The organism is Clostridium sp. CTA-1, assembly GCF_054768215.1.
Window position 1 is genome coordinate 1 of sequence record NZ_BAAAAP010000002.1, and the last position, 115,343, is coordinate 115,343.

Sequence of the window (115,343 nt, forward strand, 5' to 3'; positions counted from 1 at the left end):
AGTATAGGTAAGTCATAATTAATATAAAAAAGTTAATACGTTGATTTTATATTTGGTATACAAATTTAAAATTAATTTTTATCTTTCTATGTGGATTATATAAATAACCATAATGATATTTAATTTATATTTAAAATTTTTATGGGTTTAAATTAATATAATGTTTAGTAGGTAAACAGAAGACAAATAAATTTAATAATAAGTTTTATAAATATTATTAGTGAGGGATGGAAATGGAGAAGGCTTTAAAGTTGAAAAATATAATTAAGAAAATAGTTATTAGAAATTTAGATATAATACTATTTTTGATTTTAGTAAGTTTAAAAGTAATGTTTTATGGGAAAGAAATATCTCCAGAATTTTTTAACTATAAGTATATATTATTACCAGTTATAGCATCTGTGGGGATATTATTAGGTATAGGATATTTTTTACCAAAACATAAAAGAACTAAATTTTTATATGTGTTAAATATAATAATTAGTTCAATAATTTTAGCAGATTTACTATATTACAGATATTATAAAGATATTATATCTATAGGGGCCATAAGGAATGCCTTTTTGTTAGGGGGAGTTGCCTCCAGTATTACAAGTTTGTTTAAAATTATGGATTGTGTATATTTTTTAGATATACTATTGATTATACCTTTCCTAAAAGTGTATAGAAATATGCCTTATAAAGAAAATAAAAAAATTATAAGAATAGGTATGGGATCTTTAATATTAGCAGGGGCTATTTTATTAAATGGTATAAATATATATAAATTATCAGTAGATCAACCGGGATTGCTTAATACTATGAGTAATAGGATATATATAACTAAGGTTTTAGGAAATGTAAATTTTCATGTTATAGATGCTTATCAATTTACAAAAAATAAGATAAATAATAGTAAGAAACTTCCAGAAGATAAAGAGAAGGAACTAGTAAACACTTTTGATGGAAAATCAGAAATACAGGGAAATAAATTAAAAGGTGTAGGAGAAGGTAAAAACTTAATAGTTATACAAGTAGAAGCACTTCAACAATTTGCTATAAATGCAAAGGTAGAAGGGCAGGAAGTAACACCTAATTTAAATAAATGGATAAATAAAAGTATGTATTTTGATAATTATTTTTATCAAGTAGCAGCAGGGAATACATCTGATGCGGAATTTTTGTCTAATAATTCATTGTATCCAGCAGCTTCAGGTGCAGCTTATTATATGTATAGTGGTAATCAATTTAAATCACTACCAAGCACGCTCCAAGATAAGGGATACTATACAGCAGCTATGCATGGTTATAAGGATGGATTTTGGAATAGAAATGTAATGTATAAAGCCCAAAAATTCCAGGATTTTCATGGAGAAAGTACTTATAATATAGATGAAGAAGTAGGATTAGGACTTAGTGATAAATCTTTCTTTAATCAATCTTTAGAAAAAATGAAGACTTTTAAACAACCCTTTTATAGTTTTTTAATAAGTTTAAGCAGTCATTTCCCTTATGATGATGTAAAAGGATACGGGGAATTTAATGTAGGAAAATATGAAGGTTCATTTTTAGGAAATTATTTAAAGGGTATACACTATACAGATGCCCAACTAGGAATGTTTTTAGAGAACCTTGAAAAAGAGGGATATTTAGATAATTCAATTGTAGTTATCTATGGAGATCATAATGCTATATCTAAAAATTATATACAAGAGTTGTATGACTTTGTAGGAGAAAAATCACCAAATGATTTAAAATGGTATGAACTTCAAAAGGTACCTATGATGATACATTTCCCACAGGATCAAAATAAAGGAGTAAATCATACTTATGGTGGTCAAATAGATTTATACCCTACATTGGCTAATTTATATAATTTGCCTAGGAAATATATGTTAGGTAACGATTTATTAAATGTAAAAGAACCTAAAGTCACTTTTAGAAATGGGTCCTTTACTGATGGAAAAGTTTTTTATGTATCCTGGACAGGAGAATATTATGATATAAAAACGGGAGAAAAGATTACTGAAACAGAAGAATTAAAGGCTAAAAAGCAGGAAAGTGCAAAGGATTTACAGAGTTCAGATGAACTATTAAATCATAATTTAATAAAGAAATTAGAAAGTGAATCAAAAGGGGAAGGGGAAAGTGAGCAAAGTAAATAGGCTCACTTCCAAATCTCAACTTAATAATAACAGGGTTATGTTAAGAAATTATTATACTAACATTATATTTTCTTAACATAACCCTATTTTTTATAATATGACTAAATTCATATTTATAAACAGAGTTCTTGGCTTTGGAGGGAGTTTTTACTCCCTCTAAAGCTTATTAACAGAATTCTTAGGAGTTTTACTCCTTAGAATTCGTTATCCCTTAGGAGAAATCGTTATCCAGGGACGTAACCGCTCTTTACTCCCACTTTGAAGAAAAGCAGAGAGTCCAAATCTTCGATTTGGTGCGAATCGCTTTCACAGCGTGCGATGGGAGTAAAGAGCGGTTAGTCATCGGATAAATAATGTTTAATTAGTTTAATCCTGTTTATCTTCTAATATTTCATTTAAATCTATATTGTATTTATTTATTTTTCTATATATAGTTGCTCTACTTATACCTAATAATTCAGAAGCCTGTACTATATTGCCTTTACAATGAATTAGAGCCTTTTCGATGGCTTTATGTTCTAAAATATCTAATGGAACTATAGGTTCTTCTTTTCCAATACAACAGTTATGATGCTCATTTTTCATTAATTTGTTATTTAAAAATTTGTCTGTAATAATATTATCTTCGCATATATAGTAGCTTCTTTCTACTATATTTCTAAGTTCACGTACATTTCCAGGCCAATGATAAGCCTTAAGTTTATCCATAAATTCAGGAGCTATTTTTTTAAAGTTGCCTGGGTTTTTAATATTTAGTTTATCTACAAAACAATTAGTTAAGGCTTCAACATCTTCTGTCCTATCTTTTAAAGGAATAAGATGAACATTTATAACATTTAACCTATAATAAAGATCTCCCCTAAAATTTTTATTAGAAACTTCTTCTGATAAATTTCTGTTAGTAGCTGCCAGTACTCGAATATCTATTTTCTTTTCGTGAGTACCACCTACTCGCATTATTTTTAAGTTGTCTAGAACTCTTAATAGTTTAGATTGAATATCTAATGGTAGTTCTCCGATTTCATCTAAAAATATAGTGCCACCATCAGCCAGTTCAAATTTACCAGGATAGCCACCTTTAGAAGCTCCTGTGAAAGCACCTTTTTCATATCCAAATAATTCACTTTCCACTAATTCTCTAGGAATAGCAGCGCAATTTACTGCAACAAAGGGACCATGGCATCTATTGCTATGGTTATGAATAGCTTGAGCAAATAGTTCTTTACCAGTACCACTATTACCATCAATTAAGATACTGCAATCAGATTCAGAAGCTTTTTTCGCTAATTCTATTATACTTTTCATTTTTTGATTTTTAGTTATTATATCATCAAAGGTATAGGAAGCTTTATAGCCAACTACATTGTTAACTAATTTATGGATATGTCTTGTATCTCTTATAGATACAATAGCTCCTATAATAGAATCCTGAAACTTTACAGGCATTATATTTGTAATACATCTTATAGAGTTATTATTTATAAAAAAAGAGGAGTCTATGCTAAATTTGTAAATCCCTTTTTCTAAACAATCTTCTATAAAGTTAAAATTTCTTATGATATCTTTTATGGAATATTTTTTTAATTTATCTTCTGTAGAATTTAATATGTTTAAACCCATAGTGTTTATTTTTAATATGTTATAATTTTTATCAATAAGAATAAGTCCCTCATAAGCTACATTAAAAGCTGTTTGAAGAACAGAAATAGATAAAAATTTTTCACCATTTTCATCAGAAAATAGATTCTCTAAACATATATCATTATCGTAATTTACCAAAAAAATCACCTCAGTATTAATCATTGGCTCTAAAAATGTGATTAATTAAGTATAACATAAAATCAAATATATATTAAGGGCACCTGAATACATATATTTATATAGATCATTGAATTGTAACTATGGTAACTATTAATTTCTGTATCATTTTTTAAGCTATAGTTGTTCCTAAAATACTTTTAGGAACAACTAACTAATTTCATAAAAATTCTTTCAACATTAAGAGACCATTACAAAATTAAATATATTTTGCAACGGCCTCTATAATACTATTAGTAAATTATTTATTAAAAAATCTTTTATATGCTCATTAATATTATTTTTTCTACAATATTGTTAGCAAATAATCTATTTATTCTATATTAATACTCCAGCAATACAAGCTGTTAAGAAGCTAGCTACTGTACCACCTATTAAGGCTTTTATTCCAAGCTGGGCAATTTCACTTCTTCTTTTTGGAGCAAGTTCTCCTATACCACCTAGTTGTACTGCTATGGAACTAAAATTAGCAAATCCACATAGGGCATAAGTTAGTATAGTTACTGTTCTTGGACTTAGTGTTCCTTGCTTTATAAGTGTGGATAAATTTGAATATGCTACGAACTCGTTTATAACAGTCTTTTGTCCAATAAGAGAGCCAGCTGTTAACATATCCTGAGAGGGGATACCCATTATGTAAGCAAAAGGAGCACAAATATAACCTAATATATTTTCAAAGTTTAAACCATTAATTCCAACTAAGTGTCCAATACCTTCTAAACCTGCATTTAACATAGCGATTATAGCAACAAAAGCTATTAACATAGCTCCAACATTAAGAGCCATATGAAGACCTTCAGAGGCACCTCTAGCCGCTGCATCAATTACGTTCTTATCTAATTTTTCTACTTCACAATTAACGTTACCCTTAGTTACAGGCTCTCCTGTTTCAGGCACTATTATTTTTGCTGCCACAAAGGCTGCTGGTGCAGACATTATAGAGGCTGATAATAAGTGAGCTGAACTTATTCCCATACCTATGTATCCAGCCATTACACTACCGGCTACTGTAGCCATTCCACCAACCATAACAGAATGAAGTTCAGATCTTGTCATTTTTTCTATGTAAGGTTTTACTATTAAAGGAGCTTCAGTTTGTCCAACAAATATATTTGCAGCAGCAGACAGAGATTCAGCACCGGAAGTTCCTAAAGTTTTAGCCATAAAATTAGCTATATGTTTTATTAAAAATTGCATAATACCTAAATAATATAGAACTGCCATTAAAGATGAGAAAAATATAATAGTTGGTAATACTTGAAAAGCAAATATATACCCAAAACTATCCACATTGTTAACTAATCCGCCGAATAAAAACTCTGAACCATTTTTAGTAAATCCTAAAATAGCTGTAATAAAATCAGAAAGTTTTTCAAAAGTTATTCTACCAATAGATGTCTTTAAAATTAAAAAAGCGAAAATAAATTGAATAATAATTCCTGCAAAGACTAGTTTAAACCTAACCTTCTTCTTGTTTTCTGATATTAAATAACATATACCTAAGAAAACAAAAATACCTATGAAACTTATAAATCTTTCCATAAAATCCTCCTTATTTTTTGTAAGTGAGTGCTATTAAATTATAAAAAAATAGCAAAAATAAAAAGCCTTCACAATATGGAAGGCTTAAATATAAACACAATTCAGAAAAATCTAACATACGTATACATTTACAACCCTCATATTATTATAATAATATGAAGAAAAATTTACTTTTCTGAAAAAATATTATAAAGATTTATGTTATAAAAGTCAATGGTTAATATAGTAATTAGTGTCATAATTCAGTGTTGTAGGGGGCTTATAAAGGAATTAATATATTAAAAAATATTAATTATTAATTTATATATTGGAAAGGATTTCATTTATAGCATGTATTATATTTTCAAAATAATGAAATTGCAAAATTTAAGGTATTTTCTGAATTTATAAAAGGTATTGTTAAATATCATTGACATATAATATTATAAATATTATAATTTTGTAATAAGTTCAATAATTATTGATAATTACTGTATAAATTTTTAGACAATCACTAATAATTGTAATAAACACTTTTATATAAGATCCATAAGGATTTTAAAGTATTTAAATTAAGTTTTAATTTATATAGTATAATAAAATATTAAACCAAAAACTATGAGGAGAAGAGTAGGTATAGATAATATTTTAAAGCGAGTGGATGAGGGTGCGAGTTCCATAAATATGCTATATTGAAGAACATCTCGGAGTTTCTAACCGAAATTTTTTAAAGAGTAGGCTTAGAGGTTGCCAAAGCCTTATATTTGGATTGTATGATTATTAAAGAGTCATACTTTAAAGTTGGCCTTTTGGCAATTTGGGTGGTACCGCGGAATATATACCTTTCGTCCCTTTTGGGATGAAGGGTTTTTTTATATTATGAAATAAAATCCACAGAGGAGGAAAAAACATGGATATAACTTTAGTAAAATCACTTTACAGAGAAACTGAAAAATACATGGATAAAGAAGTTAAAATTAATGGATGGGTAAGAACAGTAAGAGATTCTAAAAATTTTGCCTTTGTAGAAGTAAATGACGGAAGTTTCTTTAAAAATGTTCAAGTAATACTTGAATCTTCTTTAGAAAACTTTAAAGAACTATGTAAAATGCCAATAAGTACATCAGTAGAAGTAGAGGGAATAGTTCAACCTACACCAAATGCAAAGCAACCTTTTGAAATAAAGGCTACAAGAGTTTCCATAGAAGGTAAATCAAGCACAGATTATCCTCTACAAAAGAAAAGACATACTTTTGAATATTTAAGAACTATAGCTCATTTAAGACCAAGAAGTAATGCTTTCTCAGCAGTATTTAGAGTGCGTTCTTTAGCAGCTTATGCAGTGCATAAATTTTTTCAAGAAAGAGGATTTGTTTATACAAATACTCCAATAATAACAGGTAGTGACTGCGAAGGCGCAGGAGAAATGTTCCAATTAACTACTATGGATTTAAACAACATACCAAAAACTGAAGAAGGAAAAATAGATTTTTCAAAGGATTTCTTTGGATCACCTGCAAACCTTACAGTAAGTGGTCAGCTTTCAGCAGAAACTTTTGCTTTAGCTTTTAGAAACGTATATACTTTTGGACCAACTTTTAGAGCAGAAAACTCAAATACTGCAAGACACGCATCAGAATTTTGGATGATAGAACCTGAGATGGCCTTTGCAGAACTTACAGATTACTTAGATAATGCAGAGGATATGGTTAAGTTTGTAATAAACTATGTAATGGAAAATGCTCCAGAAGAAATGGCATTTTTCAATAGTTTCGTAGATAAAGGCTTATTTGATAGATTAGATAACGTTATAAACTCTGATTTCAAGAGAATAACTTATACAGAAGCAGTAGAATTACTTCAAAAATCAGGAGCAAAATTTGATTATCCAGTAGAATGGGGAATAGACCTTCAAACTGAACATGAAAGATATTTAACAGAACAAATATTTAAAAAACCAGTATTTGTAACAGATTATCCAAAGGATATAAAAGCTTTCTATATGAGATTAAATGATGATGGAAAAACTGTTGCAGCAGCGGACTTACTTGTACCAGGAGTAGGAGAAATAATAGGTGGAAGCCAAAGAGAAGAAAGACTAGATGTATTAGAAAAAAGAATGGAAGAATTAAACCTAAATAAAGAAGACTACTGGTGGTATTTAGAGCTAAGAAAATACGGAGAAACTAAACATTCAGGATACGGTTTAGGCTTTGAAAGAATATTAATGTACATTACAGGAATGACTAATATAAGAGACGTAATACCATTCCCAAGAACTCCAGGATCAGCTGAATTTTAAAAGAAATAAACTTATTAAAGATAATTTTATAAAAAAGTAGCCTCATTTTTGGTTGAGGCTACTTTTTTACATTTTGATAATTATATGTACCCATTGACTTTTTTTTATTTATAATCGTTATATTGTATGAGACGTCTCGGAGGTGATAATAGTGGAAGATTCTAAATTGATAGTAGAAATTAAAAACGGAAAGATTCATTTATTTGATGAATTAATAAAAAGATATTATGGGAAAGTATACTACTATTGTTACCGACATTTAAACAATAAGGAGGCTGCCCAGGATTTAACTCAAGAAGTATTCATGAAAGTAATAAAAACTATTGGAAGTTATAAACATTATGGAAAATTTGAAAATTACCTTTACGTAGTTGCAGGAAATACATGCAAAGATTTTTATAAGAAAGAATCCAAATATGTTTTAAAAGAAGCAGAAATAAAGCCAGATTCTTATAAAGAAGAGGAGATTTCTAAATTAGAAAATAAAGTGATGATTGAAGAGGCCTTAAACAAGCTTTCAAAAGATCAACGTGAAATAATAATTTTAAGGTTCTATCAAGATCTAAAAATAAAAGATATTGCTAAGATTATGAATTCAGGTATTTCTATAACTAAATATAGGTTGAAAAAGGCAATAAAATTAATTAGTGAGAGTATGAAAGGAGGACAAGCATGAATAAGAAAGAGAAAGAAATAAGAGACATGTTAAATAATTATTGTGTTCCTAGTTATGATGAGGATGCACCTATGAATGCAATTGAGTTTATTCATAAGAATTATTCAAGTATACCCAAATTTAGAACAAGTAATAAGCAATTTATTTTATCTCAAATTGGCTTTATTAGAAGGAGAACCTGGGTATTTCAAATTTTAATTTTAGCTTTGATTTGCTCAGCTTTTTATAATATAGGAAGTGAAAGTTCTCTAAACTTTGAAACTTTTTCTCTAATATCAATTTTATCGCCTCTTTTATTGATTATAAATATTGAGGAAATATCAAGAGTTTACTATAAAAGCATGTTAGAAATTGAATTTTCTACAAAGAATTCACTAAAAAAAGTTTTAGCTACAAGAATGTTTATTTTGGGTATAACAGATTGCATTGTATTAATTATAATGATGATATTTGCAGACAAATTAATGAATATAGGTACACTTAGAGTTATTATGTATACATTTGTGCCCTTTAATTTAGTGTGTATAGGCTGTATGCAACTAATGAAATATTTTAAAGGACGTGAACTTAATTATGCTTGTACCACTTATAGCGTTTTATTGATGCTAATATTTCTTTTAGAAAAGGTTAACGACTTAGGAATCTATACACAGAATTTCATATCAATCTGGATTTTAATTTATATAATCACTACAATTATCTTTGCTATTGAAATGAAGAAGTTCTGGAAGAGATTAGATTTGTTTGATGATGTTATTAAGGAGGTTACTATATGAATTTATCCATAGAAAGATTGACAAAGAGATACGGAAGTAAAATTGCAGTAAATGAACTTTCTTTAGATTTAAAAGAAGGAGTATATGGTCTTTTAGGGGCTAATGGCGCTGGAAAAACCACTTTGATGCGAATGATTTGTGGAGTGTTAACACCTACTTCAGGTGAAGTTGAATTAAATGGTAAAAATACTATATCTATGGGGGAAGATTATAGAGATTTAATAGGATATCTTCCTCAAAATTTTGGGTATTATCCAGATTTTACAGCAAAAGAGTTTATGCTATATATTGCATCTTTAAAGGGTTTAATACCAAGTTTTGCAAAGAATAAGACTAAAGAGTTATTAAGCATGGTAGGGCTAGATTCTGTTTCAAATAAAAAAATTAGAACTTTTTCAGGAGGAATGAAACAAAGATTGGGAATTGCTCAGGCAGTATTAAATGATCCTAAAATTTTAGTTTTGGATGAACCTACGGCAGGTCTTGATCCAAAAGAACGAGTGAGATTTCGTAACTTAATATCAGATCTTTCCAAAAACAAAATAATAATATTGTCCACCCACATTGTATCTGATGTAGAGTATATAGCTGATGAAATACTTATAATGAAAAATGGAAATATTATTTCTCAAAATTCTGTTGATGGATTAATAAAAGAAATTGAAAATAGTGTATGGAAATGTACAATATCAGAATCAGAAGAAGATTACTTTTGTAATAAATATTGTATAGTAAATCTACAACATAACAGAAATGGTTCTTTAGATTTAAGAATAATAAGCCGTAAAAAACCAATAGATAATGCAGTTAATGTACCTTCCTCTTTGGAAGATTTATATTTATATCATTTTCAAGATAACTTAAAAAATTAGGACGGTGAAATATATGTTTAGTTTAATAAAATTTGAGTTTAAAAAGTTGGCAAAAAAGAAATTAAATATTATAACCATTTTAGTCAGTGTAATACTTACTATTATACTTTTTTCAATGTCTATTACAAGATTTGAATACTTCAATTTAAAAGGACATTATACAGGGCTGAAAGCAATAGAGCTTAAAAAACAAGATGCTAAAAAACTTCCAATAGAGGTAAAAGAAGATCAAGTGGAAAAAGATATTAAAAATTATCAAAGTCTATTTTCAAATCCTACAAATACTATAAAAACCGAAACAGGACAACTTTCACTTAAAAACCATGTTTTCCTTAAATATGTACAGCCTAAATATGATTATCTATCAATGATAGCTGTAAATTATTGTAAGCCAGGTGATGAAAGTGAAGTTTATGATCTTTCCAATTTACTTAGACTTAAATTCCAAAATGGAGCAAAGTTTTATGAAACTAGAAATAATAAAATCTCAACATTTGTAAATATGAATCATAAAGGCGGAAATTATTCTGATAAAGAAAAAAAGTTTTGGATTAATAAAAGTTCTAAAGTACAAAAACCCTATAGGTATGGTTACTATGTAGGCTGGGAATCGCTACTTAGAATGTTCGGAACATTAGTTTTTACACTTTTGGCTATAATTATAACTCTTGCACCAATGTTTGCAGGGGAATATCAATGTGGTGCTGATTCTATTATTTTATCATCTAAATATGGAAAAACAAAAATAATTAAAGCTAAAATAATAGCAGCATTTGGATTTGCAACTATTATATTTGTATTAAATCTAATTTTTGCACTGGCTATACCTCTTTTGAGTTTTGGAACTGATGGGTGGAATTTTCCTATTCAAATTCAAAATACAATAGCACCTTATAAAGCTACATTTTTGGGGTCTACTGTTATGTCTATAGGTATTGCTTATGTAGTTATACTTGGCACAGCATCTTTTACACTTCTATTATCAACTAAATTTAAAACACCTTTTACTGTTTTGATAGTTCAGATAGTAATTTTATTTATTTCATTATTTATGAATAAAGGAGCTGATAATGGATTATTTAATCATATTTTATATTTGTTGCCTTCTAAAGCAATGCAGCCTGATTTTTTCACTTATTTGTCCTATCCATTTGGAGGCATAACTATAAGTTTACTTTTAATGCGTGTTATAGTCTATGGAGCTGTTGGAGTTATTTCTTTACCACTTGTAAGGAATACTTTTAGAAAACATCAAGTACAATAAATAGCTTTAGATATTTTATAGTCTAATAATTTATTGTAAAAGACTTATTAGAAAATAAGAAATTATATGCGACATGGGTAAAATAATAGATTTAGGGATAGTATATTATCATTTATAGAAATATAATATATAAATCTAGTTGATTATGAAACTGGTATTACTAAACTTTAAATTAATAAAAATTAGTAGCTTTCCAATTGAGACTGAGGAGCTACTATTTTTTTACATCTTAATCTATAAGTAATCTATAAATGTTAATGGTTCTAGGAAAAAATCCTAAATTAATAAAAAATAATTGATATATATATCATTTAATGATATATTATATTTAATGATATATCATTAAATGATATAACTAATTAAATTGTATATAAAAATAGAAAGGAGAATTCTATGGCTAGAAAGGATTCTATTGAAATTGGAGAGCTAACGGATTCAGCATTTTATATTTTAGCTAGTGTTATTGAAGAAAAACACGGATATTTAATCATGAAAGTTATTGAAAAATTTACTAATGGTGAAGTGAATATTGGACCCGCATCCCTTTATACCACATTAAAAAAACTTTTAATATCAGGATTAGTTGAATTAAATCCTAATATACATGAAAACAAGAAAGTTTATAGGATAACAGATAAAGGAAAAGAAATGCTTGTACAAGAAATAAATCGCAAAAAACAGATGATTACCTTTGCTGAAAAATTTTTGAAGTAGAAAGGAATGATGTCTATGAAAAATAAATATGTAATGATTGGTGGATTTGCATTTAGTGAAGAAAGTGATATGGAAAAACTAAGAAATTATGCAAAAAAGGGATGGATATTAGAAAGTATAGTAGGAGGATTCTTTTATAAGTTAAGAAAAGATGACCCTCAAGATATAATATATAGTTTAGATTATCAAAAAGATGTAAATGAAGAATATTTTCATATGTTTAAAGAGGCAGGATGGAATATTGTTATTTCTTTAGGCAATGAAATGCATATTTTTTCAGCACAATACGGGACTAAACCTATTTATAGTGATTTTGAATCAAATTTAGGTAAATATATATCAATGCAAAACACAGTAGGAAAATCAGCAATTTATTCTTTAATTGTAGGTATAATATTAATAGTTTTATCATTTTTTATAAATAACATTTTTTTAACCGGATTATTATTAATAGATTTTATTGTATTTATATTTAGCTTTATGCCCTATGTAGCTTATAGTTATAGAATCAAAAAAATGAAAAAATATAATAAAAATAAAAAAAATTTATAATACACAAAATAACTTAAACTGCCTATAGAGTAGTTTAGGTATTTATTTTCTAATATTTAATAATTTATTTTTTAGGTATTTTATTTCCTATTGCATTTATTTGCATAATATATGATAAACAATTAGGAATTATCAATATTACACCTTGGACTGTATTGATTGCGGTACTACTTGGTAGTATTGGTCTTTCTATGATTTTTCATAAACGTACTAAATGGGTTAATACGCAATATAATTGCGAAGATTATAAGTTTGAGAAAATTGACATAGAAGACGAAAGTCATGTTAGATTTAAAAGTTTATTTGGTGCTAGTATAAAATATATAAATTCAGATAATTTCCAGCAAGCAGATTTTGATTGTTCTTTTGGAGCTATGAAGGTTTATTTTGATAATGCAATTATGTCTAATGATAATGATGCTATAGTTAGAATTAATGCTTCTTTTTCAGGAATAGAACTATACGTGCCTAAGAATTGGAACATTGATGATAAAACTAATGTATTCTTAGGAGCTATTAGTGAAAAAAACAAAAATGATAAAACAACAACTAACACTTTAACAATAATTGGTGATATTACTTTTTCAGGAGTAGAAATAATTTATATCTAATTAAAAATCAAGAAGAGAAAAGAAGTTGATTTTGAAACAGATATATAAATAATTCAAAGTTGTAATGATATGAATATAAAGTCTAACAAATATTCCTTAAAAATAATATAAAATATAAGTGAAAAAGAAAAAGTAAATATAGAAAAGTATCTATTAGTAGAGGGAGCTTTTAGATAGTGGTTTACGACTATTCAAAATCAATTGAAAATATAAGTAATTTAATGAATCCGTGACTATATATAATCTAATTTAATATAATGATATTTGAATATATTGGTGCCCAATGGGTATAATATAATCAATATATAGAGATAATAAAAGCAGAGTGTTGGTAGCACCCTGCAGTATACAATTTTAGTTGTCTTAGACAACTGGTATAACTAATTTAACATGTAATAAAAGTAGCTTTACCAATTGCGCAGGTGGGCTACTTTTTTATTTTATCTATAAGTATGATAATTAAATTTATCAAAGCTATCATAAATGACAGAGCAGTAAAAACTATCATAAACATTTCATACATAAGTATCACCTCCCTTCTAAAAGGGATAGGGATACCAGTTGCCCACACACAACTATATTAAATTGTATGAAGATATTTTAACATAATGAAATATTAATGGCAACATATGGATATCCTAAGCATATTAATAATACCTGATATTAGATAACAAATAAAAATAGTGGATTTTATATTATAAATTATGGAAATATTTTTAAAAGTAAGTAATATCAACTGTTTATACATAGTATAAGGAACTATATATAAATTAGAAAACGAACTCTAGGCTCCGATGAATTCTAAAATGAAAAACAGAGTGCTGGTAACACCCTATAGTATATAATTAAGTTGTTTAGACAGCTTTTAAATCTAATGTTATAAAAAGTACCCATACCAATTGCGGTGGTGGGCTACTTTTTGTTATATCTATAGCTATAGCTGTAGATATATTTGTTGTAGTAAAAAATGCTTCATTTAGAACAATAACAGAAAAGTAACGTTTGGGGTTGTATGGTATATAATGTATTTTAGAGAGTATTCCAAGGAGGAGTTTATTTGAAACCCTATAAAACAAACAAAGTATTTTATTGTCCATATTATGAAAGTAGTTTTATGGTACCACTAGGTCTTTTTGATTTTTATTCAAGTGATTACCGTGGTGATAAACTGAGAAAGTCTCCATATGATAATAGTCAAGTATTATCCGTAATTAATAATGCAGATGGACGTTTGGAGGTGTTTGCTAGAAACACCAATTATGAATTATATCACATATGGCAGACAGCACCCAGTAATGGATGGAGTAGTTGGGACTCAATGGGTGGATGGGTTAATGGAATGGCAGTAGGAAGAAATGAAGATGGACGTTTAGAGGTATTTGCAATCGGAAAAGACAATGCATTATGGCACATATGGCAAACATCACCCAATAATGGTTGGAGTAACTGGGCTTCAATGGGTGGCTGGGTTGATCAAATAGCAGTAGGAAATAATGCAGATGGACGCTTAGAAGTATTTGCAAGAGGAAAAGATAATGCGTTATGGCATATATGGCAAACATCACCAAGTAATGATTGGAGCAGTTGGGATTCAATGGGTGGCTGGATTAACGGGATAGAAGTAGGAAGAAATGCAGATGGACGCTTAGAAGTATTTGTAATAGGAAATGACAATGCATTATGGCACATATGGCAAAAATCACCCAATAATGGCTGGAGTAATTGGGCTTCAATGGGTGGCTGGATTGATCAAATAGCAGTAGGAAAGAATGGAGATGGACGCTTAGAAGTATTTGCAAGAGGAAAAGATAATGCGTTGTGGCATATATGGCAAACATCACCAAGTAATGGTTGGAGCGCTTGGGCTTCAATGGGTGGCTGGATTAACGGGATAGAAGTAGGAAGAAATGCAGATGGACGTTTAGAAGTATTTGTAATAGGAAAAGACAATGCATTATGGCACATATGGCAAACAGCACCCAATAATGGTTGGAGCAACTGGGCTTCAATGGGTGGCTGGATTGATCAACTAGTAGTAGGAAAGAATGGAGATGGACGCTTAGAAGTATTTGCAAGAGGAAAAGATTATGCGTTATGGCATATATGGCAAATATCACCAAGTAATGGTTGGAGCAGTTGGGCTTCGCTAGGAGGAGTTATAATTTAATTTTGAAGTTGACGGAGGCTAGTTAGAGACCAGATTACGTTGAAAAATATGTGGTACAAGAATTAAAGAAACAGTACTTTTACAAAAGCTACAAGCACCATAATATTTGTATGCAATTTTAATGGATAAACAAATAAGAAAAAATAATTGTTGAAAGTTAATTATAGGGTAATATAATATTAAAAAAAGTTTACGTTTTACTCGCTAAGGTGAACCGTACTTTTATACGCTAAAATACAGTATCATATTCAGAATAATTTAAAGGCTACTTATATATAAGTGGCCTTTAAATTTTGTTCAAATTAAAGTGAATTATAATATTTATAGTAATTATAAGGTTTAGATTTTAGGGGCTAAAATGAAAATTGGAGTAGTAATGCATTTTAAAGTTAATTATAAGGCTAAGAAAATGATGAATCAAGAATGGAAATGTTTAAGAAAGACTCTTCAAATAATATGATACTATAACCGTTGAAACATTGAAAATTGAACAATGTTAACTTTGGTTGACATATTGCTAAGCTCAATTGGTAGCTATTATTAAAAATAAAATGTAAACTTTGTTGTAAGAAAAAGTATATTTATTTTGATGTGAATAATTAATTGGAGGGCAGAGTTTATGAAAGAAATAATGATGATGATTAATCCCTTTAAGGAGGACGTAGGTGATATTTCTAAGGAATTATATGTAATTAAAAAGTTACTTGGCTTTATTGTAGTATTTATATCATCTAAGATTATTGCAGAGGTTATAGTAATATTGGGACTAGCTGCAGCAGGTTATAATTTTTTGCAGGGAGAGATGCCCAGTAACGATGTTATGACGTTAATTAAGTATTATGGGTATTCGATTCATGTGGCAATAACAATACTATATTGCAAGTTTATAGAAAAGAGAAATTTAGAAAGTATGGGGATTGTAAAAAAGAAAATTGCAAAGTCGTATTTTTTAGGAACAGGAATAGCAGTAATACTACTCTGTATTATATTTGTTTTGTGCGTATTCAGTGGGGCTGTTGTATATTATGGGAAAAATGATGATATAAATATAATCCTTATTGTGGCATACTTAGGAGGTTTTATTATTCAAGGGGCTATGGAAGAAATTATGTGTAGAGGATTTTTGATGAATTCACTTCTATATAAAATTCCTACTAGCATAGCAATATTGATTAGTTCAGCTATGTTTGCATTCCCACATTTTTTTGCCCTTTTTCAGTCTAATACAATAGTTGTAATTGTAGGGATAGTTAATTTATTATTATTTTCAACAGTAGTATCTTTATTAATGATTAAGTATAATAATATATGGGTATCATGTGCTGTTCATAGTATTTGGAATTTTATGTTATCAATTATAATTGGAATTAATCTAAGTGGTTCAAACAGTGCATCATCAGTGTTTAAATTTAATTCTAATGAAAATATGAAACTGTTAAGTGGTGGTAAATATGGAATAGAGGCTGGATTAATTTGTACAATAGTATTAATTTTATTTGTTATAGTATTAGGTAGAAAGGGTGAGAGGTAGAGAGGTAAGGAAATGGCGTTTAGTAATAAATTATATTCTTTGAGAAAGCAAAAAGGATTATCACAAGATGAATTAGGTAGCAAGTTAAATGTTTCAAGACAAACGATTTCTAAGTGGGAACTTGGCGAAACTACACCAGAACTAGAAAAATTAATAGCATTAGGAGACTTTTTTGAAGTATCCCTAGATGAATTAGTAATGGACGTAAAAGCAAAAGAGAGTACAAAGACAGAGCCATTAGTAATGAATAGGCTTGAAACAATAATTGATAGCATTGATCGAGAAAATGTTAAGATGTATACAAAGAAGATATGCAAAATAGTACTAATAATTATGGTAATAATTCTTGCTATTGATTTGATTTCAATGATTGTGTACTTTATACTTAATGGTTTCCCGGTATAAACTTACTATACACAAAATAAATATGAAAAAAATAATGAATTAATAGCTAGTAAAATGTAATACATTTTACTAGCTATTATTATATAAAAATAAAAATGTCTAAATGGTCAAGAATAGTCTAAATGGAGAAGAAGGGCTTTTATACTTTTGTTACACTAATAGTGAACAATTAAGGGTTTAAAGCATAATACAAAGAATTTATTAAGGGGATAACGCAATGGGGAATTATTTTATTATGTTAGAAAAAAAGATTAATGAAGGGTCGAGTATAAGGTTAAATAGAAAAGGTCTAATTAGTTAGAATTTAATAATAGGGAGGAATAATTACTTGAAATATATATCACATTTAATGAAGGAAAAAGAACAGGATAAAGATGATGTATCTATAATTACTGAAGGGGAAGATTGTAAGGTTTTCCAGATACAAAATGAAACAGGAGAGGGAATTATGAAATCCTATTGTGTATTTCCAGGGGTATCTTTGATGTATAATGATTTTCACATGAAAAGTTGTGAGTCAAATTTTAAGATAGATGTAGATAGTCTTTGTATTGATCATTGTCGTGAAGGGCGTATTGAACATGAAATACGTAAGGGTGTATATAGCTATTTAGGTACTGGGGATCTGAAGATAGATCCACGAATTCATCATAGTGGACATGTAGAATTTCCTTTTAATCACTATCATGGAATTAGTATATTCTTTAATTTAGAAGAAGCTTCAAAGGCACTTCCTTTAGAAATTCGTGATTTCCCAGTGGATTTATATGAGATTCAGAAAAAATATTGTGATGATAGATCTCCATTTATAATTAAGAGCGACCCTTCTATAGAACACATTTTTTCAGAATTATATACTGTACCCCAGAAAATTAAAAAGGCTTATTTTAAAATAAAGATATTAGAGCTACTTCTTTATTTAGATGCACTGGAATTACCTTCAAATTGTGAAGAGCAACCTTATTTTTATAAAACACAAGTGGAAAAAGTTAAGGCTATTCATACTTTAATGACTGAAAATCTTTATAAGCATTATACTTTAGACCAGTTATCTAAAGAGTTTGATATTCCATTAACATCAATGAAAATTTGTTTTAAGAATGTATACGGTAATTCCATATTTGCTTACATGCGTTTTTATAGAATAAATATGGGGGCTGTATTATTACGTCAAAACAAAGAGTGCAGCATCACAGAAATTGCTGGAAAAGTAGGATATGATAGTCCAAGTAAATTTTCTACTGCCTTTAAGGATGTTATGGGAGTATCTCCACTTATTTATAGAAAAAATTCAATTTAAATTGATTAAAGTAAAGTGAAGGGAGTGGTAATTATATGGAAAAAGAAAGTTGGCTAAAAACACTTTTTACTTTTGCTTCACCTTATAAGACAAAGATGATTCTATCAGTAATTTGTGCAGTTATTAGCGTAGTAGGCGGATTTATACCTTATTTAGGAATATATCAAATTATATCTCTATTTATTAATGGAAGTATAACAACTAAGTCTCTTTTATTTTGGTGTGGGGTTTGCATTCTAAGTTATATTATCTATATTATTTTTTATGGAATTTCTACAGTATTATCTCACACTTGTGCTTATGCTATTTTAGAAGGCTTACGTTTAAAAATTGCTGACCGTTTGATGAGAGCACCCTTGGGAGAAGTTACTTCAAAAACTATTGGACACCTTAAAAATATTATTGTGGACAAGGTAGAGGGAATAGAAAGGCCTTTGGCTCATATGATTCCTGAAATGGGATCTAACATATTATTGCCTATTGCGGTATTTATATATTTATTTACTATAGATTGGAGAATGGGACTAGCATCTATGATTACTATCCCTTTTGGGATAATTCCAATGGTACTTTCAGTAAAAACATTTAACTTACAGTATGCAGCTTACATGAAAGCTAATGATTATGTTAACAGTGTAATTGTAGAGTATGTACAAGGAATTGAAGTGGTTAAAACCTTTAATCAAAGCACTAAATCCTATGAAAAATTTCAAGATTCAGTAAAATCCTTTAAAGATTTCACATTAGCTTGGTTTGAAAGCACATGGAAAACTATGAATTTTATATTTGCTATATTACCAACAACTTTATTGGGAACTCTTCCAATTGGCCTTATTTTATATAAGAATGGAAGTTTGACTCCATCAGAACTTACTATGTGTTTGATTTTATCTATTGGAATCATTGGACCAATACTAAAATCAACAAGCTTTATTAATGAATTAAAGGCTATGGAACATTGTGTAAATGGATCTAAGGAGTTATTAAATTTAAAGGAACTTAAAAGTGAGGAAAATTACGTAGATTTAAACCATTATAATGTTGAGTTTAAGGATGCTTCATTCTCATACGATGATAATGATTACCAAATGGTATTGGATAAGCTGAATTTTAAAATACCACAAAAAAGTTTTACAGCATTGGTAGGACCTTCAGGTGGAGGAAAGTCTACAGTAGCTAAATTAATAGCTAGATTTTGGGATGTAAGTAAAGGAAGTATAACAATTGGAGGAATAGATATTCGAAAAATACCACTTTCACAGTTAGCGTGCATGGTAAGTTTTGTTACCCAAGATAACTTTTTATTTAATTGTTCAATAAAAGAAAATATTCGGTTGGGTAATTTAAAGGCTAGTGATGAGGAAGTTTTAAAAGCTGCAAAGGCAGCTTGTTGTGATGAATTTATTATGAATCTTGAAAAGGGCTATGACACCTTAGTAGGAGAAGCGGGAAAGAGCTTATCTGGTGGAGAAAAGCAACGTATAGCTATAGCAAGAGCTATTTTAAAGGATGCCCCTATTGTAATACTAGATGAGGCAACTGCCTTTACTGATCCTGAAAATGAGGAGAAGATACAAAGGTCTATTATGGCTTTAGCAAAAGGAAAGACATTGCTAATTATTGCTCATAGACTATCTACGATTCAAAATGCAGACCAAATTTTAGTTCTAAAAAATGGGAAGATAGAAGGTTCAGGAAAACAACAGGAGTTACTTAAAACTTGTTCACTTTACAATGAAATGTGGAAATCTCATATTGATGCAAAAAATTGGTCTATATCAGGAGTTAGGAAGGAGGTAGAAGAAGATGTTTAAAACAATTAAACGTATCATTTTATGGTCTAAAGGATATGAAAAACGTTTATATTTAGGTATTGTTTTCTCTTTCCTTGCTACCTGTTTTACTGCAGGTCCTACTATTGTTGCTTCTTGGGCACTAAATCAAGTTTTACTCGATATGCGTGGAGAAAGGGAAATGACTATAAGTGTAATTTGGATTTCTTTTTTAGCTATCATAGTCCTTATATTACTAAGGTTTTTATGCTCTTATTGGAAAGCAAAACTTCAAGAGAGTATTGGAAATGAGGTAGCAGCAGAACAACGTATCCATATAGGAGATATTCTAAAGAGAGTTTCTTTAGGATATTTTAACAAAAATAGTATTGGGGACATTTTATCCACTATAACAACAGAACTTTCTTCTGTAGAGTTACAAGGTATGAAGATAATAGATGCAGTAGTAAATGGTTATGCTAATTTACTAGCAATAGTTCTTTGTTTGGCTTATTTTAGTTGGCAAGCAGCAATTGTATCAGTTATAGGGGCACTTTTATCTGCCTTAGCATTAAGAGGTATGAATAAAAAAAGTAATAGTACAGCCTCTATTAATCATAAGGTATCAGAAGATTTAGCAAGCGCTACCATAGAATATATACATGGATTACCTATAGTTAAATCCTTTGGACAGGAAGGAGTAGCTATGGAGAGTATAAGAAACACTTGTAAGAATAGTAAAGATATAAGTATTAAAATTCAAAGAGAATTTGTACCTTTTAATTGTTTACATTTATTTGCACTTAAAATGGCATCTGTTGGTATAGTTTTAGTAACTGGATGCCTTACTATGAGTACAAAAATGGAACTCCCAAACTTTCTTATGATGGCAATTTTTGCATTTATGATATTTGGTGGAGTAGAAAATATTAATGAATCAGCTCATATGTTAGGGATTATTGAATCAGCATTGAATAAATTAGGGAAAATTGAGAAGGTGGATTATATTGATTCTGATGGTAAAGATATAGAGCTTAAAAATTATAATATTAACTTTGAGCATGTATCTTTTGGTTATGATGAGCGTAGGATTTTGAATAATATTTCTTTTGAAATACCAGAGAATACAACCACAGCTATTGTTGGTCCATCTGGCAGTGGAAAATCTACTTTATGTAATTTAATTTCTCGTTTTTATGATGTGAATGAGGGTAGAATTAGAGTAGGAGGACATGATGTTAGAGAATTCACTTGTGACAGCTTACTAAAAAATATAAGTATGGTATTTCAAAATGTTTACCTATTTCATGATACTATTCGTAACAATATTTTATTTGGTAATCTCAGTGCTACAGAAGAGGAGATAGTTAAAGCAGCTAAAGAGGCATGTTGTCATGACTTCATAATAGCATTACCAGATGGTTATGACACCATAGCAGGGGAAAGAGGATCATCACTTTCTGGTGGAGAAAAACAACGTATTTCTATAGCACGTGCTATTTTAAAGAATGCACCTATTGTAATATTAGATGAGGCTACAGCTAGCATTGACCCAGAAAATGAACATTTAATTAAGCAGGCAATTTCAGCATTAACTCATGGAAAAACCATTATTATTATTGCTCATAGATTAGCAACTATTGAAAAGGCAGATCAAATTCTTGTAGTTGATGGTGGCAGAATTGTTCAAAAAGGTAGACATGAAGAATTAATAAATGAAGAAGGCGTGTACAAGAGATTTATAAATATTCGTGAGAAAGCTGAAGGGTGGAGAATAATTTAGAATAAATGAAATAGCATTATTAAATTAAAAATAGTATTAAAACAAAAAAATATCTTTAGATATATTTTAATTATACCTAAGGGTATTTTTTATTTTAAAGTATAAAATTTAATAAAAACTTTTAAAAACAACTGATCTAACAAGTCTGCCTATTACAGGAAATGTAACAGCTATAATACCTTTTTTACATTTAATATTTTAGGATTTAATTAAAAGTTAACGAAGTAATTTATATATAATCATAGAATAATATAAAAAATATATTTAAAATTCTCACTCGGAAACAAAATGGCAACAAATTCATTATATTTGGTAAAAATACCATGGTAATATTTAGGTATACCAAATGGGAGGAGTGAATTTTTATGAGAAAAAAAGCTATAATTTCTTTACTATTAATATTAATATTTATGCTAAGTGTTTCAGGGTGCGGTAAAAAAGAAAAGACAAGTGTATTAACCAACAATGTAAAACAACAAGAAGCTATGAAAGAAAATGAAATAAAAAAATTTATTAAAAATGGAACTAATTTTTTAAATGAAGGAAAATATGATGATGCTAAAAGTTCTTTTGAAAAAGCAGTTTCAATGGAGAGATCTAACAAGGTATCTTATATAGAAATAAAAAATAAATATATGGAAAAAAATAGATTAGATGATGCTTATCATTTTGTAAAACTAGCCGTAAGTAATAATGTTGATACTGAAAATATGAAAAAATTATTAAATGATATAAAATCAAAGTTTGAAGTTACTAAATTATATATTAATGTATATCAAAATAATGAATACAAATTACCAGATAAAATTAAAGCTAAAATAAATGATGAAGACAAGGAGGTTGAGGTTATTTGGAATAATAAAAATGTAGATACAAGTGAAATAGGAACTATAAAGTACCAAGGTAAAATAGAACAGTATGATAGAATCGCTGAATTAAATCTTAAAGTAATAGAACTTGAAAAAGAGACTAAGAAAGAGATGAAAAAAGAAAATAACACTCAAAAAGTGAAGAATATTCAAGAAGAAAATAAGAATGAAAAAGTAAAAGAAGTTAAAAATGGAAAACAGATAGGATTTATAAATGGAATATATGAAAGAAATGGTAAAAGATATTTAAAATTTGATGAGGTAGAATTCTTTAAAAACAAAGATGCTAATGATAGGATTGCAGAAAGAGAAGTCATAAAAGACGGAAAGAAGGAATATTTACTAGATGGAAGAGTAACAGATGATTATTATCTTAGAAATAATGATAATAGTTTAGAAAATTATGAAATATCTGAAAATGTAGAGGTAGATGTTTGTAAGTATCATATAGATAAAAATATTAATACTATAGATTTGCAAAGAATCAATTATGAAAAATTTAAAACTTTAGATAATGTTTATGGTCAGGGCAATGCTTTATTCTATATATATGTAGAAGATAATGTAATAGTAAAAATACAAGAACAATTTAGACCTTAAGGGTATAAAATATTAAATAAGTTAAAAATAGATTCCTTTAAATAGTGATGATGCTTAGAATATTACTGAAAGAAAAGATTCAGCAATATTCTAAGCATATATTTGTAAAGTATTATATAATTTAAATTTTCACCCGGAAACAAATTGGAAACAAGTTTATTAATTTTGGTAAAAATACCATGGTAATATTTAAATATACCAAATGCAAGGAGTGAAAATTTATGAGAAAAAAAGCTATAATTTCATTAATATTAATATTAATAGTTATGCTAAGTGCCTCAGGTTGTGGGAAGAAACAAAAAACAAGTATATTAGCAAATGATGTAAAACAACAAGAGGCCATGAAAGAAAATGAAATAAAAAAATTTATTAAAGATGGAACTAATTTTCTAAATGCAGGAAAATATGATGATGCTAAAAGTTCTTTTGAAAAAGCAATTTCAATGGACAAGTCTAACAAGGGAGCTTATATAGAAATAAAAAATAAATATATGAAAAAGAATAGAATAGATGATGCTTACTATTTTATAAAATTAGCTGTAAGCAATAATGTTGATACTGAAAATATGAAAAAATTATTAAATGATATAAAATCAAAATTTGAAGTTGTCAAAGTATATGTGAATGTATATCAAGATAATGAATACAAATTACCAGATAAAATTAAAGCGAAAATAAACAATGAAGACAAGGAAGTTGGAGTTGTTTGGAATAATAAGAGTGTAGATACAAGTAAAGTAGGAACTATAAAGTACGAAGGTAAAATAGAACAGTATGATAGAATTGCTGAATTATATCTTGAAATAATAGAAATTGAAAAAGAGACTAAAAAAGAAGATAACACTAAAAAAGTGAAGAAGATTCAAGAAGAAAATAAGAATGAAAAAGTAAAAGAAGTTAAAGAAGGAAAACAGATAGGATTTATAAATGAAATATATGAACAAAATGGTAAAAGATATTTGAAATTTGATGATGTACAATTTTTCTTAAAGAAAGACGCTAATGATAAAACTCCAGAAATAGAAGCTATAAAAGATGGTAAGATAAAGGCAGAAAATGTAGGAAAGGTACCATGTCAGTTTTATATTAGAAATAAAGATAAGAGTTTAGGAACTTATGAAATATCGCCAAATGTAGATATATATATTTCTGGATATCGTAATAATTTAAATGCTTTAGATTTACAAAAGGTTAATTATGAAAGCTTTAAAAATTTAGGATTTGATAATGGAAGTTTTTTAGCGTATATATATGTAGAAAATAATGTAATAGTAAGAATAGAAGAACAGTTTATACCATAAAGTTATAAAATGGTTAATATTGGGCGTTGTGGATTTGTGTTATTAAAAGATAATGTAATAAAATATTAATATAGAAAATTATTTTTATTAATTATTAACACATAATATAATTGATATAAAAAAGAACCTATGGACAAGACCATCTTTTATGTGTTTAGTCTATAAGTATAATTTTAATTTTGAGTAAGATTACTAGTTTCCTTTATATCCTTTAAGAAGAAGGATATAGCTAAAACTTTTCTTGGGAAACAAATTGGTAACAAATTTGTTAATTTTGGCAAAATAATAATGATAATATCTGGATAGAGAAGGCATAAGGAGTGATAATTTATGACAAAAAAAACTATAATTTCTTTAATATTAATATTAACAGTTATGCTAAGTGTTTCTGCCTGCGGCAATAAACAAAAAACCAGTGTGTTAACAAATAATGTAGAAAAAGAAGAGGCAATGCAGGAAAATGAAATAAAAAAATTTATTGCAAATGGGACTAACTTTTTAAATGTAGGAAAATATGATGATGCTAAAAGTTCTTTTGAAAAAGCAATTTTAATGGACAAGTCTAACAAGGAATCTTATATAGAAATAAAAAATAAATATATGGAAAAGAAAAGAACTGACGATGCTTATTATTTTATAAAATTAGCTGTAACCAATAATGTTGATACTGAAAATATGAAAAAATTATTAAATGATATAAAATCAAAATTTGAAGTTACCAAAGTATATGTAAATGTTTATCAAAATAATGAATACAAATTACCAGATAAAATTAAAGCAAAAATAAACAATGAAGACAAGGAAGTTGGAGTTGTTTGGAATAATAAGAATATAGATACAAGTAAAGTAGGAACTATAAAGTACGAAGGTAAAATAGAACAATATGATAGAATGGCTGAACTAAATCTTAAAATAATAAAAGCACAAGAACAAGAAAAGTCAAATCCTAAAAACAACAATAAAGTAGATTCTAAAAATAACAACAAAGTAGATTCTAAAAATAACAACAAAGTATTAGAACACTCTAAAAATAATAAAGTGGACTTTACTCAAGAGAAATCATTAGAATATGCTAAAAAGTACTATAAAAATAATGAGGATTTATCTTATTCAATTATTCCAGAAGTTAAAAATCAAAATGATAAAAAATATTATGAGATTGTAGTAAAGTCAAAATCATTTATAAAACAAGGTGGAACAGGAACTGTTGGTGTTATTAAGGTTTTTGAAGATGGTAAGATAATAGAAAAAAATTAAATTTAAATAAATCCAGAATATATTTATTATTTATAGATAAAAATTTTTTGAAATAGAATATATTTACTAAAAAAGTAATAGTGTATACTTATAGCATATTCATAAAAAATATTATATAGATAAGTTTCAAATTTTAATTTAGTGTTAAATTATAAATAAGTTGGAAAACACACAGATATTTCGGTGTATAAATGTTAATAGTAAGGGGAAATTACAATGGGATTTAAGGTTCTAATAGTTGAAGATGAAGTGTCTATAAATGATATTTTAGTATCTGCATTAAGGGCAGATGGATATACTGCCAAGGGTGTATTTTTAGCCAAGGATGCACAAGATGCTTTAGAGATTTTTCACCCAGATTTAATATTATTAGATATAAACTTACCAGATGAGAATGGTTTTGAATTATGTAGGTATATAAATAATAAATACTGTATTCCAATAATTATGTTAACTGCTCGTAATGATATTGTGGACAAGGTTTTAGGATTAGAGTTAGGCGCGGATGATTATATTACTAAACCATTTAATATAAAAGAGGTATTAACTAGGGTAAAGGTTGCAATAAGAAGAGTTAATAAGTATAAAGAAAAATCAGAGGAAGAGTTTATATATATAAATAAATTTGTTAAAGTGAATTTAGAGGGTAGAATTGTATTTAAAGATGATGAAGAAATTAAACTAAAACCTCAAGAATATGAATTGTTAGAGTTTTTTATTAAAAACAGAAATATAGTTTTTTCAAGAGAAATTATCTTAAATAAAGTTTGGGGATTTGATTATGAGGGTGAGGTTAGAACAGTGGATGTTCATGTTAGAAGATTAAGAAGTAAGCTTGATAAAGAAAATGCAACATCTATCATAGATACTGTTTTTGGAATAGGATATGTAATGAGGTAACTTTTATGAAAATAAGATATAAATTTATAACTGGTTTAATATTTATACTGATAGTTTCTATGGTAATAATGAATGTTGCAATAACAAATGTTTTAAATTCAAATATGGAGAATGGTATAAATAATTTTTTGAAACAAGTAATGAATAGCACCCACGAGTATGTAAAGTACACCCTTGTGACTAATAGTACTAAGGACAAAAAAGAAGCATTAGTTGAAGAGGGTAATTATATAATAAAACATATATCTTTAAATTATGAATGTAAATGTGATATAAGAGATATAAATTATAAATTGATAGAAGGAAATGTTCCAGAAGAATTCAGAAGTATAACAAAAAAAAGTAAAGAAATAGTCATGGATGGTAAAGCTGTAGTAGATTTGAAGTATAAAAATAATGGAGTAGATGCAATGCTAACCTATCCTATATATATTGATAATAAATATATGGGGATCGTAAGTATAGTAAAGAATTATGATACAGAATATAGGAACTATAAAAATACTATAAATATTATAAATATTATAGAACTTGGAACATTTATAGTTATATTTATATTCTTATTTTTAAGGACAAATAAAATTACTGAGCCAATTACCGAATTAACAGATGCAATAAAAAAACTAGGATATGGGGATTACGATATTTATATTGCTGAACATGGAAAAGATGAGGTAGCAATATTAGCAAGAGAATTTATAAATATGAGAGATAAAATAAAAGAACAGATAGAAACTATTGAATCAGAAAAGAACAAGGTTTATAAATTAGAAAAAGGAAGAAAGGAATTTTTTAATAGTGTAACTCATGAGTTAAAAACACCATTAACAGCTATATCAGGATATGCTGAATTATTACTTACAGGAATGGTTCAGGATGAAGAATTTGATAAAAGGGCTATTGAAAGAATCTATTCCGAAAGTGATAGACTTCATAATTTAGTATTAGAGCTTATAGATGTGTCCAAAGGTATGTGTGTTATCGAAGAAGAGCTTAAATATATTGATATAAAAGAGCTTATTATCCAATGTTGTAATGATATGAATATAAAGGCTAACAAATATTCCTTAAAAATAATACAAAATATAAATGAAGGAACAGTTAAGGCACAACAGGATAAAATTAGGCAAGTATTAATCAATATAATCGATAATGCAATAAAATATTCCCATGGAGGAAATGAGATATACGTTAATTCTTATATATTAGATAATAAATATGTTGTTGAAGTAATAAATAATAGTAATCCAATTCCAGATGAAATATTTAATAATATATTTGAACCTTTTATAAAATCTAATAATGATAATAAAGATAGTAGGGGACTCGGGTTATATTTATGCAATGAAATAATTAAAGAACATAATGGTGAAATAACTATAGAAAATGGATCTCTAATAAAAGTAAAAATTACTTTAATAATTTAAATATATGAAAAGCACATTAATCTTCGAGGGATAAGTGCTTTTTCTTTTTATGGTTAATTTCTATATGAATTCCAAAAAATTTAATCTTAATATTTAAATTAGAACTAAAAATATATGTAACAAAAGTTAACATGAAGATTTAAGGAGTTTTATAACAATGGGATGATTTAATAAAGATATAAGTTTTGTGGCCGTTTTTTATAAACTTAAGATTTCGTAAGAATTTTTTATAATTCTCGTAAACTCTATCTTCTACAATGAGATTACCATATTAGAAAGGAAGTAGAAGATATGAAAAAAGGATTTAAAAAGAGTTTATTATTTATTATAATAATAATAATTTGTGGATTTTGTTATATGTTAAAAGATACAGTACTAGAGTTAGAAAATTCAAGTGTTATAGGAATTAATTCTAGCTTAGCTGATAAAGATAAGTTAGTGAAAGAAAATGGTGTTAATATAAGCCCAGAACGATTATTAGTAAACAGAGAGAATGGCCTAAATAAAGATTACATACCAGAAGGGTTAAGTATACCCAACATATCATTTTCAGATAATTTAGAGGATGAAGAAAAACATGTAGCAGGAATTATTGTAAAACCATTAGAAGAATTGATAAATACAGCTAAAGAAGAAGGGATAATATTACTTGGTAACTCAGGCTATAGATCTTATAGATCACAAAAAAATACTTATAAGAATAGGGTGAAATCTCAAGGGAAAAAACTTGCAGATGCATATGTAGCTAAGCCAGGATTTAGTGAACATCAAACAGGACTATGTATTGATATTACTAATAAAGATAGATATTTTGTAGAAGGAACAAAAGAAGCAGATTGGCTTGCAAAAAATTGTTATAGATTTGGATTTATTATAAGATACCCAAAGGAAAAGAAAAGTATAACGAATATAGAACATGAACCTTGGCATATTAGATATGTTGGGAAAGAAGCTGCTAAATATATTTATGATAATAAAATTACCTTAGAGGAATACTTAGGTAAATAATTATATAATTGGAGGAAAACATGAACAATAATATTCTTGTGGTAGATGATGAAAAAGAAATAAGAGATTTATTAGAAATAAATCTTACAAATGAAGGATATAATGTATTTAAGGCAAGGTGTGGAAAAGAAGCTTTAGAAATATTAGAAAGAGAAGAAGTTAATTTAATGGTTTTAGATATAATGATGCCAGATATGGATGGCTTAGAAGTTTGCAAAAGAGCAAGAGAAAAGTATAGCATACCAATTCTTATGCTAAGTGCAAAAGTAGAGGATATGGATAGAATAGAAGGTATTATGACTGGTGCAGATGATTATGTATGTAAGCCTTTTAATCACTTAGAACTTACAGTTAGGATAAGAGCATTACTTAGAAGAGCATATTTTTTAAATACTAAAATGCAAACTACAGATAACATAATAAGAATTGAGTCAATGGTTATAGATAAGAAGCAACACAAGGTTACAATAGATGAGAATGAAATAGATTTAACAGCAAGAGAATTTGAAATTTTATATTTATTAGCTAACAATAGGGGAAGGGTTTTTAGTGCAGAAGAAATTTTTGAAAAGGTATGGAAAGAAAGATATTATCAATCTAATAATACTGTTATGGTACATATGAGTAGACTTAGAGATAAAATAGAAAAATATATGGAAGGTAGTAAGGTAATTCATACTGTGTGGGGAGTTGGTTACAAAATTGAAAAATAAGAGATTATATAAATATTTTTTATTATCATTGGTAGATATATTAATAGCTCTAATATTAACTTACATAACAGCAAATATAAGTAAGAAAATACTAAACTATTTATATGTGAAATTTGACAACGAATTTGCCTTTTATTTTTGGATGTTTTGGAAAAGGCTTAAGTATGAAATAGTTGGTAAATATCTTAATATAATAGTTGGAGCAGTTTTATTTTCAATGTTTTATTTCATCATAACTTATAGAAAAGCTAAAAATTTTGTAGCTATTATAGAAGAAACTGAAATAATGGCTAATGGTGATTTAGATAGAGTTATACAGGTTAATGCGGAAGGGGATATTAAAAATTTAGCAGAAAATATAAATAATATATCAAAACAACTTAAAGATATAACAGTAGCAGAAAGAAATGCACAGAAAACTAAAAATGATTTGATAACCAATGTTTCCCATGATTTAAGGACTCCATTAACTTCAATAATGGGATATTTAGAACTTATTGATAATGATCAATATAAAGATGAGGTGGCACTTAGATATTATGTTAATATAGCCTATGAAAAATCTAAGGGGTTAAATTTGCTTATAAAGGATTTGTTTGAACTTACTAAAATGCAAAACAACACTATTAATCTAGAGAAAGTTGATATTAATTTAGTGGAATTATTAGGGCAAGTAGTTGCTTATTTTGAATATCAATTTAAAAGTGCAAATATGGAATCAAGAATTAATTTTTCAAAAGATAAGCTAATAGTAAATGCAGATGCAGGAAAATTAGTAAGAGCATTTGAAAATTTATTATCTAATGCAATTAAATATGGGAAAGACGGTTATTATGTTGATGTAGTAACAAAACTTGAAGAAAATATGGCAGTAATTCAAATTATAAATTATGGTCAATCAATACCAACAGTAGACTTACCATATATATTTGACAGATTCTATAGAGTAGAAAAATCAAGAAATAACAAAATAGGAGGATCAGGATTAGGTTTAGCTATAACGAAAAATATTATAGAACTACACCAAGGGACTATATCAGCTTATAGTGATAATGACAGTACTATATTTGAAGTAAGATTACCAGTTAAATAAATATTTGATATGACTAGTGCTAATGGAGTTTTAATTTGATGAAAAGGTACAAAAATATTTTATAAACAAAAAAGAAGGAGAACCCTTATATAATAGGAGAGGTTCTCCTTTTTCAATTTTACTATAAGGATATAATTAGTTAAGAAGATGAAAATTAATTTATACTACTATTTCTGTTTTAACTTTTTCTAATTTAGTTTCATTTTTTTTATTAAAAGGTACTGCTATGAGACCTAAGGCTGCAATAATTGCTGTGATTAGGAAACATTTATTATAAACCTTATTGCTTTCATCATTTTTTATCACAGTTGCTTCATCTAAGATATTATGTATTTCTTTTGCTTCAACATTGAACTTTTTCTTAATAGATGGTTTCATTTTATCTGGAACAGATCCTAATACTGTTTTTTCTTTAGCCTCAATTAATCTATCAACCATATCTTTTGAAAAAGAAGTATTTTTGCTAGTGTTTGAAGTCTTTATTTTATCACATATTGTAGATTTAACTTGTTGTTCAAGCACTACATTTTTATTAACTGTATCTATGATTCTACTTTTGGTATTGTCTATAGCTTGAGTAGTGTAATGACTACTTAATGTTGAAACTAAAGCTATAGCTAAACACGCAGTTAATTGCCTAAAACTATTTAGTATACCTGAAGCAATACCATTTTTATCCTTTGATATCTCTTCAAAAGCGCTTTGATATAATGGGGAAGTTGCACCAATTCCAAGTCCTACTGTAATAAAAGAAATATAGATTATCTTTATATTGTTTGAACTATTCATAAATACAAACATAAGGTCTCCTAAAGATACAAAAATTATAGCTAATAGAGAAGTAACTCTAGCACCATATTTTTTAGATATAATACCAAAAATTGGGGACATAATAAAGGAGATACAGCTTACTATACCTAGTATAATTCCAGATTTTAATACTGTATAGCCTAATTGATTTTCTAGATAGAAATTCATTAAATAGGAGATAGGCATAAAGGCGAAGAATATTACTCCAATTATTATTATGGAAGAAGTAAAGCTTTTAATTTTGAATAATTTGAAGTCTATCATTGGATTTTTTACTTTAGCTTCATGTATTATAAAAATGATAGTTGAAATTAAAGATGTTACTAATAAGGTAATTATTATTGTACTTTCCCAACCATAGTAATTTCCTTTAACAAGTAGGAAAATTAGTGCCCCAATTCCATAGGCTAAAAGTATAGAACCTATAATATCTATTTTCTTTTGGATTGTTTTGTCATAGCATTCTTTAACATATTTTACTCCTAAGAAGATAGAAATAAGAATAAAAGGAGCATTTACATAAAATATTGCCTTAAAATTAAAGGCTTCATTTAAGATTCCACCTATAACGGGGCCAGAAGCTGCAGCTACAGAAATTATCATACCAATTATAATAGCAAGCTTTGACATGGCATCTTTCCCCAATAATTCTATGCCTAAAGGTATAGATAATGGAGTAAGAATTGCAGCTCCTATACCTTGAATGATTCTAAAGATTATAATCATATAAAGAGAAGTAGATAGTCCACAAAATATTGATGAAGAACCAAAGACTATAAGACCAATTAAAAATAGTTTCTTTCTTCCATAAATATCTGCAATTTTTGAGAAGTTTATTAAAAGAGCAGAGAAAGGAATTAAATAGGCTGTACTTACCCAAGATATTCCTGTTATATCAGTTTTAAAATAATGAGCCATAGATGGCAAAGATACATTAACTATAGTTGAGTCTAATACTGTTAAAAAGCAAGCTATTGCTAGAGATATAAATGCTAATATTTTTTCTTTTTTATTCATGATACCCTCCAAAATTATTATTATATAAAATATGAATTTGATTTTATGTTCATATAATACACCTGAAAAATTCCAATGTCAATATATGAAATTAATTTCATGTTTCGTTGACTTTTATTTTTTTATCTTTTATTATTAGAGTAGGTGATGAAAATGAAAAGAAAAACAAGAATACCAACTCAAAAAAGAGCTTTGGAAAAATATAATAGAATATTAGAAGCAGCTTATAAATTATTCAATGAAAAAGGTTATTACAATACTACTACAGCAGATATATCTAAAGAAGCGGATGTTGCTACTGGTTCTGTATATGCCTATTTTAAAGATAAGAAGGATATTTACATTAAGGTGATTGAAAGGCTTAATGAAAAATTTATATATCCAACCCATAACTTTTGGGTAGAGAATGTTGATAAACAACTTAATAATGTAGAAGAGGCAAAAGATCTTTTTAGGATATTTATAAAAATGATGATAAAAAAACATGACTTTTCTAAAACCTTTCACGATGAAATGGAGGCATTGACACTTTTAGATGAGGATATAGCTATGATAAGAAAGGAACAGGAGAGGCGTAGGGATGAAAATATAGGAGATATTTTCAGAATTTTATCTATACCTTTTAAAGGTGAAGAGGAAGAAAAGATATTTTTTCATTATTCATTTTTCATAATTGATGATATATGCCATAAGAGTATATACGACGATGAAATAAAAGATATGGATTTATATATTGAAAAATGCATCAATATGATATATTTCTTGTTTCAAGATTGTACTGACTATAAAAATAAATAAGTATAAAAGCAATTTGTACCAATTCTTCCTAGTTATCCTATTACAGAATTTTCATAGTGCAACTTGGATATTATATGATAATTATCTAGAATAGATTGAGGTATTAAATGGAAAAACTTCACTTAGATGTGATACAGTAATATGCAGGTAAATAAATAAATAATATATATTTGAAGTAAAATTACCAGTTAAATAAATATTTTATATAATGAAAAGAATAATTGCTTATAGCTGAAAAGATGATAGACATTGAAATGATTAAACAAGATAATTAAAAAACTTTTTATGATATTTTTTCTATCATAGAAAGCTTTTTAAATAACTGTAACTTTTGTTCAATAATTTCAGTTTTTCACAGCAACAAGAATCAGACCATAATTGTAATACAGTTAAGCTTTGATAACAGGAGTATAGGTGGAGTTGTTTAAGTAAATCCGCTTATACTTCATTTATAATAATTAAATATAATAATTAAATTTTTATTATTTTAGCTCCTATAATTATAGTACCTCTTAAAATGATACCATTTCATTTATGATCCCACTAACCTAAAATACTTTTCATAATTAAAAATGTATCCATAAAATATTCTATGTTAGTTTATTTCTTTTATGACAAAATTAGGATATGGAAAATGGAAGGATGTTTTATATGCTAAAAATTAAAGGTTTATATAAAGAGCAAAAAAATTATAATACTTCATAATAAAATAAGGCATTATAAAGCCCCATGTATGTGCATGGAGCTTGAACAAGCTTAGCAAATATAAAAATATTTACTCTTTTATTTGCTAACTTAATTAACTATTTCATTGTATTAAAAAGCTTTACTTTTAGCAATTTCACCATTAATATTATTAACATCATCATTTACTTCATTAATTTCATTAATTGGAACTTCATCTAACTTGTAGTCTTTTCTAGCAAAACTTTTAAAAACAACTGATCCAACAAGTCCACCTATGGTTCCACCTATTACAGCAAAGGTAACAGCTATAAGAACTTTTTTAGGGTCATTAAATCCAAAGGGTGCTAGTAATCCTGGTATAGGAGATGCTGTTCCTGGAGCATTATTTATTATATTAAAATATGCTGCTGAAAGTCCTGCTAATCCTCCACCTAGAATATTTGATCCATATATAGGGATAGGATTTTTAGTTACTATTGGTGCTTGAGTTAATGGTTCTAACATTACTGCTATTATATTACTTTTATTACCTAATTTAAGTCTTTTAAAGATAATACCATTTGTAAAAGAGCCTCCAACACAGGCTATACCTGCGATACCCATAGCTAAGCCTTGTAGTCCAAGCATAGCTGTAACTGCCATTGAACTTAATGGTGAGGTGCATACAACTTTCATTATTCCACCAAGTAAGAATCCCATAACTAATGGGGATTGCTGTGCAGCTAAGGATATCATTTGTCCAATATTAACTAATGTAGCATTAACTACAGGATCTATTCCCATTGCTATAAATCTTGCTAAGGGAGCTATTAAAAGAGCTCCTACTATAGTATTCAGTCCTTCTGGTAATTTTTTATCAAACATAGGTGCTATAAGTCCTATAATATAGCCAGCTACGAATCCTGGAAGTATTCCATATCCACCTAAGGCTACACCTGCTACCACTGCATAAAGTGGATTAGCTCCCATAGATATTGGCACTAAAATAGCTGCTGCCACACCTCCCATAGATCCTGACACTGATCCAACTTTACCTAGAAAAGCAAAGTTTAAAAAATCGCCACTTATATATTTATGAATAGCTTCTACTAAAAAAGTTGCTACTGCTGCATTTGCTAGTCCTGACATAGCTTTACTTCCCTTAGGGGCTTTAAAGCTGAATAATGAAAATAATCCTAATGTAAATAACAATAGGCCCATTCCTTTAACAATTTCCACAATATGAAACCTCCCTTGATTCCAACTTTTCTGATAGTTTTCAGAATTAATTGATTATTTAGACTATATAGCCTAGCTTTCAAAAAGTTTCGGAAAGTTTCAAAAAGTATTTTGTTATAATTATAACAATTTCAAATACACTTTATTTATTAATGTAATAGGTTATTCCCTGTAAAAATTTTTTAACATTGACAGATCCTTTTTCAGAATTTTTCCCCCTTATATAATCCATTTCCTTCTTTACTTCTTCAAAACTAAAAATAGAATTTGAAAATTCTACAAAGATGTCATTCATATAATCTTCTATTCCTAAATTAGCAATATTATTTAAAGCTACAAAGGCTGTTCTTCTTATTCTTTGTTCTATTGATTTGGGTTTATCGGATATTTCTTTAAATAATTCTTTAAGAGTATATGTATCTTTAGAATTATTTTCAATTATAAATTCTATACTTTTTATTATATCTTCGCATCCTGATTCACCTAATATGCCTAATTTATTCATTATACTTTTAATCTTAGATGTAAAGGTATCCTCATCCTCTTTTTTTAATATAGAGTCTATATTACCTAATTTTTTTTTCATAATACCACTATTAATCACTTTTTTTAAAACAGATTTAACTTCAACTGCATTTATGGGTTTGCTTATATAAAACTCAATTCCATTTTCATAGGCTTTAGCTATCATATCTTTAGAGGATACTTGGGATAGCATTATATATTGAATATGAGGGTATTTAGATTTATATTCTCTAACTAAAGTTAAACCATCCTTTCCAGGCATCAAAAGATCTACAATAACAATATTTGGTTTTTCTTTTTCTATTAAAAATCCTCCATCCTCCCCATTTAGGGGAGTATCTTTTATTACTTCTCCTAGGCATTCATGATTTATTATTTTATTAAGAATTTTATGAACATTTATGTCATCATCTATTATTAATACTCTCAAATTCTTTCCCCCTCTAAAACATCTTTGGGTATAAAAATCATAAATTTAGTACCTTTTCCTTTTATAGATGTTAGCTTCACAATTCCATTTAGCTTAGTTTCAACTATATCTTTTACTATACTTAATCCAAGTCCACGATTCACATCTCCTGTATTAAAATCAATTTTAGTAGAGAAGCCTGTATTAAATACATATTTTTTATCTTCTTTATCTATTCCTTGGCCATTATCTATAATTTCAAAACAATGTCCACTTATATTATCAATGCTGGTATAAGTATGATTTAAACATACTAGTCCATTATTTATGTTCTCTAAAGAATCAATGCTATTCATAATTATATTTCTAAATATAGATATTAAATAATAATGATATATTGTATTAAAATTTTCTCCCTTTCGAATTTTAAAGATTATCTTTGTATTTTTAATTTCTATATTTATCATATGTCTTAATATATCTAGTATTTCATAATAATTCATACTATCTTTAAGTTCCTTTGTATTTGTTAATTCATTAACACCTCTAACTATCAAATTAAACTCTTTTTTTATTTCATGAATGTCTTTTGTAATTTCCATAGTTTTAGTTTTTAAAACCTCATCTAAATCTTTTTGGCTTACATCCATATACAACTTATAGGATTTTCCCATGACTTTTTCTATGTTATCCATAGATTTTTCCATAAGATAAACTTCACTTTTTAAAGTAGAATTTGATGCTAATAGCTTTATATATCTTTCTGTATGCTCTTTCTTTAGGAGGGTAGTATTATATCTAATCATTAAATTTATCATAACCCATATTAATGTTGATCTTAAGAATGCAACAAACAGTAATCCTATTATTATATTAAGACTAAAGTTTTCTAAATAAATAGTATGTCTAATAGACATTTCAGTAAAATTAGCAAAAAAATCACAGATAATGAGTTTAAATAAAAGGGAATTTAAATTTTTATTTTTAATATTAATAATAATAAAGTAGATAGTTATATAAACTAAGTAAAATATGAACTCTGGGAAATGATTAATTATACCTAATTTAAGAGCAGAGTTTATTTCACTATTTTCTAAGAAATAAACAAAGATTCTTATTATATATACAAGAAAAGAAGAAGTGATGGCCACCATTATTTTATCATCCATTTCAATCATATATAGTAGGATTATTAGAACTATAATACCAAAGGATATATTGAAATGATTAACAAATAATTTTATATATATTTGAGATGAAAACATAACTAAAAAGCCTATAAATATAAGTTGATTTAAATTGCTTTTTGTTTTCATTATTTTCATCTCCTTATAAAGCTTCTTTAATAGTAGTATTCAATAATTTTTTTAAATAACCTTTGAAAAGTCTATTAGAATAGCTGATAGTGTCTATTAATAAAACTTATTTTATATATTAAAAGAATAAAAACTGTTTCAATTATACTGAAACAGTTTTTATCTCTTTATTTATATAAGTAGTCTCTTGTCATAGGAATTTCATTATTTAATCCTTTTGTTAATAAAAATTGATGTAAATCTATTACTCCATAATGGAAGGAAGCAGCGCAGGCATTTAGATATAATCTCCACATTCTAATAAACTTATCATCGAAGCCTAGTTTACTAACTTCATCTAAAGAATTTTCAAAGTTTTTAGCCCAACATTCTAAAGTTTTACAGTAATGTAGGCGTAAACTTTCCAAATCGATCAAATGTAAGTCATTTTCTGCCATGTTATAAACTAGTTCTCTTGTAGAGGGGATATATCCACCGGGAAATATGTATTTTTTAATCCATTGATTGCCTTCACATTCTTTCTGAGCTGTTATACAGTGAAGTAGGAATACTCCATTTTCTTCTAATAAATCACTTATAGTATTTATATAAAGAGGAATATTTTTTCGGCCTACATGTTCTATCATACCAACACTTGCAATTCTATGAAACTTTTCTCCTGTTTTTAATAGTTCTCTGTAATCCAATAATCTAACTTCTACTTTAGCTTCAAGGTGATTTTCTTTTATTCGTTCATTAACTTTATCAAATTGTTCATTGCTTAAAGTTATTCCCAGTGCTTTAACACCATATTCTTTTGCTGCGGTTATTATAAGGTCTCCCCAGCCACAACCTATATCTAACAATCTTTGTCCATCATGTAAATTTAATTTTTTTAAGATATAATCAACCTTATTTAGTTGAGCTTGGTATAGAGAATCATCCTTTGATCTAAAGTAGGAACAAGAATAGTTCATAGTTTTATCTAACCATAATTTATAAAAATCATTACCTAGATCATAATGGTGCTGTATATCATTTTTACTATTTTTTATAGAGTGGGGGGTAATTTTGTATAACTTTTCAAATAGACAAGCTTTATGTAGAAAACTATCTTTATTTCTATATACTGACTCGATAATTTCTTGAATATTACCTTCAAAGTCTATAGTTTTATCCATATATGCTTCACCAAAAGTTAAGAAGGGGTCTTTTAAAATATCACTTTTAGATAAATGTTCATTTATTATTATTTTAAACTTTGTATCTCCTTCACCAAATTTTTCAGTTGTTCCATCCCAGAATTTTACTTCAAAGGTATCTGAGAATATGCTTTTTAAAAATTTTTTTAAAAATAACTTTTCCATTGCTATACCTCCTTAAGTACTTTTTAGAGTATAACCTTAATATTTAAATATATGCTTATAATAATATTTATTATTTGATTAAATATTTTAAACTTTTATACCTATATATGGATTAATTGTATTATATATAAATTATAACATAATTTATATAAATTTAAATGAGAATATTTATTATTTATATCTTTATAGGGGAAAAAGTTTGGCTTAAAGTAGCTAAATATCATAGAAATAGAATGCTACAGCATTGGTGATAGTCATTATCAAATAATTTTTGGTTTGTATTTTATTTATATAAGTAGTCTCTTGTCATGGGAATTTCATTATTTAATCCTTTTGTTAATAAGAATTGATGTAAATCTATTACTCCATAATGGAAGGAAGCTGCACAGGAATTGAGGTATAATCTCCACATTCTAATAAATTTATCGTCAAAACCTAATTTTTTTACTTCATCTAAAGAAGCTTCAAAGTTTTTAGCCCAACATTCTAAGGTTTTACAGTAATGTAGGCGTAAGCTTTCCAAATCTATTAAATGTAAATCATTCTCTGCCATGCTATAAACTAATTCTCTTATAGAGGGGATATATCCACCAGGGAATATGTAGTTTTTAATCCATTGATTAGCTTCACTTTCTGTTTGGGCTGTGATGCAGTGAAGTAGGGATACTCCATTTTCTTCTAATAAATCACTTACAGCATTCATGTAAACAGGAATATTTTTTCTTCCCACATGTTCTAACATACCAACACTGACAACTCTATGAAATTTTTCACCTGTTTTTAATAGTTCTCTGTAGTCTAATAATCTAACTTCTACTTGATCTTCAAGATGATTTTCTTTTATTCGTTCATTTACCTTATTAAATTGTTCATTGCTTAAGGTTATGCCAAGTGCTTTAACATTATATTTTTTTGCTGCAGTTATTATAAGGTCTCCCCAGCCACAGCCTATATCTAATAATTTTTGTTCTGGATGTAAATTTAATTTTTTTAAGATATGATCAACTTTATTTAGCTGAGCTTGATATAAGGAATCTTCCTTTGATTTAAAGTAGGAACAAGAATAGTTCATAGTTTTATCTAACCATAATTTATAGAAATCATTACCTAGGTCATAGTGGTGCTTTATATCATTTTTACTGTTTTTTATAGAATGTGGGGTGATTTTGTACAATTTTTCAAATAGAGAAGCTTTATGCAGAAAGCTATCCTTATTTTTGTATACGGATTCTATAACTTCTTGAATATTACCTTCAAAGTCTATAATGTTATTCATATATGCTTCACCAAAAGTTAAGAAGGGATCTTTTAAAATATCACTTTTGGATAAATGTTCATTTATTATTATTTTAAACTTTATATCTCCTTCACCAAATTTTTCACCTGTTCCATCCCAGAATTGTACCTCAAAGGTATCTGAGAATATACTTTTTAAAAATTTTTTCAAAAATAATTTTTCCATTGTTATATCTCCTTAAATACTTTTTATATTGTAGTTTTAAGATTTAAATATATACTTATAGTAAATATTTAAAGTAAAATGGTCAATTAGGATTTTGGGTATGATGATTTAGAATTTTAAAGTAAATAGGAGAATAAAATAGGAAAACAAGTGGTCATACCACTGTAAAGATGAAAATAAGGCATAATAAAAATGCAAAATATTTAAAAATATCTTACATTTTTAAAGAGCTGTTATTACTTTTTAAAAACTATAAATTAACTTTAAATTTTTTTATATCATCTAATCCACGATAGATTTCTTTTCTTGGAAAATTATTTTTATCTAAATATTCATCACTTTTTTCTAGTAATGAATTATAAAATTTAATGGCAACTTCATATACTTCAGGGGAGCTATTCTTTTCTAATTCATAAAAAATTAAATCTTCTGCTTCATTATAGTTTCCCTCATGAAATAATTTATTAAAGATTATTTTAAATATTTCTGTTGAGCTCATTTGATTAATATTAATTTTTTCACTGCATTCTTCTTTTTTATTAAAAATTGTTTTTCCTAATGATTTTCCAAACTCTTCGATAAGTTTTTCGATATTCATAATACTCCACCTTGATTTTTTTATTAATACTTGTTAAGTATATATTTATTGTTCATTTAAATATTCTTTATTATTTAATACCTATATATGGTTTGATTATATTATATTTGATTATAACATAATTTATAAAAACTATAATAGATTAGACACATATGAAATTGTAAAATTCTTTTATAAGTTAAATAATAAAGTACTGTTCATGGAATTTATTATTAGTTAATATAAAATAATTATATATTATATAAGTAATATGAATAAATATATTAAATTCATTTTTATGATATAATATGGATATTCTAGTAAATTAATTTATGGGAGTGAGTAATATGAAAATTGAAATACTTGATAAGTTAGATCCCATTTGTGAAATATTTGGATTGATTTATATGAGTCATAATTATGAAGAAATTATTGATCTCTTAATAAACGAACTCAATAATAATGGAGTTAATGGAGAATTATTTTTAAAGAAAAATTTTAAGGTGATTGATAAATATATAAAAACTTTTGATAAATATAAGGTTATTAATGAAAATGAAGTATTATTTTTCGAAGAAGATGATGCCTCTATTTTTATGCTAATTGCTTTTGTTTTAATTAATAATAAAGAGTTAATAGATTCTTTAGATATTATAACAGATAATCAGTTTAAATCTATAATTTTAGATGTTTATAATGAGATATCTGAGGAAGAAAGGACTATAGATTCTATTAGTACATTAAATAATATAATAGAGTTTTTAAAAGAGCTAGATCTTAAAGAGAATACTAAATGGAAGTTAATGATTATTTTAAATGATCCTAAGAAGTATTATAAATCTCTAATTAAGATAATAGAGGATAACAAAAGTGCATATGATCAAGCTTGCAAAGCTGTTGAAAAACCATTATCTAAATTGATAGGCAATTATATTAAATATGTTAATTCAAATAAATGTGAAGTATTAAATAATATTATAAAAAATAATGATAGTAATATTATTATAATTCCTACTCTAGCCTTTAGTACTTCATTATTTGAGTTTAAGAATACATACTTTATGGGTTTATTATATGAAATTATAGATAAAGAATATATTTATTCCATGGGAAATAAAGGAGAGCTTGTTTTAAAATTAAAGGCCTTAAGCGATAAAAGTAAATTAGAAATAATATCACTTTTGAAAGTTGGCCCTAAATATAGCTTGGAAATAGCTGAAGCTTTAAAGCTTACTCCAGCTACAGTTTCATATCATATGGGATCATTATTAGAATGTAGTATGGTTGTTGTAGAAAAGAAGCAGGGTAAGATATATTATCATTTAAATAAAACTGGATTAAAAAATTTTATAGATGAACTTAATAATACATTATTATAAAAAAATCTCTCAGTAGAACTGGGAGATTTTTTATTAGAATAAATTAGAAATATATCTAAATCATTTGACAAATATCTAATTTAGTAATATCATAAAAACATGAATTATATAATCATCTAATTAATTAGATGATTATATAATTAAGTTGATTTAGATTAGGAGAGTTGTTATGAGAGAATGTATTAAAAGAAATAAACTACTATTACTATTAACTATTATATTCAGCATAATATCATCAGCAGCTATGGTAGGGTTATCATTATTTATTCAAACTACTATAGATTATGTTACTATTGGGAATATGGATGGCTTTAAAAGGATATTAATATATTCAGTAGGATATGGTATTCTCATAGGATTGCTATATTTCGTATATGATATTTTAAGTAAGATGTTTATTAGAAATTTATTAAAAATGCTAAGGAATAAAGTATTTTTCGGTATACTTAGAAGAAATTATAAGGATTTTAATTCAAAAAATACAGCTGATTATATCTCAGTATTAACAAATGATATGAAATTAATAGAAGAGAACTATGTTGTTCCATTACTTTTAATTCTTCAATATAGTGTTATGTTTGGTGTAACAGTTATTCTCTTATTATACTTAAGCCCATTGGTTACATTAGGGATCTTTATAAGTATGTTATTAATTTTTATAGTGCCAAGTATATTTGGAAAAACTTTAGAAAATAAGCAATTAGAGCTTTCAAACAGATTATCATTTTTTACTTCTAAACTTAAGGATATATTTTTAGGATATGATGTTATTAGATCATATAATTTAAGAGACAATATAACTAAAGAGTTTCAGGAGGAGAATAATAATTTATCCAATGCAAAATTTACAGCGGATAAGATATTTGTAATAAATGAATCACTATCTCAAATATTAGGGCTTGGAACACAATTTGTAGCTATATTTTTATCAGCATATTTAGTTATAAAAGGTGATCTAACTATGGGAATGCTTATTGCTATTGTTCAGCTTTCCGCTACTTTTGTACAACCTGTAATAATGATAATGAGTAATGTTCCGAAACTTAATAGTGTTAAACCTATAATTAAGAGAATTGATGATTTTTCTAATTATGAAGATACTGATTTTGTGGGTAAGGATAAACCTTATTTTAATAATAACTTAGAGATATCAAATTTATATTTTAATTATGGCGCTGGAAGACCCGCTGTTGATAATATAAGTCTAAAAATAGATAGAAATAAAAAATATGCAGTAGTAGGAGGAAGTGGATGTGGTAAATCTACCTTAATAAAGTTAATGCTTGGGTATTATTCTGATTTTAGTGGAGATATAAAATTTGATGGAAACAGCATTAAGAATTTAGATATAGAACAGTTAAACAAAATGATTTCCATTATACATCAAAATGTATATATGTTTGATAAAACTATAAAAGATAATATATGCCTATATAAGGAATTCTCGAAAGAACAGATAAATAATGTTTTAAATTTAAGTGGTGCAAATAAATTTATAGAGGAAACAACTAATGGGTTAAATTATTTAGTTGGAGAAAATGGTAATAATCTTTCAGGGGGACAAAGGCAAAGAATTGCAATCGCTAGAGCGCTAATTCAACAAACACCAATACTTGTATTAGATGAAGGTACTTCTGCTATAGACATGCAAACAGCTTATGATATAGAAAGTAAACTGTTAAGTATAGAAAATCTGACCCTAATTACTATTACTCATAAAATGAGTGAACAATTATTAAGTTTATATGATGAGATAATATATATGGAAAACGGGCAAATAGTTGAAAAAGGAAATTTTAAAGAACTTTTAGATAAGAAAGATAAGTTCTTTAAATTTTATACAGTATAAAGAAGTAATTGTTTTAAAGGTGGAAGATTTAAAAGAATAATGAAAAGGAGCATATAAATGAAGAAAAATGGTTTAATCTAAAATATTTTATATAACAAATTTGGAAAGTCATAAGACTTTCCAATTGTTTTGTTTTAAAGCACGTATTGTTTCTGTATTAACAGTGAAGATGTAAACAATAAAATATCTTTCTGGATGATTTTTTAGAAGGGTAGTATTATATATAAAATTAAAGTATTATTTAAACTCATTAATAAAGTTTTGTAATTTTTCAATATACTTACCAACATGGATACCATCTAATAGCATGTGGTTTACTTGTACAGAGTATGGTAACAAAACTTTATTATCTTGTTTAAAATACTTTCCAAAGGAGATTCTAGGTATAGAATCTTCTTTATTCATTACAATTTCATTTGAAATACTAGTAAAGGATATCCAAGGTATACAAGAAAAGTATATTAGTTTATCTTGATTCTCAGCTACTTTTGGAAAATATTCTTTTTGATTTATTGAAGCTTCCTTTGCAGAATTTGAAAATTCTATAATATTATCTTTAAGAGGTAAGGTAACAATTTTAAATAAATTTTTATTAGATTCTATATCTGTAAATGATGGTTGTAAAGAGTCATGCAGAATGATTTTTCCATCTCTCATTTTATAACGAAAATCTTCTATTTCATTCATCACATGTGTAGAAGCATAGATAATACTATAATAGAATGATATTTTATTGCTTTTTACAAATCTCAAAAAATTTGTTACATCAATATTCATGCATATATTAAATTGTGGATTATCAACATTTTTAAAAAATTTATAATGCTCTATTCTTTCAAAATTATTAAAATCAATATACTTCATAATTCCTCCTAAATATAAATTTATTATTTTAGTTTAATACTATTTGATAAAAAAWAGTTATTTTTATTTGACAAGTAATAAAAATAACGATATATTAAATAATAACATAAAAACGACAGCAGTGTATAGTTAAACATATAATTAAGAAATTTAAATAAGGAGAAGAGTAGATGTCACCAAAAGTAAGTGAAAATTATAAATATGAAAAAAGAAAAGAATTATTAAATTCTGCTAGAAATGTTTTTGTGAAAAATGGATATTTAAGAACGAGTATGCAAGATATTATGGATGAGGCTAAAATTTCTAGAGGGGCTTTATATTCATACTTTAAAAATAGAGATGATGTATTTTTAGAAGTTCTTAAATTAGATGATTGTGAAGATATAAAGTCATTAGATTTTAGCGATAATGAAAACATATGGAATCAACTAATGATATGGATCGAAGGTATGCTAGATAATATATGTAAAATAGATAGAACTCTAACTCTTGCTAAAACAGAATTTTTTATATCATTAAATTATAAAAATCATAAAGATAAATTTACCTATATAAAAGATAGACACAATAGGCTAGAAAAGAAAATTGAAAATATAATTGAAGCTGGAATAGAAAGGAAAGAATTTTATCCACAAATGTGTATTAATTCAATTGCCATATATTTCATATCATTTTTTGATGGATTAATGTTAAATAGATTTAATTTAGATATGGATAGAAATAAGTTAGAAAAACAAGTTAATATATTTAAATATTCTCTAGAAAAAATACTTGGGATAAAAAAAAACAGAAGTTCTATCATAAAAATTTACATTCTGTTAAGTAATTATAAAAAATTATTTATAACAATGGCAAAATTATAAATTTAATCCTTATAAAGGGGGAATTTAAAATGAATTTTAGAGAAGCTAATGCAAATGATGTAAATGAATTGGTTTTATTATTTAAAAATTTGCAGGATATGCATAGTGAAAATGTAACTAATGTATTTAATCAAAATATAGATGAATATATATTAATGGATTATGTAAGTAAGGTTATATCAAGTGAAAATTATAATTTTTATATTGCGGAAGATGAAAAAAAGATAATAGGTGCATTAGAGGTAATAACTATTATAGAAAAAGATAATCCAGTATTTAAGAGTAGAGAATATGCATTAATAGATAAGCTTATAGTAGATAATTATTATAGGGGATATGGCATTGGAAGTAGGTTAATTGAATACGCTGAAAAGGATTTGAAATCTAGAGGAATTAGAGAGATAGAGATTTATGTTTGGGAATTTAATAAAGGTGCTTTAAATTTATATGAGAAAAAAGGCTATAAAACCATATGTAGAAGAATGGCTAAATCTATATAGTTTTAATGAAATAGGACTTACTGCTATAAAGTAAGTCCTTGGTTTATCTATTAATAAAATTATGTATTAACCTAACTTATCACCTTTTTTAACAGGCTGTTGTGGTTGAATTAATACCACTCCTTGTGTAGAATAAATGCCTAATACTAGTACCTCTGACATAAAATCGGCAATTTGTCTTGGAGGAAAATTTACCACTCCTAAAACTTGTTTACCTACAAGCTCTTCTTCTTTATAACATTCAGTAATCTGGGCACTGGATTTTTTTATACCAATTTCGTTACCGAAATCTACCAATAGCTTATAAGCAGGCTTTTTTGCTTTTTCAAAAAATTCTACTTTGATAATTTCTCCAACTCGTATGTCTAATTTCATAAAATCCTCAAAATTAACCATAAAAACACCTTCCTTTATTCTATTATAGCTTTTTGGATAGATAAGTCTTTTCTAAAATCTAGATAGTTTTTAGCTTATTTTTTGATTTTTTTCTAAATTCAGTAGGTGATGTTTTTTCTAAATGCTTAAATACTCTAGTAAATGATGAATTATGGTCATAACCCACTATTTGGGAAATTTGTAGAATTGTTAAGTCTGTATTCAAGAGAAATTCTTTTGCTTTTTTCACTCTAAGATTTTGTATATACTCAACAGGGGAGATCTTCATTTTATTTTTGAACCATTCACTATAATAACTAATATTGTAATGCTCAATAGCTGCTAATTTTTTTAAATCTATATCTTCTGTAAAATGTTCATTAATATATTTTATAGAATCAGGTATGCTTTCATCCGTAATAAAATGATAACAGTATAGGAATAAGTCATTGATGGAACTAGAACTTTTTTTATTGGCAGCTTCATTTAACAATAAATATCTTATAGCTTCCCATTTATCATCAAACAAAAATTCCTTTCCACCTACCATTTTTTCCATATCATATTTATTAAGTATATTAGTAGGTATATCTAAAACCAAAAATTCATTACTCTTATTAGCTCCAAAGGTATGTTTACAATCTGGAGGAAGAAAAAACAAGTGCTCATCTTCTAATGGTAGTTTTTTATAATTAGTTTCTATATAAAGCACTCCATGAATGGGTAAAATTAATTGAGCATATGAATGAGAATGTGTATTAAATTTATAATCATATATTCTACGTTCACATTTTATACTATTCAAAAGTATTCACCTTTTTCTTTTTACATAATGTAATTGTAAATTGATGTAATAAAATTATTATAACATAAGTTTATTATTTTCTACTCATATAGCCTGTCATATACTCGTAACAGAACTGGATTCCAACTGGTTTAGATTTGTTAGTTGTAAGTTACAAGTGGATACTTATAAAATATTTTAAATCAGCTTATTCCTTTTATCTGATGACTACACGCTCTAATACTCCTATCTTCTTAAAGTTAAGAGTAAAGAGCGGCTACGTACCTGGATAATGATTTCTAACTTTTAGGAGGAGTAAAACTCCCTTTAAATCTAAGAACTCTATTTATGATAAAATAAGGATATTAAGAATGGAAGAATGTTCAATATGCTGAAAATTAAGGACTTATATAAAAAACATAAAAATAATGTAATAAAGGATATTAATATAGATAAAGGCAGTTCTATAAGTATAGAGTGTAACAATGACATAAGCGATTTACTAATAGATTTAATTTTGGGAAGAGATATACCAGCTAAGGCCGAAATATATATAGAAGATATAAAAAATTTAGATTATGTTAGGAGTAATATTGCTAGTATTGGTATTGTGCAAAGGGAAGATGCTTTTTATGATAGAATGACCATAGGTGAATATATGAAGTTTTTTGCAGAGCTTTTATGTACAAAGTTGGATTATAAAGAAGTAATGTTAAAACTTGCATTGTTAGACCTTGGGAATAAAAAGATAAAGAATTTAAGTTACTCCCAAAAAAGAAGATTAAGCTTTGGGCGTGAAATATTAAAGCAGCCCAAATTTCTAATATTTCAGGAGCCAATTCTTAATATGGATAGAGATGGTGCTAAAGTGATAATGGAAAATATAGAGGAGCTAAAGGCTAAGGACACTGCTATTTTGATTACATCTGTGGTATTTAAGGATACACTTATGCTTAGTGAAAAGGCCTATAGATTAAATGATGAAGGGTTAATAGAGTTAGATAATGGCTTAGAGGAAGCTAAGAATGAGAGAGAAGAGGTTTTGGATAAAAAGCCAGTATACAAAATAGAAAAAAATTCCTGCCAAATTAGATGAAAGAATTTTATTATTCGATCCTATAGAGATTGATTACATAGAAAGCCAACAAGGAGTTAGTAATTTAAATATTAGAGGGGACAAGTTTTCTTGTAGTGTTTCTCTTACTGATTTAGAGGAAAGATTAAGATATTTTGGATTTTTTAGATGTCATAGATCCTATTTAGTAAATTTGCAGAGAGTGAAGGAAGTAATTACTTGGACAAGAAATAGTTATACTTTAAGTTTAGATGATTAAGAAATGGAATGTATAAATTTGTTAATTTTTAAGAGAAAACATAATAATAAAGATATGTCTTATTAGATTTTCTTTTGTAGAAGTTTTATTATAGAGCTTGAGGCTAACAAGTATAAAGATTTAATTTTATTTATGTTGTATTTAAAAGTTTCTTTTAGAACTTGAAATTAACAAATATAAATATGCAATCCTAGGGATAACTTCATTGTTACTAGGATTGCATATAAGTTAATATTTATTTTTTATCTATATCTAAAATTGTTTGGAGCAGCACATTAGCTCCTTTTAAACAATTATCAAGAGAGGTTTTTTCTATTTCACAATGGCTGTGCCCCCCAATGCTTGGAACAAAAATCATAGTTGTAGGTAACATGTACGCTGTGAATTGGGCATCATGACCGGGACCGCTATACATTCTCATATTAGAGTAACCGTAAAGATTAGCATTTTTCTCTACGAAATTAATCAATTCATTATTGAATCTAACAGTTTTACGAGACCATAATTTTTTATAGCTGACTTTACAATTTGCTAATTCTTTCGGTATATTCTCGATGATTTCAACAACTTTTTTTATTACTTTTGCTTCTTGATGTCTTGCATCTAGTGTGAACTTAACATTATACGGTATAATTGTATGTATATTAGGAAAACAGTTTATTCTACCTGTGGTATACACTAATTTATCATCAAGTTTATCAAGTTCTCTATGCAAATATTGAATAGCCTCAGAAGCTGCTAGAAGAGCATCTTTTCTCATTTTTTGTGGAACTGTTCCAGCATGACCAGCTTGACCAATAAATTCAAATTCATAGTTTACCATTCCTACAACGCCTTCTACTACACCTATATCTACTTTTGAAGATTCTAGAACTGGACCTTGTTCAATATGAAGTTCGATAAGAGTCATATAATCTTTAGGATTTATTCTGTTTTTTTCTTCACCTTTATATGCGCTTGCATCTAGTGCCTCACCAAAGGATATACCATTTATATCTTTTGAATGTAACATTTTTGTTTTATCAAATTTACCTGTAATAACACCAGAGCACATCATAGCAGGGTCAAAACGAGCGCCTTCTTCGTTAGTCCAAATCATAACCGTAATTGGATGACGATGTGGAATTTTTTCTGTAACTATAGTTTCAGCTACTTCCATCGCTGTAAGTACTCCTAAAATGCCATCATAATTTCCACCTTGAACTACTGAATCACAATGTGATCCCATTGAAATATAGGGAAGGTTTTCTTCAGATCCTTTAAAAGTAGCATACATATTTCCCATATCATCTGTTGTTATAGTTGCCCCTAGTTTATTCATTCTTTTTGAAAATTCTGCTCTTGCTTCAAGGGCGGGTTTAGATAAAGATAATCTTGTTATTCCACCATTTCCTGTAGTACCGAAGTTGCTGAAAGTAATAATTTTATCTTCTAATCTTTTTGTATCACAAGTTAACATATAATACACCCCATCTTTTATTTTTAGTGAGAGAATGTATTCTAAGCACCAAACTCTCACTATACATTTATTCTTATATATAGTGTACAACGTACTAAAACACTTGTCATGTTTATAATTATCTAATAATTACCAATTGTAATGTTTTCATCTTCTTAAAATTAGGGTAAAGAATAGCTATGTCTCTCGTATAATGTACTTAATAAATTTTTCATTTCTTGAATTTTATATAATTAGAGTTGCAGAGGGACTCTCTAGTCCAAAGGCTTTATTAAAAATTTATTATTTCTTATTAATATAGTTTACCTTATATCAATTACAGTGAACCGTATTATAAATAGTTTGAATTTTTTTATTGTAAATTATAATTGGATTTATTATTGGCCTATTATTTTCTTTAATATTATTGTTATTTATTTCTAAGCTAGTTAAAAGGATAATATAAGAGGAAGTAGAATTGTAGTTAATATAAAAATAATTTAATGTGGAGGAGAAATTATGAATATTAGGTTTAATACAATTACTGTAAAAGACTTAGATGAATCATTAAAGTTTTATAAAGAAATTTTAGGATTTATAGAGATAAAAAGATTCAATCCTATGGAAGGGGTGACTATAGCTTTTTTGAAAGATGAAGATTCAGGACTAATTGAATTGATTGAGTATCAAAACACTTCCAAGGATGACGATATTAGAGAATCAATTGTATCAATCGGTATAGGAGTTGTAGATTTAGAAATAACTTTAGATGAACTAAAGGATAAAGGAGTAGAGCTCATACGTGGTCCAATAGAAGTTCCAAGTGGGGAAAAGTTTGCATTCATAAAAGATCCTAATGGTGTTGAGATAGAATTAATCCAAGGATTTGATATACTTATGTCATAGGAAAATCTAAGTTTTTAAAGCTATAATCTATTTATAAGTCAAGTAGAGAGACATTCTTTTGGGAATGACTGTTAGTTTACTTATAAAAAACTCAGTTAAAGAAAAACTGTGCATGGTGTCATAAATAAATGGATTTTACTAATATTAGATGAATAATAAAGATTAAAAAGATTGGTATAACTATATATAATAAAATTGACAATTAGACTGGATTTAATGTATATTATATTTAAGATAGATTTCAAAAGAAGAGAGGGAATTTTGTGAGTGTCTAGTATCTAAAATAGTTAAGTTAATATTAATTCTAAAAAATAGGGGTTTTATACCTTTTATTTGTTATGGAATTAATTTGTACTATTAAAGATACAAGTCCACGAATTTACTTTAAAGGGGTAATATATTACCTTTATTAATTGTTGAATTTTAAGCTGTGGGAGTATCCATAGCTTTTTTTATTATATAAAAATAGAAATCTATCAAGATTTCGTAGACTTGTATTGTAATAAAAAATACAAGGAGAGATCATTGAGATGAATAAAGAAACATTAGAAAAATTACATTATTATGAATTAAAAGAAATGATAAAAGAATATTGCGTCAGCGGCTTAGGAAAAAGATTGATAGACAAATTAGAACCTAGTAGTAATATAAATATTGTAAATCAAAGACTAGATGAAACATCTGAGGGAAGAAGATTATTAGATGCCTCTTATAATATACCATTAGAGGGCATTTTCAATGTATTACCTCTTATCGAAAAAATTGAAAAAGGAGCATCTTTAGAACCCACTGATTTGACTATGATGTCAAATTTTTTAAGAGGATGCAGGAAGGTTAAGTTATTCATAAAAGACAAAGAGGGATATGCGCCTACATTGAGTGCTTATGGAGAGAATATTTGTGATTTGAGTTATATTGAAGAGGAAATAAATAGATCAATTAGAGGTAGTGTAGTTGACTCAAATGCTAGTAAGGAACTTAAAAAAATAAGAAGAAATATTGATATATGTGAAGGTAAGATAAAGGAAAAATTAGATAAGTTCCTTAAAAATAGTGCAAATAAAGAGTATATTCAAGAATTCTTTATTAGTCAGCGTGATGGAAAACATACCATTGCAATTAAGACAGCACATAAAAATAAAGTAGAGGGAACTATCGTTGAAACATCTTCAAAGGGAACAACAGTGTTTATGGAGCCAAATGTTATCTCAAAGTATACAAGTGAATTAACAGTATTAAAAGCAGAAGAAAGTGTGGAAGAATACAAAATCCTAGCTACTTTAACAGAGATGATTTTTGAAAGAATAAAAGATCTGAAGATGAATGTTGATGTTATATCTGAATATGATATGATTTGGGCAAAAGCTAAATATAGTAAAGTAATAAATGGAATTAAACCTAAATTAAATGATTATGGATATATAAAAATAATTAAAGGGAAATATCCTCTTATTAAAGATAGTATACCTTTAGACTTTGAAATTGGAAAAGATTATAGAGGATTAATAATAACAGGGCCAAATGCAGGAGGTAAAACAATAGTATTAAAGACAATTGGGCTTCTAACATTAGCAATCCAATCTGGATTTCACATAGAAGCTAAAGAAGGAACAGAATTTTCAGTATTTAAAAAGTTATTTGTTGATATTGGTGATAATCAAAGTGTTGAAAATGCATTAAGTACATTTTCATCTCATGTAAAAAATCTAGCTGAAATAATTAGAGAAAGTACAAAATCAACACTATTATTGTTTGATGAAATCGGTAGCGGAACAGAACCAAATGAGGGGTCTGCTTTGGCTATTGCAATATTAGAAGAATTGTATCACAAGGGCTCTATAACTATATCAACTACTCATTATGGAGAAATAAAAAACTTTTCAAAAGAACATCCTGATTTTGAGAATGCAGCTATGGAGTTTGAGAAAGAAACTTTAGAACCATTATATAAACTTAGCATAGGAAAAGTAGGAGATAGTAATGCTTTATATATTTCTAAAAAGATGGGCTTATATGATTCAATTATTGATAGAGCAAGAAAATATATGGATACAAAAAGTTATAATTATAATTTAATACAAGACAGCAAGATTATAAAAAATAAAGAGTTACAAGCAAAGGAAGATTTTTATGACTACTCTGTAGGCGATAAGGTTATTCTTTTAGAAAATAATGAATTAGCTATTGTATATAAAGAAAGAGATAGATTAAATAATGTGACTATACTATACAATAAGGAGTTTATTGAAGTTAACTATAAAAGAATAAAATTAGAATTAAAGGCAAGTGATCTTTATCCAGAAGGGTATGATCTAAATCAGTTATTTATAAGTTATAAGGAAAGAAAGTTAGAAAAAGATATTAAAAGAGGATCTAAAAAAGTATTGAAAAGAATAAAAAAAGAAACTTTAAAATGTTCTAAATAATACTCATTGCATTTGTAATTAACTAACTTAAAATATAAATTACAATGTAGTGTGTTAAAGAATTTTTTAAAAATATTAAATACAAAACTTTAAAGAGAACTGTGTTACGGTTCTCTTTAAAATTTATTATTTACTCTTTATTTTTTCAGCCCAATTAATTATTTCATTTGTTAATTCTATACCTTTATTCATATACCTATGATTAGCACCGTTAATTATTTTATATGAAAAATTTGTACATCCTGTTGCCTTTGATTTTAAAAGCCGTAAATGCTCTTTAGCAGAACAAATGATAATATTGTCTTGGAACCCATGGTAGCAAGTATAGGAACGTTAATATTTGATAATTATTTAAAAACTTGTGGATTTTCTATTATAGGTAATGTTTCTGATAGATTTTCATTTTTAAAAAAGTTGCAGAAGGCACCAGAACTTAAATGAAGAAATCCCCAAACTAAGGATGATAGAAGCTTTTCTGGATGACCATTAGCAATATTGTTTTGCGCTTCATTTAGCATATTTTTATAGTTTGGGTATACTTTTTCCATACCAGCAAAATCCGGTGGGGATACTAATATAACACCCTTCAATTCTTTTACCTTATGCTTTGAAAGGTAGTAAATTACTTTATGACATCCCATACTATGTCCCATTAAAATAATATTTTTATAACCTAATTTTTTTGCAGTATCTATCCATAATTGTATATCGTAAACACAATCCTCAAATACATCAAATGTAGTTCCAAATCTTTTGGTTTGTATATCACCATTTTTATCCACAATGTTAGTACTTATGTCATTAATAGTACCATAACTTCGATTATGACCAAATAGAAAACCATAACTATTTTCTATACAGGCTTTTCCAAGGTCTTCTGCAATATAGTTTTCCAGTATGTGATCAAGTATTCCATGGATATTAATAATACAAGTTGTTTTATGATCTGGATGCCAATGAAATCCAGGTAAATGTAATCTGTCCTTTGTGTATTCATGTAAGAAATCCATTTTAATTAATTCTCGTTTAAAATATAGTGTAGAATATTATTTAGTTATTCACACTATACTTTTTTATAGTATGAGTTTTATAATTTTAAAAAATATAATATTTAAAATTATAAAACTCATATATAGAGTATCAAGTTATATGGAAATATTAAATATACCAATTAATTCTGTATTGTTTATTATTTTCTATATATTATTTTTCTAACTGCATGAATGTAAAGATAATATGTATCCGAAAGTTCTTCAATAGAAGCACTAAAAATATACAAAATAATATCTTTATCTAAATAAAATCCACCAATTATTTCTTTTTTGAAGGAATTTATACTTATTTGTCAAAATATATAATATATCAAACTTATAATTAGGAGGACATATATGGGGATTAAGAAAACTAAAAAACAAAAAATAATATTATTTACAATATTATTTTTTGCATTAATAGTAGCTATTACAATACCAATTATGAATAATGAACTTAAATTTTCTAAATTAGTCACTGAAGCTAATGTATGTTTTGACAGTAAAAATTATAAAAAGGCTGCTGAATTATATGATGATGCGTTAAGTCTTTCACCAATGTTTAAAGATATAAAAAGTGTTAGAAAAAATTTATCTAAAGCAAAAATATTAAATGAATCAAGCAATAATTTTAATGAAGGTATGGATAGTTTTAAGAATAAAAATTATGAATCTGCAATGTATCTATTTAGTAAAATACCAAAAGAAGATACACAAAATTATAAAGAAGCAATAAAGAAAATTGAAGAGAGTAAGCCACTTTTGACCAAACATATGATAGAAAAAGCTAATAAAGAAGCATCAAATAATGAATTTGGCAATGCACTTTCTTTTATAGATCAAGGTTTAAAAAATGATCCTAATAATAAAGAATTAATTAGTTTAAAAAATAAATGTGAAAAACAAAATGATGCTATGCAAGCAGCCCAAGATAAAGCTAATGCGGAAGCTGAAGCTGAAAAAGCTAAAGCTGAAGCTGAAAAATATAAGCCTAAAAGAATAACACAGTCAGACAACTACAATGTTTGGTCTGTATATCTTAAAGAAGGAGTAAATACATTTAAAATAAGTGTACCAAATGAGGATGCAGAAAATGTTATAGCTAAACTGGAAGGGTCGTTACTTATAAATGAAATTGGACAAGGAACTTATGCGAATAGTATTAAAATTCCTAACGATGGATGGTATAGATTGGAAATAACAGCCATTAACGGATATAGCTGGAAGTTTGAATAGTTTATAAAAAAGACTAGATAGTTAGCAGTCCTCCAATAAGGATGTTTACGAAAATCATAATCATAATTGTTTAGTCTATAGCCAAACGATGACTGATGAATTGAAATAATCTTTATTGGAGGATTTGCTCTATGGTAAAGTTTGAATTTGAATACACAGAGATTGATGGATTGCTGTACCCTAATATTGAAATTGCATCCCATGCCGAAAGAAGATACCATGGAACGTATTCATATCTCTATACAAGCTCAGATGGTTTCAGATGAGTTTGTAGTAGCTAAACTTATCTGTATTTAGGAAAAAGCGAATTCCAGACAATGGATTTGTGTCTGGCGTTCGCTTTTGCTATTTGCTGTGCGAGGGCGAATATTTATAAAAAGAGATCATTCATAATACTTGCCCGTCAAATCAGCAATGCTGATTCGTATTACGGCAGTACCTCGGACCATATTTTCGGGAAGTGGTGCGTCCATCAAATGGGGAGTATATTTTTCCACAATTTTCTGTAGCACCATTTTTTTCTCTCCCATGTCCTCCACCAAAGCGGCGCTTCCTGTTGCAATTGCACTCTCATATTTTGTATTCGTATCACAGGGCTTATCGTTTGCATCAAGCAGGAGCTCCTGCATATCATACATGGTAAATCCTACTTTACTGTTACGAATGATATTGTCAATCTTTTGTCCCTTCGGCAGCCCATGCACATAAATGCACTCATTTATATGGACAAAGTGAACTGGCGTATTATATGGGGTACCGTCTGCATTGAGGGTTGCCAAGCTGCCCGTTTGTACTCTTGACAATAAATAATTCAACCGTTCTTCTGATAAAGGGTGAGTTTTCATTCTGTATTGCATATCAATATCCTCCTGTAGTTAGCTATTTTGTTTTAATACGAAAAAAGAAGTACCACCAGTGAAAGAGCATGACTGCAATGAGAAAACATCTCGCAGGTAAAATACGGATCGTCGCAAATGCAATCATCATAAAGGTGGACGCGAATATTAAAATTGAAAGCTTTGCTTTAAGCGTCATCGCTCTTTCCTTTATATAGTTGTCTATATACTTCTGATAGATATGGGTATTACAAAACCAGTGATGGAACCGGGAAGACCCTTTCGCAAAGCAATAAGTAGTGATTAGTAGAAATGGCGTTGTAGGAAGAACCGGTAGCACTACACCTAGCAGTCCAATTCCCAAAAATACCAGCCCCACGGTGAGGTAAATAAATTTCACTAATTTGGATCTGCGCTCATATTTAATTATTTCTTCTTGGGATTTTTTCGAAACCATCCTTTTTTCACCCTTTCCTTCTGTTGACGTAGTTCTCCGATGCTCCAAAACAGGGGAAATCCCAAAACAGCCAACATAACAGATATCACTATATGGCCTACTGTTAGGGATACAACATTACAATCAATCCCAAGCAATAAAAATGCGGGGCACACCTTTTTGCCAAAATAATACTCTACTTTAATCACCACTGGATGCAATATACCAATAATGAAAAACGATCCGATTCCTATTGCAATTCCATACCAGTTCATCGATTCAACTCCGCTTCCACTCTATCTCTGATTATGAAATCGTACATCTTTTCTACGCTTTTAATCAGAAAGCATTTTGTTATAGTATTAAGAAATTTTTTTGTAGATAATAAACAATTATACAGTAATACCGTCCCCTTGATAAGAGACGGTATTGGTATTTTTATAGGATACAGTTTTGCATTTAGTAAGTTTTATATTTAACTAACTGATAATGTTACCCATATTATTTTGCAACTGTATCCTAAATAGAAGTTCATTCCGGCTCTTAGCATAGTGACGGTTTTGTAATATAATTAAAAATATATGTGGTACAATTTAGAATTTATCTGTATGTAATGTGGTGTAAATATTAAAGGAGGCAATGGTATGAGACGAAAAGAAAGAGAAATAAGAGATATCAACGAGATTTTCCAAGTTATTGAAAATTGTAGTGCTGTTCATGTTGGTATGGTGGATGAAGGCAAGCCATATGTTGTAGCGCTTAACTTCGGGTATGACCGCGAAGGCCATGACTTAATCTTGTATCTTCATAGTGCCATGGAAGGCAGAAAAATGGATATTTTAAGAAAAAATCCAGCAGTATATTTTCAAATGGATTGTGTAAATGAACTGATCAAAACAACACCGGAAAACCCTTGTGCGTACAGTTGGAGGTTTGACAGCGTAATGGGCAGTGGAAATGTAGAATTTATTGAAGATGAAACAGGTAAGTCACATGCGCTCACTCGCATTCTCCAGCATCTTGACAAAATCGATGCGCAATATAATTTCCCTTCTCAAGCACTCTCTAAGACCTGTGTTTTTCGGGTTTGCTCAAATGATTTTACAGGAAAACGCCGTAGATAAAGGAATAGCCGTTTAATTTTCTAGGGGTCTACCCATCCTTTCACAAATAATAATGCTTGTGGTATCCTAGTACAAAGGAGGATTTTAAATGATTAAAGGTGTAGCTTTTGACGCATATGGTACTGTGTTCGATGTATTTTCTGTCGCGCAAAAATGCAAAGGAGCGTACTCCGGGAAATGATAAGGCATTAGCTAATTTTGGAGAGAAAAGCAGTTAGAATATTCATGGCAGAAAACATTCACGGAGATTGTTTTCTGCCTTCCTAAATGTCATACCCAGTTTTTGAAGTTCTACTAATTCAAGAGAGCAGATAGCATCAGCATAGACAATTTCCAACCTATCCTCTAGTCTTTTCCAGATTGTCGCTTGCGCCCTAGTGGAGATTTGTTGTCCGATGATATGATGAACGACAGAAGAAAAAAGATCGCTATCGACTGCCCGGTATATATGCTCAATTCGGTCAATTGCCACCCCCAGCAATTCATCGCGGCTTTTTAAAAATTCAGTTTCTTCGCGGCCATATTCAAAATACAAAACATCACCTCCATCCATTACAATTTTAGCATAGGCATTTGGTAACTTTCTTCTCAATTTTGGATATTCAATTCGAGGTACAGCAAGCTTCTGTTTTAAAAGTTTCAGTTATAAAACCCCGGTGTATGCGGTTCTATTCACTCTTCAAACCATGCCTTGTTTAAAAGCTCTACCGCAGGTACAATATCTTTTTCTTTTATCTTTCCATATCCCAGCACGACAGCATTGCCCGAATAACGGCCTTTTTCCAGCCAGAATGGAGATAACGGACGTACCTGAACACCATAGCGCATAGCTTTTTGTACAAGAGTGTCCTCTTGCTGTCCATCCACAAACTCAAGTAATATGTGCAATCCGGCATGATGACCGTAAACCCGAACTCGGTCGCCTATGATCTGCTGGATAGCGGCAATCAGGGTATCATGCTTTCTTTTCTGACTCAGGCAAACTCTGCGGATATGTTTTTCCCAATGCCCGTCTTGAATGAAATGCAGGAGTACCTTTTGCTCAATCAGCGGAATCGTGCATTGATATCCTCTGTATTTCTCCTGATAAGCAGCTAATAGCCAAGTTGGCAACACCAAGTAGGATATTCGCAGCCCCGGTGATAAAGCCTTAGAAAAAGTCCCAACATAGATCACGCGCCCAGCTTGATCAATAGATTGCAGTGACGGAATGGGTCTTCCCTTGTACCGAAACTCGCTGTCGTAGTCATCCTCAATAATCATCATGTCTCGCTGGCGTGCAAGATTTAATACCTCCATCCGGTTATGAATAGGCATAACCGCACCTGTCGGGAACTGGTGTGAGGGAGAGAGATAAACCATTGGAATCGATTGTGACGAAAGTTTTTGTAAATCAATGCCGTCTTCACGAACCGGAACAGGCAATATTTTAAAGCCGTTGCTTTGAAATACTGCTCTTGCACCGTCATAACATGGTTCTTCCATCGCTACGGTTTTCTTGCCTGAAAAAATTCTTATAATGGTCTCCAATGCAGACTGCGTACCGCTGCAAAGGATAATCTGTTCTGTTTCGCATTGTACTCCCCGGCTGTGATAAAGATATTGCTTTATCTGCTGGCGCAACTGAGGATCACCTTTCCCATCTCCGTAACTGTGCATTGAATGTGCCAGCGGTTCATCCAGAACGTTCACCACATACGTCCGCCAGAGTTTCTTTGGAAAATTGGTTTCATCAAGCTCGCCATATTGAAAGCTGTATTTGATTTTATCCGGGAACGCTGCGAGATGTTCCGTCAACAGCTTGCTTTGCCGTTGCTCCTTGGGTGATTCCTGAATCAAATCAAACTCCAACTTGTTTACGATATACCCGGAACCCGGTATACTTGTGATATATCCCTCCAGCCTAAGTTGATCATAGGCATTTTCTACCGAGTTTCTGCCGACCTGCAATTCGCTGGCCAGCACTCGTGTGGAGATGACGCGTGATTCCACAGGTAAATTTCCGCTTATAATGTCCCGTTTCATTTGTTCATAAATTTGCTGATATATCGGTATATTGCTCCCACGGTCAATGTATAGCATCTTTCACCCTCCTCACAATTTTTTCTATTATTATAACACAATTTAAAACAACTCTATCCTATAAAATGTTCTAAATCTTCTCCATGTTATAAGACACTTAATACAGTATAATAAAAATAGCAAAGATACCAATAGAGTTAGACGTTGTTAGCTATCAGGCTTTAATTATTATAGGAGGTAAATTATGGTTACAGAAAAATTCTTAGAAGTATTGAAATACGAGCTGGTAAAAATAGATGGCTTTATTCGCTCTGAGCGATTTTCAAGTTTAGTAAATGAGAGAAAAATACTTAGCCTATCCGTTTGGGAAGATGAGGATGCAGTAAGCAAATGGCGTAATATTGTTGAACACCGCATGGCTCAACAACAAGGGCGTGATTCTATTTTTGAAAGCTACACCATAACGGTAGTGTCATCCCTTCGTAGCTATACCGATAAAGAGCGAGCTGAAGCTCCGAACGACTCCAATACTTTTTTCTAACAAGCCCGATAGAGTAAGGTGCTCTGTTTGATGTATCTATGATAGCAATCCCCACCGGTACAACTTGTGGGATTACTGTCCTTTCGCTTATTTGGCGTTATGTTTTTACGAATGAGGAGGGCCTCTAAAATGAGAAGACGCGATAGGCAATATATTTATACAACATAGTTTCAATAATTATGATCAAAATACAATGTTTACGAATTAAAAGCGGTATTATTAGGTTATAAAAAAGTAAAAAGCCAGAATTATATAAATAACTTTCAAAATGGTGAATAGCTTTTAGTTTAATAAATTTATTTTAGATTATGGTTTGAAATTAAGTTAATAGGATATGTTATAATAATGTGTATTGTAATTTGTTAAATAGTTTAAATAATATAAATAAAACTAAAATTTGTAATTGCAAAAGATAAAGGAGAAAAAATGTTATTTGAAAATTTAGAGATAATTAAGCCTATTCAAAAAGCTTTAAAAGAAGAAGGATATAAAAAAACTACCCCAATACAAGAAAAATCTATTCCTTATATATTAGATGGAAAAGATTTGGTTGGTTGTGCACAAACTGGTACTGGAAAAACAGCAGCCTTTGCAGTTCCTGTATTACAAAATCTTTCTAAGGATAAGAAGGTTAATAAAAATCCTAGAACTATTAGAGCATTGGTATTAGCCCCTACTAGAGAACTTGCTATTCAAATAGGAGAAAGCTTTGAATGCTATGGTAAATATATAAATCTTAAAAGTGCAGTTATTTTTGGTGGAGTATCACAAAATCCTCAAACAAAGGCACTTAGAGAAGGTGTGGATATACTAATTGCAACTCCAGGAAGAATGCTTGATTTATTTAATCAAAAGTATATTGATTTACGTAACATAGAATGTTTTGTTTTAGATGAGGCAGATCGTATGCTAGATATGGGTATGATTCATGATGTTAAAAAAATAATATCAAAATTACCTAAGGTTAGGCAAAACTTATTATTTTCTGCAACCATGCCATCTGAAATTACAAAGCTAGTAGATTCTATTGTAAAAGATCCAATAAGAGTAGAAGTGACACCAGTTTCATCTACGGTAGATACTATTACACAAGAAGTATATCATGTTCGTAAAAAGCAAAAGAGATCTCTACTTAAACATTTGCTTAAAGATGAATCTATAGAGTCTGCTTTGGTATTTTCAACAACAAAACGTGGAGCAAATATGATTGCAAGAGATCTTGTTGAAGCAGGAATAGAAGCTGAAGCTATCCATGGCAATAAATCACAAAATGCAAGACAACGTGCTTTAAATAATTTTAAGGAAGGTAAGATTAGAGTTCTAGTTGCAACAGATATAGCAGCAAGAGGTATAGATGTTAATGAACTATCTCATGTATTTAATTATAATCTGCCAGATGTTCCTGAAACTTATGTTCATAGAATTGGACGTACTGGAAGAGCTGGAGCTAAAGGTGTTGCAATTTCTTTTTGTGATATTGAAGAAATAAAATCTCTTAAAGCTATTGAAAAACTTATCCACAAGGAGATACCAGTAGTAGAAGATCATCCTTATAAAATAAGACATATTAATGAGGATGAAGTTAAGAAGGAAAACACTAAAAATAATTATAATAAAAGACCTTCCTCTAAAAGACAGGGTGGAAATTGGAGATATAGTAACAATAGAAGAAAGAATAATTCAACAAAACAGATTAAGAAATAAATTAATATAAATATAAAAAAAGATGATTTCTGTATTAACAGGAGTCATTTTTTTATTTTGGGTGGAAATAAAAAGTTAACAATGCAATTTAAACATGATTCAGTAAAAATTCAATTATGTTAAAAGCAGTGGTGTTTATTACATATAAAATCCTATGTAGAATTTTATAGAAAAATTCAGAATATTTAGTGAAGAATAAATACATAATATGATATAATATATTCATATTAATTTTATAAGTAAAAAAATATAGGGTATAAATTGTGTATTATAAGGTTGCATTAATTAATTATGAAAAAATAGTTTTGTAAATAAATAAAATTACTCCATTATTTATTTTAGGTATTAAAATATAAGATTTATATTTTATTGGATTTTATTGATTATAGTATGATAAATCAATAGTTTATAGTAGTTTATAAATATGCTACATATAGGTCAAAGATGGATATTTTTTTCGCTAGATTTGTTCATTGATTCTGCTCTCATTTCTGGTAGGTAATATTTTCGTACTAAAACCACTATATTTCAAAAAGCTCAGAGTAATCAATGTTCATATAATTTCACAGAACTTACTATAAATATAGGAGGTAAAATTATGAATAAGGAAGAATTAAAGACTATTAAGCAGGCTATAATAAATGAAAATGAAGGTTATGAATTTTATAAAATGGTGTCAAAAGATACAAATTCAGAAGAGGCTAAAAAAGCATTCCTAGAATTGGCAGAAGAAGAATTAAAACATGTGAAATGGTTAAAAGATTTATTCACTAAACTAAAAGATAATAAGGTGGATAGCATAGACTTAAAAGAGATTCAAGTAGCTTCACCAAAGATATTTGCTTGGGAAAATTTAGATAGGGAAGGTGCTTCAAAAGCAGTGTCAGTATTTGGTATAGGGATTCAAATGGAAAGAGATTCTGTAGACTTTTATAAAAAGGCTGCTAAAGATACAGAAGTTCAAGAGGCTAAAGTAATATATGAAGAATTAGCTAAGTGGGAACAAAGTCACTTAGAACAATTTTATAAAGAATATGAAACATTAATGGAAGAATGGTGGAGTGAGCAAGGATTCGAGCCATTTTAAAGAATAAAATTACCTGCATCTTAATTTTTAGATGCAGGTTTTTAAATTATAATAGAATGTAAATAAATTGTATATAAAAGTACAAAAATCTCATCTTAGATATAGTTGACTAATCAACTATATTGTGATATATTGAAAAACAGTTGATAAGTCAACTATAGGGGGATTATACATGAAAAAAAGAAATCTTTTAAACAAATATATAGCAATGATAGATAGATCGTCACAAGGCTATTTAGATGAAGCCTTAAAGAAGTATGAGTTAAGTTCAGGAACATATCCTTTTATTTTGGCACTATATGACAATGAAGGCATAAATCAAAACGCTTTAAGTGAGTGTGTAAAGGTAGATAAGGCTCTTTCTGCTAGAGCTATAAAAAAGCTTATAGAACTTGGATATGTAGAAAAAATTATAAATAATAAAGATGCAAGAGCATATAAATTATATCTTACAGAAAAGGCTAAGGCTGTTGTTCCAAAAATTAGGGAAGCCTCAGATGGTTGGTTACATATAATAACTAATGGATTAACAGAGGAAGAGAAAGAAACTGCAGAATGTTTACTAAAAAATATGTATATGAATATTAAGGAGTCTAAAGCTAAAAACTAATATAACTAAAGAGGAGGAAAACTACATATGGTTAATAGAACTAAAGAAGAAACTAATACATATAAAAATAATTGGATAATACTTGCTATAGTAGTTATGTCACCGTTTATGGCATGTCTTGATAGTAGCATAGTAAATGTAGCTTTACCAGTTATGGCAAAAGAACTTTCTACATCTATGGCAGGTATCCAACAGGTTGTTACAAGTTATCTTATAGTAATTTCCGCAGCTATACTTATATTCGGAAGATTAGGAGATATAAAAGGAAAAACAAGTGTATTTAAATATGGATTTATAATATTTGTTTTGGGATCTTTTTTATGTGGAATATCAACTACACTTAATTTTTTAATATTTTCAAGAATTGTTCAAGCAATAGGAGCAGCAATGACTATGTCTACAAGTCAAGGAATTATAACACATACATTTCCACCTAATGAAAGAGGTAGAGCACTTGGAATTTCTGGTACATCTGTTGCACTTGGAACTTTACTTGGACCACCTTTAGGAGGATTAATAATATCAGTAGTAAGTTGGGAATATATATTCTTGATAAATGTTCCTATAGGATTAGTAGCATTTATAGCAGCAATGAAATATTTACCTAAGGATAAGGTGAAAAGTGATCAATCTCTAGATATTAAAGGCGCAATACTTTTTATTATATCTATAGTTGCTTTATTTTGGGCAATGCTTAAAGGTCAGCAAACAGGATATAATCATATTAATATAATTGTATCATTTATAATATCATTAATATGTTTTATTGTATTTATTATATTAGAATTAAAAATTGAAAACCCTATGTTGGATTTATCAATATTTAAAAATAGAGTGTTTTCTGTTAATATATTTAGTGCTTTTGTAATGTTCATAGGAATAAGTTGTATAAATATAATACAACCATTTTATCTTCAAGATGTACTAAAATTATCACCAGGGAAAACAGGACTTATAATGATGGCATATCCTATTGTTTTAAGTATTGTAGCCCCAATAAGTGGATATTTATCAGATAAAATGGGGAGTAAAAAACTTACATTAGCAGGGATCGTAGTAGCATCTATTGGATTATTTTGTATGGTATTTTTAAATGAACAATCAACATTTTTGATGATTACATTATTGTTATCTGTAGTAGCATTAGGAAATGGATTATTTCAATCTCCTAATAATTCATTAGTTATGTCATCAGTTGAAAAAACTAAATTAGGAATAGCAGGTGGTGTAAATGCTCTTATTAGAAACTTAGGATTTATTTTTGGAGTTTCAATTTCAACCACCATATTGTATAACAGAATGAGTTATAAAATAGGTTATAGAGTGCTAAGCTATGTGGAAGGAAGAGGAGATGTATTCATCTATGGAATGAGATGGGTATATTTTATCGCAGCAGTGTCATGTATTATTGGATTTTTAGTATCCTTAATTAGTAAAATAAAATTAAAATCAGATATATAAAAATATAATAATAGAAATGATTTTTATATGCTCTCTTTATAGTAGATAGTTGAAATAATAAAGCTGTTACTATGAAGGGAGTTTATTTTTATTAATTACATATGTTAAAAGTTTATGTCACATTCATTTCAATACGGAATATCGAGTATTCTGTATTGGTGGATAAAAGAAGTTATGATAGTACATAAAAACTTTATGATTTTAATCATAAGAAGGTCAGAATTTAAAATATTATATTAACATAGTTTCTTGGGAAATATTATATAATTTTAAAAAGGATATATGGAATATGAAACAGGATTTAGTATTTTGGTATCATTAACACCAAAATAGATATTTCCCTAAGAAAAAGTAGGGTTTAAAAAGAATTTTTGTGATGTCTATTTGGGACTAAAGTTTGTCGGAACAGAGCGGACAAGGTAATTAAATACTAGTATAATAATATTAGGTTATATGAGACTAACTTTAGTATAGAGTTTTCTAATAAGATTTATGAATAGAATTTTATAGGGGGGATTTTGATGAAAATAACTGTTTTGGTAGAAAATAATACTAGTAATCCTAATTGTGAACCTAAGCACGGGTTGAGTTTACATATACAAACCACCCATCACTGTATTCTTTTTGATTTTGGACCGGATGGGTCTACTTTATTAAAAAATGCTGATGTTTTGGGCGTTGATCTAACCAATGTAGATACTGCTTTTCTTTCACATGGACATATAGATCATGGTGGTGGATTGAATACATTTTTGGAGGGTAATGCTAATTCTATGATTTATGCTCGTCCAGACGCTTTTTCATCACATATAATAAAAGTGTTTGGAAAAGACTATGCTGTAGGAGTAGATCCAGATTTAACCAATTATCCTCAGATAGTGCTAACTAAATCATCCCAGATTATTGATGAAGAGCTACAGGTATTTAGTAGTCCTTGTGGGAATGTGCTTAAGCCTATGTTTAATAACACTCTTTATGCTGAAAAAAATGGCGTGATGGTGGAGGATGATTTCTCTCACGAACAGAGTTTACTTATTACTGAAGGAGAAACAACTGTATTAGTAGGTGGTTGTGCTCATGGAGGGATTGTAAACTTATTAAACAAAGCAGAGGAGCTATTAGGTCGTCCTGTAGACTTTGTGGTGTCTGGATTTCATCTATATGATCCACCTACTAAAAAGACTGAGCCAGAAAGTCGAATTGATGAACTAGCTCGAGAACTAGCTAAACATTCAACAGGTTATTTCACTTGTCATTGCACAGGTGAGACAGCTTTCAATCGACTTCATTCTTTGTTAGGAGAGCAAATACATACACTTTCAACAGGTGAAGTAATAGAATTATAAATATTTTTTCTAAGACCATCCATTTTTATGGGTGGTTTAAGTTTTTTTAGATACCTAAAAGTTTAATGTATGGTAAAATGTTGAGAAGAAAGTTAGAAATCATGTAAAACTAGCCAATACTTATGTAAAATAGATGCAATAGAATAAATGGGGAAGGAGGAATTGATGTTGAAAGGGATTGATAGGGCACAAGATCATAAGCTTTTAAATAAAATAGCATCCATTCAAAAGCGTGATAAGGATGGGTATGAAACTATATATAAAATGGATTGCCCAAATGGAGTAGGGTCCATGACGGTTTATAAAGTATTTACTGGTATTGAGTTAATTATTAATGAATTTGAATCCACAACCTGTTTGTGTAATGTACCAACCCATGACAATATTATAGAAATCAATCACTGTGAAGAAGGTCGTCAGGAATGTGAGCTTTTAAATGGTTCTTATTTGTATTTGGGTGAAGGTGATCTTTCTATCAATACTATGAATAATTGTGCTCATACCATGGGATTTCCGCTGAAATATTATAAAGGAATTTCTGTTCTATTATATTTAGATGAAGTTGCAAGAGATGTGCCAGAAATTTTACAAGATATATGTATTGATATTTATGGACTTAAAGAAAAGTTTTGCATCAATAATGAATGCTTTGTCATGCGGGCAAATGATAAAATTAAAAATATTTTTTCTGAACTCTACTATGTACCGGAATCTGTTCAAAAAGCATATTTTAAGTTAAAAGTTTTAGAATTACTTATGTTCTTGAATATAACAGATGTTTCAAAAAAGAGGCAAGGAGAATATTATTCCCAACAACAGGTTGAAACCATTAAGCAAATTAAAAAGCTAATTACGGAAGATTTCAAACATAGATATACAATCCAAGAGCTTGCAAAAGAATACTGTATTAGTCAAACTACGTTGAAAACATATTTTAAAGGTATTTATGGAACTTCAATGGCTGCATATATGAAAAAATACCGAATGAAACAGGCTGCGGTTATGTTAAGGGAAACATCAAATAGTGTGGCTGATATCGCAATAAGTGTTGCATATCAAAGTCAAAGTAAATTTGCTGCCTCCTTTAAAGAAATTATTGGGATAAGTCCTTTTGAATATAGAAAAAAGTGTTTAGTAGAGACAAAAACTTCTCATCAAGAGTATATTTTTTTAGAATAATATAACTTGTATTTTTTAGATTGTCTTATTTTATTAATTTAAAAATATTTTTATAAATTTGTGCTATAATTTTTATGATGTATTTACCTTCTTTCGTTATTTTATTTTCCAATTAATTTAATATAAAAATATTACAGAGTATAAAACTATGTGATATCAAATCTTAATAAATTTGTTTGCTAAATTCAAATCAAAGATATTTATTTAAAAAAGACAATAAATAGAGGTTAGTAAACTTCAAATTTTTAAAATCACCAAAATTATAAAAAATATATAAATATTTATAGAATTAGAGGTTAAGAGAATGAAGTTTTGGAAAAAAATATTTATTTATTCAATGGTTTTATTTATTATTATATTTAATGGAGCAGGAATATTTATTATTGAGAACATATATAAAAGAGGTTTAGATAGGACTATAAAAATAGCTATAGATGAGCATAGAGGAATAGAAGGAAGTATTTATTTAAATAGAGATGTAATTGAAAAAGATGGTTTTTTTAAAGATTTGCAATTAAGGCCTTTTTTGCAGATAGCCATTGCTAAATATTTTTATAGTGATAGAATAAACGAATCTGCTTTAGAATTCTATGATGAAAATAACAATCTGATATTTTCAAATTCTAATATAAAAATTAATAATGAACGTATGGAAATAAATAATGCAAAATTAGAAGAAAGACTTTTTTTAATTAGGGAAATTAATGATAAAAAATATCTATTTATAACTTCTAAAATAAAAATACAGAATAATACAGTGAAATTTGTTTTAATAAAGGATATAACATATATTAATAATGAAAGGATAGAAAATTATAAAGTTTTTATATGTTTAGACTTAATCGTTTTTATAATACTTGGCTTGGGAATGTATCTTATTTCTAAAAGGGTAACAAAACCTATATTACAGTTTAGTCAAATATCAATGGAGATAGCACAAGGAAATTATACCAAACGAATTAGAATTAAGAATAAAAAAGATGAAATTGGTGAATTAGCAAATAATTTTAATATAATGGTTCAGACAACAGAGGAAACCATAGATGAATTGAAAAATTCAAATGAAGCAAAACAACGATTTATAAATAGTTTAACCCATGAATTTAAAACACCTCTTACTTCAATTATTGGATACTCTGATTTGCTTATAAAGGGGAATGTTAATGAGAAAATTAAATTAAAAGCATTAAATTACATAAATTCGGAAGGTAAAAGATTAGAACAGCTATGTTCTACTTTAGTAAAATTAATATTGCTTAAACAGGAAAACTTAAATTTTGAAAGAGTATCCTTAAATGAATGTATTGCAAAGGCATGTGAGAGCCTAAATTTAAAGAAAGACAGTAAAAATATAATTATAAAATGTGAAGTGAATGATGTATATGTTAAAGGGGACAAGCAATTAATAAAGACACTATTAATTAATATTTTAGATAATGCAATAAAGGCATCAAAAGATGGAGGGATTATCGAGATAAAATTTAATTCTGAGGAAGAAAAAATTCAATTAGTGGTGAAGGATTATGGTGTTGGTATGTGTAAATATGAACTAGATAAAATTAAAGAACCTTTTTATATGGTTGATAAAGCTAGAGATAGGCAAAAGAATGGACTTGGACTCGGATTGGCAATATGTGATGATATATGTACTATAAATCATATTAAGTTTAATATTAATAGTGAACTAAATAAAGGTACTGAAGTAATAATGGAATTTAATAAGGAGAATTAATAATTATGAAAAAATTTCTGATGCTAGTTTTTGCTATATTATTAGCAGTACCAACTTTAACTGGGTGTTCTATGAGAATTAATAATTATGAAAATAAATTGTACTCTGAAAAAGATATAAATAAAAATATAAAAGTTGGGAGTATACAAGATAATATACTAACTAGAGAAAAAGCTATGGCAAAAGCCTTAGATATTTTTGATAAAGGATTTAATATAAAATTAAATAGAGAAAATTTAAATGAGAGTGTGAGAATAATTAGAAAACCTGAAAAAGATATACTTTACTGGAATATAACATGGACATCTATTAATACAAAGAAAATGTATAATTGTGTAATAGATACTTCTAATGGAAAAATAAAAAGCATATCACTATACAATCCAAAGGAAGAGGGGAAAAAAGAGAATGCTATATTAAAAGAAGAAGATATTGTTAGTGTAGTGAATCCTTTGTTTAAAGCGTTAAAAATTAATCCTAATAATTATCATATTAATGATGGTGGGATAGCTTATGGTTATATGGTACAAAATCAAGTATTCAATTTCAAAAATAAAAGGGATGATAAGGAAGATATTACGATAATAGTGAATTGTAATAATAAAGCAATTACTAGTTTTTTTATAAATACATATGAGAATTAGCATTATGACAGTTAAAAATAGAACAATTGGAGGAAGGTAAATGAAAAAAGTTTTAGTGGTTGAAGATCAGATTGCCATTAGGGAGTTAATAGCTATCAATCTTGAAATGGCTGGGTATGAGGTGACTGAAGCTAGTGATGGGGAAATGGCAGTTAATTATATTGAAAATACATATTTTGATATTATTCTTTTAGATATTATGTTACCTAAACTTGATGGCTTTAGCATAATTTCAAAAATTAAGGGCAAAGGAATACCAGTTATTTTTGTTACTGCTAAGGATGATGTATTAGATAGAGTAAAGGGGTTAAAGCTTGGAGCTGATGACTACATAACAAAGCCTTTTGAAAGCATAGAATTATTAGCCAGAATAGAAGCAGTTTTAAGGCGATGCGGCAAAATGGAGGGAATTATAAAATTGAAGCACTTGGATATTTTCCCAGAACAAAGGTTAATAAAAAGTAAGGGGGAAATAATTGATATAACCTTAAAGGAATATGAGCTATTAATGTTGTTTATAAAGAATAAGAATATAGCTTTGTCTAGAGAGCAGATTTTAGAGAGAGTTTGGGGATATGATTATTTTGGAGAAACAAGAACTGTTGATATTCATGTATTGAGAATAAGAGAAAAATTAAATTTAAAAGATTGTATAAAAACAGTATATAAGGTTGGTTATAGGCTTGAAGATTAAATTTTAAAAGGTTGCTGCTTAGTGGTTTAAGTGTACTAAGCATGCAATCTTTTTTATGAATTTTACAACTATGAAACAAGTAATAAAAATTTTTGAAACTTATTTTTGTTAAAATTATCTATAAGACTGGAGGATATAAGTATGAAAAAAAACATATCTAGAGTTATTGTTTTTATAATGATTATTATTATAATTTTGTGTGTAAAAGAGGTTTTGGCAGATGGAGATAGAGATGTTGGATATGCTAATGTAGTGGTTAAATCTTGGAAAAAAGATATTGTCCAATAAAAAGAAGATATTATTTTATAAACAGAAATTTATTGCCAAAGATAAAGGGAGAACAAAATGAAAATTTGGAAAAGAATAATATTTTTTGTAATATTTCAACTTGTATTTATAATGGTGACTTTCCCCCTATATACTTTCTATGGACCCTTTAAAAAAGTTAGAAATGTAGTAGTTACATCTGCCATGGGTACAGGAAATCATAGGTATATAGCAAAAATATTTTTTAGTGATAAAAAGATAAATGAAATAATGAAAGAAGATACAGAGAGTTTGAATGATAATTTAAATATTAATAATTTAAATAGTAAAAGTGTAGAAATTAGAAATGTGAACAATGATATCAAAAGAATGGAAATTAATAATTCTAAATTTGAAGGCGAGGCATTAATTATACATGATCCTAAAAGAGTGAAAGTAGGATATTCTTCTAAACTTGGACAAGTAGGTGAGACTACTTCTGATATGGCCAAAAGATATAAGGCTGTGGCGGCAATAAATGGTGGAGGATATTCAGATGTATCTCCCAATGGAAAAACTGGAGGAACTGGAGGAATTCCAATAGGGATTATAATATCTAAAGGCAAGGTAGTTTATCCCCTAAATAAAGAGGAATATAAAAAGAGAGAAAATTGTGTTTTTGCAATAGACGGTGAAGGGTATGTACATGTAGAGCCGGCTTCCGTAGAGGGATTATTAAATAAAAATATAAAAGAAGCTATATCATTTACTCCAACATTAGTTGTTGATGGTGAGCCACATATTTCAGATAATTCATTAGCTGGAATTCATCCAAGAACTGCAATAGGGCAAAAAGCGGATGGAAGTATTATATTTCTTGTAATAGATGGTAGAAAGGGATTTAAACTTGGTGCATCTATTAAGGATATGCAAAATATTATGTTACAGCTAGGTGCTATAAATGCAATGTGTCTTGATGGTGGAGGATCTACAACTATGTATTATAATAATGAAGTTATTAATAGACCTTCTTGTGTTACTGGGGAAAGGGCTATACCTACAATTGTATATGTAGAATCCTAAGGGAGAATTGAAATGAGAAAGAAAAAAACAAAGTCAAAAAGGAAGTTAAAAATTATATGTAAGTGGATAATAGTATCTTTTGTCATACAAACAGGTGTGTTATTTTATTTAAGTAATTATTATTTTACAGATAAAACTAAGGTTACATTTAAAACCATTAATCAAATTGAATTGTGTAATAAAAATGATATCACGCTTCCTAAAGGGGCAAAAAAAATTAATTTATCCTCTAGTGGGAGATATGCTACATATTATTTAGAAAATACATTACATGTAATTAATTTAGTAAATGAAAAAGATAATGTGGTAGATTTAGAGAAAAATTTAAAAGATACCTTTGTAAAATGGTATGAAGCGGAAGACAAGTTAATTATTTTGGAAAAGAAAGAAATTGATGATAAAGCTGCAATAAAAATATACACTTATGAAGCTAAAGATGATTTAAAGCAAGCTGTACTAGATTTTAATAATAAGAGTAGACTGTATAAATTGCCTACAAGTACTTCAAAAGTAGATGATATACAATTAAATACCTTAAATACAATAGTATATATTAAATCTTCCGATTACAATTCAAAGAACATAAATAGGCTTGATATTTCAGCTGGAATACACAAATTGCCAATAGATACGGATAATATAGAAGATTATTATATTATAAAACAACAAGATCAAGTGGTATTTGACAATATTTTAAACAAAAAGGTTTTTCTTTTTAATTCACAAGAGACTAAAGAAGTTGTAATAGATGGTGTGGATAAATCAAAGCTTTTATATGTAGATAATAATGGTATTGTATATATTGGACAGTTAGATAATGATAAAGTAAAGGCTATTTATTATAAAAATTATTATGAAAAAGATAATAATAATTGGGAAAAGATTCAGTTAGAAAAACCTTTAGAAGTAAAAGATATCCATATATTTAGTGAAGAACATATATATTATGTTGACAATATAAATGGTATGGCTATAAATTTAAAGAATAAAAAGAAAACTAAATTTACAGGTGAATTTGTGGACATGAATTGTAATAGCATTATGTCTTTAAAGGATCAAAAAGTTGTTTTATCAAATTTAAAATAAATTAAGAATAAAAAGTCATAATTAGATTTATGGCTTTTTATTTTTTAGTAGAAATTTAAGTGATAAATAATCTTATTAAAGGTTTTTATTCACACTTGGTGATATGTTTTGAATATGCTAAATAATTAATTTAACAACTATGAAACAAGTAATAAAGGGTTTTGAAACTGTGCTTTGTTAGAATTATTTAAAAGAAGATTAGAGAAAATAAATTGGAGGACATAATATGATTGAAAAAACACTTGTAAAAATATTTAATAACTTTATTTTTTTTATAGTTATTATTGCAATTTTATGTGTTATAGAGGTTTGGGCAAATAAAAAGAATAATAATGTAGGACATGCTAATACTATTGCAAAGCCAGAAAATAAGCATACTCGTCAACAAAATAAAGGTAGAATTAGGGATAATAAAAAAGAAATTTTATTAGTAAATAGACAAAATAGGTTATATGAAACTTATTTACCTAAAGATCTTATTGTACCCAATATAAGATTTATATCAAATGGAGATCCGGGAGTAAGAAAAATGAGAAAAGTAGCTGGTGAAGCTTTAGAGAAACTTTTTAATGCTGCTGAAACTGAGAATATAGTATTATTAGGAGTATCAGGATATAGAAATTATAATTATCAGGTAAATGTTTATAATAATTCAGTGTATAGAAATGGAAAACAACATGCAGATAAATATGTTGCACAACCAGGAACAAGTGAACATCAAACCGGCTTAGCTATAGATATAGTTTCAAACGAGTATACAAACTTAGATGAAATTTTCGTTAATACTAGGGCATATAAATGGCTTAAAGAAAATTGTTATAAGTATGGATTTATAATTAGATATCCAAAGGGAAAAGAAGATATTACTGGTTATAAATTTGAGCCTTGGCATATAAGATATGTAGGAATAGATGTGGCTACAGAAATTATGAATAGGAATATTACTTTGGAGGAATATTGTGGAAAATAAAATATCCATTAAAAGTTATTATTCTTTTTGCATAACAAAACATATTTTTAGATTAGTTTATAAAATATTTTTGTTATGCACTCTAAAATGTATATAAATTATGAGATGCCATGACCTTGTGATCAGTATAAGTTAAAATAATATATGTTATAAATAAGAGTATCCTTAAGAGGGAGTTTCAAAATTAAATTTATTTTGAGACTTCCTCTTAATCTTATTTTTAAATTTTGATGCAGCAAATATGAAGTTATAATTTTTTCTTCATACTCTTGATAATTATTTTTGTCTCCTTATCTACTCGTAAAGATTCAGTAATTTTTTGTAGTGATTTGTTGTAAGTAAAATCATCTAAGGTATTGTTTTTCAAATATTCCATAGTTTGTTTTGGAAATTTTATATAACATATAGAAATAGTCCAAGCAACTGCCATTTTTGCATAATAGCCAGGGTGCTTTATAGCATCTAGGGATTTAATTACTTCATCTATGTATTTATCATTAATGTAAAAATCTAGTAGCATTACAACACCAAAGCGAACCTCAAATTCTTTATTAGAGGATAAAAATGGTTGTATAAAATTCCAAACACGTTCCATATTATTTTTAGTAAATTTCAAACCAGCACAAAAGCTATCACAGACAGACCAATTATCAATTTTGGGTACAAAATCAGCAACGTATTGAAGAATTTCTTCAATGTCTGCTTTTGCATAACCTAGCACGAGCCCTTGAAGCATAATTTCCTCAAAATATTTACTGTCATAGTCTGCCATAAATTTACGCCAATCCTCTTTTGCAATTGCTTTCGCTAATTTGCGAAGGTGAGGTAGTCTAACTCCTAAAATATTATCTGTATTAGGTAAAAGTGATGATGAAAATTTTTGATATTCTTCATCTGCTAATTCAAAAATCTGCTCTCTAATTGTTTTATTCAAAGTTTTGCTCCTTTTTTTCAATTTAAATTTGCCTTGATTTATTATTTTAGATCCCATAAAAGTCCTAGTAGGCATTTTTTTATCCTATAAGATTATTCTACATATAAAGGTATTTTTATTCAAATTTATGCCAGCATCTATATAATATGAAACATAAGTTAATAATCTTGATAATTTCATTAGGGGTGTTTATGAGTTATATAACATGTAAACTTACAAGCTTTGTTGAACATTATATAGTGAAAGAGAGGGATAATTGTGAGTATAGATGAGAATAAATACAAATTTAATATAGATAAAAATGAAATATAGAATAGGTAGACAAAAGTTTAAGCTATGTATGTCCAGAACCTACAGAACTGATGAAAGAATCAGCAGATCTTTTATTTAGAGTATCTGTATTTTTGAGTCAGCCAAGTGGATTAAGTACAGTACAACAGGAGTTTGTGAATGTCATAATAAGGGAAATAGGGGAGAACAAACTGGAATTTGGTCTTTTTGAATTGTTAGGTACTTTTATCATAGGTATATGAATTTTAAAAATAATATTTACATAAAATAACCCAGGTGATATTTATGGATTTTATAATGAAAAAATGCATAGTAATACTGTTAATTTTTTTTGTAATAATTGGTGTAATAATTTTTTTTATCAAGGGATTTATTAAAAATTATATTATAAGATTAAATATAGATACTATTGAAGCCCCTGGAAAAGCGGGGAAAGTGATTGTTTTTGCTCCACATAATGATGATGAAGTATTAGGAGCAGGAGGGTTTATTAAGAGAACACTAGAAAATGGAGGGAAAGTAAAAGTTGTTTTGATGACAAATGGAGATGGGTTTAAAGCTGCAGTTCAATTTGATTGCCTTAATTTTAAGCCTAAGCCTAAGGATTATATAAAATTTGCATATCAGAGACAAAAAGAATCTATAAGTGCCCTTGAAAAGTTAGGGCTATTAGAGAATGATATAGTATTTTTAGGATATCCAGATGGTGGGATGAGGGCTCTTTGGGAAAAATATTGGAATAAAACTAAGTCATATACAAGTAAGAGTACTCAAAGTAATAAAACGCCTTACAACAATAGTTTTACAAGGGTAAGTAGTTATTGTGGAGAAAGTGTAGTTAGTGATATAAGTAAAATCATTGAGGAATATAGACCAATAGAATTGGTATATCCACATCCTAATGATAGGCATCCAGATCATTGGGCAACTAATGCTTTTATAAAATATACGCTAGCAATTTTAAATTATAAATCTAAAAAAGAGCTATTATATCTTGTTCACAGAGGGGATTGGCCCACACAAATGAAAAGAGAACCTAATATGTATTTAGTTCCTCCTTTAAAGCTTATTGGCACGGGAACTAAATGGTATGCTTTTGATTTAAATAGTGATGATATATCTGAAAAAACTAAAGCAATTCACACATACAGAACTCAAATTAAAATATTAAAGCCACTATTAACGGCCTTTGAAAGAAAAAACGAATTATTTGGAAGATATGATAACTTGAAAATTCCTTTTTCAAATAATAATAGTGAAGAATTTATAACCCGCAATTCTAATAAAATAATAATAGATCCATTGAAGGATAAATTGAATTTGAAAATAAGTAAAGGTGCCGACATATATGCAGTATATATTGAGAGAAATGAAGATAATAGTTTAAACATTGCAGGAGAAATGAATGATGAAATCGAGGAAAATACTAAATATGGTTTCAATATAATATTTTTTAATGATAAATGTGTTTCAAGGCTAAATTTAGAAGTGAAAAATGGGAAAATGCATGCAAAAGAAATTGGAAAACAGTCCATAATGAATATAGAAGGAGTCAAGCTCAATATTAGAGGGGAAAAAATAATCCTTAATATTCCTGAAAATACAATAGGATATTTTAGCAATGTCTTTATTAATATAAGTACCCATATAGGACATAGGATGATGGATAAAACAGCATGGAGGATGTTAGATATGTAGAGCAGGTTCTTTATTATTTAGTTTATGTTAATCTTTGACCAGTTAAGGGTATTCAATATGGTAATGTCATGTAAATAGAAGGGATAAAAATTTATAAACACATTATTTTTTATTTGATAGCATAAGAAGAAGGTATCAAAATTTAAAAGATTTAGAAAATCTTAAAAACACTCCTTATTATAAAGATTTGTATTCTGGATTGTTCAAATTTTTACAATAAGGAGTGCTTTTTATTTAGTTTATATAAAATTTTTTACAGTTTTTATTTAGTATAGTTATCAAAGTAACCTTGTATAAATATTATAGGAGTACCTTTGTCTCCACTTCCAGAAGTTAAGTCAGAAAGTGAACCTATAAGGTCTGTAAGTCTTCTTGGTGTAGTTCCTTGGGATGCCATAGAGCCTACAAGATCATCTTCTTTATTTTTTATATATTCAGATATAGCTTTTTTAAGTTCATCACCTTTTAAATGAGCAAAGTCATTATCTGCAAGGTATTTTAATTTAACTTCATTTGGAGTTCCATCAAGTCCTTTTGTATAAGCAGGTGCAACTACTGGGTCAGCAAGCTCCCATATCTTACCTACAGGATCTTTGAATGCTCCGTCTCCGTAAATCATAACTTCAACATTTTTACCTGTTTTTTCTTTAAGCTTAGCTTGTATATTATCAACAACGGGTTTGCAGTTACGAGGGAATAACTTAACAGTATCTTCAGTAGATTTATTTGATCCTAAAAGACCATAGTTTTCATTAAATCCACCGCCATCAACAGATGAAGATAATATATTATCAAGGCTGTATATTTTTTCGCCGCCATTGTTTTTAAGTATTTTTTTAGTTCTAAATCTTGTATGTATATCACAAGTAAGAACGTTCTTTGTATAATTTAATATAGTTTTTGGATTATTTGAGAATATAACCTCACATTCAACACCATATTCTTCAATTAAAGATTTATAGTATTCAACGTAATCAACTCCAGTAAATGTATGTTTAACTTCGCCAAAACAATCACGGAATTGTTTTTCAGTTAAAACATCACTCCAAGGGTTTATTCCTTTTTCATCTAACATGTCTATATCAACAAGATGATTACCAACTTCATCAGATGGATAGCTAAGCATAAGCACAATTTTTTTAGCGCCCTTTGCAATACCACGTAGGCATATAGCAAAACGGTTACGGCTTAGTATTGGGAATATTACTCCTATAGTATCATCACCAAATTTTGATTTTACATCCTTTGCAATTTGATCTATTGTAGCATAGTTACCTTGAGCACGAGCAACAACAGATTCTGTTACAGTAACAACATCTTTATCATTTATTTTAAATCCTTCAACTTCAGAAGCCTTTAATACGCTATCAACAACGATATCTTCTATACAATCTCCTTCGTTAATAATAGGGCAACGAAGACCTCTAACAACAGTTCCAACTACTCTTTCCAAATTTATCTCTCCTTAATTTCAAAAAAATTTTGAATTAAAATTACTTCCTATACTTGTAATATACAACATTTTTATGGTATAAGTAAAATAAATAGTATATATAGTGGGTATAAGGAGGGCTTATATGATAAGTAAATTAGATTTATATAGAGTATTTGGTTGTGTGGGAAAGTGTAAAAGCTTTTCAAAGGCAGCTAAGGAGTTATATATGACACAACCGGCTGTAAGCCAATCCATAATGCAATTAGAAAAAGAACTTAGTATAAGACTTTTTACAAGAACTCCTAAAGGGGTTATTTTAACTAATGAGGGTGAGATTTTATTTGAATATGTAACTTCTGCTATAAGTTTAATAGAAGCAGGAGAAAAGAAGATGTTAGATTCTAAAAATCTTATGATAGGGGATCTAAAAATAGGGGTAGGGGATACTACTTCTAAGTATTTTTTACTATCTTATTTAGAAGAATTTCATATAAAGTATCCAAATGTAAAATTAAAAATATTAAACGGAACTACTGTAGAGTTGTGTAACTTGGTTAAAACAGGGGATATTGATTTGGCTATCTGTAACTTACCAATAGAGGACTCTGCTCTAGAATTTAAAAAGTGTATGGAAATACAAGATATATTTGTTTGTGGGGAAAGGTTTAATAAAACTATATCTGAGCCTTTAAGTTTTGTAGAAATCTCAAAGATGCCCCTTATATTATTAGATGGCAAATCTAACTCAAGACAATATGTAGAAAATTATTTATTGTCAAAGGGGGTTAATATTAGTCCAGAAATAGAGCTTGGTGCTCATGATTTATTATTACAATTTGCAAAAATAAATCTAGGAATAGCCTGCGTTGTAAAAGAATTTTCACTAGAATATTTAGAACAAGAAATTTTGTTTGAGGTAAAGACTAAGGAGCCTATACCTAAGCGTAATATAGGATTTTGTTATTTAAAAAGTGTATCACTGTCCCCAGCAGCACGAACGTTTTTAGAATCATTATAAATTTTTTGTTTTTATAATTTTATGAATTCTATTAAGTTAGTATATTGATATAAAAATATGTTTATGCTAAAATAATTTGTAAAAATTCATAGAAAATTATATAAAATATGGAAATAGGTTTAATAATATTTTATTAATTAAAAGGGAAGTTGGGTGTAAGTCCCACGCGGTACCGCCGCTGTAAAAGAGGAGTTTTCTTCAATTAAGTCACTGTTGTAAAATGGGAAGGCAGAAGAAAATTATGATACTTGAGCCAGAAGACCTGCCTATTTTTTTTACTGCAACTCTACGAGTATAGGGGGTGTTTGTTATGCACTATTTGTGTATTTATAACTCTTTAACTGATAGTAGTTAAAGAGTTTTTGTTTACGTTGTCATATAAATTTATAATTAATATTAATGAGAAATCTTAGAAAAGAGGAAGTAAATTATGAATGGAAAAGAAATAAGAAAATTATATAAAAAATTAATATTAGGAGCAATTACTGTATCTATGGTAATGTCTTTGAGTGCATGTTCTGGAAACAATGCAACAAAAGATAAACAGAACAAACATAAGGTAGAAACCTCATCACAAAATGTAGACAAGCAATCTTATTATCCAGTTACAATAACTAACTATAATTATGCTGGAGAAAAAATTAAAGTGACTTTTGATAAAGCACCAGAAAAAGTATTAACTACAAATCAAACTACTACAGAATTAATGTTAGATTTAGGCTTAGAAAAGTACTTAATAGGAACTTGTTATCTTGATAACCCAATATTAGATAGATTAGCTGACAAATATAAAAAAGTTCCTGTAGTATCAGAAAAATATCCAACAAAAGAACAAGTGCTAGCGTTAAAGCCAGATTTAATTTTAGGATGGAAAAGTGTATTTGCAGATAAAACATTAGGAGATGTAAAAGAGTGGCAACAAAGAAAAATCAATACTTTTGCACAGCGTAACACAGTAAAAACTGTAGGAAACTTTACAATAGAAAATGGTTTTAAAGATATTAACGATTTAGGCACTATATTTAATATAAAAGATAAAACAGATAAATATGTTAAAGATTTAAGAGATAGATTACAAAAAATAGAAGAAAAGACATCTAAGGTTAAAGATAAGAAAAAGGTATTGATTCTTGAAGCTGAAGGCAAAGGTAAATATAGAGTATATGGTAAAAATGATTTAGTAGGAGATATGGTATTAAAAGCAGGTGCAGAAAATTTAGCAGAAAAATCAGGCTCAATGAGTGTTGAGAATATAGTAGCTTCTAATCCAGATGCTATTGTATTTGTTCACTTTGGAGATGATAAGAAAATACAAGAAGCTGATTTAGTTAAAGAATTCACTGAAAATAAAGCTTTAGCAAATGTAAAAGCTGTTAAGAATAAAAAAATAATTATCACTGGTTTAGCAGAAACATGGGCAGGCGGTGTTCGTACAGTTGATGCTGTAGAGCGTTATTCTAAAGAATTATATCCAGAGTTATTCAAATAAAATATGGAAAATATATTAAAAACAAATATTAAAGATAATAAGTTTCTAAAGCCAGTGAAATTAACTAATTTAATGATTTTAATTGGGTTATCTATAATTTTAGTAGTGTCTGCAGTTTGGGCAGTAGCTATTGGTTCAGTAAAGATACCTACAGCAGAGGTATATAAGGTTATTATATATAAGCTTTTTAAACCTGAAGGTTTAAAATCCGTTCTCGATGGACCTTTTATTGATATTATATGGGAAATAAGATTACCAAGAGTATTACTTGGAGTAGTAGTAGGTATGGGATTATCTTTAGGAGGAGTTGTAATGCAGGCAACAGTTCAAAATCCTTTAGCAGATCCTTATATATTAGGGATTTCTTCAGGGGCTACTTTAGGAGCTACATTTTTCATATTGATAGGAGCTAATATTCCAATAGGTATATTTCAAAGTTTAGGTTTAGCTTTTTGGGGATTTGCTGGAGCATTATTAGCAGCAATTTTAGTTTTTAAGCTGTCTAGCATGGGTGGAAAAATTACATCAATAAAATTAGTACTATCAGGTATGGTGGTTAATCTTATATGTTCAGCTTTTTCTAGCTTAATGATATACCTTACTAATAATAACAGTGCAGTACGTTCCATTGGGGAATGGACTATGGGAAGTTTAACAAATGGTAAATGGGATAACTTATGGATTCCTACTATAATAGTGTTATTAATGGTTGTTTTCTTCTTATGTCAGTGCCGTGTTATGAATACTATGCTTTTAGGAGATGAAGCTGCCATAACTTTAGGAATAGATTTGAATAACTATAGAAAATTATACATGGTTATGGTATCTGTATTAACTGGAGTATTAGTAGCAAGTTGTGGAATTGTAGGTTTTATAGGTTTAGTAATTCCACATATAACTAGAAGTTTAGTTGGATCTAATCATAAAAACAATTTACCTGTAGCTATACTTAGTGGAGGTATTTTTCTTGTATGGGCAGATGTAGTTGCTCGTATTATTTTAAAAAATATGGAGATGCCTATAGGTATTATAACTTCAGTTGTAGGAGCACCTTTCTTTATATATATAATAATAAAACGTGCTTATAGCTTTGGAGAGGGGTAACTAAAAATGAAGTTAAATATTGAAAATGTAAATGTAGTACTTGGTAAAAAAAATATAGTAAAAGATGCATGTGTTAATGTTCATAAAGGTGAGTTTATAGCAGTTATAGGTCCTAATGGAAGTGGAAAATCTACTTTGTTAAAAACAATTTATCATGTTTGTAGTCCTAAGTCAGGGGTTATATATTTAGATGGAAAAAATCTTCTTACCATGCCTGCAAAAAATATGGCTTGTGAGCTAAGTGTAGTAAGTCAATTTAATAATGTGGCCTTTGACATTAAGGTGGAGGATATGGTACTTATGGGTAGAACTCCACATAAAAAGATGTTAGAACAGGATAATGAAAATGACTATAGGATTGTTAGAAAAATGCTAGAGAAAGTAGACATGCTTAATTATGCTAAAAGAAGCTTTTCTACATTGTCCGGTGGTGAAAAGCAAAGAGTGCTACTAGCTCGTGCATTAGCTCAACAAGTGGAATTGATTATATTAGATGAGCCTACAAATCATTTAGATATAAAATATCAAATTCAAATATTAAATTTAGTTAAATCTTTAGGAATTACAGTGGTAGCAGCATTACATGATTTAAATTTAGCAGCAGCTTATTGTGATAGGCTATATGTTATGCATAAAGGAAGTATTGTATCTAGTGGAAAACCTAAAGAAGTTTTAACAACTAAGCTTATTAAAGAAGTTTATGAAGTTGATTGTACAGTTCACGCACAAGAAGAGCCTATTTATATTAGGTTTAAAACTATTTAGAAGGGAAGGTAGCTTTATTTATGGCTATAGCAATAATGGCATGTAGAAAATTAGTTGGAAAATGTTCAGGGACAGGATGTTTTAAAGCATATAATGATTCAACAGCAGCTTTTAAAATATATGAAAATAATAAGCCTGTACTTAGTAGTTTCTTTTACTGCATTGGTTGCGAAAAAACTAAAACTAAAGGTGAAGATTGGGAGCATAAGATAAGTCAATTGAAGAAAAATAATGTAGATACCATACACTTATCAGTTTGTATAAAGGTAGAATGTAATAAATATGAAGAACATGAGAGAATTCTAAAAAATAGAGGCTTTAAGATAGTAAATGGAAGTCACGAATAAGCTTTTATAAAAAGTGAAGATGAAAATAATAAAGGCTATGTAGATATAATGCTTAAAAGAAAAATTCAGTTTAAAGATATAACTAAATTTCAGGGTATTATAGAACTATAGATAAAGAAGGAAATGGACAAAAATGAAAGTATGCCCTTTGGTTTGAAGAGGAATATAAAAAAGCTATACAAAACCCTAAGTACAAAACTCTCTTTAATGTTGAAACAAAGGGAAGTATTTTATCAGAAGACTTAAGAGTTAAGAGCAAAGGAAGAAAAAAAGATTAAATGTGGACATAAGCATTTTGAGGCGTTAGGTAATGAAATTATATTTAAAGAAACAGATAGTTTTGAGAAGTTCATTGAGAATGTATAAATGAAGCTAGTGAATTTATGTCAGCGATTAGATAAGAAATCGTTGACAACGAAAGTTGTAATGCAGTATAATACAAGTGTAAGATATGGATTGTAATAGTGATTAGCTTGCTACACAAAACCTATTTACAGATATTTTGTTATGTCTGGAAATAGGTTTTTTTGCTTTTGGGGGAGGTTTTTTATGGTAATAAACAAGATTTTAAATAATAATGCTGTAATAACATTTGATGATAAAGGAAAAGAAATAATTATAATGGGCAAAGGAATAGCCTATGGTAAGAGAAAAGGTGATTTTATCGAAGAAAATAAAATTACCAAGAAATTTATTTTAAGTTCTATGGAATATTCTAATCATCTTGTTGATATTTTAAGTAGTATTCCTACAGAATATATTGAACTTTGCCATGATATTGTACAATATGCAAAACAGAAATTATCTATAGAACTTGATGATTCATTGTATATTTCTTTGATGGATCATATAACTACTAGTATTGAACGATATAATAAAGGAGTTATACTAAAGAATAAATTATTATGGGAAATAAAACATTTTTATAAAAACGAATATGAGATTGGATTATATGGAATTGATATTATTAAAAAAAATTATGGTTTGACTATGGATGAAGATGAAGCTGGTTTTATAGCACTTCATATTGTTAGTGCTGAAGTCAGCAATAATATTAAGGATGTATATGAGATAACTGGATTTATACAAAATATCACAAATATTATTAAATATTATTTTAACAGAGACTTTAATACAGATTCACATAATTATTATCGGTTTATTACTCATTTAAAATTTTTTGGATATAGAGTTTTTTCAAAAAAATCTAATAAAAATGATAGTATTAATAATAATCTGTTGGATATTATAAAAGAAGAATATAAGGAAGCTTATTTATGCAGCTTGAAGATAAAACAATTCATTGAAAAAAAGTATTATTTTTATTTAAATGATGATGAGATTCTATATCTTACAATACATATTGCAAAGCTTATAAGTGATGAATAAATACAATTTATAGGAGTTTTATAATTAGTGATAATACTTATGTATTGCACATACTCTCTATATTTTTTTACATAAGAGTTAGATAATTTTTTAATAAATCTTTATAAAAGGGGGGATTACAAAAAAATAAAATATTTATTGTTGGGTAGTAACATTAGGTTGGCTAAACCTTCATTTTATAAAATAAGAAATGGAGGATTTTAAAATGAATTATGAAAAAATGGCTAGCGAAATTTTAAAAGCTATAGGAGGACAGGAAAATATTAATTCTCTAGTGCATTGTGCAACGAGATTAAGATTTAATATTAAGTCTGAAGAAAAGGCTAATGACGAAGAAGTTAAGTCAATAAAAGGGGTATTGTCTCTAGTAAAAAAGGGAGGACAATATCAATTGGTAATTGGTAGCGATGTAGATAAAGTCTATAAAGAAATAATGAAAATTGCTAAATTAGATTCATCAAATGACAATAATAAGACGAAAAAGGATGGAATTGTAGACAGAGTTTTATCAGTTATTACCGGGTCCATTGCGCCAATGATACCATTACTTGCTGGAGCAGGTATGGGAAAGGTATTACTTTTAATTTTAAGTTTACTTGGAATTTTAGACAAATCATCTCAAACATTTATTATATTAAAATTTATTTTTGATACGGGTTTCTACTTTATGCCGGTATTTGTGGCATTTTCAGCAGCAAAAATATTTAAATGTAATCAGTATTTAGCATCATTTGTCTGTTTATCAATGCTTCATCCAGAGTGGGTTTCTTTAGTAGCAGCAGGAAAACCTGTATACTTTTTAGGAATACCATTATCATTAGCAAAATATTCTTCTCAGCTTGTAACTGCTATTTTAATTGTATGGGTAATGTCTTATATTGAGAAATATGTTTATAAGTATGTTCCAGATATGATTAAAGTGTTTATGGCACCATTGCTAGTTATATTGATTACTGCTCCATTAGGATTTGTTATAATTGGACCAGTAGGTAATTACATAGCACAATTAGTTGCAGATACTGTATTATATGTACAGCAGCATTTTGGTATTGTTGCTATTCCAATTTTAGCAGCTGTATATCCATGGTTAGTGTCAATAGGTATGCATAAAGCATTGAGTCCAATTTGTGTTATGCTTATTGAACAAAATGGTTTTGATCCTGTTACCCGTGTTATTGCACTATGTTCTAATATTTCTCAGGCAGCGGCATCTTTAGCAGTATCACTAAAGACTAAGAATAAGGAATTAAAACAGATTGCTTTTTCATCAAGTATTACAGCATTTTTAGGAGGTATTACTGAACCGGCAATGTACGGTGTTACTCTTAAATTGAAAAAACCAATGTATGCTTGTATGATTGGTGGAGCAACAGCAGGTTTATTTGCAGGAATAGTTAATTTAAAGGCTTTCGTTTATGTAACACCAGGATTATTAAGTTTACCAATGTGGGTATCTGAAGGTACAAATAATTTAATACATGCTATAATTACACTAATTATAGCTGCAGTAGTAACATTTATAGCTACATTAATTATTGGATTTGATGACCCAGTTGAACAAAATAAAGAAGAACAGGAAAAAGTTATGGAAGAAAATATATATAAAAATATTTTAACACCAGTAAAGGGAGATACTGTTCCACTAAAAGATATTGATGATGAAACTTTCTCAAGTGGAATAATGGGGGCTGGAATAGGAATTTTTCCTAGCGAAGGTAAAGTGTATGCTCCTGGAGATGGCATTGTTAGTGCTTGTTTTAAAACAGGACATGCTATTGGAATGACTATAAATGATATAGAAGTGTTAATTCATGTAGGAATAGATACTGTATCTTTAGATGGAAAGTATTTTAACTTAGCTATTAAACAAGGACAAAATGTTAAAAAAGGTGATTTACTATTGGAATTTGATATTGATAAAATAAAAGATGCAGGATATGATTTAACAACAATTGTAATTATAACTAATAGTAATGATTATATGGATGTATTGCCAACTAATAAGAACAAAGTTGACAAAGAAGATGTTTTATTGACAGTAATTTAGGAGGAATATATATGATATACGCTGATTTGCACGTACACACAAATCATAGTGATGGTATTTGTGAAATTGCTAATGTTCTTGATATGGCTAAAAAGAAAGGAATAAAAGCAATAGCTATTACTGATCATGATACTGTTGATCAATTTGATGAAATTAATGAATTAGGCAGAAAAATGGATCTTGAAGTAGTAAAGGGTGTAGAAATGAGTTGTTATGATTATGATGTGTTTAAAAAGGTTCATATTGTTGGATTATGGCTTAATAAAAATGCTACACATGTAAAAGAATTATGTGATAAGACTTTAAAATGTAGAGATAATTATCATAGAGATCTAATAAAAGAATTGTCTGAAAAGGGATATGATATAACATATGAAGATGCTAAAAAATATTCCAAATACAGTATTGTTTTTAAAATGAATATTTTTCAAGCTCTTAAAGAAAAATATAAAGATGAGATGACAAAAGAAAGATATAATGAGCTTTTTGCTTCAAAAACATCAAAGGAAACTGATTTAAAGATGGGATATACTCCTGTAATGCAAGGGATTGAAGCAATAAAAAAAGATGGTGGTATACCAATTATTGCTCATCCTTGCCAATATGATAATTATGATGAGATTGAAAAATATGTTAAGTATGGATTACAGGGAATTGAAATAAATCATTCAAAGATGAAGAAAATAGATTACAAAAAAACCTTGAATTTTGCAGCTAAACATAACTTAGCCAAAAGTGGAGGAAGTGATTTTCATGACCCAGATTTAATTGAATTTGGGTGTTATGGTTTAACCAAAGGGCAGTATGAAGAATTAAAACATTTTAGATAAATTCCGGTAGGGCTTCTACAGAGGATGAAAATACTTACTAATAGTAAAGAAAAGCAAAATAGAACAAAACCATTTAATGATACTAATATATCAAGAAATCGTAAGCGTGAAAAACTTATCGTATAGAATTTAAAAATGTTTTTTGGTAAAATAAATCCAGTAACAAGCAGTAAATGCTAGGTTACTGGATTTTATTACGTTTACGAATAGAAATGATATTAAAAAAGCTGTGGTAATTAAAAATTATTACAGCTTTAAATTATTTTATATACATTAAGATATTTATAGTTAAACCCTTAAATTTGGGATAAATTTAAAATATATATCTTATAATTCCATAGATTATAACAATATAGGGTATATGTTATATCTGCCATAAAGGTAATTTGAATAATAGTTATAATAACAAAGGGGAATCCTTTATATGGACATAGATAAGAGTTCTATTATAAAATATAACTGATTAAATATTCATTTTAATTAAAATCTAAATGAAATGATTAAAGAAATAAATATGCTTAAAATATAATTTATTTGTAGAGCGCAATATTATATTAATGATATACTAACAGAAACTATAGTTACAAATATAAATTAGTTTTTTATATTAAATAAAGGGGATGCTTTTTATGAAAGAGTGTACTTGTGGAAGATGTCATCACAATATTTGTGCAAAGAAAGTTCCTATATTTTCTTCTTTATCAGAAGAAGAGTTAATAAAAATTGTAAATATGACAGGGCATGAGGCTTTTAAAAAGGGAGAAGCTATTTGCAATGAAGGAGATAAATCAGAAACTTTAATTATTATAAATGAAGGGAAAGTAAAACTTTGTAAGCTTACTAAGGAAGGAAAAGAACAAATAATTCATATACTTTCCAGTGGAGATTTTTTTGGAGAATTAAATCTTTTTAATGATAATAAAAGTTATAATTTTTCTGCTTATGCTATATCTGATGTAAAAATATGTACCCTTACAAAAAATAAGATGAACGAGATATTATTAAAAAATCCAGATATATCTTTAAAGATATTAAAAGAAGTTACTAGAAGACTTGCGGAAACGGAAACTCTAGCTCAAAATTTAGCTACCAATGATGCAGATATTAGAATAGCTAATATGATATTAGATTTTGGTGAAAAATATGGAGTAAATAAAGAACAATATATAGAAATAAAACTGCCTATAAATAGGGAAGAGATGGCAAACTATGTAGGGGTTACAAGAGAAACTATAAGTAGAAAATTATCTAAATTTGAAGATTTAGATATTATAAAACTTGTTGGTAATAAGGTAATTATAATTAAAGATGAAGATGCATTAAAAGAATTTATAGAATAGATTATTTTAGAGAAAAGTGCTTTGCACTTTTTTATTTTTTTGAAAATTTGATTTGAATCATATTTTTAAGTTCCAATAGTTTATATAATGAAGCCATAACAAACAAGAAAATAAAGCAAACAATATAAATACTAATAAAAAATTGGGGGTAATGAATATGATGAAAAATGTAAATATTAAAGAAAAAATTTATTTAGTAGGAAAAATTGATGATAGAGATGTACCATTTCATAGATTAACTTTAACAAAGGGAACAACTTATAATAGTTATCTTTTACTTACAGAAAAACCTACAATTATTGATACTGTAGATATAAGTTTTGGAAGAGAGTATATTCAAAGTTTAAAAAACTTAATAAACTTAGAAAAAATTCAGTATATAGTAATAAACCATATAGAACCAGATCATTCAGGAGCATTAGGGAGTTTGGCTTACAATGCTAAAAATGCAACTATTGTTTGCACTCAAAAAGCAGTTGACCAATTAAAAGCTATGTATAAACTTCATAATAGAACCTTTTTAGTAGTTAAAGATGGGGATACTCTTGATATAGGTGGAAAAACTCTTGAGTTTATGGAAACACCTTATCTTCATACAGAAGAAACTATGATAACTTTTGCTAAAGAAGATAAAATATTATTCCCATGCGATATATTTAGTACTCATATAGCAAATTATGAATATTTCAATGATAAGGCTAAAGAGGATATATTAGAAGATTTTAAAACATATTACAGCTTAATAATGCATCCTCACAGAAGATATGTACAAAATATGATAAAGAAAATAAGAAGCTTAGATATAGAAATTATAGCACCATCTCACGGGTTTATATTAAGAGAGAATGCTAAAAAGTTTATAGATATTTATGACGAAATGAGCAAAAATACAAATGTAGATAAAAAAGTCTTAATTTTATATTCTACAATGACAAACAATACTAAAAAGATTTCGGAATTAATCAAAGGACATTTTGAAAAAGACAATATAAATGTAGAATTAATTAATGTTAATAAGACATCAGATGAGGACATTCTGAAAAATGTTAAAACATCAGATGCAGTACTTGTTGGAACATCTACAAAATATGGAGATATGATTGGAAGATTAGAAGATGTCTTAAAAAGTTTAAAGGACATGAACTTAGAAAATAAGATAGCAGCAGCCTTTGGATCTTATGGATGGAGTGGAGAAGGTATTGAAGTTGTACAAGATTATTTAAAGGAAACAAACATGAAGGTTTTAAGCACTTCATACATTATAAAATCTACAGGAATGACAGATGTGAAATTTCCAATAAGAATTAAATTTTCACCAGAAGAAAATGATAAAGAAGAAATAAAGAAAGCAACTATATTTATAGCAGATTTATTATTAAATTCAATATAAGGATTATGATAAGTAATTATTAGAAATAAATTAGTTACTTTAATTTAGGAGGAATTGTTATGAAAAACACTATTAATGTAAATCAAAAGATTGGGGAAGTCGTTTCTATATTCCCAGGATCAAGTAGAATATTCAATGATGTAAAAATAGATTATTGCTGTGGTGGGCATGGTACTTTAGGAGAAGCTTTAAAGGAAAAAAGAATAAATTCAGATGAATTCATACAAAAACTTAATGAAGAATATGAAAAGTTTGTAGAATCCAATGAAGAGTATATAGATTGGAGAAAAGAAAGACCAGTAAATCTTATGAAAAATATAGTAGATACTCATCATGATTATACAAAAAGAGAGCTTAAAGAAATAGATGGATTATTATCAAAAATATTAAAAGTTCATTTTGGACATCATGGAGAAGAATTATTAAAAGTTCATAGATTATTTGGACTTTTAAAAATAGAATTAGAGGAGCATTTGATAAAAGAAGAAGAAAATTTATTTCCATTAATAGAAGAGTATGAATTAACTAAAGATGAAAATGTAAAAAAAGAAATAGACAAATTTATAAAAGAAACAGAAGATGAACATGATAAAGCCGGAGATATATTAAAAGAATTAGAAAAAATAACAAGAGATTTCAAAGCACCAGAAGGTGCATGTACAAGCTATAAATTAACTTATGATAAGATTCATAGCTTAGAAAAAGATTTGTTTATCCATATATACAAAGAAAATAGCGTATTATTTGAGATGCTTTAAAGCTGGTATAAAGGAGATGATTTAAATGGAGAATAAAAAAATCCAGGAACTAAAAGAAATTTTAAAAAATTTAAATAAAGTTGGAATTAATGATGAAATAAGAAAAGAAGCTTTAGACCTAGTAAAAGATATTGATGCTATAGATTTATCCATAGCAGAACAACAACTTATAGAAGAAGGAATGGAGCCACAGGATTTAAGACATTTGTGTGATGTACACATGGAAGTTTTAAAGGACGAATTAAGTAAAGTAAAGGCCAATATAAGCAAGGGGCATGTGGTGTATACTTTAATAGATGAACATGATAAGATTCTAAGATTTTTAGAAGATTTAGAAAAAGTGAATTCAGATATTCAAAAGAGTAAAAGTTATGATGAAGCTAAAGAAAAAATTCATAGTATTAATAAATTAGCAGAAAATATATTAGATGCAGAAAATCATCATCAAAGAGAAGAAAAAGTTTTATTTGTAGAGATGGAAAAAAGAGAAATAACAGGACCTACAAGAATAATGAGAATGGAACATGATGACCTAAGAATCAGAAAAAGAGAATTAAAGAGACTTTCTGAAAATGCAGATAAAATGGAATTTGATGAATTCAAAAGTAAAGTAGATAAAGTTTCAAAATATATAATTTTTAATTTAAGAGATCATATTTTTAAAGAAAACTATATTTTGTATCCATCATCCTTAGAAGCTATAAAGGGGAAGGATATATGGGATGATATGAAAAAAAGATGTGATGAAATAGGATATTGTAGCTTTACATTTGAAAATTAAAAATAGCTTGATATTTATAAATTTAACAGATATTATATAATTGCATTGGGATAAACTAATGCGATTATTTTTTTATATATAAAAATTATTATATAAGGTATCGGCTGAAAGTATAAATCAAATTTGCCTATGGCTAAATAGGTTTGTATTAATAGCGTGGCTACTTTTAAGGCATTTTGAGCGAGTAAGATTAGAAAGTAGAAAAGATTAAAATGATAATTTATATAAAATTGAGGTGAGTGAAATATGGAAGAAATGCAGTATTGTGATTGGGCTCTAAAAAATGAGGCAGAAAAGAAATATCATGATGAGGAATGGGGTATACCGGTGCATGATGATAGAGTATTATTTGAATTTCTTGTATTAGAATATATGCAGGCTGGGCTCAGTTGGGACACGATTCTAAGTAAACGTGAAAATATGAGTAAAGCCTTTGATCAATTTAATCCATTGATTATAGCTAATTATTCTGAAAGTAAGATTGAAGAATTGATGCAAAACAAAGGCATAATCCGGAATAAGTTAAAATTAAAAGCACTTCCTGTAAATGCAAAAATATTTTTAGAGATACAAAGAGAGTTTGGAAGCTTTTCAAACTATCTTTGGAGGTATGTAGATGATAAACCTATTATTAATCAATGGAAAAAGAGTGAAGATGTGCCCTCTAATACAAAACTATCTGATATTATTAGCAAAGACCTGAAAAGACGGGGATTTAAATTTGTAGGTACAACAGTTATTTATGCATTTTTACAGGCAGCTGGCGTGGTTAATGATCATTTAATCTATTGTCATAAACATAAAAACTCTGCTATATCTGCGAGCCTGTAGAGAATATTTACTTTGATTATAAGGGGAATATATAGTAGATTGTATATAATTGTTACATTTAATTTCACAAACTATTATATAAAAAATACATCTCCAAAAGTTAGATTTTTAGGTCTAACTTTTGGGATGCATCTCATATTGGCTGTCTTATTTTTTATAATTTGTATTTAAGCTTTTAAATTAGTTTTATTATTTACATTAGGTTTCTTATGTACTTTAACCCTTCTTTTTGCTTTAGCTTTATTGTTTATATTTTTTTGGTTTGCATATCCTACGAATCCCAATATAATACTTGGAATAACAAAGAATATATAAGGAATAAACATAACTCCTGCAACAGTATATAATATAGATGCAGTTAAAGCGAATCCTGAACTGCTTAATCCGAATGCTAACCATCCAAACATAACACCAATAGCTAAAACTACTATATGTGGTGTTACTAGTGCAGTAGCTATTCCACTACCTATTTGTTCTGCTGTATCACCTTTACCTAGTACTCCATAAAAATATGATATTACATAAATTAAGTATATACTAGCTAAAATGAGACCTGTAAAAAATGCTTTACTTCTTTTTTTAAACAATGATTCCACTTCCTTACTTAAATAATAATACCTTAATATATTACAATATATTGCCTAAATTTTCAACTTGTTGTTACATATAATAGGTTTGATTGTCATATTTTCCAATATCATTTTTAAGTTATTCTTTTGTTTGCAAGTATTGTTTATTTTAGAAAAGTAGATGTACATAGTGGATCATAAAAATTTTAAAGATAAGTCCAGATACAGAATATATTAGTCTATATTATTATATATACTATAGTAAAGATAATCATCAAAAGAATATTTAACATTTAGTATAAGATAAATTAACCTGTTGTGCTAAAAGATAAATTTTCATTGCAAAATTTATTGATATCTAAGTTTATTTACTTATTCGCACAAATAATTTATATAAACTCTCTTGATTTATTTTTTTTAAAAAAATTTAATTTTATTTTTCTTATACTAGAATTTTTCCCATTTCTCATACTTTTATGAGGTTTTTATAAAAATTTTGTATTTTAGTAGAATATTTTTAGAAAATCCTATATAATATCCATAAGAATTTTATTTATAAATATGAAATTTTTATATAAATATATATCTGAATTTTCATATTTATGAATATTTTTTTTTATTTCTATCATAAGTGATCATATAAACATAATATTGATTACATTATAAGGGGGATTTTTTATGACACTAAAGCTTGATATGATTCAAACCACTACCTTAGCTATATTTTTCTATTATATAGGTGTATTTATAAAATCTAAAGTTTCAATTCTTGAAAAATTTTGTATACCTGCTCCAGTTGTAGGTGGACTTATTTTTGCTATTTTAAATTTAATCTTTACAGAAAGTGGTTTTATATCTATATCTTTAGACACAACTCTTCAAAAGCCTTTTATGTTAGCTTTCTTTACAACTATTGGCCTTGGGGCAAGTTTTAAGATGATAAAACAGGGTGGTCTTCATGTGATAATGTTTTTTATAGCGGCTCTTCTTTTAGTAATATCACAAGACGTTCTTGGAGTAGTTATGGCTAAATTTATAGGTGAAGATCCACTTCTTGGATTAATTGTTGGATCCGTAACCATGACTGGTGGTCATGGAACAGGAGCCACTTTTGGAGCCTTATTCGAATCAGAATACGGCCTTGTAGGCGCTTCCACTACAGCTATGGCTGCCGCTACCTTTGGGCTTGTATGTGGTAGCTTAATAGGTGGTCCGATAGCTAAAAACCTAATAAGTAAAAATAACCTAAAAAATAACTCAGATGAGTTTTTTGAAGCAAATTCTGATGATTGTGAAGAAGTGAGTTATAAAACTCTATTTAATACATTTTCTCTTATATTTATATCAATGGGACTCGGTTCTATTTTAGAGATGTTTTTTACAAACCTTGGTATAGTCCTTCCTTCATACATAGACGCTATGATAGTGGCAGCTATAATACTTAATATAGGGGAACAAACAAATAAATGGAAAATAAATTCAAAATGTGTTGATATAATTGGAAATATGAGTCTTAATGTGTTTTTATCCATGGCACTTATAAGTCTTAAGTTATGGGAATTAAAAAGCACAGCAGGTCCATTATTAATTCTATTAATAGGTCAAGCTGTATTAATGTTTATATTTGCATACTTTATTACTTTTAGACTAATGGGAAAGGATTATGATGCTGCTGTTATGAGTTCTGGGCATTGTGGATTTGGAATGGGAGCTACTCCTAACGGTATAGCAAACATGGAAGCCATAACTTCTAAATATGGTGCATCACCAAAAGCATTTTTTATTCTTCCAGTTGTTGGGGCATTTTTAATAGACTTTTCTAATTCTTTAGTTATAACATTATTCGTAAATTTATTTAAATAATCCAATAAAAAATATAGCTAAGTAATATATAAATTAACCTGTTGTGCTAAAAGATAAGTTTTTATTAACGGGATTAATATACCATATCACATAGGCACTGGAGTTTCTTTTTGGTAGATAGTATCAATTATAAAATAAGTGACAGTAATAAAATCTTTTAAGTTGTTTATTGTTATAGTAGAATTTTTATTAAGTTCTAGCATATTGCTTTCCCACTATCATTGATTGTTGGTTTTTTGATGATAGATTAGCAAGAATGCTAGAGTTTTTCTATTTGTAAATCTTTCTAGTAATTAACTTCTAAAGATAGGTGCTAGGTATAGAAAGTATTAGGACATATTAACAGTATAACGAGTGCCGAATTTATTAAATAATCATGAAAAATGTGAGTAGTAAATTGCATGATAAACAGTGAAGTTAATAAATTTAGAGATGTTTATAGAAATAAAGAAGAGTATCTTCCGTGGTTGAAGATACTCTTTTAGCGCTATAAAATACATTGACAAAAATAGGCGTCAATGATACAATTATCTATTATAAAACATACTATTTTAATCATAACATATTTTAGCGTGAAAGTCAATACTTTTAGGAGGAATTTTTAAAATGAAAAATTCTATTTATTTATTTGAAAGCAATTTACTAGATAAGAAAGTCTTTAATGACATAATTCAGTGCAATGAAATTACAAGAGAATATGGATTGAAACTTTCAGAAAAAGACGTAAAAGAAATTATTGATACAAGAAATATAGCACTTCAAAAAAGCGGAAGAATAGAATTTAATGGTCAAATTATAAATAAAATTGTTATGGCCTTTTGTGATTCACCATATATATCCCAATATAATTACAGTGAAACAATAAATGAACTTGTAGAAATTTTTTATAACTATAAAAATGAAACTTTAGATTATATAAGTGATGATGAATTAATAGAAATTATGAAAGAAAATTTTGATAACTATTGTCAAGGATCATTGGAAATCTTAGAAGGAAAAGCATTATATAGAATTGCTAACAATATAAAAAGTGGTTTTAAGGATTATACAAATCTTGATAATGAAAAGGATTGATGAGTTATGGGGAATAATATTCAAAAATATGACTGTTCTGTAGAGAATAAATTTAGTGAGGAAAGTTTTTTTAAAGATGTTTTAGTAACTTGTTATGAGAAAAAGTTACTAGATGATGATACTTTAGCTAGAATATATTATGAAAGAATGGAGCTTTTAAGAGTAAAATTAAAATATTACACAAAAGATGAGAGTAGTTCAGTTATGACAGAGGTGGCTGAAAGTATTTTACAATGTATTGATTATACCATAGGAATTTATTTAAAAAATTTTGAGAATATAGAGTTAATAATAGAAGAATTGAAGCATACTAGTTTATCTGATATGTTTAAAATGGGACAGGATTTAATTAAGAATAAAAAATTAGAATGTAAGAAACTATTTAATGATATTAAAGCAAATAAACTTAAGGTTGATAACTATTCCTATAACGATACTGTAGATGATGGTCTTTCTCCATTTTTTAAAGAATATGATGATTTTTTTGCACCTCATGAAACTCCAGGATGTTCAATAGATTATCAGCTTTACATTGATACTATGAACTTTATAGGCATTGAGTATGTGTATAATTATTTATATGACTTAAGTTTAGAAAATGAGTTTTGTAATAAATTTGATATTGGTGAAATTAATAAATTGTTAAAGGGTTATGATAAAGATTGTGGATTGTTGCTTATAAATATATTTGAACTGGTACTTATTAATTCACTAGGATTAACCATATGTAATAAAGATTTAAACAGCCTTAATATTAATAATTTAGATAGAGAGATTATAAAAAATAAATTAGAAAAATTATCTATAGAAGAATTAAAAGAAGAATTAATAAAGGATGCAGAAATATGCTTAGAAATTTTAGAGATTAAAAATACAGAATTGATGACTTATATAAAGAAGGGTATTTTAAATATAGCTCTATTTATAAATGAAAGGATAAAACTAAATAAATTAGAAAAAGTATTTATATCCTTTAATGAAGAGGAGCCCAATGAAATAATAGAATATACTGATGGTAAAAAAATGGCCAATTCTAAATTTAAAAAGTTAACGGAAGAAATTCGAGAATGTTCTTTAGTGGAAGATAAAATTTTATTAATTAAAAATAATATTAAGAGCCTAGAAGATTTAGTAGATATGCTAAATGCTGATTGTTTATTTGGAGATGAATATATTACGTTTTTTAAAAGCTTATCCAAAATGGAGATAGTTCTTTTATCTAAATATATATCAGATTTAAGTTTTGAAGATGAAAAGGATCTATATGTTGAGTTTAATAAATATATTTTGAGCTTAAGGAAAGAAGAACAGAGAGCAATAAGTGAGTTAAAAAAAAGAATAAATTTATAATATGGTAGAAATTTAATGAGGATAAAGCATATGGAGAAAGCAAAGTGGTAAAATAGGAACTTGAAGAGAATAATTTAATAAGAATGGAAATAGAATAAATAAATCCCTAAAAATTGCATGGTTAAAATTACTTGCTAAATTTATATGTTGTCCAAAATTTAAACTGAAAATAAAGGGGCTGTCGCATTAAGGAATTTACACACAATATATTACTTTGCAAATTTAAAGCTAACACAATATATTGTAGGATTTATTTTTAGTGCAACAGCCCCTGTATTTTTTGCATTAGATAAATAAACTGTAATTCTACTTACAAGTATTCCATTTGTAGCTCCAATGACAGTTTCTGCAAACATAGTATATAGTACAGTTATCTATTTTCCAGCTATCTATGTTGGGATCAGGACAGTTACATACAGGACGAGCACTAACAGGATTGAAAAGTCCCATACCTAAAAGTAAACATAAGGACATAACACCGATAGAAGCTTTTTTTATTATTTTTTTCAATTAAAGCACCTCCATATAAAATAAAAATATTATTTAGTGGGCAATATTTATCCCCATCCTTTACTAATTATATTCAAGAACTTTATATAAATTACTTATATTTTGATTTAATAGACTATAGTTTTGTTGTGAAGGACTTAAAAATTTATAGATACAACTTTTGCCTTTTACAGTTATAATATTTTCTATAGTTTTACTATATTGTAAATCTACTAATCAATCAATTGTACTGGATAAATGATGAAATTGTGATTTGAATATTCCATATTTTATAGCATTTAAGTGATTTTATACCCCGTGTTATTAGTTAAAATATTATTAAATAGTGTTTTATTTAAATGATACTAAATATGGGGTATACTATAAAATGTAAAGAAATTATTGGAAATGTTTTAGGGAAAAATAAAGCATAGTTTTAGTTGGTGTATTAATTTAGCTAAAGTTAAGATAAAATAATAGAAAGATTTATAAATAAGACTGATAACAGCTAAGGTAATAAGAACTTAGGAAGGAGAAAAAAATGAAAGAAACATATGAAAATATTTATTTAGAAGAGCTTCCATTGCCAAATAATCCTTTAAAATATCTAAATTTTTATATTATTAAGGGAAAAGATAAATCTATGATTATTGATACAGGATTTAATCGTGAAGATACGAAAGAACGTATGATGGAAATTTTTAAAGAATTAGATTTAAAACCAGAGAACACTATTCTTTTTCTAACTCATTTGCATTCAGATCATACAGGATTAGCTACATATTTTCAAGATATGGGCTTAACTGTATATATAAGTAAGACAGATGGGGATTTGTTAAATGGTAGTGTGGAAAAATCCGGTCCTATGTGGGAAGGTACTATTCAAAGAGCAATGTGGCAAGGATTAGAAGAAGAACAATTAGATATTGAAGATAATCCAGGATTTAAGTTTAGACCCATATCGCATATAAATTTTGTTCCTGCAATTCCCGGGGAATATATTCAAATAGGAGACTATAATTTTGAAATTATAGATTTAAGAGGCCATACCCCAGGAATGGTTGGGCTTTATGAGAAAAAACATAAAATATTATTTTGCGGAGATCATATTTTAGGAAAGATTACTCCCAATATTACATTTTGGGGATTTGAATATGGTGATATGCTAGGAACTTATTTTAAAAGCTTAGATTTTGTTTATAATATGGATATTGATTATTTGTTTTCTTCCCATAGATTTTTGATAGAGGACCATCGCAAGCGGATTAATGAACTTTATCTTCATCATGAAAAAAGATTGAATGAGATTAGAGAAGTGTTAAGAAAATTTGGAGCTTGTACGGTAAAGCAAGTAACAAAAGAACTTCATTGGGATATTAAAAGTAAAAGCTGGGATGAATTTCCCAAGAGCCAAAAATGGTTTGCAGCAGGAGAAGCTCATGCTCATTTAGAGCATCTTAGAGCTTTAGGGGAAGTAACAATGGAAGAAAAAAATAGGATTCTATATTATAAAATGTGCTTGACATAATCAAATTCACATGATACACTTTTATAAAAGTTTTAGGAGGAAATAATTATGGGAAAACTATTAGCATTAAAAATTAATGTAGTCTTTAATAGCCAATTTAGATAGGGTTTGTATCTTTTAAATTTAACATAGATACAAACCCCGCAATTCATGCATGCATGTTAATGCAATTGAATGGTTTGTATCTATGTTGGCTAAGATAAGTTTTTCTATAATATATATAGAAAGCCACATAGATAATCTATGTGGCTTTTTCGATTCTCAGATATTATTTATTTGTATTTTCTAAAAGCCACATGGGTAACATGTGGTTTTTTTTGTACCTAAAAATAGAGAGGAGAATTTTATGGAAGTAGTATCAAGTATATTAATGCAAAGTTTAATTTTATCAATTATGGTGATGGGGGTATACATAAGTTATAAAATACTAGATTTCCCCGATATGTCTGCAGATGGAAGCTTTACATTAGGAGCAGCTATAGTTGCTGTATTATTAACAAAAGGAGTGTCTCCAATTACTGCTAGCATAGTTGCTTTAATAGGTGGATTAGTGGCAGGATTACTTACAGGAATACTTAATGTAAAAATTAAAATATCAAATTTGCTTTCTGGAATTTTAGTAATGGGAATATTGTACTCATTTAATTTAAGAATTATGGGAAAGGCTAACATTCCAATATTTAGTGAAAAAAATATATTTTATGATTTTAATCCCCTAATGATTATGTTGTTTATTGTAATATTAATTAAAATTTTAATTGATTTATTTTTAAAAACAGGATTGGGCTATTTACTAAAAGGAGTTGGAGATAATTCTCAAATGATTAAGTCTTTGGGTATAGAAGTTGGGAAAATTAAAATACTAGGACTTATGCTATCTAATGGACTTATAGCTTTTTCAGGAGGAATTATGGCTCAATATCAAGGTTTTAGTGATGCTTCTATGGGGATAGGGACTTTGATATTGGGAATAGCTTCAATAATTATTGGAACATCTATAATTAAAAGAAAATCATTTATTAAGGAAACTAGCATGGTAATTATGGGGACGATTATTTACCAAGGAACAATATATTTAGCTATGACTTTAGGCCTTACTACAGTGGATTTGAAGATGATAACATCACTAATTATTATAGTATTTTTGGCTCTTAGAGAAATTGATAACAAATATGAAGAAAAAAGTTGGAGGTGGATTAAAAATGTTAGAAATTCAAAATTTATCAAAAAGTTTTCATAACTCTTATATGGGTGAAAATAGATTATTTCATAACTTAAATTTGACTATTAATGAAGGAGATTTCGTAAGCATAATTGGAAGTAATGGTACAGGTAAGTCTACTTTGCTAAATATATTATCAGGAGTTGTTAAAGAAACTTCCGGAAATATTATTTTAAAAGGGGTGGATATAACTAAATTACCAGAACATAAAAGAACTAAAATTATAAGTAGGGTATTTCAAAATCCAGAGTTAGGTACATGTCCTTCTATGACAGTAAGAGAGAATTTATCTTTAGCCTTAAATAAAGGGAAACTTACTAATATTAAATATTGTCTTAGATATAAAGACGATTATTTGCAGTCATTATTAAATGATATATCCCTGGATTTAAAAAAAATGTTAGATATAGAAGTTAAATATCTTTCTGGAGGTCAAAGACAAGTTTTATCATTGATAATGGCTAGTGTGAATAATCCCAAAGTATTACTTTTAGATGAACATACTGCAGCATTAGACCCAAAAACATCTGGTGAAGTTATGGCGATTACTGAAAAAATTGTAACCCAAAAAAATATAACTTCATTAATGGTAACTCATAATTTAAGAGATGCTATAAACTATGGAAATAGACTCATTATGTTACATAAGGGAAAAATCATATTAGATTTAAATGAGAAAGAAAAGAGAAATTTAAGGGTGGAAGATATATTAAAGAAATTTGAATATGCAGTTTAAAAAATATAAATATTAAAGGAGATGTATATTATGAAAAAGCTGGTAACAGGAGTATTATTAACGATTAGTATTTTAACTTTAGCAGCCTGTGGAAAGACAACAAAAAAGGATAAGGCTTTGAATATAGGAATAAATCAAATAGTAGAATATGTAGCATTAGATGATAATAGAAAGGGATTTATAAAAGCTCTTGAGGAATCTGGATATAAGGATGGAGATAATATAAAAATAGATTATAAAAATGCTCAAGGAGATATAGGAGTATCCCAAACTATAGCTAAAAAATTTGCTTCAGATAAAAAGGATTTGATTTTTGCCGTAGGAACACCTGCTGCTCAGAGTGTATTTAATGCTACAAAGCAAACTCCTATAATAATTAGCGCCGTTACTGATCCAATAAAAGCAGGACTTGTTAATTCTTTAGAAAAACCAGGTAAGAATGTGTCAGGAACTATAGATTATCTACCTGTAGAAAATCAGTTAAAATTATTAAAGAATCTTGTACCAAAAGCAAAGAAAATAGGATTTATATATAATACAAGTGAAATTAATTCAGGAGTACAATTAGATGAATTAAAAAAAGCTGCAAAGGGATATGAAATTATAGAAACAGGGGTAACAAGTACTAATGAAATAAATAATGCTATAGCTAATTTAGTGAATAAAATAGATGTCTTATATGTACCAACAGACCAATTAGTAGTATCATCTATGCCTATAATAGCAAAACATACTTTAGATGCTAAAATACCTATAATTGCAGCAGAAAAGGGAAGTGTAGAAGCTGGAGCATTGGCAACAGTGGGAATTGATTACTATCAATTAGGTTATGAAACAGGGAAAATGGCAGTATCAGTATTAAAAGGAGAAGATATTTCTAAAATGCCAATAAAAATGACAAGTAAAACAGAAATATATATAAACAAAAATAGTTTAGAGAAATTAGGTATTGATAAAGGGAATTTAGGTAATTTAGGCAATGTTAAGTATATAGAAAAATAAAGAACAAGCATCCCTGAGGTATGTAAATAAATTGTGAATACAATTTATCTTGCTAAAATATATAAAAGAAAGTGAAAAGGTACCTTAGGGTGCTAAAAAAGCACTATATTATTGTTTACTAAGATGATTTCTGGATTGAACAGGAGTCATCTTATTTAAGTTCCATTGATATCTATAATTATACAAATTTTAACTTGACAATAATGGTTTACAGTTGTAGACTGTTATTGTAGATCTACAATTGTAAACTTAAAATGGAGGAATAAGATATGAAAGATATGCCAAAAATCTCAGCGGCTGAGTGGGAAGTAATGAAACTTCTTTGGAAAGAGAGCCCTTTAACATCTGAAAAAATAATTAATTCACTAACAGAAAAAATGGATTGGTCAACACAAACTGTAAAAACATTTATAACTAGACTTTTGAAAAAGGAAGCAATAGGTTTTGAAAAAGTAGGTAGAGCTTATAATTATTATCCATTAATATCCGAAGATGAATGTATAAAAGCTGAAAATCAATCTTTTCTTCAAAAGGTATACGATGGAGCTGTAGGTATGCTCTTTACAAGATTTTTAGAGGAAGAGACTTTGTCTGAAGAGGAAATTGAAGAGCTAGAGCAGATTCTTAAAGATAAGAAAGAAGGAAAGGAAGATTAGGCTTTTCTAGTTGAAAATGGGAGGATATTAAATATGGATATCTTAGTTGAAATTTTTTTATGGGTTCTACAGATTTCATTAATAGCAAGCATTGCAGCCTTAATAGTAATTTTAATTTTAAAATTATTTAATAACCATATTGGAGTAAGGTTTCAGCATGCTTTGCTGTTTATAATTATATTGAGACTTATAATACCAGTGAATATTCCAAGCAATATAAATTTAATTCATATTTTATCTGATAAATATGAAAATAAACTATTAAATATTGAAAGCAAAAGTAATACTAAAGCTGCTTATGATGTTTTTACAGAAAGAGAAGGTTATTTAAATGATAAAACAAGAGATGATAAGATAATTTCAAATTCATCGTTAGAAAGTATAAGTTATAAGCAAGAAAATACAACAAAAGAAAAAGTAATCACTAATACTTTAAATATAGCTTCTTGTATATGGCTAGTTGGTGTATTTAGTATAGCGCTATTTTTTTCAATAATTTTGTGGAAATTCAAGATGAGAATTTCAAATTTAGAACAAATCAGAGACCCAGAAATTGTATCATTATTAGAAGAATGCAAAAAGAAATTAAGCATAAATAGAAGCATTCCTATTTATGCTTGTGATGACTTTAAAGCTCCCTGCATATTTGGAGTTCTAAAGCCAAAGATTTATATTCCCAAATATAAGTATAGTACAAATGACTATAAATATCTATCACATATATTTTTGCATGAACTGATACATTATAAGAGAAAAGATTTGATCTATAATTTTCTTGGAACCATTACTATTTTGATATATTGGTTCAATCCAATAATATGGTTTATAGTAAAGAAAATGAAACTTCAAAGAGAGTATGCTTGTGATGCTTATGTACTTGAAATTTTAGACAAAGAAGAATTTATAGAATATGGGATGACACTTATTAATTTTTCAAAATTGATTTCAAGTAGCAAAAAAGTACCACAATTAGCGATTTTTTTTGAAACAAGGAATCAAATTAAAAGGAGAATAAAAATGATAAAAAACTTTAAAAAAGGATCTTATAGAATGTCAGCAGCAGCAGTTATATGTTGTGTATTAGCTGGAGGTATTGTATTTACAAGTAATGTAACTGCTAAAAATAATAGTATTGTTACAAGAGTTAACAATAAGGAATCAATAAATAAGAAGCAAGGCAACAGGTTTCTTATTGATGCGCCAGTGAAATATTATCGCGACTTGAAAAAGGTAGAAAAGGGTGCAGGATTTAAATTTAAGGTGCCAGATTTTATTTCAGAAAACTATAGAGTAGGTGATATTGGTGTCATAAAAGTTTCTAACAAAGTTAATATGTTAGAGATATTGTTTAATGAGAATAGAGAATTTAAGGTATTTAGATTCTTAGTATCTAAAGAAAACATGGAGGATGTTTTAAAACAGAATGCACAACAAATGTACAAAGATGCAAAAGTTGAAATTAGCAAAGAGGCAAAAAATTTGTCAGGAATAAATGGATTTAATATAACTGTAAAAAGTAGTGGAGCACAGGAGCAAACAGCTAAATTTTTTGTATGGCAAAATGAAGGTGTATGGTATGGAATAGAAACAGAAATGAAGTATAATAAATATTTCAGCGATGGCGAAGGTCAAGTTCATATGAATGGCATTGGTACAGCTAAGGTAGATAATGTGGGGAAAATTGCATCTTCAATAAAACCTGTTAAAGATATAAAGAATGTAAATTATTCTGTAGATGATAATCGTTATAAATTATTTGTTTATGATAATGAAGATCTAAAAAAAGCTGAAGAACTTTTAGAATTTGCGCCTAAATTACCATTAAATGTTGGCAAAGATATAGCTATAGAAGATTCAACAGTAGAAAGCTTAGGAAATCTTAATTACCAGTTTAATGTATTTTATAGGTTTAAAGGAGTAAATCCAATATACTTTACTCAAAGTAAAAATTCAGATATATATAAGAATTTAAAGAAAAAGGGATATGTTGAAGTTAAAGATGCATCTGGTAAAATACAACACAAAAAAGCCCAAACATTAAAAATTGCTAATAAAGAAGTTTATAAATATGAAACTTCTTCTGAAGATGCAATAAATGAAAAAGAAAAAGTAGAAAATTATATTTGGAAAGAAAGTAATTTTTATTGCAAAGTTTCAATATCTTCATTTGATGATAGTCAAACTGGAAATCCAGAAAACCCAGATGGAATAGCTAAGGAATTCGTTAATTCAAAATCAGTAAATTAGATTTAATTATATGTTAAAAAAAGGACATCGATATAGTAAGATTATATATCGATGTCTTTTCTAACTTATTTGAAATACAGTAAAGAAATTATTTTTATTATTTAAAGGAATTTTTTAACATATGGAGAATATTAAATATAATAGTTTTCTATAAGTTACTCATAGACCTCCTTATTTCAACAAAAGAACCCTGATAAACAGGGTTCTTTTTGCATGGAATTTTCTATATTGGTGCTATGTTTTGGTCATTTTTATTATATCCAGGTATATATTTTTTAATCAAAGTTTTTATATTTATCTAAAATATGATAGAGCAACTGCTATCTTACAAGAAAAATAATGAGGTTAGTTCGTGGTTTGTCTATTAATATTTAAAATATGTTATAATAAGTGCTATAAATATGAGTATATGTATAACTAAGTTTAAATATATAAAATGAAATTAAGGTGACCTATTTATGGAGAAAAATTTGTTAGATAAGAATTATATTAAAAAATTTATAAATATTATAGATAATGATTTTATTCCTAATTTAAAGATGAAAAGTATTAATCCTTCAGATCCAATAAAAGTAGAGTTTGTTCCAGAGCCTTGGATTTTATTAGGTTGTGGTAATTATGCAGGCGTCTTTACACATCCAGACTTTGATGATTTAGCTATAAAGATTTATGCACCTGGAAGAGATGGCTTAAAAGAAGAAATAGAAGTTTATAAAACTATTGGGGATCATCCTGCTTATTCTAAGCTTTTATATAGCAAAAATAATTATCTAATATTAAAAAGATTAAAGGGTATTACTTTTTATAATTCTTTATTAAAAGGAATAAAAATTCCTAAGTATATTATAAAAGATATAGATAATGCTCTTGAATATGCTAGAAAAAAAGGGCTAAATCCTCATGATGTTCATGCAAAAAATGTTATGATAGTTAATAATAGGGGAGTAGTGGTGGATATATCAGATTTTAAACATAAGGAATATTGTTCTCTGTGGCATGATTTTAAAAAAGCTTATTATAAACTCTATATTCCTTTTATATATAAACTGGCTATACCTATTCCTAATTTTGTATTAGATACTATAAGAAGAATGTATAAAAGGTATAAAGGATTTAGCAAATATTATGCTAAATAAAAATTATTTTATATAACTTTACCAATAAATCCACGACAATTTTGTTGCGGATTTTTAGTTTGAGAAAAATTTAATTTTAACCAATCTAGAGTTTGCATAAATAGGATTTTAAACAATTATTGGTAACAATACTTAGGCAGTTATAGAATGTCTTGAAGAGGGTTTTAGCTATGCTGTTTTAAAAATAGGATGTTTGTGTTTTACAACTTTATTTTAATAGTTTAATATAATTAATCAATATTGAGTAGATAATAAAAAAGAAGATTGATATAATATACTTTTTAGAATATTTATCTTAGTGGTATAACACACGAGATATATAAAGGAGTTATTACATGAAATATTATTTAGCACCAATGGAAGGAATTACGGGATATATATATAGGAATTCTTATGAAAAGTTTTTTAATAATGTTGATAAGTATTTTACACCTTTTATTGTTCCAAATAAAAGTACAAGCCTTAAAACTAAAGAATTAAGGGATATTTTGCCGGAAAATAATAAAGGTATGAATATAGTACCTCAAATACTTACTAACGATTCAGAAGCTTTTATTATTACTGCTAGAAAGTTACAGCAATTAGGTTATAATGAGATTAATTTAAACTTAGGATGTCCTGCTGGAACCGTCGTTTCAAAAAATAGAGGCTCAGGATTTTTAGCTAAAAGAGAAGAACTTGATATATTTTTAGATGAAATATTTAAAATAGATGATATGAAAATTTCTATAAAAACCAGAATAGGAAAAGATAGTCCAGAAGAATTTTATGAGTTAATAAAAATTTATAATAAATATCTTATAGAAGAATTAATTATTCATCCTAGAACGCAAAAAGATCTTTATGGAAATAAACCTGATTTAGATGTATTTAAAGATGCCTTATCTTTAAGTAGCAATACTATATGTTATAATGGTGATATCTTTAGTGTTAGTGATTATAACAGATTCATAAAAACTTTTCCTAAAGTAAAAACAATAATGCTAGGAAGAGGAATACTCGCAAATCCAGGACTAATAAATGAGATAAAAAATAATACTACTATAGGCAAAGAAGTATTAAAAGAATTTCATGATGAAATTTTAAATAAATATATAGAATTATATAATGAAGATAGAAATGCACTATTTAAAATGAAAGAACTTTGGGGATATATGATTTATATATTTTCAGATAATAAAAAATATGCTAAGAAAATAAAGAAGGCACAAAAGTTAAATTCTTATAATGCAGCTGTCTTAAGTTTATTTAGAGAGCAGGAAATTATAAAAGAGGTAGGATTATTTGGGAACTAATATTAAAATTTAAGCAAGCTCAACTTAAGGTTTTGCTACCAGAGTTATGTCCTAGTGTAGCATAATATTTCATTAGTATTTTACTATATATTGTATAATATTAACATAACATATCTTGGGGAGGATTATTGGTACATGAAAAACATATTGACAGAAGAAAATATGAATAAATTAAAAGAAGAATTAGAATATAGAATGACTAAAAAAAGAGCTGAAATAGCAAAGGAAAAATTAGAAGCAGCTGCTCATGGTGATAGGTCAGAGAATGCAGAATATAAAGAAGCCTGTGCAAACTATAGAGAAAATGATAACAGAATTCAGTATTTATTAACTATGATTTCAACTGCAAGTGTAATAGATGAGAAAAATCAGGATAAGTCAGCACTCGGAGTTAATAGTAAATGCAAAATTAGATTTGTAGAAGATGAATTTGAAACAAATGTATCACTAGTAACTACCATGGATGCAGAGCCAGAAAAGATGCTTATAAGTGTAGAATCAGATTTAGGAAAAGCATTAATGGGAAAAAAAGTTGGAGATGTGGCTGAAGTGGATGCTCCAGGTGAAAAATATACAGTAGAAGTATTAGAAATTATATAATATTTGTTAACTTATCAGTTTTATATTCTTTTTGATTTAGATAGTAGATAACAATAATAAATAATGTCAAACAGAGGGACTGTTCTTAGATTTAAATAAAATTAAGAACAGTCCCTCTATTTTAGAATAATATATAAAGTAGAAGTATTTTTTAGAGGAGACAGTTATGTTTTATTGTCCTTATTATTTTTTTAGAGAAAATGTGGGTAACAACAAAGTGTATATAATAGATAGAAAAAAAGGTGATGTAAATGGAGATAAAGTAGAAGACACTATACTTTTGATAGGAAATAAACCTTCAGGTACAGACAGTCCTTTTGTAAGTAACATAAGGCTTGTAATAAAGGATGGAAAAACAGGTAAAGGCATTACGGTACCTCTTAAAGAGAATTCAGGTTATAATCCAACTATATTTTTAGGAGATTTTACAGGAGATAAAATTAAGGATATATTAGTAAGCATAGACTCTGGAGGCAGTGGAGGATTTGGATTCTATTATATTTACTCTTTTGCAAATAATCAATTAAAACTAATTTTTGATTTTGAGAAATTTGGAGAGGAGTATACTTATGAGGTTAATTACAAAGATGATTATAAGGTTGAAGTTATAAGTGAAAATTTGAAAATAAAATATATAATTGATATTACCTATAAAGGTAAGGAATATTTAAATGAAATATATGATTTAAATGGAAAACTTAAAGAACCTATTTCAGGATTTGTTATTCCCTTAAGTAATCTGTATCCTATTGATTTTGAAAGAGATGGAACTTATGAACTATATGTATTTCAGAGAATAGCAGGTAGGTATAATGCAGATGGGCTAGGATATGTTCAAACTGCCCTTAAGTGGGAAAAAGATAAATTCACTACATTCTTCCAGAATGTTGGCATTCAAGGGAAATATATAGGGGGATAATACAGTGACGTAAACAAATTGCAAGATTTAAGATATTCTGATGAGGAATTTCATGGAGCTATGTACAATATATAACGTTTTTAAATAAAGTTAATTATATATTAAACATTGACTTTAATAAAATTAAGGGCATAATAAATAATGTTAAACAAATTATTTATTATACCCTTAATTTTGTTGATGGAAGGTGAGATTACATGGCTATAGAAAAGTTACCCAATTGGTTATCTAGCTTAGATTATGAAGATATTGAGTTCATAAAGAAGTTTATATTAACCTCTGGATCTTTAAAGGAGATAGCTAAACTATATGAGGTGTCTTATCCAACAGTAAGACTTCGATTAGATAAACTTATTCAGAAAATAGAAATTAATGATAAAAACTTAAATGAACCTTTTATATCATTTATTAAAGAATTGTCCTTGGATGAGAAAATAGATCTAGATACAGCGAAACTTATTATTAATGAGTATAAGAAGGAAAAAGGGGAGGAAAAGTAGATGCAAATATTAATTTCAATTTTAATTGCTATTTTTGGTTTGGCACTTCAACAATTCTTAAGTACAAGAAAGCATTTTGTTTTTGGACTTATATTACCTCTATTTGTTGTTATTGGGGCTGGTTTATTCATTATGTTTAAAGCTGAAACTGGAACTTTAGGAAAGTGGATTTTTAAATTTTCAGTATTATTACTTGTTAACTTATCAGTTTATTTTGAGGGGAGAGATAAAGTTAAAAAGAAGAGTAAAAAAGAATTAGAAAAAATGACTATACAGGATTTATAATATATGTATTGAAAAAAATATTGTAAGTCATAACTAACTTAGGTTATAATAAGCTCAATCATTAAGATTTTTATAAATGATTGAGCTATTTTTTTAGAAAATACATTATAGGTAAACTAATATAAAACTTAGTTAAAAGGGGGGAGCATTAAATGGAAGTGGAATTAATGGATATTGTAGAACATTTTGCGTACACTGCTTTTAAAGTAGAAGGAGTATATAATTATAGCATTGAACCAGGACGTTCTGGCAATATGAAAACTTCTCCATTCCCAGGGTTTATCTTTCCTTTATCAGGACAGGCCAATTTCATTTTTGATGGTACTCCTTATACAGCAGGTGTTGGAAATGTGATTCATGGTGGAGCTAATCTGAGATTGAGTAAGAGTGTGGTTGGTAAAAAAAAGTGGAGTTATATTTTGGTTCTTTACAGTATCGATAACCTTGAATCAGAAAGATTTTCACTAGAGGATGCACACTTTGAACTTGTTGTAGGGCAAAGTCCTAGACTTGTTGATTTATTACAACGCTTATGGAGAGTGTCAAATCAACCTGGAGCAATTGCTAAATTTCAAACGGAAACCATATTTCACTCTATATTAGATGAAGTTTTTATATGTGCACGTAATCAATCAAGTAGTAATGATCGCATATTGTTTAAGCAAGTTTCCGATTATATTCACGAATACTACATGGATACACTTACTATTAGATCTCTTGCTGAATTACATGGAGTGAATGAGAATAGATTGTTTTACGTTTTTTCAAAATATGCAGGGATGGGAGCAGGAGATTATCTTATGATTCATAGACTAAATCATGCCAAAGAACTGTTAGTAACAGGAGATGCTCCTATAGTGGCAGTAGCCAAAAGTGTAGGTTATCATGATCCATATCACTTTAGTAAGAGGTTTAAAAAACAATTTGGTGTTTCTCCAAGTAAATTTCGTGAGAAGTTTAGATATAAAGTATAATGATTTTAGTATGTTTTATTTTAGGAATAAGTGAAATATTTTTATTCTAATTTAGTATGTTTGTTTGATATTATAATACATGTCAAATCAATTAATCCAAAGACTGATGACTACTCGCTCTAATACTTCCAGCTTTTTAAAAGTGGGAGTAAAGAGCGGCTACATCTTTGGATAATCATTTTCTAATCATAATAATTTCCCTATCATACTTTTTAAAAATCACATTTTTCATTAAAACTTTTAAATTATACTATTTAAATATTGAATCATGTATCCAAAAATTCAGGAATAATACATCATAAATTCAGTAATTATCCATTTTCATATTATTTTTTATTTGCTATATTATTCACAGTTAAGTTAGTTATAACTAACTTAACTGATGTTGTTGTACCTAAATATTATTTAATTTATTGGTTATGTTAAGTAATTATAAAAAATAGTCTTAAAAATAATACAATTATTTAATAAAAATTAAGGTTTATATAGCTTAACAGAACTAAATTATTACATAGGGGGAATGAAAATGAAAAAGTTTATGGGACTATTTGTATCACTTATATTAATCGTAGGTATACTATCTGGTTGTAGTGGAGCTAACGATAAGGATGCTCAAAGCAAATCAGATAATAGCTCAAAAGAGCAAACAAAAGATGCTGGAAATTCTCAGTGGCCAAGAACTATAAAAGATGCAACAGGAAAAGAGATTAAATTTGATAAAAAACCTGAGAGAGTAGTAGTTCTTCATTCATTGTTTTTAGATTATTTCTTTGCTTTAGAAACACCACCAACTGCTTCTGCTGGAGCAACATTTAGTAAAGGAAACAAGGTTTTAGATGGATTTGAAACCCTTAAGCCATATGTGGGTACCGCTAATATTATAGAATTAGGTGATGCTAGAGCATTGAATTTGGAGACAGTTATTAATTCAAAACCAGATGTAATTGTGACATTTAAAGGTCATGTAGATAAGACCTATGATAAGTTGGTTAAAATAGCTCCTGTGGTTCAAATCGATATGAAGGATTCTCTACAAGATAAAACTATGCAATGTGCAAAAATTATTGGAAAAGAGGAGTTAGCCACTAAAATTATAAATGAAACCGAGAAAGATATAGAAAATACTAGGAAACTCTTAGAAGATCATAAAGATAAAACTTTTGCTTTACTTAGAGTTGATGGCAAAGGAAATTTTGTTGCTGTTGGTTCAAGTAATACACTTTATTACGATAAAGCTCATGGCTTTAACCTGTCAAAACCTAATGGTTATCCAGAGAAGAGTAAGGTTATTTCCTTAGAGGGTTTATCCAAGATGAATCCAGATTATATTATATTCAGGCATTTTTCTGACAGTGTTAATTCTGCTGTTGAAAAACAAAAAACTTCTCCTGTATGGCAATCCCTTAATGCAGTAAAAAAGGATCAAATTCTATTTTTCGATAATTCTTTAAATAGTGAAAGTCCACTGGCGTTACAGATTGCAGCTAAGAATTTAACAAAAACCATATCAAAATAATAGTATGTATTTTTAAATTATATTCAGTAATAGGAGTTAAACTGTAGATTTAGTGGGTATTAATTTGTGGTAATTTTGATTATTGAATTGGATATTTAAAAGAAATTCAGGAATAATGCATTATGTATTCAGTAATCATCTATTTTCATATGATTTTTAATTTGCTATAGTAGTCATAGCTAAATTAGTTATGACTAACTTAGCTAATATAAATCGCGATTATATATTATTGAAAATATTAAAATTTGTTAAGTAATTATAAAAAATAGCTTTAAAAATAATACAATTATTTAATAAAAATTAAGGTTTATATAGCTTAACAGAACTAAATTATTACATAGGGGGAATGAAAATGAAAAAGTTTATGGGACTGTTTGTCTCATTTATATTAATTATAGGTGTACTATCTGGTTGTAGTGGAAGTAATAATAAAGATGCTGAAAGCAAATCAGATAATGCATCATCAGAACAAACAAAAAGTAATGAAAATTCTCAGTGGCCAAGAACTATAAAAGATGCAACAGGAAAAGAGATTAAATTTGATAAAAAACCTGAGAGGGTAGCAGTTCTTCATGCAGCGTTCTTGGAGTACTTTTTTGCTTTAGAAACACCACCAGTTGCTTCTGGTGGTGCAACAGTTGGTAATGCAATGAAAGCTTTGGATGAATTTGAAACCCTTAAGACATATAAGGGTACCGCAAATGTTATGGATTTAGGTAGTGCTAGAGATTTAAATTTAGAGGCAGTTTTAAAATCAAAACCAGATGTGATTGTAACATTTAAAGGTCATGCAGATAAGGTTTATGATAAATTGGCTAAGATAGCTCCTGTAGTTCAGATAGACTTTAAGGATTCTTGGCAAAATAAAACTATGCAATGTGCAAAAATCGTTGGAAAAGAGGATTTAGCAAATAAAATTATAAATGAAACTGAGAAGGAAATTAAAAATACTAAAAAGCTTTTAGAAAATAATAAGGACAAAACAGTTGCTTTACTTAGAGTTGATGGAAAAGGAAATTTTGTTGCCCTTGGTTCAAAGGATAGTATTTATTACAACAAAGAAGATGGTTTTAACTTGTCAATACCAAAGGGATATCCTGAACATAGTAAGGTTATTTCATTAGAAGGTTTATCAAAGATGAATCCGGATTATATTATATTTAGGCACTTCCCCGAAATTGTTAATTCAGCCGTTGAAAAACAAAAAACTTCTCCTGTGTGGCAGTCACTTAATGCAGTAAAGAAGGATCAGATCTTATTCTTTGATGATTCTTTAAATAGTGAAAGTCCACTGGCATTAAAGATTTCCGCTAAGAACTTAACAAAAGCCATATCAAAATAATCTTTCATTGACAATTTAAATGTAATATAAATGGAAGTTACCCATTGGTTTGGCATAATAAAAATAGTTTATGGTAATGAGGAGGTAGCAGTTAGATGAAAAAGCCAATGGAAAAGGTAAGCATAAACACAAATAAAAAAGATAATATACGGAAGATGTGGCTTATTGTAGTGGTAGGATTAGTATTACTTGCTTTTACTATGATGTTTTCTACAACTAAGGGGACAGAGGATATCCCCTTAGCTTCCCTATGGGATGCTTTGTTT

The 115,343-nt window shown here is 27.9% G+C and carries 104 protein-coding genes, 3 pseudogenes, 1 riboswitch and 1 other annotated feature (1 of these 109 running past the window's edge); of the genes and pseudogenes, 83 read left to right on the forward strand and 24 right to left on the reverse strand.

All coding sequences use genetic code 11. From position 1 onward, the window contains the following. Window positions 1-233 precede the first annotated feature (233 nt). Window positions 234-2,144, forward strand: a complete 1,911-nt coding sequence (locus tag ACYUEW_RS01555; RefSeq protein WP_042386162.1) for an LTA synthase family protein — start codon at window positions 234-236, stop codon at window positions 2,142-2,144. Window positions 2,145-2,510: 366 nt separating this feature from the next. Here the strand turns inward: ACYUEW_RS01555 and ACYUEW_RS01560 are convergent, their stop codons facing one another. Both ACYUEW_RS01560 and ACYUEW_RS01565 read right to left on the reverse strand, forming a co-directional pair. Beyond that, complete coding sequence (locus ACYUEW_RS01560) at window positions 2,511-3,923, reverse strand: sigma-54 interaction domain-containing protein (RefSeq protein WP_460276089.1); 1,413 nt, start codon at window positions 3,921-3,923, stop codon at window positions 2,511-2,513. 357 nt (window positions 3,924-4,280) lie between these two features. Then, on the reverse strand, window positions 4,281-5,504 hold the full coding sequence (locus ACYUEW_RS01565) for a NupC/NupG family nucleoside CNT transporter (protein ID WP_460276090.1): 1,224 nt from the start codon (window positions 5,502-5,504) through the stop codon (window positions 4,281-4,283). A gap of 588 nt (window positions 5,505-6,092) precedes the next feature. Continuing rightward, window positions 6,093-6,339, forward strand: a binding site (T-box leader). A gap of 54 nt (window positions 6,340-6,393) precedes the next feature. Between ACYUEW_RS01565 and asnS the strand changes: the two genes are divergently transcribed. The 22 genes and pseudogenes from asnS to ACYUEW_RS01675 all read left to right on the forward strand — a co-directional run bounded on the left by asnS (window position 6,394) and on the right by ACYUEW_RS01675 (window position 31,376). Beyond that, window positions 6,394-7,785 carry an asparagine--tRNA ligase gene (gene asnS, locus ACYUEW_RS01570; protein WP_003488589.1) on the forward strand — a complete coding sequence of 464 codons (1,392 nt, stop codon included), beginning with the start codon at window positions 6,394-6,396 and terminating at the stop codon, window positions 7,783-7,785. Window positions 7,786-7,936: 151 nt separating this feature from the next. After that, the gene (locus tag ACYUEW_RS01575; protein WP_460276091.1) at window positions 7,937-8,461 is read left to right on the forward strand and encodes an RNA polymerase sigma factor; all 525 of its coding nucleotides are present in this window, start codon (window positions 7,937-7,939) and stop codon (window positions 8,459-8,461) included. Continuing rightward, window positions 8,458-9,237: a hypothetical protein gene (locus ACYUEW_RS01580; RefSeq protein ID WP_003488592.1), complete on the forward strand. Its 780-nt coding sequence runs from the start codon at window positions 8,458-8,460 to the stop codon at window positions 9,235-9,237. Before ACYUEW_RS01575 ends, ACYUEW_RS01580 begins: the two co-directional genes overlap by 4 nt. Next, window positions 9,234-10,109, forward strand: coding sequence for an ABC transporter ATP-binding protein (locus ACYUEW_RS01585; protein WP_003488594.1), 876 nt, complete (start codon window positions 9,234-9,236; stop codon window positions 10,107-10,109). Before ACYUEW_RS01580 ends, ACYUEW_RS01585 begins: the two co-directional genes overlap by 4 nt. 13 nt (window positions 10,110-10,122) lie before the next feature. Then, window positions 10,123-11,373 carry a hypothetical protein gene (locus ACYUEW_RS01590; protein ID WP_460276092.1) on the forward strand — a complete coding sequence of 417 codons (1,251 nt, stop codon included), beginning with the start codon at window positions 10,123-10,125 and terminating at the stop codon, window positions 11,371-11,373. A gap of 393 nt (window positions 11,374-11,766) precedes the next feature. Continuing rightward, window positions 11,767-12,087: a PadR family transcriptional regulator gene (locus ACYUEW_RS01595; RefSeq protein ID WP_003488598.1), complete on the forward strand. Its 321-nt coding sequence runs from the start codon at window positions 11,767-11,769 to the stop codon at window positions 12,085-12,087. 15 nt (window positions 12,088-12,102) lie between these two features. Continuing rightward, a complete protein-coding gene (locus ACYUEW_RS01600) occupies window positions 12,103-12,639 on the forward strand; it encodes a DUF2812 domain-containing protein (protein ID WP_460276093.1) in 537 nt (178 codons plus the stop codon). A 53-nt stretch (window positions 12,640-12,692) separates the two neighbouring features. Beyond that, window positions 12,693-13,250, forward strand: a pseudogene (locus ACYUEW_RS01605) (LiaF transmembrane domain-containing protein); the annotation flags it as partial. 1,057 nt (window positions 13,251-14,307) lie between these two features. After that, complete coding sequence (locus ACYUEW_RS01610) at window positions 14,308-15,417, forward strand: PLL family lectin (protein ID WP_460276094.1); 1,110 nt, start codon at window positions 14,308-14,310, stop codon at window positions 15,415-15,417. A 619-nt stretch (window positions 15,418-16,036) separates the two neighbouring features. Further along, window positions 16,037-16,948, forward strand: a complete 912-nt coding sequence (locus ACYUEW_RS01615; protein WP_043031398.1) for a CPBP family intramembrane glutamic endopeptidase — start codon at window positions 16,037-16,039, stop codon at window positions 16,946-16,948. A gap of 12 nt (window positions 16,949-16,960) precedes the next feature. Then, window positions 16,961-17,353, forward strand: coding sequence for a helix-turn-helix domain-containing protein (locus ACYUEW_RS01620; protein ID WP_460276095.1), 393 nt, complete (start codon window positions 16,961-16,963; stop codon window positions 17,351-17,353). A 349-nt stretch (window positions 17,354-17,702) separates the two neighbouring features. Beyond that, window positions 17,703-18,653: a helix-turn-helix domain-containing protein gene (locus ACYUEW_RS01625; RefSeq protein ID WP_460276196.1), complete on the forward strand. Its 951-nt coding sequence runs from the start codon at window positions 17,703-17,705 to the stop codon at window positions 18,651-18,653. Between the two features lie 35 nt (window positions 18,654-18,688). Beyond that, the gene (locus tag ACYUEW_RS01630; RefSeq protein WP_460276096.1) at window positions 18,689-20,467 is read left to right on the forward strand and encodes an ABC transporter ATP-binding protein; all 1,779 of its coding nucleotides are present in this window, start codon (window positions 18,689-18,691) and stop codon (window positions 20,465-20,467) included. Further along, complete coding sequence (locus ACYUEW_RS01635; RefSeq protein WP_460276097.1) at window positions 20,460-22,208, forward strand: ABC transporter ATP-binding protein; 1,749 nt, start codon at window positions 20,460-20,462, stop codon at window positions 22,206-22,208. The genes ACYUEW_RS01630 and ACYUEW_RS01635 overlap by 8 nt, the downstream gene beginning before the upstream one ends. A gap of 365 nt (window positions 22,209-22,573) precedes the next feature. Next, complete coding sequence (locus ACYUEW_RS01640; protein WP_460276098.1) at window positions 22,574-23,677, forward strand: tetratricopeptide repeat protein; 1,104 nt, start codon at window positions 22,574-22,576, stop codon at window positions 23,675-23,677. Between the two features lie 221 nt (window positions 23,678-23,898). Next, the gene (locus tag ACYUEW_RS01645; RefSeq protein ID WP_257411562.1) at window positions 23,899-24,978 is read left to right on the forward strand and encodes an Ig-like domain-containing protein; all 1,080 of its coding nucleotides are present in this window, start codon (window positions 23,899-23,901) and stop codon (window positions 24,976-24,978) included. Between the two features lie 330 nt (window positions 24,979-25,308). Further along, window positions 25,309-25,897, forward strand: a pseudogene (locus tag ACYUEW_RS01650) (Ig-like domain-containing protein); the annotation flags it as partial. Between the two features lie 554 nt (window positions 25,898-26,451). Further along, window positions 26,452-27,135 carry a response regulator transcription factor gene (locus ACYUEW_RS01655; protein WP_460276099.1) on the forward strand — a complete coding sequence of 228 codons (684 nt, stop codon included), beginning with the start codon at window positions 26,452-26,454 and terminating at the stop codon, window positions 27,133-27,135. A gap of 5 nt (window positions 27,136-27,140) precedes the next feature. Next, window positions 27,141-28,562: a sensor histidine kinase gene (locus ACYUEW_RS01660; RefSeq protein WP_163201216.1), complete on the forward strand. Its 1,422-nt coding sequence runs from the start codon at window positions 27,141-27,143 to the stop codon at window positions 28,560-28,562. A gap of 291 nt (window positions 28,563-28,853) precedes the next feature. Further along, the gene (locus ACYUEW_RS01665) at window positions 28,854-29,570 is read left to right on the forward strand and encodes a M15 family metallopeptidase (protein WP_085333076.1); all 717 of its coding nucleotides are present in this window, start codon (window positions 28,854-28,856) and stop codon (window positions 29,568-29,570) included. A 20-nt stretch (window positions 29,571-29,590) separates the two neighbouring features. Beyond that, on the forward strand, window positions 29,591-30,283 hold the full coding sequence (locus ACYUEW_RS01670) for a response regulator transcription factor (protein WP_085333077.1): 693 nt from the start codon (window positions 29,591-29,593) through the stop codon (window positions 30,281-30,283). Then, window positions 30,273-31,376, forward strand: a complete 1,104-nt coding sequence (locus ACYUEW_RS01675) for a sensor histidine kinase (protein ID WP_460276100.1) — start codon at window positions 30,273-30,275, stop codon at window positions 31,374-31,376. The genes ACYUEW_RS01670 and ACYUEW_RS01675 overlap by 11 nt, the downstream gene beginning before the upstream one ends. A gap of 159 nt (window positions 31,377-31,535) precedes the next feature. On the opposite strand, the gene ACYUEW_RS01680 is transcribed toward ACYUEW_RS01675, so the two are convergent. Further along, entirely contained in the window at window positions 31,536-33,203 is a 1,668-nt protein-coding gene (locus tag ACYUEW_RS01680) for a DHA2 family efflux MFS transporter permease subunit (RefSeq protein ID WP_460276101.1), read from the reverse strand. Between the two features lie 153 nt (window positions 33,204-33,356). Here ACYUEW_RS01680 and ACYUEW_RS01685 point away from each other — a divergent pair, with 153 nt between their 5' ends. Continuing rightward, entirely contained in the window at window positions 33,357-34,001 is a 645-nt protein-coding gene (locus ACYUEW_RS01685) for a TetR/AcrR family transcriptional regulator (protein WP_460276102.1), read from the forward strand. Between the two features lie 816 nt (window positions 34,002-34,817). Here the strand turns inward: ACYUEW_RS01685 and ACYUEW_RS01690 are convergent. The 6 genes from ACYUEW_RS01690 to ACYUEW_RS01715 form a co-directional block, all read right to left on the reverse strand. After that, window positions 34,818-35,906, reverse strand: coding sequence for a PTS sugar transporter subunit IIC (locus tag ACYUEW_RS01690; protein ID WP_163201222.1), 1,089 nt, complete (start codon window positions 35,904-35,906; stop codon window positions 34,818-34,820). A gap of 142 nt (window positions 35,907-36,048) precedes the next feature. Next, the gene (locus ACYUEW_RS01695) at window positions 36,049-36,861 is read right to left on the reverse strand and encodes a response regulator (protein WP_460276103.1); all 813 of its coding nucleotides are present in this window, start codon (window positions 36,859-36,861) and stop codon (window positions 36,049-36,051) included. Further along, window positions 36,858-38,156 (reverse strand): ATP-binding protein, encoded by a 1,299-nt coding sequence (locus ACYUEW_RS01700; protein ID WP_460276104.1) that lies wholly within the window; start codon window positions 38,154-38,156, stop codon window positions 36,858-36,860. The genes ACYUEW_RS01695 and ACYUEW_RS01700 overlap by 4 nt, the downstream gene beginning before the upstream one ends. Before the next feature lie 167 nt (window positions 38,157-38,323). Beyond that, window positions 38,324-39,502 carry an SAM-dependent methyltransferase gene (locus tag ACYUEW_RS01705; protein WP_003488631.1) on the reverse strand — a complete coding sequence of 393 codons (1,179 nt, stop codon included), beginning with the start codon at window positions 39,500-39,502 and terminating at the stop codon, window positions 38,324-38,326. Between the two features lie 283 nt (window positions 39,503-39,785). After that, window positions 39,786-40,964: a class I SAM-dependent methyltransferase gene (locus ACYUEW_RS01710; protein WP_460276105.1), complete on the reverse strand. Its 1,179-nt coding sequence runs from the start codon at window positions 40,962-40,964 to the stop codon at window positions 39,786-39,788. 250 nt (window positions 40,965-41,214) lie between these two features. Beyond that, window positions 41,215-41,562 (reverse strand): DUF6483 family protein, encoded by a 348-nt coding sequence (locus ACYUEW_RS01715; protein ID WP_460276106.1) that lies wholly within the window; start codon window positions 41,560-41,562, stop codon window positions 41,215-41,217. Between the two features lie 326 nt (window positions 41,563-41,888). On the opposite strand from ACYUEW_RS01715, the gene ACYUEW_RS01720 reads away from it, so the two are divergent. Together ACYUEW_RS01720 and ACYUEW_RS01725 are read left to right on the forward strand one after the other, a co-directional pair. Beyond that, window positions 41,889-42,920 carry an ArsR/SmtB family transcription factor gene (locus ACYUEW_RS01720; protein WP_030033591.1) on the forward strand — a complete coding sequence of 344 codons (1,032 nt, stop codon included), beginning with the start codon at window positions 41,889-41,891 and terminating at the stop codon, window positions 42,918-42,920. Between the two features lie 169 nt (window positions 42,921-43,089). Beyond that, a complete protein-coding gene (locus ACYUEW_RS01725; protein ID WP_003488638.1) occupies window positions 43,090-44,769 on the forward strand; it encodes an ABC transporter ATP-binding protein in 1,680 nt (559 codons plus the stop codon). Between the two features lie 237 nt (window positions 44,770-45,006). Here the strand turns inward: ACYUEW_RS01725 and ACYUEW_RS01730 are convergent, their stop codons facing one another. Next, the gene (locus ACYUEW_RS01730; protein WP_003488640.1) at window positions 45,007-45,633 is read right to left on the reverse strand and encodes a chloramphenicol acetyltransferase; all 627 of its coding nucleotides are present in this window, start codon (window positions 45,631-45,633) and stop codon (window positions 45,007-45,009) included. A 170-nt stretch (window positions 45,634-45,803) separates the two neighbouring features. Here ACYUEW_RS01730 and ACYUEW_RS01735 point away from each other — a divergent pair, with 170 nt between their 5' ends. Then, a complete protein-coding gene (locus ACYUEW_RS01735) occupies window positions 45,804-46,496 on the forward strand; it encodes a TetR family transcriptional regulator (RefSeq protein ID WP_460276107.1) in 693 nt (230 codons plus the stop codon). A gap of 29 nt (window positions 46,497-46,525) precedes the next feature. Then, window positions 46,526-46,996, forward strand: coding sequence for a GNAT family N-acetyltransferase (locus ACYUEW_RS01740; RefSeq protein ID WP_003488644.1), 471 nt, complete (start codon window positions 46,526-46,528; stop codon window positions 46,994-46,996). A 66-nt stretch (window positions 46,997-47,062) separates the two neighbouring features. On the opposite strand, the gene ACYUEW_RS01745 is transcribed toward ACYUEW_RS01740, so the two are convergent. Both ACYUEW_RS01745 and ACYUEW_RS01750 read right to left on the reverse strand, forming a co-directional pair. Further along, entirely contained in the window at window positions 47,063-47,392 is a 330-nt protein-coding gene (locus ACYUEW_RS01745) for a tRNA-binding protein (protein ID WP_003488647.1), read from the reverse strand. A gap of 58 nt (window positions 47,393-47,450) precedes the next feature. Continuing rightward, window positions 47,451-48,176: an AraC family transcriptional regulator gene (locus ACYUEW_RS01750; RefSeq protein WP_460276108.1), complete on the reverse strand. Its 726-nt coding sequence runs from the start codon at window positions 48,174-48,176 to the stop codon at window positions 47,451-47,453. A 367-nt stretch (window positions 48,177-48,543) separates the two neighbouring features. Between ACYUEW_RS01750 and ACYUEW_RS01755 the strand changes: the two genes are divergently transcribed. Next, window positions 48,544-49,251, forward strand: a complete 708-nt coding sequence (locus ACYUEW_RS01755; RefSeq protein ID WP_265203590.1) for an ATP-binding cassette domain-containing protein — start codon at window positions 48,544-48,546, stop codon at window positions 49,249-49,251. Window positions 49,252-49,288: 37 nt separating this feature from the next. Next, window positions 49,289-49,489, forward strand: a complete 201-nt coding sequence (locus ACYUEW_RS01760; RefSeq protein ID WP_460276197.1) for a LytTR family DNA-binding domain-containing protein — start codon at window positions 49,289-49,291, stop codon at window positions 49,487-49,489. Window positions 49,490-49,724: 235 nt separating this feature from the next. Here the strand turns inward: ACYUEW_RS01760 and ACYUEW_RS01765 are convergent, their stop codons facing one another. Beyond that, window positions 49,725-50,948 (reverse strand): allantoate amidohydrolase, encoded by a 1,224-nt coding sequence (locus ACYUEW_RS01765; RefSeq protein WP_460276109.1) that lies wholly within the window; start codon window positions 50,946-50,948, stop codon window positions 49,725-49,727. A 498-nt stretch (window positions 50,949-51,446) separates the two neighbouring features. Between ACYUEW_RS01765 and ACYUEW_RS01770 the strand changes: the two genes are divergently transcribed. Together ACYUEW_RS01770 and ACYUEW_RS01775 are read left to right on the forward strand one after the other, a co-directional pair. Then, window positions 51,447-51,833 carry a VOC family protein gene (locus ACYUEW_RS01770; protein WP_061326323.1) on the forward strand — a complete coding sequence of 129 codons (387 nt, stop codon included), beginning with the start codon at window positions 51,447-51,449 and terminating at the stop codon, window positions 51,831-51,833. 530 nt (window positions 51,834-52,363) lie between these two features. Next, window positions 52,364-54,259, forward strand: a complete 1,896-nt coding sequence (locus tag ACYUEW_RS01775) for an endonuclease MutS2 (RefSeq protein ID WP_460276110.1) — start codon at window positions 52,364-52,366, stop codon at window positions 54,257-54,259. A gap of 347 nt (window positions 54,260-54,606) precedes the next feature. Here ACYUEW_RS01775 and ACYUEW_RS01780 read toward each other — a convergent pair whose 3' ends face one another. Further along, on the reverse strand, window positions 54,607-55,269 hold the full coding sequence (locus tag ACYUEW_RS01780; protein ID WP_460276111.1) for an alpha/beta hydrolase: 663 nt from the start codon (window positions 55,267-55,269) through the stop codon (window positions 54,607-54,609). Window positions 55,270-55,647: 378 nt separating this feature from the next. Here ACYUEW_RS01780 and ACYUEW_RS01785 point away from each other — a divergent pair, with 378 nt between their 5' ends. Both ACYUEW_RS01785 and ACYUEW_RS01790 read left to right on the forward strand, forming a co-directional pair. Next, on the forward strand, window positions 55,648-56,526 hold the full coding sequence (locus tag ACYUEW_RS01785; protein ID WP_003488658.1) for a tetratricopeptide repeat protein: 879 nt from the start codon (window positions 55,648-55,650) through the stop codon (window positions 56,524-56,526). A 131-nt stretch (window positions 56,527-56,657) separates the two neighbouring features. Beyond that, a complete protein-coding gene (locus ACYUEW_RS01790; protein WP_261773985.1) occupies window positions 56,658-56,792 on the forward strand; it encodes a hypothetical protein in 135 nt (44 codons plus the stop codon). A 117-nt stretch (window positions 56,793-56,909) separates the two neighbouring features. On the opposite strand, the gene ACYUEW_RS01795 is transcribed toward ACYUEW_RS01790, so the two are convergent. From ACYUEW_RS01795 to ACYUEW_RS01805, 3 genes are read right to left on the reverse strand one after another with little or no spacing between them, the layout of a single operon-like run. After that, window positions 56,910-57,383, reverse strand: coding sequence for a pyridoxamine 5'-phosphate oxidase family protein (locus ACYUEW_RS01795; RefSeq protein ID WP_460276112.1), 474 nt, complete (start codon window positions 57,381-57,383; stop codon window positions 56,910-56,912). Window positions 57,384-57,405: 22 nt separating this feature from the next. Continuing rightward, a complete protein-coding gene (locus tag ACYUEW_RS01800) occupies window positions 57,406-57,819 on the reverse strand; it encodes a YbaN family protein (RefSeq protein WP_085333099.1) in 414 nt (137 codons plus the stop codon). After that, window positions 57,789-58,073: a DUF4491 family protein gene (locus ACYUEW_RS01805; RefSeq protein ID WP_460276113.1), complete on the reverse strand. Its 285-nt coding sequence runs from the start codon at window positions 58,071-58,073 to the stop codon at window positions 57,789-57,791. The genes ACYUEW_RS01800 and ACYUEW_RS01805 overlap by 31 nt, the downstream gene beginning before the upstream one ends. Before the next feature lie 369 nt (window positions 58,074-58,442). Here ACYUEW_RS01805 and ACYUEW_RS01810 point away from each other — a divergent pair, with 369 nt between their 5' ends. After that, entirely contained in the window at window positions 58,443-58,922 is a 480-nt protein-coding gene (locus tag ACYUEW_RS01810) for a pyridoxamine 5'-phosphate oxidase family protein (RefSeq protein ID WP_460276114.1), read from the forward strand. A 223-nt stretch (window positions 58,923-59,145) separates the two neighbouring features. Here ACYUEW_RS01810 and ACYUEW_RS01815 read toward each other — a convergent pair whose 3' ends face one another. Continuing rightward, window positions 59,146-59,457 (reverse strand): DNA repair protein, encoded by a 312-nt coding sequence (locus ACYUEW_RS01815; protein ID WP_460276115.1) that lies wholly within the window; start codon window positions 59,455-59,457, stop codon window positions 59,146-59,148. A gap of 137 nt (window positions 59,458-59,594) precedes the next feature. Next, window positions 59,595-61,004, reverse strand: a complete 1,410-nt coding sequence (pdxR, locus tag ACYUEW_RS01820; protein ID WP_460276116.1) for a MocR-like pyridoxine biosynthesis transcription factor PdxR — start codon at window positions 61,002-61,004, stop codon at window positions 59,595-59,597. A gap of 184 nt (window positions 61,005-61,188) precedes the next feature. Here pdxR and ACYUEW_RS01825 point away from each other — a divergent pair, with 184 nt between their 5' ends. The 14 genes from ACYUEW_RS01825 (at window position 61,189) to ACYUEW_RS01890 (ending at window position 75,327) form a co-directional block, all read left to right on the forward strand. Next, window positions 61,189-61,485, forward strand: a complete 297-nt coding sequence (locus ACYUEW_RS01825) for an antibiotic biosynthesis monooxygenase family protein (protein WP_460276117.1) — start codon at window positions 61,189-61,191, stop codon at window positions 61,483-61,485. A 426-nt stretch (window positions 61,486-61,911) separates the two neighbouring features. Next, entirely contained in the window at window positions 61,912-63,189 is a 1,278-nt protein-coding gene (locus tag ACYUEW_RS01830) for a DEAD/DEAH box helicase (RefSeq protein WP_265203579.1), read from the forward strand. A 598-nt stretch (window positions 63,190-63,787) separates the two neighbouring features. Continuing rightward, window positions 63,788-64,276, forward strand: coding sequence for a ferritin-like domain-containing protein (locus tag ACYUEW_RS01835; RefSeq protein ID WP_003488680.1), 489 nt, complete (start codon window positions 63,788-63,790; stop codon window positions 64,274-64,276). 172 nt (window positions 64,277-64,448) lie between these two features. Then, the gene (locus ACYUEW_RS01840; RefSeq protein WP_003488681.1) at window positions 64,449-64,886 is read left to right on the forward strand and encodes a MarR family winged helix-turn-helix transcriptional regulator; all 438 of its coding nucleotides are present in this window, start codon (window positions 64,449-64,451) and stop codon (window positions 64,884-64,886) included. A 27-nt stretch (window positions 64,887-64,913) separates the two neighbouring features. Beyond that, window positions 64,914-66,347, forward strand: coding sequence for an MFS transporter (locus ACYUEW_RS01845; RefSeq protein WP_003488683.1), 1,434 nt, complete (start codon window positions 64,914-64,916; stop codon window positions 66,345-66,347). Between the two features lie 521 nt (window positions 66,348-66,868). Then, the gene (locus tag ACYUEW_RS01850) at window positions 66,869-67,693 is read left to right on the forward strand and encodes an MBL fold metallo-hydrolase (protein ID WP_460276118.1); all 825 of its coding nucleotides are present in this window, start codon (window positions 66,869-66,871) and stop codon (window positions 67,691-67,693) included. A 165-nt stretch (window positions 67,694-67,858) separates the two neighbouring features. Then, window positions 67,859-68,872, forward strand: a complete 1,014-nt coding sequence (locus ACYUEW_RS01855) for a helix-turn-helix domain-containing protein (protein ID WP_265203577.1) — start codon at window positions 67,859-67,861, stop codon at window positions 68,870-68,872. 304 nt (window positions 68,873-69,176) lie between these two features. Beyond that, complete coding sequence (locus tag ACYUEW_RS01860) at window positions 69,177-70,604, forward strand: sensor histidine kinase (RefSeq protein WP_460276119.1); 1,428 nt, start codon at window positions 69,177-69,179, stop codon at window positions 70,602-70,604. 5 nt (window positions 70,605-70,609) lie between these two features. Beyond that, the gene (locus ACYUEW_RS01865) at window positions 70,610-71,248 is read left to right on the forward strand and encodes a hypothetical protein (protein ID WP_460276120.1); all 639 of its coding nucleotides are present in this window, start codon (window positions 70,610-70,612) and stop codon (window positions 71,246-71,248) included. A 40-nt stretch (window positions 71,249-71,288) separates the two neighbouring features. After that, window positions 71,289-71,942, forward strand: a complete 654-nt coding sequence (locus tag ACYUEW_RS01870; RefSeq protein ID WP_460276121.1) for a response regulator transcription factor — start codon at window positions 71,289-71,291, stop codon at window positions 71,940-71,942. Window positions 71,943-72,083: 141 nt separating this feature from the next. After that, window positions 72,084-72,230, forward strand: a complete 147-nt coding sequence (locus tag ACYUEW_RS01875; RefSeq protein WP_003488694.1) for a hypothetical protein — start codon at window positions 72,084-72,086, stop codon at window positions 72,228-72,230. 57 nt (window positions 72,231-72,287) lie between these two features. Then, window positions 72,288-73,271, forward strand: a complete 984-nt coding sequence (locus ACYUEW_RS01880) for a phosphodiester glycosidase family protein (RefSeq protein ID WP_460276122.1) — start codon at window positions 72,288-72,290, stop codon at window positions 73,269-73,271. A 12-nt stretch (window positions 73,272-73,283) separates the two neighbouring features. Then, window positions 73,284-74,357: a hypothetical protein gene (locus tag ACYUEW_RS01885; RefSeq protein WP_460276123.1), complete on the forward strand. Its 1,074-nt coding sequence runs from the start codon at window positions 73,284-73,286 to the stop codon at window positions 74,355-74,357. A gap of 226 nt (window positions 74,358-74,583) precedes the next feature. Continuing rightward, window positions 74,584-75,327, forward strand: coding sequence for a M15 family metallopeptidase (locus ACYUEW_RS01890; RefSeq protein WP_085333116.1), 744 nt, complete (start codon window positions 74,584-74,586; stop codon window positions 75,325-75,327). Window positions 75,328-75,574: 247 nt separating this feature from the next. Here ACYUEW_RS01890 and ACYUEW_RS01895 read toward each other — a convergent pair whose 3' ends face one another. Then, on the reverse strand, window positions 75,575-76,261 hold the full coding sequence (locus ACYUEW_RS01895; protein ID WP_460276198.1) for a DNA alkylation repair protein: 687 nt from the start codon (window positions 76,259-76,261) through the stop codon (window positions 75,575-75,577). Window positions 76,262-76,623: 362 nt separating this feature from the next. On the opposite strand from ACYUEW_RS01895, the gene ACYUEW_RS01900 reads away from it, so the two are divergent. Continuing rightward, the gene (locus ACYUEW_RS01900) at window positions 76,624-76,794 is read left to right on the forward strand and encodes a hypothetical protein (protein WP_460276124.1); all 171 of its coding nucleotides are present in this window, start codon (window positions 76,624-76,626) and stop codon (window positions 76,792-76,794) included. Between the two features lie 43 nt (window positions 76,795-76,837). Then, window positions 76,838-78,250 carry a PIG-L deacetylase family protein gene (locus tag ACYUEW_RS01905; protein ID WP_460276125.1) on the forward strand — a complete coding sequence of 471 codons (1,413 nt, stop codon included), beginning with the start codon at window positions 76,838-76,840 and terminating at the stop codon, window positions 78,248-78,250. Window positions 78,251-78,512: 262 nt separating this feature from the next. Here ACYUEW_RS01905 and ACYUEW_RS01910 read toward each other — a convergent pair whose 3' ends face one another. Further along, window positions 78,513-79,703 carry a coenzyme F420-0:L-glutamate ligase gene (locus ACYUEW_RS01910; RefSeq protein ID WP_061906593.1) on the reverse strand — a complete coding sequence of 397 codons (1,191 nt, stop codon included), beginning with the start codon at window positions 79,701-79,703 and terminating at the stop codon, window positions 78,513-78,515. A 124-nt stretch (window positions 79,704-79,827) separates the two neighbouring features. Between ACYUEW_RS01910 and ACYUEW_RS01915 the strand changes: the two genes are divergently transcribed. The 13 genes from ACYUEW_RS01915 to ACYUEW_RS01975 all read left to right on the forward strand — a co-directional run bounded on the left by ACYUEW_RS01915 (window position 79,828) and on the right by ACYUEW_RS01975 (window position 93,774). Further along, complete coding sequence (locus ACYUEW_RS01915) at window positions 79,828-80,703, forward strand: LysR family transcriptional regulator (protein WP_085333120.1); 876 nt, start codon at window positions 79,828-79,830, stop codon at window positions 80,701-80,703. Window positions 80,704-80,801: 98 nt separating this feature from the next. Beyond that, a riboswitch (cobalamin riboswitch) is annotated at window positions 80,802-80,987 on the forward strand. Window positions 80,988-81,133: 146 nt separating this feature from the next. Next, a complete protein-coding gene (locus tag ACYUEW_RS01920; protein WP_085333121.1) occupies window positions 81,134-82,192 on the forward strand; it encodes an ABC transporter substrate-binding protein in 1,059 nt (352 codons plus the stop codon). Window positions 82,193-82,195: 3 nt separating this feature from the next. Beyond that, the gene (locus ACYUEW_RS01925) at window positions 82,196-83,296 is read left to right on the forward strand and encodes a FecCD family ABC transporter permease (RefSeq protein ID WP_085333122.1); all 1,101 of its coding nucleotides are present in this window, start codon (window positions 82,196-82,198) and stop codon (window positions 83,294-83,296) included. Between the two features lie 6 nt (window positions 83,297-83,302). Beyond that, window positions 83,303-84,061 carry an ABC transporter ATP-binding protein gene (locus ACYUEW_RS01930; RefSeq protein ID WP_085333123.1) on the forward strand — a complete coding sequence of 253 codons (759 nt, stop codon included), beginning with the start codon at window positions 83,303-83,305 and terminating at the stop codon, window positions 84,059-84,061. Window positions 84,062-84,081: 20 nt separating this feature from the next. Next, on the forward strand, window positions 84,082-84,408 hold the full coding sequence (locus ACYUEW_RS01935; protein WP_085333124.1) for a CGGC domain-containing protein: 327 nt from the start codon (window positions 84,082-84,084) through the stop codon (window positions 84,406-84,408). 549 nt (window positions 84,409-84,957) lie between these two features. Beyond that, window positions 84,958-85,797, forward strand: a complete 840-nt coding sequence (gene licT / locus ACYUEW_RS01940) for a BglG family transcription antiterminator LicT (RefSeq protein WP_085333125.1) — start codon at window positions 84,958-84,960, stop codon at window positions 85,795-85,797. A gap of 205 nt (window positions 85,798-86,002) precedes the next feature. After that, a complete protein-coding gene (locus ACYUEW_RS01945; protein ID WP_085333126.1) occupies window positions 86,003-87,844 on the forward strand; it encodes a beta-glucoside-specific PTS transporter subunit IIABC in 1,842 nt (613 codons plus the stop codon). A gap of 11 nt (window positions 87,845-87,855) precedes the next feature. Further along, window positions 87,856-88,674, forward strand: coding sequence for a PHP domain-containing protein (locus ACYUEW_RS01950; RefSeq protein ID WP_085333127.1), 819 nt, complete (start codon window positions 87,856-87,858; stop codon window positions 88,672-88,674). A gap of 629 nt (window positions 88,675-89,303) precedes the next feature. Then, the gene (locus ACYUEW_RS01955; protein ID WP_460276126.1) at window positions 89,304-90,014 is read left to right on the forward strand and encodes a Crp/Fnr family transcriptional regulator; all 711 of its coding nucleotides are present in this window, start codon (window positions 89,304-89,306) and stop codon (window positions 90,012-90,014) included. A gap of 157 nt (window positions 90,015-90,171) precedes the next feature. Continuing rightward, window positions 90,172-91,404: an FprA family A-type flavoprotein gene (locus ACYUEW_RS01960; protein ID WP_085333129.1), complete on the forward strand. Its 1,233-nt coding sequence runs from the start codon at window positions 90,172-90,174 to the stop codon at window positions 91,402-91,404. A 59-nt stretch (window positions 91,405-91,463) separates the two neighbouring features. After that, window positions 91,464-92,162 (forward strand): iron-sulfur cluster repair di-iron protein, encoded by a 699-nt coding sequence (gene ric, locus ACYUEW_RS01965; RefSeq protein ID WP_003488739.1) that lies wholly within the window; start codon window positions 91,464-91,466, stop codon window positions 92,160-92,162. Between the two features lie 25 nt (window positions 92,163-92,187). Continuing rightward, window positions 92,188-92,943, forward strand: a complete 756-nt coding sequence (locus ACYUEW_RS01970) for a DUF438 domain-containing protein (protein ID WP_085333130.1) — start codon at window positions 92,188-92,190, stop codon at window positions 92,941-92,943. Between the two features lie 246 nt (window positions 92,944-93,189). Continuing rightward, the gene (locus ACYUEW_RS01975; RefSeq protein WP_003488741.1) at window positions 93,190-93,774 is read left to right on the forward strand and encodes a DNA-3-methyladenine glycosylase I; all 585 of its coding nucleotides are present in this window, start codon (window positions 93,190-93,192) and stop codon (window positions 93,772-93,774) included. Between the two features lie 167 nt (window positions 93,775-93,941). Here the strand turns inward: ACYUEW_RS01975 and ACYUEW_RS01980 are convergent, their stop codons facing one another. After that, window positions 93,942-94,361, reverse strand: coding sequence for a hypothetical protein (locus ACYUEW_RS01980; protein WP_030033651.1), 420 nt, complete (start codon window positions 94,359-94,361; stop codon window positions 93,942-93,944). 660 nt (window positions 94,362-95,021) lie between these two features. On the opposite strand from ACYUEW_RS01980, the gene gltS reads away from it, so the two are divergent. Next, window positions 95,022-96,206: a sodium/glutamate symporter gene (gene gltS, locus ACYUEW_RS01985; protein ID WP_025774081.1), complete on the forward strand. Its 1,185-nt coding sequence runs from the start codon at window positions 95,022-95,024 to the stop codon at window positions 96,204-96,206. Between the two features lie 98 nt (window positions 96,207-96,304). Here gltS and ACYUEW_RS01990 read toward each other — a convergent pair. Next, window positions 96,305-96,409, reverse strand: a pseudogene (locus ACYUEW_RS01990) (IS982 family transposase); the annotation flags it as partial. A 403-nt stretch (window positions 96,410-96,812) separates the two neighbouring features. On the opposite strand from ACYUEW_RS01990, the gene ACYUEW_RS01995 reads away from it, so the two are divergent. Both ACYUEW_RS01995 and ACYUEW_RS02000 read left to right on the forward strand, forming a co-directional pair. Beyond that, window positions 96,813-97,280, forward strand: coding sequence for a DUF6323 family protein (locus ACYUEW_RS01995; RefSeq protein WP_460276127.1), 468 nt, complete (start codon window positions 96,813-96,815; stop codon window positions 97,278-97,280). Between the two features lie 6 nt (window positions 97,281-97,286). After that, window positions 97,287-98,630 carry a DUF6179 domain-containing protein gene (locus tag ACYUEW_RS02000; RefSeq protein WP_460276128.1) on the forward strand — a complete coding sequence of 448 codons (1,344 nt, stop codon included), beginning with the start codon at window positions 97,287-97,289 and terminating at the stop codon, window positions 98,628-98,630. A gap of 209 nt (window positions 98,631-98,839) precedes the next feature. Here the strand turns inward: ACYUEW_RS02000 and ACYUEW_RS02005 are convergent, their stop codons facing one another. Then, entirely contained in the window at window positions 98,840-98,986 is a 147-nt protein-coding gene (locus tag ACYUEW_RS02005; RefSeq protein ID WP_079006725.1) for a hypothetical protein, read from the reverse strand. Between the two features lie 674 nt (window positions 98,987-99,660). Here ACYUEW_RS02005 and ACYUEW_RS02010 point away from each other — a divergent pair. The 16 genes from ACYUEW_RS02010 to ACYUEW_RS02085 form a co-directional block, all read left to right on the forward strand. Next, complete coding sequence (locus ACYUEW_RS02010) at window positions 99,661-100,647, forward strand: MBL fold metallo-hydrolase (RefSeq protein WP_460276129.1); 987 nt, start codon at window positions 99,661-99,663, stop codon at window positions 100,645-100,647. Window positions 100,648-100,993: 346 nt separating this feature from the next. After that, complete coding sequence (locus ACYUEW_RS02015; protein ID WP_460276130.1) at window positions 100,994-101,887, forward strand: ABC transporter permease; 894 nt, start codon at window positions 100,994-100,996, stop codon at window positions 101,885-101,887. Then, a complete protein-coding gene (locus ACYUEW_RS02020) occupies window positions 101,850-102,605 on the forward strand; it encodes an ABC transporter ATP-binding protein (protein WP_460276131.1) in 756 nt (251 codons plus the stop codon). The genes ACYUEW_RS02015 and ACYUEW_RS02020 overlap by 38 nt, the downstream gene beginning before the upstream one ends. 30 nt (window positions 102,606-102,635) lie before the next feature. Next, entirely contained in the window at window positions 102,636-103,607 is a 972-nt protein-coding gene (locus tag ACYUEW_RS02025; protein WP_460276132.1) for an ABC transporter substrate-binding protein, read from the forward strand. 269 nt (window positions 103,608-103,876) lie between these two features. Beyond that, on the forward strand, window positions 103,877-104,263 hold the full coding sequence (locus tag ACYUEW_RS02030; RefSeq protein ID WP_099839028.1) for a BlaI/MecI/CopY family transcriptional regulator: 387 nt from the start codon (window positions 103,877-103,879) through the stop codon (window positions 104,261-104,263). A gap of 33 nt (window positions 104,264-104,296) precedes the next feature. Next, entirely contained in the window at window positions 104,297-106,510 is a 2,214-nt protein-coding gene (locus ACYUEW_RS02035) for a M56 family metallopeptidase (protein WP_460276133.1), read from the forward strand. Between the two features lie 458 nt (window positions 106,511-106,968). Next, window positions 106,969-107,646: a serine/threonine protein kinase gene (locus ACYUEW_RS02040; RefSeq protein ID WP_460276134.1), complete on the forward strand. Its 678-nt coding sequence runs from the start codon at window positions 106,969-106,971 to the stop codon at window positions 107,644-107,646. Between the two features lie 335 nt (window positions 107,647-107,981). Continuing rightward, a complete protein-coding gene (locus tag ACYUEW_RS02045; protein WP_460276135.1) occupies window positions 107,982-108,941 on the forward strand; it encodes a tRNA dihydrouridine synthase in 960 nt (319 codons plus the stop codon). 135 nt (window positions 108,942-109,076) lie between these two features. After that, complete coding sequence (locus ACYUEW_RS02050; RefSeq protein WP_106899299.1) at window positions 109,077-109,541, forward strand: GreA/GreB family elongation factor; 465 nt, start codon at window positions 109,077-109,079, stop codon at window positions 109,539-109,541. A 166-nt stretch (window positions 109,542-109,707) separates the two neighbouring features. After that, complete coding sequence (locus ACYUEW_RS02055) at window positions 109,708-110,460, forward strand: spore coat protein (protein ID WP_106899300.1); 753 nt, start codon at window positions 109,708-109,710, stop codon at window positions 110,458-110,460. A 197-nt stretch (window positions 110,461-110,657) separates the two neighbouring features. Next, window positions 110,658-110,960, forward strand: a complete 303-nt coding sequence (locus ACYUEW_RS02060) for a DUF2089 family protein (RefSeq protein WP_045515930.1) — start codon at window positions 110,658-110,660, stop codon at window positions 110,958-110,960. Further along, window positions 110,961-111,245 carry a hypothetical protein gene (locus ACYUEW_RS02065; protein WP_045515932.1) on the forward strand — a complete coding sequence of 95 codons (285 nt, stop codon included), beginning with the start codon at window positions 110,961-110,963 and terminating at the stop codon, window positions 111,243-111,245. A gap of 152 nt (window positions 111,246-111,397) precedes the next feature. Continuing rightward, window positions 111,398-112,219, forward strand: a complete 822-nt coding sequence (locus ACYUEW_RS02070) for a helix-turn-helix domain-containing protein (protein WP_163225498.1) — start codon at window positions 111,398-111,400, stop codon at window positions 112,217-112,219. A gap of 526 nt (window positions 112,220-112,745) precedes the next feature. Beyond that, complete coding sequence (locus ACYUEW_RS02075; RefSeq protein ID WP_460276136.1) at window positions 112,746-113,735, forward strand: ABC transporter substrate-binding protein; 990 nt, start codon at window positions 112,746-112,748, stop codon at window positions 113,733-113,735. Window positions 113,736-114,087: 352 nt separating this feature from the next. Further along, window positions 114,088-115,077 (forward strand): ABC transporter substrate-binding protein, encoded by a 990-nt coding sequence (locus ACYUEW_RS02080; protein WP_460276137.1) that lies wholly within the window; start codon window positions 114,088-114,090, stop codon window positions 115,075-115,077. Between the two features lie 95 nt (window positions 115,078-115,172). Continuing rightward, a protein-coding gene (locus ACYUEW_RS02085; RefSeq protein WP_460276138.1) for a FecCD family ABC transporter permease crosses the window boundary here: on the forward strand, window positions 115,173-115,343 show its start. It continues 870 nt past the right edge of the window; 171 of the gene's 1,041 nt are visible here — the first part of the coding sequence; the start codon lies at window positions 115,173-115,175; the stop codon falls past the right edge of the window.

Excerpts from the sequence above, each read along its gene's own strand:
- ACYUEW_RS01555 (WP_042386162.1), top strand. The coding sequence starts at position 234 with ATGGAGAAGGCTTTAAAGTTGAAAAATATAATTAAGAAAATAGTTATT.
- ACYUEW_RS01565 (WP_460276090.1), bottom strand. The coding sequence starts at position 5,504 with ATGGAAAGATTTATAAGTTTCATAGGTATTTTTGTTTTCTTAGGTATA.
- asnS (WP_003488589.1), top strand. The coding sequence starts at position 6,394 with ATGGATATAACTTTAGTAAAATCACTTTACAGAGAAACTGAAAAATAC.
- ACYUEW_RS01580 (WP_003488592.1), top strand. The coding sequence starts at position 8,458 with ATGAATAAGAAAGAGAAAGAAATAAGAGACATGTTAAATAATTATTGT.
- ACYUEW_RS01585 (WP_003488594.1), top strand. The coding sequence starts at position 9,234 with ATGAATTTATCCATAGAAAGATTGACAAAGAGATACGGAAGTAAAATT.
- ACYUEW_RS01590 (WP_460276092.1), top strand. The coding sequence starts at position 10,123 with ATGTTTAGTTTAATAAAATTTGAGTTTAAAAAGTTGGCAAAAAAGAAA.
- ACYUEW_RS01595 (WP_003488598.1), top strand. The coding sequence starts at position 11,767 with ATGGCTAGAAAGGATTCTATTGAAATTGGAGAGCTAACGGATTCAGCA.
- ACYUEW_RS01600 (WP_460276093.1), top strand. The coding sequence starts at position 12,103 with ATGAAAAATAAATATGTAATGATTGGTGGATTTGCATTTAGTGAAGAA.
- ACYUEW_RS01615 (WP_043031398.1), top strand. The coding sequence starts at position 16,037 with ATGAAAGAAATAATGATGATGATTAATCCCTTTAAGGAGGACGTAGGT.
- ACYUEW_RS01620 (WP_460276095.1), top strand. The coding sequence starts at position 16,961 with ATGGCGTTTAGTAATAAATTATATTCTTTGAGAAAGCAAAAAGGATTA.
- ACYUEW_RS01625 (WP_460276196.1), top strand. The coding sequence starts at position 17,703 with ATGAAGGAAAAAGAACAGGATAAAGATGATGTATCTATAATTACTGAA.
- ACYUEW_RS01630 (WP_460276096.1), top strand. The coding sequence starts at position 18,689 with ATGGAAAAAGAAAGTTGGCTAAAAACACTTTTTACTTTTGCTTCACCT.
- ACYUEW_RS01635 (WP_460276097.1), top strand. The coding sequence starts at position 20,460 with ATGTTTAAAACAATTAAACGTATCATTTTATGGTCTAAAGGATATGAA.
- ACYUEW_RS01640 (WP_460276098.1), top strand. The coding sequence starts at position 22,574 with ATGAGAAAAAAAGCTATAATTTCTTTACTATTAATATTAATATTTATG.
- ACYUEW_RS01645 (WP_257411562.1), top strand. The coding sequence starts at position 23,899 with ATGAGAAAAAAAGCTATAATTTCATTAATATTAATATTAATAGTTATG.
- ACYUEW_RS01655 (WP_460276099.1), top strand. The coding sequence starts at position 26,452 with ATGGGATTTAAGGTTCTAATAGTTGAAGATGAAGTGTCTATAAATGAT.
- ACYUEW_RS01660 (WP_163201216.1), top strand. The coding sequence starts at position 27,141 with ATGAAAATAAGATATAAATTTATAACTGGTTTAATATTTATACTGATA.
- ACYUEW_RS01665 (WP_085333076.1), top strand. The coding sequence starts at position 28,854 with ATGAAAAAAGGATTTAAAAAGAGTTTATTATTTATTATAATAATAATA.
- ACYUEW_RS01670 (WP_085333077.1), top strand. The coding sequence starts at position 29,591 with ATGAACAATAATATTCTTGTGGTAGATGATGAAAAAGAAATAAGAGAT.
- ACYUEW_RS01680 (WP_460276101.1), bottom strand. The coding sequence starts at position 33,203 with ATGAATAAAAAAGAAAAAATATTAGCATTTATATCTCTAGCAATAGCT.
- ACYUEW_RS01685 (WP_460276102.1), top strand. The coding sequence starts at position 33,357 with ATGAAAAGAAAAACAAGAATACCAACTCAAAAAAGAGCTTTGGAAAAA.
- ACYUEW_RS01700 (WP_460276104.1), bottom strand. The coding sequence starts at position 38,156 with ATGAAAACAAAAAGCAATTTAAATCAACTTATATTTATAGGCTTTTTA.
- ACYUEW_RS01705 (WP_003488631.1), bottom strand. The coding sequence starts at position 39,502 with ATGGAAAAGTTATTTTTAAAAAAATTTTTAAAAAGCATATTCTCAGAT.
- ACYUEW_RS01710 (WP_460276105.1), bottom strand. The coding sequence starts at position 40,964 with ATGGAAAAATTATTTTTGAAAAAATTTTTAAAAAGTATATTCTCAGAT.
- ACYUEW_RS01715 (WP_460276106.1), bottom strand. The coding sequence starts at position 41,562 with ATGAATATCGAAAAACTTATCGAAGAGTTTGGAAAATCATTAGGAAAA.
- ACYUEW_RS01720 (WP_030033591.1), top strand. The coding sequence starts at position 41,889 with ATGAAAATTGAAATACTTGATAAGTTAGATCCCATTTGTGAAATATTT.
- ACYUEW_RS01725 (WP_003488638.1), top strand. The coding sequence starts at position 43,090 with ATGAGAGAATGTATTAAAAGAAATAAACTACTATTACTATTAACTATT.
- ACYUEW_RS01730 (WP_003488640.1), bottom strand. The coding sequence starts at position 45,633 with ATGAAGTATATTGATTTTAATAATTTTGAAAGAATAGAGCATTATAAA.
- ACYUEW_RS01735 (WP_460276107.1), top strand. The coding sequence starts at position 45,804 with ATGTCACCAAAAGTAAGTGAAAATTATAAATATGAAAAAAGAAAAGAA.
- ACYUEW_RS01740 (WP_003488644.1), top strand. The coding sequence starts at position 46,526 with ATGAATTTTAGAGAAGCTAATGCAAATGATGTAAATGAATTGGTTTTA.
- ACYUEW_RS01745 (WP_003488647.1), bottom strand. The coding sequence starts at position 47,392 with ATGGTTAATTTTGAGGATTTTATGAAATTAGACATACGAGTTGGAGAA.
- ACYUEW_RS01755 (WP_265203590.1), top strand. The coding sequence starts at position 48,544 with ATGCTGAAAATTAAGGACTTATATAAAAAACATAAAAATAATGTAATA.
- ACYUEW_RS01765 (WP_460276109.1), bottom strand. The coding sequence starts at position 50,948 with ATGTTAACTTGTGATACAAAAAGATTAGAAGATAAAATTATTACTTTC.
- ACYUEW_RS01770 (WP_061326323.1), top strand. The coding sequence starts at position 51,447 with ATGAATATTAGGTTTAATACAATTACTGTAAAAGACTTAGATGAATCA.
- ACYUEW_RS01775 (WP_460276110.1), top strand. The coding sequence starts at position 52,364 with ATGAATAAAGAAACATTAGAAAAATTACATTATTATGAATTAAAAGAA.
- ACYUEW_RS01780 (WP_460276111.1), bottom strand. The coding sequence starts at position 55,269 with ATGGATTTCTTACATGAATACACAAAGGACAGATTACATTTACCTGGA.
- ACYUEW_RS01785 (WP_003488658.1), top strand. The coding sequence starts at position 55,648 with ATGGGGATTAAGAAAACTAAAAAACAAAAAATAATATTATTTACAATA.
- ACYUEW_RS01790 (WP_261773985.1), top strand. The coding sequence starts at position 56,658 with ATGGTAAAGTTTGAATTTGAATACACAGAGATTGATGGATTGCTGTAC.
- ACYUEW_RS01795 (WP_460276112.1), bottom strand. The coding sequence starts at position 57,383 with ATGCAATACAGAATGAAAACTCACCCTTTATCAGAAGAACGGTTGAAT.
- ACYUEW_RS01800 (WP_085333099.1), bottom strand. The coding sequence starts at position 57,819 with ATGGTTTCGAAAAAATCCCAAGAAGAAATAATTAAATATGAGCGCAGA.
- ACYUEW_RS01805 (WP_460276113.1), bottom strand. The coding sequence starts at position 58,073 with ATGAACTGGTATGGAATTGCAATAGGAATCGGATCGTTTTTCATTATT.
- ACYUEW_RS01810 (WP_460276114.1), top strand. The coding sequence starts at position 58,443 with ATGAGACGAAAAGAAAGAGAAATAAGAGATATCAACGAGATTTTCCAA.
- pdxR (WP_460276116.1), bottom strand. The coding sequence starts at position 61,004 with ATGCTATACATTGACCGTGGGAGCAATATACCGATATATCAGCAAATT.
- ACYUEW_RS01825 (WP_460276117.1), top strand. The coding sequence starts at position 61,189 with ATGGTTACAGAAAAATTCTTAGAAGTATTGAAATACGAGCTGGTAAAA.
- ACYUEW_RS01830 (WP_265203579.1), top strand. The coding sequence starts at position 61,912 with ATGTTATTTGAAAATTTAGAGATAATTAAGCCTATTCAAAAAGCTTTA.
- ACYUEW_RS01835 (WP_003488680.1), top strand. The coding sequence starts at position 63,788 with ATGAATAAGGAAGAATTAAAGACTATTAAGCAGGCTATAATAAATGAA.
- ACYUEW_RS01840 (WP_003488681.1), top strand. The coding sequence starts at position 64,449 with ATGAAAAAAAGAAATCTTTTAAACAAATATATAGCAATGATAGATAGA.
- ACYUEW_RS01845 (WP_003488683.1), top strand. The coding sequence starts at position 64,914 with ATGGTTAATAGAACTAAAGAAGAAACTAATACATATAAAAATAATTGG.
- ACYUEW_RS01850 (WP_460276118.1), top strand. The coding sequence starts at position 66,869 with ATGAAAATAACTGTTTTGGTAGAAAATAATACTAGTAATCCTAATTGT.
- ACYUEW_RS01855 (WP_265203577.1), top strand. The coding sequence starts at position 67,859 with ATGTTGAAAGGGATTGATAGGGCACAAGATCATAAGCTTTTAAATAAA.
- ACYUEW_RS01860 (WP_460276119.1), top strand. The coding sequence starts at position 69,177 with ATGAAGTTTTGGAAAAAAATATTTATTTATTCAATGGTTTTATTTATT.
- ACYUEW_RS01865 (WP_460276120.1), top strand. The coding sequence starts at position 70,610 with ATGAAAAAATTTCTGATGCTAGTTTTTGCTATATTATTAGCAGTACCA.
- ACYUEW_RS01870 (WP_460276121.1), top strand. The coding sequence starts at position 71,289 with ATGAAAAAAGTTTTAGTGGTTGAAGATCAGATTGCCATTAGGGAGTTA.
- ACYUEW_RS01875 (WP_003488694.1), top strand. The coding sequence starts at position 72,084 with ATGAAAAAAAACATATCTAGAGTTATTGTTTTTATAATGATTATTATT.
- ACYUEW_RS01880 (WP_460276122.1), top strand. The coding sequence starts at position 72,288 with ATGAAAATTTGGAAAAGAATAATATTTTTTGTAATATTTCAACTTGTA.
- ACYUEW_RS01885 (WP_460276123.1), top strand. The coding sequence starts at position 73,284 with ATGAGAAAGAAAAAAACAAAGTCAAAAAGGAAGTTAAAAATTATATGT.
- ACYUEW_RS01890 (WP_085333116.1), top strand. The coding sequence starts at position 74,584 with ATGATTGAAAAAACACTTGTAAAAATATTTAATAACTTTATTTTTTTT.
- ACYUEW_RS01900 (WP_460276124.1), top strand. The coding sequence starts at position 76,624 with ATGAAAGAATCAGCAGATCTTTTATTTAGAGTATCTGTATTTTTGAGT.
- ACYUEW_RS01905 (WP_460276125.1), top strand. The coding sequence starts at position 76,838 with ATGGATTTTATAATGAAAAAATGCATAGTAATACTGTTAATTTTTTTT.
- ACYUEW_RS01915 (WP_085333120.1), top strand. The coding sequence starts at position 79,828 with ATGATAAGTAAATTAGATTTATATAGAGTATTTGGTTGTGTGGGAAAG.
- ACYUEW_RS01920 (WP_085333121.1), top strand. The coding sequence starts at position 81,134 with ATGAATGGAAAAGAAATAAGAAAATTATATAAAAAATTAATATTAGGA.
- ACYUEW_RS01925 (WP_085333122.1), top strand. The coding sequence starts at position 82,196 with ATGGAAAATATATTAAAAACAAATATTAAAGATAATAAGTTTCTAAAG.
- ACYUEW_RS01930 (WP_085333123.1), top strand. The coding sequence starts at position 83,303 with ATGAAGTTAAATATTGAAAATGTAAATGTAGTACTTGGTAAAAAAAAT.
- ACYUEW_RS01935 (WP_085333124.1), top strand. The coding sequence starts at position 84,082 with ATGGCTATAGCAATAATGGCATGTAGAAAATTAGTTGGAAAATGTTCA.
- licT (WP_085333125.1), top strand. The coding sequence starts at position 84,958 with ATGGTAATAAACAAGATTTTAAATAATAATGCTGTAATAACATTTGAT.
- ACYUEW_RS01945 (WP_085333126.1), top strand. The coding sequence starts at position 86,003 with ATGAATTATGAAAAAATGGCTAGCGAAATTTTAAAAGCTATAGGAGGA.
- ACYUEW_RS01950 (WP_085333127.1), top strand. The coding sequence starts at position 87,856 with ATGATATACGCTGATTTGCACGTACACACAAATCATAGTGATGGTATT.
- ACYUEW_RS01955 (WP_460276126.1), top strand. The coding sequence starts at position 89,304 with ATGAAAGAGTGTACTTGTGGAAGATGTCATCACAATATTTGTGCAAAG.
- ACYUEW_RS01960 (WP_085333129.1), top strand. The coding sequence starts at position 90,172 with ATGATGAAAAATGTAAATATTAAAGAAAAAATTTATTTAGTAGGAAAA.
- ric (WP_003488739.1), top strand. The coding sequence starts at position 91,464 with ATGAAAAACACTATTAATGTAAATCAAAAGATTGGGGAAGTCGTTTCT.
- ACYUEW_RS01970 (WP_085333130.1), top strand. The coding sequence starts at position 92,188 with ATGGAGAATAAAAAAATCCAGGAACTAAAAGAAATTTTAAAAAATTTA.
- ACYUEW_RS01975 (WP_003488741.1), top strand. The coding sequence starts at position 93,190 with ATGGAAGAAATGCAGTATTGTGATTGGGCTCTAAAAAATGAGGCAGAA.
- gltS (WP_025774081.1), top strand. The coding sequence starts at position 95,022 with ATGACACTAAAGCTTGATATGATTCAAACCACTACCTTAGCTATATTT.
- ACYUEW_RS01995 (WP_460276127.1), top strand. The coding sequence starts at position 96,813 with ATGAAAAATTCTATTTATTTATTTGAAAGCAATTTACTAGATAAGAAA.
- ACYUEW_RS02000 (WP_460276128.1), top strand. The coding sequence starts at position 97,287 with ATGGGGAATAATATTCAAAAATATGACTGTTCTGTAGAGAATAAATTT.
- ACYUEW_RS02005 (WP_079006725.1), bottom strand. The coding sequence starts at position 98,986 with ATGTTTGCAGAAACTGTCATTGGAGCTACAAATGGAATACTTGTAAGT.
- ACYUEW_RS02010 (WP_460276129.1), top strand. The coding sequence starts at position 99,661 with ATGAAAGAAACATATGAAAATATTTATTTAGAAGAGCTTCCATTGCCA.
- ACYUEW_RS02015 (WP_460276130.1), top strand. The coding sequence starts at position 100,994 with ATGGAAGTAGTATCAAGTATATTAATGCAAAGTTTAATTTTATCAATT.
- ACYUEW_RS02020 (WP_460276131.1), top strand. The coding sequence starts at position 101,850 with ATGTTAGAAATTCAAAATTTATCAAAAAGTTTTCATAACTCTTATATG.
- ACYUEW_RS02025 (WP_460276132.1), top strand. The coding sequence starts at position 102,636 with ATGAAAAAGCTGGTAACAGGAGTATTATTAACGATTAGTATTTTAACT.
- ACYUEW_RS02030 (WP_099839028.1), top strand. The coding sequence starts at position 103,877 with ATGAAAGATATGCCAAAAATCTCAGCGGCTGAGTGGGAAGTAATGAAA.
- ACYUEW_RS02035 (WP_460276133.1), top strand. The coding sequence starts at position 104,297 with ATGGATATCTTAGTTGAAATTTTTTTATGGGTTCTACAGATTTCATTA.
- ACYUEW_RS02040 (WP_460276134.1), top strand. The coding sequence starts at position 106,969 with ATGGAGAAAAATTTGTTAGATAAGAATTATATTAAAAAATTTATAAAT.
- ACYUEW_RS02045 (WP_460276135.1), top strand. The coding sequence starts at position 107,982 with ATGAAATATTATTTAGCACCAATGGAAGGAATTACGGGATATATATAT.
- ACYUEW_RS02050 (WP_106899299.1), top strand. The coding sequence starts at position 109,077 with ATGAAAAACATATTGACAGAAGAAAATATGAATAAATTAAAAGAAGAA.
- ACYUEW_RS02055 (WP_106899300.1), top strand. The coding sequence starts at position 109,708 with ATGTTTTATTGTCCTTATTATTTTTTTAGAGAAAATGTGGGTAACAAC.
- ACYUEW_RS02060 (WP_045515930.1), top strand. The coding sequence starts at position 110,658 with ATGGCTATAGAAAAGTTACCCAATTGGTTATCTAGCTTAGATTATGAA.
- ACYUEW_RS02065 (WP_045515932.1), top strand. The coding sequence starts at position 110,961 with ATGCAAATATTAATTTCAATTTTAATTGCTATTTTTGGTTTGGCACTT.
- ACYUEW_RS02070 (WP_163225498.1), top strand. The coding sequence starts at position 111,398 with ATGGAAGTGGAATTAATGGATATTGTAGAACATTTTGCGTACACTGCT.
- ACYUEW_RS02075 (WP_460276136.1), top strand. The coding sequence starts at position 112,746 with ATGAAAAAGTTTATGGGACTATTTGTATCACTTATATTAATCGTAGGT.
- ACYUEW_RS02080 (WP_460276137.1), top strand. The coding sequence starts at position 114,088 with ATGAAAAAGTTTATGGGACTGTTTGTCTCATTTATATTAATTATAGGT.